The 115343-nt window shown below is 66.5% G+C and carries 97 protein-coding genes, 3 tRNA genes, 3 pseudogenes and 2 riboswitches (1 of these 105 running past the window's edge); of the genes and pseudogenes, 77 read left to right on the forward strand and 26 right to left on the reverse strand.

Going from position 1 to position 115343, the window contains the following annotated elements; translation table 11 throughout:
• The 15 genes and pseudogenes from ACFVYC_RS15810 to ACFVYC_RS15880 form a co-directional block, all read left to right on the forward strand.
• On the forward strand, positions 1–5109 hold a 5109-nt coding region (locus ACFVYC_RS15810), incomplete at its 5' end, for an Ig-like domain-containing protein (RefSeq protein WP_387551940.1).
• A gap of 78 nt (positions 5110–5187) precedes the next feature.
• On the forward strand, positions 5188–6159 hold the full coding sequence (locus ACFVYC_RS15815; RefSeq protein WP_387551942.1) for an AAA family ATPase: 972 nt from the start codon (positions 5188–5190) through the stop codon (positions 6157–6159).
• Positions 6160–6215: 56 nt separating this feature from the next.
• Positions 6216–7547: a DUF58 domain-containing protein gene (locus ACFVYC_RS15820; protein WP_387551944.1), complete on the forward strand. Its 1332-nt coding sequence runs from the start codon at positions 6216–6218 to the stop codon at positions 7545–7547.
• Complete coding sequence (locus ACFVYC_RS15825) at positions 7544–10084, forward strand: transglutaminaseTgpA domain-containing protein (RefSeq protein ID WP_387551946.1); 2541 nt, start codon at positions 7544–7546, stop codon at positions 10082–10084. Before ACFVYC_RS15820 ends, ACFVYC_RS15825 begins: the two co-directional genes overlap by 4 nt.
• A pseudogene (locus tag ACFVYC_RS15830) lies at positions 10081–10161 on the forward strand (zinc-ribbon domain-containing protein); the annotation flags it as partial. The gene ACFVYC_RS15825 and the pseudogene ACFVYC_RS15830, both read left to right, overlap by 4 nt.
• A gap of 222 nt (positions 10162–10383) precedes the next feature.
• Positions 10384–11565, forward strand: a complete 1182-nt coding sequence (locus tag ACFVYC_RS15835; RefSeq protein ID WP_387552207.1) for an RDD family protein — start codon at positions 10384–10386, stop codon at positions 11563–11565.
• Positions 11562–12542 (forward strand): PP2C family protein-serine/threonine phosphatase, encoded by a 981-nt coding sequence (locus ACFVYC_RS15840; RefSeq protein ID WP_387551948.1) that lies wholly within the window; start codon positions 11562–11564, stop codon positions 12540–12542. Before ACFVYC_RS15835 ends, ACFVYC_RS15840 begins: the two co-directional genes overlap by 4 nt.
• The gene (locus ACFVYC_RS15845) at positions 12529–14361 is read left to right on the forward strand and encodes an FHA domain-containing protein (protein ID WP_387551950.1); all 1833 of its coding nucleotides are present in this window, start codon (positions 12529–12531) and stop codon (positions 14359–14361) included. Before ACFVYC_RS15840 ends, ACFVYC_RS15845 begins: the two co-directional genes overlap by 14 nt.
• On the forward strand, positions 14358–16067 hold the full coding sequence (locus ACFVYC_RS15850; RefSeq protein ID WP_387551952.1) for a serine/threonine-protein kinase: 1710 nt from the start codon (positions 14358–14360) through the stop codon (positions 16065–16067). Before ACFVYC_RS15845 ends, ACFVYC_RS15850 begins: the two co-directional genes overlap by 4 nt.
• Before the next feature lie 79 nt (positions 16068–16146).
• A complete protein-coding gene (locus ACFVYC_RS15855) occupies positions 16147–16851 on the forward strand; it encodes a hypothetical protein (protein WP_387551955.1) in 705 nt (234 codons plus the stop codon).
• Positions 16848–21293 carry an FtsK/SpoIIIE domain-containing protein gene (locus tag ACFVYC_RS15860; RefSeq protein WP_387551957.1) on the forward strand — a complete coding sequence of 1482 codons (4446 nt, stop codon included), beginning with the start codon at positions 16848–16850 and terminating at the stop codon, positions 21291–21293. The genes ACFVYC_RS15855 and ACFVYC_RS15860 overlap by 4 nt, the downstream gene beginning before the upstream one ends.
• A gap of 126 nt (positions 21294–21419) precedes the next feature.
• Complete coding sequence (gene ligA, locus ACFVYC_RS15865) at positions 21420–23621, forward strand: NAD-dependent DNA ligase LigA (RefSeq protein ID WP_387552210.1); 2202 nt, start codon at positions 21420–21422, stop codon at positions 23619–23621.
• A gap of 23 nt (positions 23622–23644) precedes the next feature.
• Positions 23645–24451: an inositol monophosphatase family protein gene (locus ACFVYC_RS15870; protein WP_387551959.1), complete on the forward strand. Its 807-nt coding sequence runs from the start codon at positions 23645–23647 to the stop codon at positions 24449–24451.
• A gap of 139 nt (positions 24452–24590) precedes the next feature.
• Positions 24591–25094, forward strand: a complete 504-nt coding sequence (locus ACFVYC_RS15875; RefSeq protein WP_387551962.1) for a GNAT family N-acetyltransferase — start codon at positions 24591–24593, stop codon at positions 25092–25094.
• A gap of 46 nt (positions 25095–25140) precedes the next feature.
• On the forward strand, positions 25141–25524 hold the full coding sequence (locus ACFVYC_RS15880) for a RidA family protein (RefSeq protein ID WP_387551965.1): 384 nt from the start codon (positions 25141–25143) through the stop codon (positions 25522–25524).
• Between the two features lies 1 nt (position 25525).
• On the opposite strand, the gene ACFVYC_RS15885 is transcribed toward ACFVYC_RS15880, so the two are convergent.
• Complete coding sequence (locus ACFVYC_RS15885; protein WP_387551967.1) at positions 25526–26191, reverse strand: response regulator; 666 nt, start codon at positions 26189–26191, stop codon at positions 25526–25528.
• Positions 26184–27935: an ATP-binding protein gene (locus tag ACFVYC_RS15890; RefSeq protein WP_387551970.1), complete on the reverse strand. Its 1752-nt coding sequence runs from the start codon at positions 27933–27935 to the stop codon at positions 26184–26186. The genes ACFVYC_RS15885 and ACFVYC_RS15890 overlap by 8 nt, the downstream gene beginning before the upstream one ends.
• A 184-nt stretch (positions 27936–28119) precedes the next feature.
• On the opposite strand from ACFVYC_RS15890, the gene ACFVYC_RS15895 reads away from it, so the two are divergent.
• From ACFVYC_RS15895 to ACFVYC_RS15915, 5 genes are all read left to right on the forward strand, one after another.
• Entirely contained in the window at positions 28120–29592 is a 1473-nt protein-coding gene (locus ACFVYC_RS15895) for a CitMHS family transporter (RefSeq protein WP_387551972.1), read from the forward strand.
• A 146-nt stretch (positions 29593–29738) separates the two neighbouring features.
• Positions 29739–30035 carry an Asp-tRNA(Asn)/Glu-tRNA(Gln) amidotransferase subunit GatC gene (gene gatC, locus ACFVYC_RS15900; protein ID WP_387551974.1) on the forward strand — a complete coding sequence of 99 codons (297 nt, stop codon included), beginning with the start codon at positions 29739–29741 and terminating at the stop codon, positions 30033–30035.
• A 2-nt stretch (positions 30036–30037) separates the two neighbouring features.
• Complete coding sequence (gene gatA, locus ACFVYC_RS15905; protein ID WP_387551976.1) at positions 30038–31594, forward strand: Asp-tRNA(Asn)/Glu-tRNA(Gln) amidotransferase subunit GatA; 1557 nt, start codon at positions 30038–30040, stop codon at positions 31592–31594.
• Positions 31595–33103, forward strand: coding sequence for an Asp-tRNA(Asn)/Glu-tRNA(Gln) amidotransferase subunit GatB (gatB, locus tag ACFVYC_RS15910; protein ID WP_387551979.1), 1509 nt, complete (start codon positions 31595–31597; stop codon positions 33101–33103).
• A 147-nt stretch (positions 33104–33250) separates the two neighbouring features.
• Positions 33251–33832: a hypothetical protein gene (locus ACFVYC_RS15915; protein ID WP_387551982.1), complete on the forward strand. Its 582-nt coding sequence runs from the start codon at positions 33251–33253 to the stop codon at positions 33830–33832.
• Positions 33833–33904: 72 nt separating this feature from the next.
• On the opposite strand, the gene ACFVYC_RS15920 is transcribed toward ACFVYC_RS15915, so the two are convergent.
• A complete protein-coding gene (locus tag ACFVYC_RS15920) occupies positions 33905–34816 on the reverse strand; it encodes a LysR family transcriptional regulator (RefSeq protein ID WP_387552212.1) in 912 nt (303 codons plus the stop codon).
• A gap of 132 nt (positions 34817–34948) precedes the next feature.
• Between ACFVYC_RS15920 and tdh the strand changes: the two genes are divergently transcribed.
• From tdh to ACFVYC_RS15950, 6 genes are all read left to right on the forward strand, one after another.
• Entirely contained in the window at positions 34949–35995 is a 1047-nt protein-coding gene (gene tdh / locus ACFVYC_RS15925) for an L-threonine 3-dehydrogenase (protein ID WP_387551984.1), read from the forward strand.
• An 8-nt stretch (positions 35996–36003) separates the two neighbouring features.
• Positions 36004–37200 carry a glycine C-acetyltransferase gene (locus tag ACFVYC_RS15930; RefSeq protein WP_387551987.1) on the forward strand — a complete coding sequence of 399 codons (1197 nt, stop codon included), beginning with the start codon at positions 36004–36006 and terminating at the stop codon, positions 37198–37200.
• A gap of 41 nt (positions 37201–37241) precedes the next feature.
• The gene (locus tag ACFVYC_RS15935; protein WP_387551990.1) at positions 37242–38360 is read left to right on the forward strand and encodes an NAD(P)/FAD-dependent oxidoreductase; all 1119 of its coding nucleotides are present in this window, start codon (positions 37242–37244) and stop codon (positions 38358–38360) included.
• An 11-nt stretch (positions 38361–38371) separates the two neighbouring features.
• Complete coding sequence (gene hutI, locus ACFVYC_RS15940; protein WP_387551993.1) at positions 38372–39583, forward strand: imidazolonepropionase; 1212 nt, start codon at positions 38372–38374, stop codon at positions 39581–39583.
• A 96-nt stretch (positions 39584–39679) separates the two neighbouring features.
• Positions 39680–40483, forward strand: coding sequence for a DeoR/GlpR family DNA-binding transcription regulator (locus ACFVYC_RS15945; RefSeq protein WP_387551996.1), 804 nt, complete (start codon positions 39680–39682; stop codon positions 40481–40483).
• 64 nt (positions 40484–40547) lie between these two features.
• Complete coding sequence (locus ACFVYC_RS15950) at positions 40548–41327, forward strand: CPBP family intramembrane glutamic endopeptidase (RefSeq protein ID WP_387551999.1); 780 nt, start codon at positions 40548–40550, stop codon at positions 41325–41327.
• A gap of 97 nt (positions 41328–41424) precedes the next feature.
• Here the strand turns inward: ACFVYC_RS15950 and ACFVYC_RS15955 are convergent, their stop codons facing one another.
• Positions 41425–42909 carry a DUF222 domain-containing protein gene (locus tag ACFVYC_RS15955; RefSeq protein ID WP_387552001.1) on the reverse strand — a complete coding sequence of 495 codons (1485 nt, stop codon included), beginning with the start codon at positions 42907–42909 and terminating at the stop codon, positions 41425–41427.
• A gap of 188 nt (positions 42910–43097) precedes the next feature.
• Complete coding sequence (locus tag ACFVYC_RS15960; protein ID WP_104042873.1) at positions 43098–43736, reverse strand: VOC family protein; 639 nt, start codon at positions 43734–43736, stop codon at positions 43098–43100.
• A 164-nt stretch (positions 43737–43900) separates the two neighbouring features.
• Positions 43901–44016, forward strand: a riboswitch (SAM riboswitch).
• Positions 44017–44058: 42 nt separating this feature from the next.
• Between ACFVYC_RS15960 and ACFVYC_RS15965 the strand changes: the two genes are divergently transcribed.
• The 4 genes from ACFVYC_RS15965 to ACFVYC_RS15980 all read left to right on the forward strand — a co-directional run bounded on the left by ACFVYC_RS15965 (position 44059) and on the right by ACFVYC_RS15980 (position 49515).
• Complete coding sequence (locus ACFVYC_RS15965) at positions 44059–45384, forward strand: bifunctional o-acetylhomoserine/o-acetylserine sulfhydrylase (protein WP_387552005.1); 1326 nt, start codon at positions 44059–44061, stop codon at positions 45382–45384.
• 97 nt (positions 45385–45481) lie between these two features.
• Positions 45482–45597: riboswitch (SAM riboswitch) on the forward strand.
• Positions 45598–45609: 12 nt separating this feature from the next.
• Positions 45610–46725: a homoserine O-acetyltransferase gene (locus ACFVYC_RS15970; protein ID WP_387552008.1), complete on the forward strand. Its 1116-nt coding sequence runs from the start codon at positions 45610–45612 to the stop codon at positions 46723–46725.
• 181 nt (positions 46726–46906) lie between these two features.
• The gene (locus ACFVYC_RS15975; RefSeq protein WP_387552011.1) at positions 46907–48289 is read left to right on the forward strand and encodes an MFS transporter; all 1383 of its coding nucleotides are present in this window, start codon (positions 46907–46909) and stop codon (positions 48287–48289) included.
• Positions 48290–48396: 107 nt separating this feature from the next.
• Positions 48397–49515: an alcohol dehydrogenase catalytic domain-containing protein gene (locus ACFVYC_RS15980; protein WP_387552014.1), complete on the forward strand. Its 1119-nt coding sequence runs from the start codon at positions 48397–48399 to the stop codon at positions 49513–49515.
• Positions 49516–49536: 21 nt separating this feature from the next.
• On the opposite strand, the gene ACFVYC_RS15985 is transcribed toward ACFVYC_RS15980, so the two are convergent.
• Complete coding sequence (locus tag ACFVYC_RS15985; RefSeq protein WP_387552016.1) at positions 49537–50436, reverse strand: LysR family transcriptional regulator; 900 nt, start codon at positions 50434–50436, stop codon at positions 49537–49539.
• Between the two features lie 138 nt (positions 50437–50574).
• On the opposite strand from ACFVYC_RS15985, the gene mmsB reads away from it, so the two are divergent.
• Together mmsB and ACFVYC_RS15995 are read left to right on the forward strand one after the other, a co-directional pair.
• The gene (mmsB, locus tag ACFVYC_RS15990) at positions 50575–51477 is read left to right on the forward strand and encodes a 3-hydroxyisobutyrate dehydrogenase (RefSeq protein ID WP_387552019.1); all 903 of its coding nucleotides are present in this window, start codon (positions 50575–50577) and stop codon (positions 51475–51477) included.
• Positions 51478–51490: 13 nt separating this feature from the next.
• Entirely contained in the window at positions 51491–52975 is a 1485-nt protein-coding gene (locus ACFVYC_RS15995) for a CoA-acylating methylmalonate-semialdehyde dehydrogenase (protein WP_387552022.1), read from the forward strand.
• Positions 52976–52998: 23 nt separating this feature from the next.
• Here the strand turns inward: ACFVYC_RS15995 and ACFVYC_RS16000 are convergent, their stop codons facing one another.
• Genes ACFVYC_RS16000 through ACFVYC_RS16010 form a run of 3 tightly spaced genes read right to left on the reverse strand, consistent with a single transcriptional unit; the run spans position 52999 to position 55550 of the window.
• The gene (locus ACFVYC_RS16000) at positions 52999–53505 is read right to left on the reverse strand and encodes a hypothetical protein (protein ID WP_387552024.1); all 507 of its coding nucleotides are present in this window, start codon (positions 53503–53505) and stop codon (positions 52999–53001) included.
• A 13-nt stretch (positions 53506–53518) separates the two neighbouring features.
• Complete coding sequence (locus ACFVYC_RS16005) at positions 53519–54694, reverse strand: winged helix DNA-binding domain-containing protein (protein WP_387552026.1); 1176 nt, start codon at positions 54692–54694, stop codon at positions 53519–53521.
• A 58-nt stretch (positions 54695–54752) separates the two neighbouring features.
• Positions 54753–55550 (reverse strand): SGNH/GDSL hydrolase family protein, encoded by a 798-nt coding sequence (locus ACFVYC_RS16010; protein WP_387552215.1) that lies wholly within the window; start codon positions 55548–55550, stop codon positions 54753–54755.
• Positions 55551–55699: 149 nt separating this feature from the next.
• Here ACFVYC_RS16010 and ACFVYC_RS16015 point away from each other — a divergent pair, with 149 nt between their 5' ends.
• A complete protein-coding gene (locus ACFVYC_RS16015) occupies positions 55700–56350 on the forward strand; it encodes an alpha/beta hydrolase (RefSeq protein ID WP_387552029.1) in 651 nt (216 codons plus the stop codon).
• Positions 56351–56380: 30 nt separating this feature from the next.
• Here ACFVYC_RS16015 and ACFVYC_RS16020 read toward each other — a convergent pair whose 3' ends face one another.
• A complete protein-coding gene (locus ACFVYC_RS16020; RefSeq protein ID WP_387552032.1) occupies positions 56381–56614 on the reverse strand; it encodes an RNA-binding S4 domain-containing protein in 234 nt (77 codons plus the stop codon).
• A gap of 32 nt (positions 56615–56646) precedes the next feature.
• Between ACFVYC_RS16020 and ACFVYC_RS16025 the strand changes: the two genes are divergently transcribed.
• From ACFVYC_RS16025 to ACFVYC_RS16035, 3 genes are all read left to right on the forward strand, one after another.
• Entirely contained in the window at positions 56647–57639 is a 993-nt protein-coding gene (locus ACFVYC_RS16025) for a DMT family transporter (protein ID WP_387552034.1), read from the forward strand.
• Between the two features lie 135 nt (positions 57640–57774).
• Positions 57775–59160 (forward strand): glycine--tRNA ligase, encoded by a 1386-nt coding sequence (locus ACFVYC_RS16030; RefSeq protein WP_387552037.1) that lies wholly within the window; start codon positions 57775–57777, stop codon positions 59158–59160.
• Positions 59161–59162: 2 nt separating this feature from the next.
• The gene (locus ACFVYC_RS16035) at positions 59163–60188 is read left to right on the forward strand and encodes a GNAT family N-acetyltransferase (protein WP_387552040.1); all 1026 of its coding nucleotides are present in this window, start codon (positions 59163–59165) and stop codon (positions 60186–60188) included.
• Positions 60189–60266: 78 nt separating this feature from the next.
• Here the strand turns inward: ACFVYC_RS16035 and ACFVYC_RS16040 are convergent, their stop codons facing one another.
• Positions 60267–61067, reverse strand: coding sequence for a DUF1295 domain-containing protein (locus tag ACFVYC_RS16040; protein ID WP_387552043.1), 801 nt, complete (start codon positions 61065–61067; stop codon positions 60267–60269).
• Complete coding sequence (locus tag ACFVYC_RS16045) at positions 61064–61822, reverse strand: alpha/beta hydrolase (RefSeq protein ID WP_387552218.1); 759 nt, start codon at positions 61820–61822, stop codon at positions 61064–61066. Before ACFVYC_RS16045 ends, ACFVYC_RS16040 begins: the two co-directional genes overlap by 4 nt.
• A gap of 141 nt (positions 61823–61963) precedes the next feature.
• On the opposite strand from ACFVYC_RS16045, the gene ACFVYC_RS16050 reads away from it, so the two are divergent.
• From ACFVYC_RS16050 to ACFVYC_RS16075, 6 genes are all read left to right on the forward strand, one after another.
• Entirely contained in the window at positions 61964–63385 is a 1422-nt protein-coding gene (locus ACFVYC_RS16050; RefSeq protein WP_387552221.1) for a YibE/F family protein, read from the forward strand.
• 96 nt (positions 63386–63481) lie between these two features.
• A complete protein-coding gene (dusB, locus tag ACFVYC_RS16055) occupies positions 63482–64660 on the forward strand; it encodes a tRNA dihydrouridine synthase DusB (protein ID WP_387552046.1) in 1179 nt (392 codons plus the stop codon).
• Complete coding sequence (locus ACFVYC_RS16060; protein ID WP_387552048.1) at positions 64653–65942, forward strand: deoxyguanosinetriphosphate triphosphohydrolase; 1290 nt, start codon at positions 64653–64655, stop codon at positions 65940–65942. Before dusB ends, ACFVYC_RS16060 begins: the two co-directional genes overlap by 8 nt.
• Positions 65943–65994: 52 nt before the next feature.
• Complete coding sequence (dnaG, locus tag ACFVYC_RS16065) at positions 65995–67911, forward strand: DNA primase (RefSeq protein ID WP_387552050.1); 1917 nt, start codon at positions 65995–65997, stop codon at positions 67909–67911.
• Between the two features lie 77 nt (positions 67912–67988).
• Positions 67989–68061 (forward strand) — tRNA-Asn (locus tag ACFVYC_RS16070).
• Positions 68062–68184: 123 nt separating this feature from the next.
• Positions 68185–68260 (forward strand) — tRNA-Asn (locus ACFVYC_RS16075).
• A gap of 50 nt (positions 68261–68310) precedes the next feature.
• Here ACFVYC_RS16075 and ACFVYC_RS16080 read toward each other — a convergent pair.
• Genes ACFVYC_RS16080 through ACFVYC_RS16090 form a run of 3 tightly spaced genes read right to left on the reverse strand, consistent with a single transcriptional unit; the run spans position 68311 to position 70177 of the window.
• A complete protein-coding gene (locus ACFVYC_RS16080) occupies positions 68311–68718 on the reverse strand; it encodes a hypothetical protein (protein ID WP_387552052.1) in 408 nt (135 codons plus the stop codon).
• A gap of 39 nt (positions 68719–68757) precedes the next feature.
• A complete protein-coding gene (locus tag ACFVYC_RS16085; protein WP_387552055.1) occupies positions 68758–68949 on the reverse strand; it encodes a hypothetical protein in 192 nt (63 codons plus the stop codon).
• A gap of 4 nt (positions 68950–68953) precedes the next feature.
• Complete coding sequence (locus ACFVYC_RS16090) at positions 68954–70177, reverse strand: multidrug effflux MFS transporter (protein WP_387552058.1); 1224 nt, start codon at positions 70175–70177, stop codon at positions 68954–68956.
• A gap of 178 nt (positions 70178–70355) precedes the next feature.
• On the opposite strand from ACFVYC_RS16090, the gene ACFVYC_RS16095 reads away from it, so the two are divergent.
• The 6 genes from ACFVYC_RS16095 (at position 70356) to ACFVYC_RS16120 (ending at position 75612) form a co-directional block, all read left to right on the forward strand.
• Positions 70356–71210, forward strand: a complete 855-nt coding sequence (locus ACFVYC_RS16095; protein ID WP_387552061.1) for a phage holin family protein — start codon at positions 70356–70358, stop codon at positions 71208–71210.
• 98 nt (positions 71211–71308) lie between these two features.
• On the forward strand, positions 71309–71932 hold the full coding sequence (locus ACFVYC_RS16100; RefSeq protein WP_387552063.1) for a CDP-alcohol phosphatidyltransferase family protein: 624 nt from the start codon (positions 71309–71311) through the stop codon (positions 71930–71932).
• Positions 71932–72840 (forward strand): DMT family transporter, encoded by a 909-nt coding sequence (locus ACFVYC_RS16105; RefSeq protein WP_387552065.1) that lies wholly within the window; start codon positions 71932–71934, stop codon positions 72838–72840. The genes ACFVYC_RS16100 and ACFVYC_RS16105 overlap by 1 nt, the downstream gene beginning before the upstream one ends.
• Positions 72841–72937: 97 nt before the next feature.
• Positions 72938–74134 (forward strand): glycosyltransferase, encoded by a 1197-nt coding sequence (locus tag ACFVYC_RS16110; RefSeq protein WP_387552068.1) that lies wholly within the window; start codon positions 72938–72940, stop codon positions 74132–74134.
• Positions 74135–74208: 74 nt separating this feature from the next.
• Positions 74209–74282 (forward strand) — tRNA-Ile (locus tag ACFVYC_RS16115).
• Positions 74283–74421: 139 nt separating this feature from the next.
• Positions 74422–75612: an acyl-CoA dehydrogenase family protein gene (locus ACFVYC_RS16120; RefSeq protein ID WP_387552070.1), complete on the forward strand. Its 1191-nt coding sequence runs from the start codon at positions 74422–74424 to the stop codon at positions 75610–75612.
• Positions 75613–75648: 36 nt separating this feature from the next.
• Here the strand turns inward: ACFVYC_RS16120 and ACFVYC_RS16125 are convergent, their stop codons facing one another.
• On the reverse strand, positions 75649–76179 hold the full coding sequence (locus tag ACFVYC_RS16125) for a murein hydrolase activator EnvC family protein (protein WP_387552072.1): 531 nt from the start codon (positions 76177–76179) through the stop codon (positions 75649–75651).
• A 430-nt stretch (positions 76180–76609) separates the two neighbouring features.
• Here ACFVYC_RS16125 and rpsB point away from each other — a divergent pair, with 430 nt between their 5' ends.
• The 6 genes from rpsB to ACFVYC_RS16155 all read left to right on the forward strand — a co-directional run bounded on the left by rpsB (position 76610) and on the right by ACFVYC_RS16155 (position 81591).
• Entirely contained in the window at positions 76610–77488 is an 879-nt protein-coding gene (rpsB, locus tag ACFVYC_RS16130) for a 30S ribosomal protein S2 (RefSeq protein WP_387552074.1), read from the forward strand.
• A 127-nt stretch (positions 77489–77615) separates the two neighbouring features.
• A complete protein-coding gene (gene tsf, locus ACFVYC_RS16135) occupies positions 77616–78452 on the forward strand; it encodes a translation elongation factor Ts (protein WP_387552077.1) in 837 nt (278 codons plus the stop codon).
• Between the two features lie 125 nt (positions 78453–78577).
• Positions 78578–79315, forward strand: a complete 738-nt coding sequence (gene pyrH / locus ACFVYC_RS16140) for a UMP kinase (protein WP_387552079.1) — start codon at positions 78578–78580, stop codon at positions 79313–79315.
• Positions 79316–79442: 127 nt separating this feature from the next.
• Complete coding sequence (frr, locus tag ACFVYC_RS16145) at positions 79443–80000, forward strand: ribosome recycling factor (RefSeq protein ID WP_387552082.1); 558 nt, start codon at positions 79443–79445, stop codon at positions 79998–80000.
• On the forward strand, positions 80000–80923 hold the full coding sequence (locus ACFVYC_RS16150) for a phosphatidate cytidylyltransferase (protein WP_387552085.1): 924 nt from the start codon (positions 80000–80002) through the stop codon (positions 80921–80923). Before frr ends, ACFVYC_RS16150 begins: the two co-directional genes overlap by 1 nt.
• 83 nt (positions 80924–81006) lie before the next feature.
• Entirely contained in the window at positions 81007–81591 is a 585-nt protein-coding gene (locus ACFVYC_RS16155) for a DivIVA domain-containing protein (protein ID WP_387552087.1), read from the forward strand.
• Positions 81592–81615: 24 nt separating this feature from the next.
• Here the strand turns inward: ACFVYC_RS16155 and ACFVYC_RS16160 are convergent, their stop codons facing one another.
• Genes ACFVYC_RS16160 through ACFVYC_RS16175 form a run of 4 tightly spaced genes read right to left on the reverse strand, consistent with a single transcriptional unit; the run spans position 81616 to position 85396 of the window.
• Complete coding sequence (locus tag ACFVYC_RS16160) at positions 81616–83082, reverse strand: cation acetate symporter (protein WP_387552090.1); 1467 nt, start codon at positions 83080–83082, stop codon at positions 81616–81618.
• Between the two features lie 7 nt (positions 83083–83089).
• The gene (locus tag ACFVYC_RS16165; RefSeq protein ID WP_387552093.1) at positions 83090–83440 is read right to left on the reverse strand and encodes a hypothetical protein; all 351 of its coding nucleotides are present in this window, start codon (positions 83438–83440) and stop codon (positions 83090–83092) included.
• Positions 83437–84153, reverse strand: coding sequence for a LytR/AlgR family response regulator transcription factor (locus tag ACFVYC_RS16170; protein WP_387552096.1), 717 nt, complete (start codon positions 84151–84153; stop codon positions 83437–83439). The genes ACFVYC_RS16165 and ACFVYC_RS16170 overlap by 4 nt, the downstream gene beginning before the upstream one ends.
• Positions 84154–84187: 34 nt before the next feature.
• The gene (locus ACFVYC_RS16175) at positions 84188–85396 is read right to left on the reverse strand and encodes a sensor histidine kinase (protein WP_387552223.1); all 1209 of its coding nucleotides are present in this window, start codon (positions 85394–85396) and stop codon (positions 84188–84190) included.
• 180 nt (positions 85397–85576) lie between these two features.
• Between ACFVYC_RS16175 and ACFVYC_RS16180 the strand changes: the two genes are divergently transcribed.
• Entirely contained in the window at positions 85577–85957 is a 381-nt protein-coding gene (locus ACFVYC_RS16180; RefSeq protein WP_387552098.1) for a DUF485 domain-containing protein, read from the forward strand.
• Positions 85954–87570, forward strand: coding sequence for a cation acetate symporter (locus ACFVYC_RS16185; protein WP_387552101.1), 1617 nt, complete (start codon positions 85954–85956; stop codon positions 87568–87570). The genes ACFVYC_RS16180 and ACFVYC_RS16185 overlap by 4 nt, the downstream gene beginning before the upstream one ends.
• An 85-nt stretch (positions 87571–87655) precedes the next feature.
• Here the strand turns inward: ACFVYC_RS16185 and ACFVYC_RS16190 are convergent, their stop codons facing one another.
• Both ACFVYC_RS16190 and ACFVYC_RS16195 read right to left on the reverse strand, forming a co-directional pair.
• Positions 87656–88255, reverse strand: a complete 600-nt coding sequence (locus tag ACFVYC_RS16190; protein ID WP_387552104.1) for a hypothetical protein — start codon at positions 88253–88255, stop codon at positions 87656–87658.
• Between the two features lie 129 nt (positions 88256–88384).
• Positions 88385–88858, reverse strand: a complete 474-nt coding sequence (locus ACFVYC_RS16195) for an Lrp/AsnC family transcriptional regulator (RefSeq protein ID WP_387552105.1) — start codon at positions 88856–88858, stop codon at positions 88385–88387.
• Positions 88859–89050: 192 nt separating this feature from the next.
• Here ACFVYC_RS16195 and pdhA point away from each other — a divergent pair, with 192 nt between their 5' ends.
• From pdhA to ACFVYC_RS16210, 3 genes are read left to right on the forward strand one after another with little or no spacing between them, the layout of a single operon-like run.
• Positions 89051–90241 (forward strand): pyruvate dehydrogenase (acetyl-transferring) E1 component subunit alpha, encoded by a 1191-nt coding sequence (gene pdhA / locus ACFVYC_RS16200; protein ID WP_387552107.1) that lies wholly within the window; start codon positions 89051–89053, stop codon positions 90239–90241.
• Positions 90241–91251, forward strand: coding sequence for an alpha-ketoacid dehydrogenase subunit beta (locus tag ACFVYC_RS16205; protein ID WP_387552110.1), 1011 nt, complete (start codon positions 90241–90243; stop codon positions 91249–91251). The genes pdhA and ACFVYC_RS16205 overlap by 1 nt, the downstream gene beginning before the upstream one ends.
• Complete coding sequence (locus tag ACFVYC_RS16210) at positions 91248–92666, forward strand: dihydrolipoamide acetyltransferase family protein (RefSeq protein WP_387552112.1); 1419 nt, start codon at positions 91248–91250, stop codon at positions 92664–92666. The genes ACFVYC_RS16205 and ACFVYC_RS16210 overlap by 4 nt, the downstream gene beginning before the upstream one ends.
• 98 nt (positions 92667–92764) lie before the next feature.
• Here the strand turns inward: ACFVYC_RS16210 and ACFVYC_RS16215 are convergent, their stop codons facing one another.
• On the reverse strand, positions 92765–93463 hold the full coding sequence (locus ACFVYC_RS16215) for a TetR/AcrR family transcriptional regulator (RefSeq protein WP_387552225.1): 699 nt from the start codon (positions 93461–93463) through the stop codon (positions 92765–92767).
• A 187-nt stretch (positions 93464–93650) separates the two neighbouring features.
• Here ACFVYC_RS16215 and ACFVYC_RS16220 point away from each other — a divergent pair, with 187 nt between their 5' ends.
• Genes ACFVYC_RS16220 through ACFVYC_RS16250 form a run of 7 tightly spaced genes read left to right on the forward strand, consistent with a single transcriptional unit; the run spans position 93651 to position 101913 of the window.
• Entirely contained in the window at positions 93651–95258 is a 1608-nt protein-coding gene (locus ACFVYC_RS16220; RefSeq protein ID WP_387552115.1) for a carboxyl transferase domain-containing protein, read from the forward strand.
• A 4-nt stretch (positions 95259–95262) separates the two neighbouring features.
• Complete coding sequence (locus tag ACFVYC_RS16225; RefSeq protein ID WP_387552118.1) at positions 95263–97638, forward strand: acetyl/propionyl/methylcrotonyl-CoA carboxylase subunit alpha; 2376 nt, start codon at positions 95263–95265, stop codon at positions 97636–97638.
• 2 nt (positions 97639–97640) lie between these two features.
• Positions 97641–98804, forward strand: coding sequence for an acyl-CoA dehydrogenase family protein (locus tag ACFVYC_RS16230; protein WP_387552121.1), 1164 nt, complete (start codon positions 97641–97643; stop codon positions 98802–98804).
• A gap of 34 nt (positions 98805–98838) precedes the next feature.
• On the forward strand, positions 98839–99705 hold the full coding sequence (locus ACFVYC_RS16235) for a CoA transferase subunit A (RefSeq protein ID WP_387552123.1): 867 nt from the start codon (positions 98839–98841) through the stop codon (positions 99703–99705).
• 2 nt (positions 99706–99707) lie between these two features.
• Positions 99708–100475 (forward strand): CoA transferase subunit B, encoded by a 768-nt coding sequence (locus ACFVYC_RS16240; RefSeq protein WP_387552126.1) that lies wholly within the window; start codon positions 99708–99710, stop codon positions 100473–100475.
• Positions 100472–101077: a MaoC family dehydratase gene (locus ACFVYC_RS16245; protein WP_387552128.1), complete on the forward strand. Its 606-nt coding sequence runs from the start codon at positions 100472–100474 to the stop codon at positions 101075–101077. The genes ACFVYC_RS16240 and ACFVYC_RS16245 overlap by 4 nt, the downstream gene beginning before the upstream one ends.
• Positions 101074–101913 (forward strand): HpcH/HpaI aldolase/citrate lyase family protein, encoded by an 840-nt coding sequence (locus tag ACFVYC_RS16250; protein WP_387552130.1) that lies wholly within the window; start codon positions 101074–101076, stop codon positions 101911–101913. Before ACFVYC_RS16245 ends, ACFVYC_RS16250 begins: the two co-directional genes overlap by 4 nt.
• On the opposite strand, the gene ACFVYC_RS16255 is transcribed toward ACFVYC_RS16250, so the two are convergent.
• Positions 101910–103391 carry a lipase maturation factor family protein gene (locus ACFVYC_RS16255; protein ID WP_387552227.1) on the reverse strand — a complete coding sequence of 494 codons (1482 nt, stop codon included), beginning with the start codon at positions 103389–103391 and terminating at the stop codon, positions 101910–101912. The two genes, ACFVYC_RS16250 and ACFVYC_RS16255, sit on opposite strands and share 4 nt — an antisense overlap.
• A gap of 73 nt (positions 103392–103464) precedes the next feature.
• Here ACFVYC_RS16255 and dxr point away from each other — a divergent pair, with 73 nt between their 5' ends.
• The 8 genes from dxr to ACFVYC_RS16295 all read left to right on the forward strand — a co-directional run bounded on the left by dxr (position 103465) and on the right by ACFVYC_RS16295 (position 110435).
• Entirely contained in the window at positions 103465–104649 is a 1185-nt protein-coding gene (gene dxr, locus ACFVYC_RS16260) for a 1-deoxy-D-xylulose-5-phosphate reductoisomerase (protein ID WP_387552132.1), read from the forward strand.
• Positions 104650–104667: 18 nt separating this feature from the next.
• Complete coding sequence (locus ACFVYC_RS16265) at positions 104668–105999, forward strand: M50 family metallopeptidase (protein ID WP_387552135.1); 1332 nt, start codon at positions 104668–104670, stop codon at positions 105997–105999.
• Between the two features lie 52 nt (positions 106000–106051).
• A complete protein-coding gene (locus ACFVYC_RS16270) occupies positions 106052–106732 on the forward strand; it encodes a DUF4386 family protein (protein WP_387552138.1) in 681 nt (226 codons plus the stop codon).
• An 87-nt stretch (positions 106733–106819) separates the two neighbouring features.
• Entirely contained in the window at positions 106820–107500 is a 681-nt protein-coding gene (locus ACFVYC_RS16275; RefSeq protein ID WP_387552140.1) for a MarR family transcriptional regulator, read from the forward strand.
• Positions 107497–108006 (forward strand): hypothetical protein, encoded by a 510-nt coding sequence (locus ACFVYC_RS16280; protein ID WP_387552143.1) that lies wholly within the window; start codon positions 107497–107499, stop codon positions 108004–108006. The genes ACFVYC_RS16275 and ACFVYC_RS16280 overlap by 4 nt, the downstream gene beginning before the upstream one ends.
• 80 nt (positions 108007–108086) lie before the next feature.
• Positions 108087–108380, forward strand: a complete 294-nt coding sequence (locus ACFVYC_RS16285; RefSeq protein WP_387552145.1) for a YciI family protein — start codon at positions 108087–108089, stop codon at positions 108378–108380.
• A gap of 35 nt (positions 108381–108415) precedes the next feature.
• The gene (ispG, locus tag ACFVYC_RS16290) at positions 108416–109582 is read left to right on the forward strand and encodes a flavodoxin-dependent (E)-4-hydroxy-3-methylbut-2-enyl-diphosphate synthase (RefSeq protein ID WP_387552148.1); all 1167 of its coding nucleotides are present in this window, start codon (positions 108416–108418) and stop codon (positions 109580–109582) included.
• Positions 109545–110435 carry a GNAT family N-acetyltransferase gene (locus ACFVYC_RS16295; RefSeq protein ID WP_387552229.1) on the forward strand — a complete coding sequence of 297 codons (891 nt, stop codon included), beginning with the start codon at positions 109545–109547 and terminating at the stop codon, positions 110433–110435. The genes ispG and ACFVYC_RS16295 overlap by 38 nt, the downstream gene beginning before the upstream one ends.
• A gap of 112 nt (positions 110436–110547) precedes the next feature.
• Here the strand turns inward: ACFVYC_RS16295 and ACFVYC_RS16300 are convergent.
• A pseudogene (locus tag ACFVYC_RS16300) lies at positions 110548–110808 on the reverse strand (ABC transporter permease); the annotation flags it as partial.
• Between the two features lie 44 nt (positions 110809–110852).
• A pseudogene (locus ACFVYC_RS16305) lies at positions 110853–111295 on the reverse strand (ATP-binding cassette domain-containing protein); the annotation flags it as partial.
• Positions 111296–111781: 486 nt separating this feature from the next.
• On the opposite strand from ACFVYC_RS16305, the gene ACFVYC_RS16310 reads away from it, so the two are divergent.
• The 3 genes in view from ACFVYC_RS16310 to ACFVYC_RS16320 are tightly spaced (at most 45 nt apart) and all read left to right on the forward strand, a layout consistent with a single transcriptional unit that may run on beyond the window.
• Entirely contained in the window at positions 111782–113593 is a 1812-nt protein-coding gene (locus ACFVYC_RS16310; protein WP_387552151.1) for a proline--tRNA ligase, read from the forward strand.
• Positions 113594–113601: 8 nt separating this feature from the next.
• Entirely contained in the window at positions 113602–114405 is an 804-nt protein-coding gene (locus ACFVYC_RS16315; protein WP_387552154.1) for a sulfite exporter TauE/SafE family protein, read from the forward strand.
• A 45-nt stretch (positions 114406–114450) separates the two neighbouring features.
• Positions 114451–115343: the 5' portion of a pyridoxal phosphate-dependent decarboxylase family protein gene (locus tag ACFVYC_RS16320; protein WP_387552157.1), read on the forward strand. It continues 499 nt past the right edge of the window; 893 of the gene's 1392 nt are visible here — the first part of the coding sequence; its start codon is at positions 114451–114453; its stop codon lies off the right edge, out of view.

Below are 115343 nucleotides of genomic sequence, written 5' to 3' on the forward strand. Positions count from 1 at the left end.
GTGAACCGGGACCTGGTGGTCCTCAATGACGTGAATTCCGGGAACGTGTGGCTGGTCAACCAGAACATGCAGCTCGTCAACAACTGGGACGACGTTGTTCCGCCAAAAAATGAATCTGACGAACAGGACCAGGAGTCGGCGGACAACAACACCATCAACGTCCTGCCGGACCGCACCAAACCCAACCGTCCGCCGGAAACCAAGCCCGACGCCGTTGGCGTCCGCCCGGGCCGGACCACCGTCCTCAGCGTCCTGGATAACGACTCCGACCCCGACGGCGACGTGCTTACCGCAGCCGTGGCTGCCGCCGGCCCCCAGTCCGGCACGCTCGAGAACATCTACGGCGGCACGGCCTTCCAGGTCTCCGTACCGGCTGACGCCAAACCGGGCACCGAGACGTTCAGCTACAACGCCTCCGACGGCCGCGGGCTTTCCGCTACCGGCCAGGTCACCCTCAGCGTGGTGGACCCGGAGGAGAACAAACCGCCGCAGTTCAAGCGCGGCGACAACACCACCATGCTGGTGGAACAGGGCAAAACCGTCAGCCAGAACATCCTCACCGACTGGATCGACCCTGACGGCGACGACCTGGTGCTCCTGGACGCCAAAACCGACAACGAGCAGGACCAGGTCAAGGTGCGGCGCGATGGATTGCTGACCTACCAGGACTCCGGCGCGACCGCCGGCAAGAAAAACGTGGAAGTCACCATCTGGGACGGCCGCGACACCGTCACCGGAAAGGTGGTGGTGAACGTCCAGCCGCCGGGTGCCCTGGCACCGGTGGTCAACGCCGACCACGTCACTGCCGTGGTGGGCCAGGACCTGGTGATCTCCCCACTGAAGAACGACGTCGATCCCAACGGAAGTGCCCTCCGGCTGGCCCAGGTGGAAGCCAACGGTCCCGCCGAACTGGGCCCCGTCACCGACGGCGGCACGTTCACGTTCCGCAGCACCACGCCCGGCCCGGTCTACCTCACGTACATCGCCAGCAACGGCCCGCAAAGCAGCCAGGGGCTTATCCGGGTGGACGTGGAATCCGGCGACGACACCGGCAACCCGGTGGCCGTCCACGACGTCGCACTGATGCCCACAGGTGGAAGTGTGCTGCTGGATCCGCTGGCCAACGACTCCGACCCGTCCGGCGGGGTGCTGGTGCTGCAGTCCGTCAAGCTCCCGGAAAACTCCACCGCCTCCGTCAGCGTGATCAACCACAGTGTCCTGCGCATCACGGACATCCTGGGGACCAAGGACCCCATCCTCTTCGAATACACCGTGTCCTACGGGAAGAAGTCAGCCACCGGCAGTGTCTCGGTTGTCCCGGTCCCTGCCCCCGCCGTCGTGGAAGCACCCCAGCCCAAACCGGACGAAGTGAACGTCCGCGTCAACGACGTCGTCACCATACCGGTGCTCGAAAACGACACCCACCCGCAGGGCCAGGAACTCTCCGTGGACCCGGTCCTGCCGCAGGGCGTGGATCCGGCGGACGGCAAGAGCTTCGTCTCCGAAAACACGCTGCGGTTCATCGCCGGCAGCCAGCCCAGGACAGTCCGGGCCATCTATAACGCCGTGGACCCGCAGGGCCAAAAGAGCGCCGCCGCCGTGACCATCCACATCCTGCCGCTGGAAGGCGCGGAGAACTCGCGCCCCCAGCCGCGCAACCTCACCGCCCGCGTGGTGGCCGGCGGCACAGTCCGGATCCCGGTTCCGCTGGACGGCATCGACCCCGACGGCGACTCGGTCCAGTTGACCGGCATTGACAGCACCCCGGCCATGGGCACGGCCACCGTGGGCAGCAACTTCATCGACTTCACAGGTGCCGGTGACGGTGCCGGAACCGACACATTCCGCTACAAGGTGATGGACCGCCAGGGTGCGGTCAATACGGGCACAGTGACCGTGGGCATTGCGCCGCGCGGTGAGGTCAACCAGAAGCCGACTCCCGTGGACGACGAGGTCCGGGTCCGCCCCGGCCGCCAGATCGCCGTCGATGCCACCGGAAACGACACCGACCCCGACGGTGACCTGATCCGCATCCTGACGGACGGCATCGACGCTGATCCCGCACTCCAGGCCGCGGTGAGCAAAACCAGCGGCCGGATTATCCTGCTGGCACCGGGGGAGGCGGGCACCGTCAACGTGCGCTACACCATTGCCGATGACCGTGACGCCTCCGCACAGGCGGCCATCCGCGTGGTGGTGGACAACGAAGTGCCGCTCAAGGCGCCGATCGCCCGGGACGACAGGGTGACCTCGGCCCAGACTCTGGGTAAGACGGCCGTCGACGTCCCCGTCCTAAAGAATGACGAGGACCCGGACGGCGTGGGGGAGAACCTCAAGGTCAGCACCGAAAGCACCACTGCAAGGCCCGGCGCGGAGGGCAACATGGTGGTGGACCTGACGGAGCAGCCGCAACTTATCCCGTACACCGTGGAGGACGTGGACGGCCAGCAGTCGACCGCTGTCATCTGGGTTCCCGGTCTGGGACAGCAGGTGCCTACGCTGGCCAAGGACGAAGTGATCGAGGTCATCGCGGGCCAGTCCGTCGATGTCCGCCTGGACGAGTGGGTGAAGGTCCGCGAGGGCCGTTCGCCGCGGCTCACGCAGGCTGACCGGATCAAACTGATCGGCGCCGACGGCGGCGATCCCGTGACGGGGGACGGTACGGGACTGAAGTACACGGCAGGCGCCGACTACGCGGGCCCCGGCTCATTGACGTTCGAGGTGACCGACGGGACAGGCCCGGACGATCCCGCCGGCCTGAAATCCACGCTCAGCATTCGGACCAAGGTGCTGCCCGATCCGAACAAGAACAACCCGCCGGAGCTTTTGGGCGCCAGCGTGGAAGTCCCCAAGGGAGACTCGGCCGGCACCGACCTGGGGAAGCTGACCTCGGACCCGGACCGGGACGACGTTGAAAAGATGAAGTATGAGCTGGTGGGCGGTTCACCCGCAGGGTTCAATGCCGGCATCAACGGCAGGAACCTTGTGGTTTCGGCTGCAGACTCGAGCGGCACCGGAACCACCGCCGCGGTGCAGGTCAAGGCCAAGGATCCCCGCGGTCTCGAAGCCACCGCTACGTACGAACTGGCGGTAACTGCCTCGAACCGGCCCAAGCCTGTGGCCAACGATGACCTGGAACCGAATGCTGCCGCCGGCAAGCCGGTGACTATCAACGTCCTGGCCAACGACGCCAACCCGTTCCCGGAGACAGCACTGAAGATCATTGCCGCCGGAGCGGAAACAGGGAGTGGAAACGTTGAGGTGGCTGGTGATTCCGTCACCGTGACCCCCGCCCCCGGCTTCACCGGCACCATGGTGGTGTCCTACACGGTGGCCGACAAGACGGAGGATTCTTCCCGGCATGCCACCGCCCGCGTCCGGCTCACCGTCAAAGACAAACCGCAGGCACCCGCCACCGCCCAGGCGCAAAGCGTGGGCGACCAGACGGCGCTTCTCACCTGGACGGCGCCCGCGGACCGCGGCTCACCCATCACCAAGTACACGGTGTACGGCGAGGGCGGGTTCCAGCAGGACTGCCCGGCCAACACCTGCACCCTCAACGGACTGGTGAACAACACCAAGTACCACTTCCAGGTGACGGCCACCAACGAGTTCGGCGAGTCGGACCGCTCGCCTGCCTCTGCGGAGGTGCGCCCGGACGTGAAACCCGACACCCCGCTGGCGCCGTCGATGAAATTCGGCGACAAGGAACTGTCCATCAACTGGACGGCCCCGGCCAGCAAGGGGTCACCGGTGAAGTCCTACGACCTAGAGATCTCACCGCCGCCGCCGGGACAGAACGCCCAGATCCAGAACATGACGGCAGTCAGCTACGTCTGGAAGGGCCTGCAGAACGGAGTCTCCTACAAAGTCCGGGTCCTGGCCCGCAATGACGCCAAGGAACCCTCCGGGTGGAGCCCCTACTCGGCTGCCGAAGTGCCGGCCGGAGTGCCGGCCACGCCCGCCGCCCCTGCGGCTTCGCAGGCAGGGTCCCTTGGTGCGCAGAGCCAGCTGAAGGTCACCTGGACAGCGCCGAACAACAACGGCGACGCCGTCTCTGCCTATACCCTGACAACCCTGCGGGCCGGTGCAGTGGTTTCCAGCCAGCAGGTTGCCGGCACCTCGCAGAACGTAACGGTGGACAACTCGGAAGCGAACTACACCTTTACGGTTTCGGCCACCAACAAGGCCGGCACCAGCGGTACAAGTGCCCAATCGGCTGCGATCCGGGCTGTAGGCAAGCCGGGAACTTTGGCAGCACCTACAGCGGCCCCCGCGGACACCGACGGCAACGGAGGCAAGATCGACGTCCGGTTCACGGTGCTGACGGATGCGCAGCGGAACGGCTCTGCAGCGAGCGAAATTACCTACCGGTACAGCCTTACCTCAGGAGGCGGCAGCGGCAGCATCCCTGCGGGAGGAGGCATCGTGCCGGCACCGAACGGAACACAGACCGGCGTCGTTGTTTGGGCAGTATCATCCCGGAGCTCATCCGCAGGTGATGCGAGCGCAGCGTCCAACGCCGTCAATCCCTATGGACTGGCACTTGCTCCGACAGTGAACGGGAGCAAAAGCAGCGGCGTCGGGGACAAAACGGTCTCATGGACGTGGACCCAGCCGGACGGAAATGGCCGCGCTGTAACGGGCTACCAGTACAGTGTGGACAACGGCGCCTGGCAGGATACCAACCAGCGATCGTTCTCGAAGACGGTGGGCTACAGCGAAACCGTCACACTTCGTGTCCGGGCGGTCAGTGCCGGCCAGGCGGGCAGGATTGGCAGCGATACGTCGCGCAGCGGGGCGGAACCCCCGCCCCCCGTGCCCACATCGTGGAACGTCACAGCCAGTCCCGTCCGCAGCTGCACCGAACCGCGGAGGGGAACGGACAGCTTCCGGGACGGCAACCCGTCCTCGTGCGTTGGCGAGGGCAAGTGGCTTGACGCCGGCGCACCGTCCGCATCAGACCGCTACCAGGTCTGGTACAAGACCTCGAATAACCCAAGCGGCATCTGGTACCACCTGACCTCCGGCATGGCCGCCGGAAACTGGGTGCGCTGCGACACAACCAACGTAGGATGCAACCCGCCCAGCGGGATGCCGAACCGTTAGCCGGATACCCATCCTTTAACCGCCGGGCCTACAGTCCCGGGACCGACGATTTTGAACCAAGAAAAAGGAAGCTACATCATGACCATGACCACCGAGCAGGCCGAATGGTTTGCAGGCACCTTCGAGAAGCTCGTTGCCAACGTGGGGCAGGCCGTCCTGGGCAAGGAACACGTCATCCGGCTGACTTTCACGGCCATGCTCGCCGAGGGACACGTGCTGTTCGAGGACGCCCCCGGCACCGGCAAGACCTCCCTGGCCCGGGCCCTGGCCGCCACCGTGCAAGGCTCCAACAACCGCATCCAGTTCACTCCCGACCTGCTGCCCTCGGACGTCACGGGTGTGACCATCTATGACCAGAAGACGCAGAAGTTCGAGTTCCACAAGGGGCCGATCTTCAACAACATCGTCCTGGCCGACGAAATCAACCGGGCCTCGCCGAAAACGCAGTCCGCCCTGCTGGAAGTGATGGAAGAATCCCGGGTCACCGTGGACGGCGTCACCTACTCCGCCGGCCGTCCGTTTATGGTGATGGCCACGCAGAACCCCATCGAACAGGCCGGCACCTACCGGCTGCCGGAGGCACAGCTTGACCGCTTCCTGATCAAAACGTCCATCGGCTACCCGGACCACGCCTCCACCGTCCGGCTCCTCGGCGGATCCAACCTGAAGGACCGCTCGCAGGAGCTGTCCGCCGTTATCACCACCCAGGCGGTAGCGGACATGGCTGACCTTGCCGCCACCACCCACGTGGATACTGCTGTCCTGGAATACATCTCCCGGTTGTGCGAGGAAACCCGGAACGCACCGGAAACCCGGCTCGGAGTCTCGGTACGCGGCGCCCTGGCCATGGTCCGCGCGGCAAAGGTGTGGGCTGCCGCCCAGGGCCGGAACTTCGTCCTGCCGGACGACGTCAAGGAACTCGCCCCGGTGGTATGGACGCACCGATTCGTGATGGACCCCGAAGCCGAGTTCTCCGGAGCCACGGCGGACGCCGTCCTGACCCGGATCCTGGCGGACGTCGCAGCGCCGCAGCAGCGCACCAACGCCTGACGCCGGGCCTGAGGCCCCGGCACAACCCCAACCAGCGCAACAACGAAGGCACACATATGTCCAGCGGCACCCCGTTGACCCGGCTCACGGAGCGTCTCAAACAACCCTTCCACAGGGACGGCAGGCCCACGCGCCTGCACCCGTCCGCCGTCTGGGCGGAGGCCAGCAGCACCGCCGGGCTTGCCCTGGCCCCGGCCTGGCGTGCCGCTAAAGCGGCCTGGCTGAAGTACGCCTGGCCCGTACTCTCGGTGGTCAGCGTGCTTGGCTGGTCGGTACTCGCGGCGGCGGTCCTGTTATGGACCGCCGGCCAGGCCTATGGCTGGCAGGAAGCAAAGGCAGCAGCGGTGGCGGCCTTTGTGATGTTCGTGACCGCCGTGGCCTTCATCCTGGGCAGGTCCACCTACGGGGTGGTGCTGGACCTGGCCCGGACCCGCGTGGCCGTGGGGGACAGCGCCGTAGGCAGCATCGCCGTCACCAACACGTCCAACCGTCCACTGCTGCCCGCGGCAGTGGAACTGCCGGTGGGCAGCGTCACTGCCGTTTTCCACCTGCCCCGGATGAAGCCGCAGCAGGTCCACGAGGACCTCTTTACCATTCCCACGGCGCGCCGTGCCGTGATCGTCGTCGGGCCCGTCCGCTCGGTCCGCGCCGACCCGCTGCACCTGCTGCGCCGGCAGGTCCTGTGGACCGAACCGGAGGACCTCTTCGTCCATCCCCGCACCGTCGCCATCGCAGGGTCTGCTGCAGGGTTCATCCGGGACCTCGAAGGTATGCCCACCACCGAACTCTCCAGCGCCGACGTCTCCTTCCATGCTCTGCGGGACTATGTTCCGGGGGATGACAGAAGGCACATCCACTGGAAGACAACGGCGCGGACCAACAAACTGATGGTCCGCCAGTTTGAAGAGACACGCCGCGCCCACCTGGCCGTCTCGCTGTCCATCAACACGGACGAATACGCGTCCGAGGCGGAGTTTGAGATGGCCATCTCCGCCGCTGCTTCCATCGGACGACAGGCAATCCGCGAGCAGCGTGAACTGGACGTCCTCACCCAGAAAGGCCCGCTGCGGTGCGAAACGGGCCGCAACATGCTTGACGACATGACCAGGATCGTGGGCGCACCCATGCGCCGCACCGCCGTCGACCTCGCCCGGACGCTCGCCGACACCGTGCCCAACGCCTCGGTGGTGTTCTTCGTGGTGGGCAGCAACGTCACCGCCACCCAGCTCAGGTCCGCGGCCGCCTCGGTATCGCCCGGCGTTCGATGCCTCGCCGTCCGGGCGGAAGCAGGCGCCGCGTCCAGCAGGGCGAACATCGCTGACCTGACGGTGCTCACCCTGGGCGACCTCGCCGACCTTGGCATCGTTCTCCGGAAGGCGGCAGCATGACATCCCCGGCAGGTTTGCGCCCGCGCACCCCATCCTCACGGCAATCACGTGGCACCCAGGGATCACCCTTTGCAGACGGCCAACCGCTCTGGCATTTCCTGCTGGACGCCGGCGCCCTGACCGTACTCCTGGGGCTGGGCCTGCTGGGCTTTGGGCTCAGCTTCGGCGGTGACCCGTACTACCTGGTGTCCGGCTTCGGCGGGATCATCCTGGGCCTGGCCATCGGCGTCCTCAACGTGCACCTCCGGCTGGGGCTGCTCATCACCTCGGCCCTGGTACTGGGTGCCTACCTCGCGTTCGGGACGCTGCTTGCGGTACCGGACTCGGCCATCGCCGGGTTCGTGCCAACCCTGGACTCGCTCCGGATCCTCCTTTTGGGCGTCGTGTTCGCCTGGAAGGACATGCTGACCGTCGGCGTCCCGGTGGGAACGGCCGGCGGGGTACTCATCGTCCCGTTCCTGAGCTCCATGATCGCGGCACTGGTGGCAGCGGTCCTGACTTGGCGTGCCAGGAGCCCCTACCTTCCGCTGATCCCGGTACTGGTCCTCTTTGTCACCGGCATCGCCTTCAGCACCAACGCCGCCTTCCTCACCCTCGAGCGCGGCATCGGCCTGACAGTCCTCGGGATCGCCTGGGCAACCTTCCGCCGGGACGCGCTGCGCAGGAATACGGGCCGAAAGGTCTCCGTCAACAACCCCCAGACGGATTCCGCCACCGCGCAGCGCGCCAGGCTCCGCAGGCTCGGCATGGCAGCCGGAGTCATTGCCGTCAGCGTGGCCGTCACAGCGCTGACCGCCCCGCTGGTAACCGCCGGAGGAGACCGGAAGGTCCTCCGCAACGTTGTGGTCCCGCCGTTCGACCCCAAGGACTACATCACGCCGCTCGCGAGTTTCCGGACGTTCGTCAAGGATAAAAAGGACGACACGCTCCTTGTGGTCAAAGGGCTCCCGCGGGACGGGCGGGTGAGGCTGGGTGCCCTGGACGCCTTCAACGGCACCAACTACACGATGGATCCCAACGGCTCGGGCAACTTCAGCAAGGTGGGCGACACCGAGTCCATCAACACCCTCGCTGACACGTCCGGAACTGTTCCCACCAACGACTACTCCATCGGCATCACCATCGAGGACTACCAGGGCTTCTTCGTTCCGGGCGGCCGCAAGACCACCGGCATCAGCTTTGACCAGGGTGCCTCCGCTGCGGCTTCGGGCCTCTACTTCAACTCCGGCACTGATACGGCCGTCACCACCAACGGGCTGTCCAAGGGCGACTCCTACAGCGTCCAGGTCTCTGATCCAGTAAAGCTCGAACACGGCCAGCTGACGCAGTACGACTTCGCCCAGGTGTCCCTGCCGGCCCCGTTGGAGGTGCCGCCGGTGGTGGGATCCCAGGCGAACGACCTCTCGGCGGATGCCCCCACGGCCATTGACCGCGTGCGCCAGATTGAAGCCCACTTCCAGAAGACGGGGGCCTTCAGCAACGGACTGGTCAGCGAAGGGCAGTTGCCCAGCGTCTCCGGCCACGGCTCCGCGCGCATCAGGAACTTGCTGACCGCAAAGCAGATGCTGGGCGACGACGAGCAGTACGCCGTGGCGATGTCCCTGATGCTGCGCCACCTCGGCATCCCGTCCCGCGTGGTGATGGGCTTCTACCCAGAGCCGGCGAGCCCGGAAAACGGCGCCGGGGAAGTCAGGATCACAGGCAAGGATGTGCACGCCTGGGTGGAGGTCGCGTTCGAGCGGGTGGGCTGGGTCAGCTTCGACCCCACCCCGCCCAAGGACAACGTCCCCATCCCGCCGGATCCCGAGAACAAATCCAAGCCCAAGCCCCAGGTCCTGCAGCCGCCGCCCCCGCCGCAGGAACCCGCGGACCTTCCGCCGGACTCTTCGCCGGACGCGCTGGACGCCGACCAGAAAAAGAACAACCCCTGGCTGTTCTGGGGAGCTCTGCTGGGTGCCCTTGGCGTTGCACTGATCCCGCTGTCCATCCTTGCGCTGCCGCTGTTGCTGATTGGGTTGCTGAAATCACGACGACGGAAGTCCCGTTTCCGCGACGGTGACCCTGCGCAGCGGGTGGGCGGGGGGTGGAGCGAGGTGGTGAGCCTTGCGACCGACATGGGTGCCGCCGTCGACACCCGTTCCACGCGCCGTGAAAGCGCAACGGTGCTCGCCGAGGCTTTCCCCGGCAGCGGCGGTACCACCACCATGCTGGCACGGCGTGCAGATGCATCGATCTTCGGCGCCGGCCAGCCCAGTGAGGACGAGGTCCGCGAGTACTGGGCCTTCGTTGACGGCTCGCTGAAGGAAATGACGTCCACGGTAGGGTTCTGGCGCCGGCAGCAGGCACGGTTCTCACCGCGTTCCCTGCTCGCGGACGCGCGCACGCTCCTCAGCCGCCGCGGCGCCCGGCCGGCACTCCCGGCGCGGCCGTCCCGCAGGGGAACCGGCCGCCGTCGTCCTGCAACAATTGCCCGGGAAACAACTGCCCAGGACACAAGTACGCAGGAAACAACAACGCAAGGACCCGGTCCCCAGTGACAGACGACCCCGGGCGCTGCCCCCACTGCCGGCAACCGCTCCGCGCCGGGGCTGCCTTTTGTGCAGCCTGCGGGGCGCCACTGCCCAACCGGGCAGCGCGCAACCTCCGCCAGCCCCACCCGGTTGCTGATCCCCAACCCGGTTCCCCGGCAGCGCACGTGCCGGGGATTCCCGGTACTATCCCGATAGTAGAAAGGCCCCAGGCATTCGCTGCCGGGGGCATCAACGCGGGCACGGTCCGGGCGAGCGCCGGCGGGTCCACCAGGCCGGTGGGTGCCGGTCCAGGGGGAGGAACGGGAATGGCAGTGAATCTTCAGCTTGCTCCGGCTACAGCGGGCAAGCGGCTTGGTGCTGCCGTGATTGACTGGCTCCCGCCCCTGGCAGTGCTCGTGGTCACGTTTGCCGTCGGTTTTGCCGGCATCACACGGACCCGCAGCGGCGGCTTCATTATCTACGACACCGGCTCGTTGGTGCTGTTCGGCGGCATCGGGCTGGGACTGACACTGGTGTACCTGCTCGTGGTGCTGGGGTGGGAGGCCCGGACAGGCAAGACGCCGGGCAACATGCTGATGGGGATCCGCAGTGCGGACAACGACGGCTTCGCGCCCGGTGCCGGTGCCGTTTTCCTGCGCGGCCTGGTCACGGGTGCCGGCATCCTGCTGGCGCTGGTCGCTGCGATCCTTGTGGTGGTCTTCCAATGGTTCGGGGCCGCACTCCTTGTCCTCGGCCCGCTGGTGCTGGCCGGTGCGGGGTGGGCTGTGCTGGTGGTGCTGTCCAACAGTTGGGACAAGAACGGCAGGCTCCGCGGCTGGCATGATGCTGCCGCCAAAACCCTCGCCTTCGACGTCAAGGCAGGCCGCGATCCCATCACCACGGGCGGCATCCAGGGACCGTACAGCTTCGCGCCGCTGGACCTGCCGCCGGTGCAGCAGGTGCTGTCCCCGGTGGCCGGCGCCAACGCACCCAAAATCATGGACGTCCGGCAGCCAATCACGCACCCCGGCCCGCAGGTCCCCGCTCCCGGGGGGCCTGCCGCGGCTCCTCCGGCCGAGGCTCCTGTCCGGACGATTCCAGAGCCGCAGCAACACCACCCGGACGACGACGTGGAGCGCACCCAGGTGCGCCCCGGGTCAGCCACGCCGGCACCCGTCGCTGTCCTGCGGATAAGGCTCGACGACGGCCGCGACTTCCAACTGGACCGCAGCGTCCTGGTGGGCCGGAATCCGGTGGGCCAGGCCGGCGAACAGCAGGCCCAACTGCTCGGCGTCGACGACCCCGGCCGGTCCATCTCCAAAACCCATCTGCACCTGCTCACCGACGGGGCCGGCATCTGGGTAACGGACCGGAATTCCACCAACGGCAGCGCGGTCACCACCCCGGACGGCCGCCGCACTTCCCTTCAGCCGGGAGTGCCCGCATTTGTTACTCCGGGATCCAGTGTCCATTTCGGAGACCGCACCTTTTACCTAGGACAGGCATGAACCAACAGCCCTCAAGCGTTCCCTCCAGCGTCGAACCGGGGGCGGGGCTCAGCCTGAGCGTCGGTTACGGAACGGACCGGGGACTCCGCCGGGAGTTGAACGAGGATTCCTTCATCGCTTCCGACCCGCTTTTTGCCGTTGCTGACGGGATGGGCGGCCACGAAGCAGGCGAGATAGCCAGCGGCATGTGCGTCCGGGCCCTGGCCGCAATACCCCAGCTCAGCACGGGCGAGCGGAGCGTGACGGCGGCTGTCCTCCAGCAGTACCTGGTCCACGCGGACAATTCCATCCGCGAGGCCACCGGTGCCCGGGCCGGCACCACTCTCGCCGGCGCGGTCATCGTGGAACAGATGGGCATGCCCTACTGGCTGGTGATGAACATTGGCGACTCCCGGACCTACCGCCTGAGCCAGGGCAGGTTCGAGCAGATCAGCGTGGACCACTCCGAGGTCCAGGAACTGGTTGACGCCGGCGAGATTACGGCGGAACAGGCCACCGTCCATCCGCGGCGGCACGTGGTCACCCGTGCCCTGGGTACCGGCGACGAGACGGAGGCAGACTACTGGCTGCTGCCCGTGGAAGAAGGAGACCGTGTCCTGGTCTGCTCCGACGGGCTCACGGGCGAGCTGACCGATGACCATATCCACCGCATCCTCAGTACCGTCGGCAATCCCCAGGACGCAGTGGACGCCTTGATCCAGGCTTCGCTCCGCAGCGGCGGCCGGGACAACGTCACGGTGATCGTGGTGGACGCACGGAACGTGCTGAACGACGCCGGTGTGGCCACTACCGCCCCGCGCGCGGAGGCAGCCGAGGACGAAGTGACGCTGCCGCGCTCCCGGCCGGGGCAGCAGGCAGGCGGGCCGGCAGCACCCCCGCCGGATTCACCCCCAGCGGCGCGGCCCGATTCTGATGCCGGTGCAGCACACGAGGACTCTGCACACGAAAGCGGGGCACCGGGCGATGGCCGCCACTAGCTACAGCCCCGGGACCTGGTTCGGTATTGTCCGCTCCCGCACGGCCGTCTTCCTGGGGCCGGATACCCAGCCTGCCCTTGTTGCCGCCCTCTGGGACCTGCTGGAAGGCCGTCCGGAGGTGCACGAGGTCCTCCACGCAGTGACCAGCAGTTCCGGTGCATCGCTGGCCAACATGCCTTCCTTCGGCATCCTCGACTTCGCGGGACCCCTCCGGGTGTTCCTTCGGGGGGACCTGGACGTTACGGTCCAATCCTCCGATGGCGCGGTGGAACTGAACGGCCGGGATGTGACCACCTGGACCGAACGCCGGCTCAATAAAGCCGGACGGTGCCGGCTGGCGATTTCCGCTGCCGCGGGCTTCATTTCGAACCATGGCCAGCCGGAGATGCCGATCGGGGAAGGCGTGGTGCTGCTGCAGTCCCTTGTGCTTTCACCTGACAGCGCGTCTCCGCTTCGCGGTACCCAGGCCCCGCATCAGCAGGAAATCCCGTCTGCCCCTGAACCGGCGGTTCAGGCGGAAGCGGCGTTCCTTCCCGAGGTAACGGTCGCTCCCGAGCATGGGGCCTCGGCCGAAACCGTATACGCGGTGGTCGACGAGGACTTCGATGAGGACTCCGCCGTCGATGGAGGCCTGCTGGAAACACCGGACCCCTTGGCTGGCGATCCGGAAGCTGACGGCCAATCTGCGGCCGGCGGCGGGCCGGGTTCAGCACCTGCCGCGGGTGCATCCGACCCCGTGGCGTCAGGAGCGGCCGGCCCCGCTGGTCTGCCGGAAGAGGTCCCGGCACATGAGTTGACCAGCTCCTACGACCATCTGTGGGAGCGGACGGTGGTCCGCAGGATTGAAGATGCTGCCGTCCGCGAAGAGTCCGAAGAGCCGGAATCGGCCGGCCCGGCGGCCGGCGGCCGGGAAGCGAAGGACCAGGAGGCCGCAGGCCACGCGGCGGAAGCGGCTTCACACGCGGAGCCCGTCGGCCGTGGAGAACCCCCGGCGGCGGCTGCCCTGGAGGACGGCAAAGAAACGCCGGAGACGGCCGACGTTACGCCCGCCGTCGTCCTGGACACGCCTTCCGCCGTGTCACCCCTCCCGGCACCCGCAAGGCCGGAAACCGGCGGCCTCATCGACTCGGTGCCCTGGCGCACAGCAGATGCGGGCAGCGGACCGGTCCCGCCCCCTGCGGTGCTCCCACCGATGCTGCCGGCCGTCCCCTCCGCACCCCTCGACGCCCCCGTTACGCCTGGTCCCGAAACTGGCCAGGCGGACTACGACGCTGACCACGACGGCCAGACGGTCATCAAAAGCAGCCTGCAAGGGCCTGCCGCCCAATCCGCCCCGTCGGAAAAAGATGTTTCCGCGGGCGGGCCGCTGGTGCTGGCCCGGCTCTGCCCCCGGGACCATGCCAACCCGCCCACCAGCGCCGCGTGTGCATCCTGCGGCGCGGGCCTGCTGCCTGACGCCGTCCAGGTTGCCCGTCCCCGCCTCGGCCGGATGCGCATCTCCACCGGCGAACTGGTGGAGCTGGATGAGTCACTGGTGATCGGACGGCAGCCATCGGTATCGCGCGTCCAGGGCGGTGTGATGCCCCGGCTGGTGCAGGTGGCAAGCCCCGGCGGAGACATTTCCCGCTCCCACGTCGAGGTCCGGCTGGAGGGCTGGCACGTGATGCTCTGCGACCTCAAAGCCACCAACGGCACCGTCCTGGTGCGTGAGGGCCAGCCCCCCCGCCGCCTGGCCCAGAACGAGATGGCGATCCTGCTTGACGGCGACATCGCCGAGCTGGGCGACAACATCTCGCTGCGCTTTGAGGAGATTCCTTGAGTTCCAAACGGCCGCCCGCGCCGCCACCCCACATTCCGGGGTTCACCTATGTCAGCCTGCTCGGATCCGGCGGGTTTTCTGACGTCTACCTTTACGAACAGGACCGTCCCCGCCGGAAAGTGGCCGTTAAGGTGCTGCTGTCGGACCTGAAAACCGAAGGCGCCCGCCGCCGGTTCGAGTCCGAGGCCAACCTGATGGCCCAGCTGTCCTCCCACCCCTACATCGTCACCATTTTCGAGGCCGAGGTCACCGATGCCGGGCATTCCTACCTGGCCATGGAGTACTGCTCCCGGCCCAGCCTGGATGTCCGGTACCGGCGGCAGCGGTTCAGCGTTGACGAGGTGTTGGCCGTCGGCATCCAGGTGGCATCCGCCGTGGAGACCGCACACCGCGCCGGCATCGCCCACCGCGACATCAAACCTGCCAACATTCTGGTGACTGATTACAACCGCCCCGCGCTGACGGACTTCGGCATCTCCGGAACCCTGGCCGGCGACGGTGACGAGGACTCGGGCATGTCCATCCCGTGGTCCCCGCCGGAACAGTTCACCGACGGCAGCGTGGACGGCGTGATGGTGGACGTGTGGGCGCTCGGGGCAACGCTCTACACGCTGCTGGCCGGCCGGTCGCCCTTTGTGTTGCCGGGTGCGGACAACTCCCAGCGCGAGCTCATCAACAGGATCAGCAACGTGCCGGTTCCGCGGCTCGGCCGGGCCGATGTCCCGGAATCCCTGGAGCTGGCCCTGTCCACGGCCATGGCCAAGTCCCCGCAGTCCCGGTACTCCTCCGCGCACGCCTTCGCCCTTGCCCTGCAGCGGATCCAGGCTGAACTGAACCTCTCAGTCACGCCCTTCGAAGTCCTTGAGGAGCCGCAGCAGGAGGACAACCACCCGGATGACGGGGCCGAGGAAACCCGTGTGCGGAGCATCTCGGCCATCGACCCGGAGCGGACCGGCAGCGCGCCCACCTTCCCGGCACGCACCCGGCCGGAGGCCCCCACAAGGGAAGCCCCGCCGTCGCGCTTTACCCCGCCGGCGGCACTGACGCCGGCGGCTCCCTTCACCCCGGCGGCTCCCGCGCCGCAGCCCCAGGATTGGGGCCAGTCGACGGTACTGCGCGGCGCTGCGGGCAGTACGCCGGCAGCCCAAGGTGGCAGCAATGATGCCGGGCCTCCCGCCGCCAGGCATTCCGACGGCGGCGACGTCGCGGACACCACGGTCCACCGGCCCGCCAGGACGGAAGAACCCGCCGCCGCGGCTGCTTCCGGCACCGACCACGGGAAACGCAACCTCTGGCTTGCCCTCTCCGGCGGCACCCTTTTGGCCCTCGCTGCGGTTGTGGGCATCGTCATGGCAAACGCCGCACCGCACGAACCCGCGGCCGTGCAAAGCCAGGAAGCCGGCAGGCCGCCGGCCGATGCCCTCGACAACGGCACGGTACCGGACGTCGAGGACCTCACCGGGACGATTGCAGCCGACGGCGACGCCACCTTCAGCTGGGTGAATCCGCAGCCCAAAGAGGGTGACACCTACAAGTGGCGGGTCTTCACCATTGGGGGCGGCGGCGAGTACCAGTCGATCGGCCAGGCTCCCGTGCGCGTGAAGCCCAATCCGTCGGGGGAGACCTGCATCCAGGTGATGATCGTGCGCTCGGACGGCGCCTTCTCTCCGATGGAAGAAGCCTCCATCGGCTGCACCGGCCGATGAACCGCGGGCCTTCCCGCGCAACAGCACAACAAGCACAACGACGATACCCAGAGTTTTGCCCGACGAGGAGGCACAGAATATGGGGGATCTAGCAATAGATTTCTGTGGTGAGTGGTACGAGCCATCGGACGAGGACGTTTTCAACATCGGCCGTGAAGGCGATCTGGAAGTGGACGACAACCCGTACCTGCACCGGCAGTTCCTGCAGGTGGCCCGCTACGACGGGATCTGGTGGCTCAGCAACGTCGGCAGCATGCTGTCGGCAACCGTGGCAGACGGTTCCGGCGGCATGCAGGCCTGGCTCTCGCCGGGTGCCAGGATCCCGCTGGTCTTCAGCCACACCAACATCATCTTCACCGCCGGGCCCACCACCTACGAGTTCGCCGTGCACCTGAAGACGCCTTCCTTCCGGCAGCAGTCGCGGGAGGAAGACAGCAACGGCGACACCACCATCGGCCCGGTGGTGTTCACCGACTCGCAGAAGGCACTCATCGTTGCCCTCGCAGAGCCCATGCTGCGGCGCGAAGGCACAGGCTTCAGCGCCATCCCGTCCTCCGCTGCCGCAGCCAGGACCCTCGGCTGGGCGCTCACCCGCTTCAACCGGAAACTGGACAACGTGTGCGACAAACTGGACCGGGTGGGCGTTGTCGGCCTCCGCGGCGGCGGCGGAAAACTCGCCACCAACCGGCGGGCCAGGCTGGTGGAGCATGCGGTCACCTCGCACCTCGTCACTGCCGATGACCTGCACCTGCTCGAGAAGATGAGGGGCGTGGACGAAGGATGAGGATCCGTCTGACGCTCCGCCGGGAGCCCGCCGAGGCGAAGGACCTGGCCGTTACCGTGGACGGCCTGGCCACGGTGGCCGATGTGGCAACCGTGCTGTGGGCCGCGGACCCCGCCCGCAAAGGCACACCGGCGCCGGAGAACCTCTCGCTGCGGATCGATGAGGCGTTTGTGGGCGGCGGCATGCGCGGCAACGTCCTGGCCCGCGGCGAAAACCTCCTTGAGTCCGGGCTGCGGCCCGGTTCCGTGGTGTCGCTGGCACAGGTGAGCGAGCAGTTTGGCACGCCCGGCGCCAGCCGTGGGCCGGCCGCCGCCACCCTCCGCGTGCTGTCAGGGCCCGACGTCGGCCGCGAGTTTTCACTGCCGGCCGGCACCAGCTACATCGGCCGGGACCGGGACGTTGACATCCGGCTCTCGGACCCCCTGACGTCCAAGCGCCACGCCCGCATCACCGTGGCCGAGGGCGTGGAAATCGTGGATACCAACTCAGCCAACGGCCTCCTGATGGACGGCCTCCCGGTCACCCGGGCCACCCTTAATTCCTCGGACACCGTCACGTTGGGCGACACCACCCTCACCGTGGTGCCGCTGGGCCACAACCAGGCGGCAGCACCGACGTCGCCCCTGGTGGACTTCAACCGCTCACCCCGCGTTGTCCCCCGCTTCGAGGAGCCCAAGCGCGTCCTCCCCGCCGGGCCGAAGCGGCCCGAGGACAACCCGTTCCCGTACATCATGATGATCGCTCCGCTCCTTATGGGCGCCGTGATTTTCGCGGTCACCAGCAACCCGCTCTCGGTGCTGTTTATGTTGATGATGCCGCTGTTCATCGTGGGGCATTACGTGGACCAGAAGATGCGGACCAGGCGCCAGCAGAAGGAGCAGATCAAGCATTTCCGTGCTTCCATGGCCGCCTTCCGGGAGGACATCACTGAACTCCAGCACGTGGAACGCGCCGTCCGGCTGCAGGAAGCTCCCTCGGTCAGCGACACCGTTGACGCCATCTACAAGCTGGGCCCGCTGCTCTGGACCCACCGCCCGGAGCATGCCGGCTTCCTGGGCCTGCGGTTCGGCCTGGGTACCGCTCCTTCGAGGGTTCAGATGGAGGAACCGTCGAACAACGACACCGAGGTCGAATACTCGCGCGAAATCCAGGACTGCCTCAAGCAGTTCCGGGACATCGAGGGCGTTCCGGTGATGTCGCAGTTCCGGACGGCGGGCTCGCTGGGCATCGCCGGCGCCCGCGGCCTGGTGGACGACGTGGCCCGCGGAATAGTGCTCCAGCTCGCAGGGCTGCACTCACCGGCGGAAGTGGTCCTCACCGCCGTCACCTCCGCCCAGTCAAGGGAACGCTGGAACTGGCTGCAGTGGCTGCCCCACGTAGGTTCCGGGCACAGCCCCCTTTCCGGTGACCACCTGGCCGCCGGTTCTGCCGGCGGTGCGTCCCTGGTGGCCCGGCTTGAGGACCTGGTGCAGGCGCGGGAGGCCGCCGCAAAGCGGACCGGTCCGGAGCTTCGCCCCGGAGTGGATCCGGCCAAGCAAGACGTTGGGGAGCCCGTTGTTCCTTCCGTGCTGGTCATCGTGGAGGACGACGCCCCCGTGGACCGCGGACGGCTCACCCGCCTGGCAGAACGCGGGCCGGACGCCGGCGTCCACGTTCTGTGGGTGGCCACGGACGTCCAGGCGCTGCCGGCTGCCTGCCGCGACTTTATGGTGGTGGACGGCGACCACGGCACCACCACCGGCCAGGTCCGGCTGGGCCGCCACACCTACCCGGTCAGCTGTGAAAGCGTCGACGCCGGGCTCGCCGCCCAGCTGGCACGGATGCTCACCCCCGTAGTGGACGTGGGCAAACCCGTCACCGATGATTCCGACCTCCCGCGGGCTGTCTCCTATGCCACCCTCATCGGCAAGGACTTCCTGGATAACGCCCAGGCCGTGGCCGAACGCTGGACGGAAAACAACTCGGTCCATGCAAGCGCCGTGGCCAACCGGAAGGACAACGGCACCCTGCGTGCCCTTGTGGGTTCCAAAGGCATAGAACCGTTGTACCTGGACCTGAAAAATGAGGGCCCGCACGCCCTCGTGGGCGGTACCACCGGCGCCGGCAAGTCCGAGTTCCTGCAGTCCTGGGTGATGGGCATGGCCGCGGCCTACAGCCCGGACAGGGTCAGTTTCCTGTTCGTTGACTACAAGGGCGGGGCCGCGTTCGCGGATTGCATCAACCTGCCCCACACCGTGGGACTGGTGACGGACCTGTCGCCGCACCTGGTCCGCCGCGCCCTGACCTCGCTACGCGCCGAACTCCACCACCGCGAGCAGCTGCTGAACCGCAAGAAGGCCAAGGACCTGCTGTCACTGCAGCGCCAGGCAGACCCGGAAGCGCCGCCGTACCTCATTATCATCGTGGACGAATTCGCGGCGCTCGCCAGTGAGGTCCCGGAGTTCGTGGATGGCGTGGTGGACGTTGCCGCCCGCGGCCGGTCCTTGGGCCTGCACCTCATCCTGGCCACCCAGCGTCCGGCCGGCGTCATCAAGGAGAGCCTGCGCGCGAACACCAACCTTCGCGTGGCACTGCGCATGGCGGATGAGGATGACGCCACGGATATCCTCGGCGTCCCGGATGCCGCCTATTTCGACCCCTCCATCCCGGGCCGCGGCGCAGCCAAGACGGGACCCGGCAGGATCCAGGGTTTCCAGACGGGATATGCCGGCGGCTGGACCACCGACAAGCCCCGGCAGCCGCAGGTCGACATCGTGGAGATGGCCTTCGGCTCCGGCCCCAGCTGGGAGGCTCCGGCGCCGGAGAAGCCGGTGGTGGAGGAGCCCGCCGGACCCAACGACATCGCCAGGATGACCGCCACGATTGTCCGCGCCGCCGGCTCGCTTGCCATCCGTCCGCCGCGCAAGCCCTGGCTGGACGAACTGGCCAAGACCTACGATTTCTCCAAGCTGCCCAATCCCCGCACCGACGGGCAGCTGCTGCTCGGCGTGGCGGACGACCCCGTCCGCCAGGACCAGCCCACCGTCTTTTATGAACCGGACAGGGACGGCAACATGGCCATCTACGGGACGGGCGGTTCAGGAAAGTCGGCCGCCCTCCGTGGCATTGCGATTGCCGCCGCGGTAACCCCCAGGGGCGGGCCCGTTCACGTCTACGGGATCGACTGCGGGTCCTCGGGGCTGCGGATGCTGGAGGAGCTTCCGCACGTGGGGGAGATTATTGGTGGCGACGACGTGGAACGCGTCGGGCGGCTCCTGCGCCTGCTGCGGGACATCGCTGAGCAGCGCTCCGCGGCGTTTGCCGAGGTGCGGGCGTCCACCATCGTGGAGTACCGGAAACTCGCCAACAGGCCCGGCGAGAAGCGGATCTTTGTCCTGGTGGACGGCATGTCCGCCTTCCGTGAAGCGTATGAACACAGCAAATTGTCCGCACTCTGGGACATTTTCCTTCAGCTGGCCACGGACGGCCGGGCCCTCGGCATCCACCTCGTGGTCACGGGGGACAGGCCCAGTGCGGTGCCGGCCTCCCTGCTTGCTTCCATCCAGCGGCGCCTGGTGCTTCGCCTCTCCTCCGAGGATGACTACATATCACTGGACGTCCCCCGGGACGTGCTGGGTGCGGCCTCTCCGCCGGGCCGGGGATTGCTGGATGGTCTGGAAGTCCAGCTCGCCGTCCTGGGCGGGAACTCCAACCTGGCGCTGCAGGCCCGCGAGGTGCACAAGCTCAGTGAAGCGATGCTTCGCCAGGGCCTGGATGCCGCCCCCGGCATCGAGAGGCTGCCGGACCAGGTGGACCTGGATGTCCTGCCCGCGGGCGGACCCCACCTGCCCGTGATCGGCGTCGACGACGAGACACTCCGGCCCGCCGAGATCATGGCGAGGGGCCCGCTCCTGCTCGCCGGTCCTCCCGGTGCCGGCCGGACCGTGGCGCTGGTGACCCTTGCCTACGCCCTCCGCCGTTCCAACCCGGACACCGAGCTCATCTACATCGGGGCGCGCAGGTCCGCCGTGGCCTCCCTGCCCGTCTGGAACCGCTCGGTAGTCGGCGCCGATGACCTGGCCGCGATCGTGGAAGACCTGGTGGAGCACTCCTCCGGGAACCCGGGCTCGCTGGGCATCTTCATCGAGGGTCTCACGGAGTTCACGGATACCCTGGCCGAGTCGGGCGTCAGCCAGCTGGTGACAGCTTCCATCAAGGCGGACCAGTGGGTCATCGGGGAATCCGAAACCTCCACCTGGTCCTCGGCCTGGGCCCTGTCCCAGCCCTTCAAGTCCGGCCGGCGCGGCCTGCTGCTGAACCCCGGTGACATCGAAGGCGACAGCCTGCTGAACACATCGCTGGGCCGGGTCAGCCCGGCTTTCATCCCCGGCCGCGGGTACGTGGTGGGGCGCGGGAAAGCGCGCAAAATCCAGGTGGCGCTGCCTCCCGAAAACAGGGACTGACGCGCCGGGGCAGGCGGGCCGTGAATCCTGGGATCTGCGGCCCGCCGGAAACCGCAAACCCCTGACCTGCCTTGATGGCAAGATAGGTCTGTGAGCACAGGACCAGGCCCCGCAGAACAGACCGCCATCCGGACCACCGCTTTGGAGAAGGCCGAAATCGTCCCATCCAAAGGTCTCCGCGAGGAGTACGCCAGACTAGCGGACCTCGTTTTGAAGTACGGCATTGCCTATCACGAGAAAAATGAGGCACTAATCTCAGACGCGGAGTACGACGCGCTTTTCCTAAGGTTGCAGGAAATTGAGGCTCTTCACCCGGAGCTGATTACGAATGATTCGCCCACTCAGCTGGTTGGCGCCAGAGTCTCTGCCGCATTCGCGGCCGTGGAGCACCTGCAGCGGATGTACAGCCTCGAGGACGTTTTCTCCCTCGAGGAACTCGAAGCCTGGCTCACAAAAGCCTCAGCGGGCATCGCCAAAGTTGGTGACGGCTCACATCAGCCGGCGTGGTTGACCGAACTGAAGATCGACGGCCTTGCAGTCAACCTGCTGTACCGTGACGGGAAGCTCGTGCGGGCAGCCACCCGCGGTGACGGCACCACAGGTGAGGACATCACCCACAACGTCCTCACCATTCAGGAAATCCCGCAGGAGCTGGCCGGTGAAGGGTTTCCGGCAGAAGTGGAAATCCGCGGTGAGGTGTTTATCCCTTCGACGGCTTTCGCCGAATTCAACGAGGCCCTGATCGAAGCCGGCAAGGCGCCGCTGGCCAACCCCCGCAACGCCGCGGCGGGTTCGCTCCGCCAGAAGGACCCGGCGGAAACAGCCAAGCGCCCCCTGAAGATGTTTGTTCACGGCATCGGTGCCCGCGAAGGGCTCCAGGCGCGCAGCCAGTCCGAAACCTATGACCTGCTGAAGGACTGGGGCCTGCCTGTCAGCCCCTACTCGGAGGTGCTGGGCAGCCTGGACGAGGTGCTGGCCTTCATCAAGCGGTACGGGGACCAGCGCCACAAACTGCTGCACGAAATTGACGGCATCGTGGTCAAAGTCGATGACTTCGCCACCCAGCGGGCCCTCGGCTACACCACCCGCGTGCCGCGCTGGGCCGTCGCCTACAAATACCCGCCCGAGGAAGTCCACACAAAGCTCCTGGACATCCAGGTAAACGTGGGCCGCACCGGCCGCGTGACGCCGTTCGGGATGATGGAGCCGGTCAAGGTGGCGGGGTCCACGGTGGAGATGGCCACCCTGCACAACCAGGACGTGGTGAAAGCCAAGGGCGTGAAGATCGGCGACATCGTGGTGCTGCGCAAGGCCGGCGACGTCATCCCGGAAATCGTGGGCCCGGTCCTGGCCCTGCGCGACCAGCAGGATCCGCCGGTCCGCGATTTCGTGATGCCCACCGAATGCCCCTCCTGCGGCACGCCCCTTGCCCCTGCCAAGGAGGGCGACGTGGACATCCGTTGCCCCAACTCAAAATCATGCCCCTCACAGCTTCGTGAACGGGTGTTCCACCTCGCCGGCCGTGGCGCGTTCGACATCGAAGCGCTGGGCTGGGAAGCGGCCATCGCCCTCACCCAGCCGGCGGAGCCCGCAGTGCCGCCGCTGACCACCGAGGCGGCCCTGTTCGACCTGACGCCGGAGCTGCTGGCGGAGGTCCGGATCCGGCGTGAAAAGCGCTCCAAGGGTGTGGCCACCGGGGAATTCGAACTGGTGCCGTACTTCTTCAGCAAGGGCACTGCGAAATCGCCGTCGAAACCCACCGCTACCACCGAGAAGCTGTTCCGCGAACTGGAGAAGGCCAAAACCCAGCCGTTGTGGCGGGTCCTCGTGGCGTTGTCCATCCGGCACGTGGGACCGCGGGCATCCCGCGCCCTGGCCACGGCGTTCGGCACCATGGAGGCCATCCGAAAGGCCTCGGAGGATGAACTGGCCCACGTGGACGGGGTGGGGCCCACCATCGCCACCGCGCTGAAGGAATGGTTCGCCGAGGACTGGCACGTGGAGATCATCGACCGATGGGCAGCAGCCGGCGTCAGGATGGCGGACGAACGGGACGAATCCATGCCGCGCACCCTCGAAGGGCTGACCGTGGTGGTCACCGGCTCGCTGCCGAACTTCAGCCGGGACGAGGCCAAGGAGGCCATCCTCCTGCGGGGCGGCAAAGCGGCGGGATCCGTTTCCAAAAACACCAGCTACGTGGTGGCCGGCGAGAACGCCGGAACCAAGCTGGACAAGGCCGAACAGCTTGGAATTCCCGTGCTGGATGAGGACGGCTTCCGGCTGCTCCTGGCCGAGGGGCCCGCGGTACCAGCGGAGGCAACACCGTGAGCGGCGCCGAACGAGCCGGCCAGGTGTCTTCCACAGAACTGTTGAAGGTGGCCAAACAGGCGGCCGCCGCTGGAGCCGGGGTCCTCGCCGGGCGGAACGCCGGGGCCCTTCAGCCCAGCAACAAGGGCGAAGCCGGTGACTGGGTCACCGCGTTCGACGTGGCCGCAGAGCACGCGGTCCGGGCCGTCATATCGGAAGCCCGGCCCAAGGACAGCATCACCGGTGAGGAGCACGGAACCACCAGGCCGGCAGAGCCCACCGGTTACCGCTGGTCCATCGACCCGCTGGATGGCACCACCAACTTCATCCGCAACATCGTCTACTACGGCACCTCGGTGGCAGTGGCCGATGCCGACGGCGCCTGGCTGGCCGGCGTGGTCAACGCCCCTGCGCTGGGCCGCGTCTACTACGCTGCCCGCGGCCAGGGCGCGTGGCTCGAGGAAAACGGGACCCTGACCCGGCTCGAGGGTCCGGTCCCGGGGCGCAAGGGGCAGATCCTCGCCACCGGGTTCAGCTACGATCCGCAGGTCCGCTCCGAGCAGGCCGCCCAATTCGCCGGGCTGCTGAAGGATTTCGCGGATGTCCGCCGGCTCGGGTCGGCTGCGCTGGATCTGTGCCTGGTGGCGGACGGCACGCATGACGCCTTCGGCGAGCGGGGGCTGAACGAACACGACTTCTCGGCCGGGGCCCTGATCGCGGAGGAAGCCGGCTGCTGGGTCCGCCGGCCCCGGCTGACCAGCCCGCTCGACGGCGGCCCGGCTGACCGCGAAAGGCTGGATGCCTGGACCTGCGCAGCGAGCCTGGAGCTGTCCGGCAAATTCCCCCTCTGATACCGGCTCCGGTGGTCCGGCACAACGGCTGCCGGCTCCCCGCACGCCGGCTGACCGCTGCCGGGCAAGGACTGATAGTTCAGTCACGGAAAGCGCTGTTTTGCGCGCTGCTACTGACTGGTAGCAATACCATTGATGGGTGCATTCGCAGATAATCGTCCGTCCAGCCGTCGCATCAGACTTCGACGCCGTCGCCCGCATCACGCGCGATTCGTACCTCGCCGCGGGCTACTTCGAAGACGCCGACCATCCCTACATGCGCAAGATCCAGGAAGTTACCCTCCGTGCCGGGCAGGCGACCATTTGGGTTGCCGAGCGGGCAGGATCGGTGATTGGTTCGGTGACGCTGGCCGTGGCCGGCGAGCCCTACGCCGATATCGCACAGCCGGACGAGCTTGAGTTCCGCATGCTGGTGGTGGACCCTGCAGTCCAGCGCAGCGGGGCAGGTAAGGCGATGGTGGAGGCCATTATCGAGTACGCCCGGCAACTGCCCGGCATCACCGGAGTAGCCCTCACCACGGGAGAGGCCTGGGAAAGCGCCCACGCCCTTTACCGCAGGACCGGCTTCCACCGCGTTCCCAAGCGTGACTGGTTGGTGCCCGGAACTGACATAAAACTGCTGGTTTACCGGCTGGACCTGTAGCCGCCCTAAAGTGGTGCCGACTCACTTCAGCTTTGAAAGGCCCACCATGCGCAAAACCTTCGGCACCGGCTCCGTCTGGGAACAAACCCTTGGCTATTCCCGGGCCGTCCAGGTGGACAACACCCTCTACATTTCCGCCACCGCTGCCAGCGGCGAAGACGGCATCGTAGGGAAGGACTTCTACACCCAGACGCAGTTCATCCTCCAAAAGCTCGGCAAAGTGTTGGCGGACGCCGGGTTCAGCTTCGAGGACGTAGTGCAGTCCAAGCTGTACCTGACGGACATCAGCAAATGGGAAGATGCGGGCCGTGCCCACGGCGAGGTGTTCGGGGAAATCCGTCCCACCCTGTCACTGGTGCACGTCCTTCCCTTCCTGGATCCGGAAATGCTGGTGGAAATCGAGCTCGTGGCCCAGAGGAGCGCCCGCTAGTTCAGGGGGTGCCCGGCAGGCCGTAGCGGTGCTCCGGCCTGCCGGTGGTCCCGTAGCGCAGCTGGATGTCCACCGCGCCGTCGTCGGCCAGCGAGGACAAGTACCGCTGCGCCGTGGCGCGGGAAACACCCACCCGGGTGGCCACTTCCGCCGCCGAGTACTGCTCGCCCGGCACCAGAGAGTCCAGCACCGCTGCTTCCGTTGCGGAGCGGGGCTTTGCCGACGGCGTGACGTCGCCGGGGATCAGGGCGCGCTTGGCGCGCTCCACAGCATCCTGGTCCAGCGCACCCGGCTGGTTCAGCAGGCGCCGGTACCTGGCGTAGGACCGCAACTGCTGCGACAACGACTCAGCCGTAAACGGCTTCAGCAGGTAGCCCAGCGCGCCCCGGCGAAAAGCCACGCGGATGGAGGCGGCCTCGGAGGCGGCACTGAGGATCACGGTATCCACATCCAGTTGCTGCAGCAGGTCAAGGCCGGAGGCGTCCGGCAGGTAGACGTCCAGCAACACCAGGTCCGGCCGAAGGCTGTGGATGGCCTGCAGCGCGAGCGACGCCGTTCCCACCGGCGCCAGCGCCAGGAACCCCGCCACCGAATCCACATAGGCGGCGTGCAGCTTCGCCACGTGGAAGTCGTCATCCACAATCAGCACCCGAAAGTCCTCAGGCATCCTTTTCCTTCCCGGCTACATCCTTCAGCGCTGCATCCGTGTGGCCTTTTTCCGGGTGCCCCGGATTCCTGATTCCCATGGTGGTGCCGGGAAGTGTGGCCATAAAGACCGCGCCGGGTCCGCCGCGGCTACCCGGATCCAGCAGCCTAACGTCCCCGCCGCGGCGCCGGGCCAGTTGCCGCGCCAGCGCCAGCCCGAAGCCCTGGCCGCCACCTGCCCGGACGGGACCTGAAGCGGTGGTGAAGCCTTCGGCGAAAACCGCCTCGGCGTCCGTCCCCTCCGCCAGCCCGTCACCTGAGTCGGCGACCACCACGTGCAGCGTGCCGCCGTCGTCGTGCGGTTCATCCATCACTTCCACCTCAACCCAGCGCTCGGCCGCTGACCCTGCCACCGCGGCATTGACTGCGTTGTCGATCAGGTTGCCCAGCACCGTGGTGACGTCCTGGGCGTCAGTCACCTGCCCGCGGACCAGGGTTTCCGGGCCGACGCGCAGGGCGACGCCCCGCTCGTCGGCCTCCACGCCCTTGGCCCCCACAAACGCCTGGAGATACGGGTCCTGGAGCAGCTCGGCCTGGTCCACCGGAAACTTCAACGGTCCCGTGGCGGCCAGCCGGGCCAGGTACTCGCGGGCCTGCTGGTGCTGCCCGATGCTCATAAATCCGGCGATGGTGTGCAGCTGGTTGGCGAACTCGTGGCGCTGGGCCCGCAACGCGGTGGACATGGTGCCCACGGCGTCCAGTTGGCGGGTGAGCTGCTGCAGTTCGGTGCGGTCGCGGAGCATCACCACCCAGCCCAGGTCCTCACTCCGGTGGAGGGCCTTGCGCGCATTGGCTACCAGTACCCGGCCGCCGGCCACCAGCTCCACCGCTTTAGTGGCACCGGACCCCGGCCGGGTCAGGGCCTTCAGCTGATCCGGCACCGGAGCGTCCTCCCACCGGGTTCCGGCCAGGCCGGCCAACTCCAGCAGCCGCTGCGCTGCGGCGTTAAAGACCGTGATCCGGCCGTCGGCGGAAACGCCGATCACGCCGTCGTCAACGCCCTGCAGGACTGCCACTTGGTCGTGGACCAGGGTGCTGATTTCCTCCGGTTCCAGGCCCAGGGTGAGGCGCTGTAGGCGGCGGCGCAGCAGGAAGGACCCCAGGACGCCGGCGAGCAGCGCACCCATGGCCGTCAGGGCAACGGGACCGATGTCGCGTGCCACGGTCTGGCCCACGGTTTCCATGGAGTAGCCCACGCTGACCTCACCCACCACCGTCGAGCCGCCCGGCGCGTACACGGGGACCTTTGCGCCGGCGGACGGGCCGAGCGTTCCCGTGTTCCGGGTGGTGACCTCGCGGCCGGACAGGGCCTCGGACGGGTCGGTGCTCACCCTTTCCCCGAGCCGCTGCGGATCAGGATGCGCCAGCCGAAGTCCTGTTTCATCGGTGATCACCACAAAGAGGGCGCCCGTTCGGGTCCTGGCGGCCTCGGCCGATGCCATCAGGGGCCCGGCAGCAAGTTCGGCGGCCGGGGGAGTGCCGGCCTGCTGGCTGATGTCCAGGACGTCCGCGCGCACTGAGGGGTCTGAGGCCACCGTCCGGGCGAGGGTCAACGCCTGGTTCTCCGCCTCACGGCCCACCCTGTCATAGGTCAGCCAGGCGTGGACGGCCGCGCTGAGCAGAACCACCAGAAGTACCACTCCGAGTTGCAGCAGGAGCGTCTGGGTGGAGAACCGCAGCGGCGCACGCGGACTGGAACGCGGCATGATCCTCCTTGATCCTGATGACTGGCGGCAGCTCACGGGGAGCTGTGAGCAGAATGAGCAAAATGCTCGCAATAAGCAGTATGCCAATCAATTGAGCCAAAGGCACGGCCGTGACGGCCACCACCCTACAGTCTGTAGCACGCGTCACACCGCTGTGCCGCTGTTCACAAAGAAGGAGCCGGCCGTGCTGGTAATACTTGGATTCGCAATGATCGCGGTATTCATGGTGCTGATCATGACGAAGAAGTTGACGCCAGTGCTGGCGTTGATCATCGTCCCTACAGTTTTTGGCCTTTTTGCAGGTGCCGGCCTTGGCATCGGCGACATGGTTATGGACTCCATGAAGGCCATGACGTCCACCGCAGCCCTGCTGATGTTCGCCATTATCTACTTCGGACTGATGATCGACGTGGGGCTTTTTGACCCTCTGGTGCGCTTCATCCTGCGCAAGCTGGGCAACGACCCCGCCAAGGTGGTCCTGGGCACCGCCATCCTGGCCGCCGCAGTTTCGCTGGACGGCGACGGCTCCACCACCTTCATCCTCACCACCGCGGCCATGCTGCCGATCTACCTCCGCCTGAAGATGAGCCCCGTAGTCCTCACCTGCGTTGCCGGCCTGGCCAACGGCACCATGAACATCGTGCCGTGGGGCGGTCCCACCGCCCGCGCCGCCAGCGCCCTCAACATCGATGTCAACGAAGTCTTCGTCCCGATGCTGCCGTCCCTGCTCGCGGGCATCGCCGTCGTCCTGGCCTTCGCCTGGCTGCTCGGCCTGCAGGAGCGCAACCGCCTCCGTGCCACCCAGCCGGAAATCTGGGGCGTGCCTGACACTGCCGAGGCATTCGACGGCGGCACTCCCGCCGGCGGTAACGGCACGTTCCGCAGCGGGTCAAGCCGCGGTAGCTCACCTGTTCCCGCAACGGGAGGCCCCGCCGTCGGCGGTTCGTCTGTTTCCGTGCTGGAACGCACCGAATCCCTTGTTGATGACAACGACACCGCCATGGCTGACACCGCGCTGGACCCCAACCGCAAGACCCTCCGTCCCAAGCTGCAGTGGTTCAACCTCGGCCTCACCGTCGCCGTCATGGGTATGCTCATCGCAGACCTCGTGCCGCTGCCGTACGTGTTTATGGTGGGCTCCGCCATCGCCCTGCTCGTCAACTTCCCCCACGTCAAGGATCAGGCCGCACAGATCGTGGCCCACGCGCCGTCGATCGTTGCCGTGGTGAGCATGGTGATGGCTGCCGCTGTCCTGACCGGCGTCCTCACCGGCACCGGCATGGTGGAAGCGATGTCTGCCTGGCTGGTACAGATCATCCCCTCCAGCATGGGCCCGTTCATGGCCGTCATCACCGGCGTCCTGAGCATCCCGATGACGTTCTTTATGAGCAATGACGCCTTCTACTTCGGCGTCCTCCCCGTCCTGAGCGAGACTGCCGGCCACTACGGAATCAGCGCTGCCGAAATGGCCCGCGCCTCCATCACCGGCCAGCCGTTCCACATGCAGAGCCCGCTGGTGCCGGCCATCCTGCTCCTGGTGTCCCTGGCCAAGGTGGATCTCGGCGACCACCACAAGAAGGTCCTGTGGCGCAGTGCCGTAGTGTCCCTGGTCATGCTGGGAATTGGTGTGCTGACCGGAGCCGTGGGAATCGGTTAGTCTGTTGCTGCCGTGGTCCGGTCCCCGTGGCCGGGACCCGGTGTGAAGGTGCCCGTCTGACGCCCGCTGGGGGATGTCAGACGGGCATCATCGTTTCCCCACTAGAATGGACCGGAAAACCAATTCAAACTTTGCAGGGGAGATCCATGGCTGCGATCAACCGTGACGACGTCGCGCACCTCGCGCGGCTCGCTCACATTGAGATGAGTGCCCAAGAGCTGGACAGGATGGCCGGAGAACTCGCGGTCATCGTTGATTCGGTCAAGTCCGTGAGCGAAGCTGCCGGTGATGACGTCCCGGCGACGTCCCACCCCATCCCGCTGACCAATGTGTTCCGCGAGGACGTTGTGGGACACACCTTCACCGCGGAAGAGGCGCTCTCCGGCGCACCGGACTCCGACGAAAACCGTTTTAAGGTTCCGGCAATCCTGGATGAGGCATAAGCATGACTGACACGAACGAACTCATCCGTCTCTCCGCCGCCGCGCTGGCGGAAAAGCTGGCTGCCCGCGAGGTCACCTCTGTCGAGGTGACCCAGGCATACCTGGACCGGATCGCGGCAGTTGACGGCGGCGAACGCGGAGTCAACGCCTTCCTGCACGTCAACGCCGAGGAAGCGCTCGCCGTCGCCGCCGAGGTGGACGCCATCCGCGCCGCCGGCGGCGCCGGGGCTGACGCCCTGCACGTCCTCGCCGGCGTCCCCATCGCCGTGAAGGACCTCATCGTTACGGTGGGCCAGCCCACCACTGCCGGCTCCAAGATCCTCGAGGGCTGGCACAGCCCTTACGACGCCACCGTCGTCGAGCGCCTGCGCGCGGCGAAGATGCCCATCCTGGGCAAGACCAACCTGGACGAGTTCGCCATGGGCTCCTCCACCGAGCACTCCGCGTACGGGCCCACCCGCAACCCGTGGGACCTGGACCGGATCCCCGGCGGCTCGGGCGGCGGGTCCGCTGCCGCCGTCGCCGCCTTCGAGGCGCCCCTTGCCCTCGGCACCGACACCGGCGGGTCCATCCGCCAGCCCGGCGCCGTCACCGGCACCGTAGGCGTGAAGCCCACCTACGGCAGCGTGTCCCGCTACGGCGCCATCGCCATGGCGTCCTCGCTGGACCAGATCGGGCCGGTATCGCGCACTGTGCTGGACTCAGCCCTCCTGCACGAGGTCATCGGCGGGCACGATCCCCGCGACTCCACCTCCCTCGCCGACCCGCTGGCAGACCTCGTGGCTGCCGCGAAGACGGGCAACGTCGAGGGCATGCGGATCGGCATCATCAAGGAGCTGCACGGCGAGGGCTACCAGGCCGGCGTCGAAAACCGCTTCAACGACTCCCTGGAGCTCCTGAAGGAGGCCGGCGCCGAAATTGTTGAGGTGTCCTGCCCCAACTTCCAGTACGCACTGGGCGCCTACTACCTGATCATGCCCTCCGAGGCGTCCTCCAACCTCGCCAAGTTCGACGGCGTCCGGTATGGCCTGCGCGTCCTCCCCGAGGACGGTCCCATGACCATCGAACGCGTGATGGGCGCCACCCGCGCCGCAGGCTTCGGCGACGAAGTGAAGCGCCGCATCATCCTGGGCACCTACGCGCTCTCCGCGGGCTACTACGACGCCTACTACGGCTCGGCGCAGAAGGTCCGCACGCTGGTTCAGCGCGACTTCGAAGCTGCTTTCACCGTGGCCGATGTCCTGATTTCGCCCACCGCCCCCACCACCGCTTTCCGCCTCGGCGAGAAGCTTGATGACCCCCTGGCCATGTATCTCAACGACGTCGCCACCATCCCGGCCAACCTGGCCGGCGTCCCGGGCCTTTCCCTGCCCGGCGGCCTGGCGGACGAGGACGGGCTGCCCGTTGGCATCCAGCTGCTGGCCCCCGCCCGGGAAGACGCACGCCTGTACCGGGTGGGCGCCGTGCTGGAATCGCTGCTTGAGGCGAAGTGGGGCGGTCCGCTGCTGGCCCAGGCGCCGGGGCTGGGCGAGCTTGTCGAAGCCAAGGAGGCAAAATAAATGAACACTGACGCAGTCCTGAGCTTCGAAGAGGCCATGGAGAAGTACGATCCCGTCCTGGGGTTCGAGGTCCACGTGGAGCTCAACACCAAGACCAAGATGTTCTCCTCGGCCCCGAACGTCTTCGGTGACGAGCCCAACACGAACGTCAACGAGGTGGACCTCGGCATGCCCGGCGTCCTGCCCGTGGTGAACAAGGCCGCCATCGAGTCCTCCATCAAGATCGGCCTCGCGCTCAACTGCAAGATCGCCGAGTCCTGCCGGTTCGCCCGGAAGAACTACTTCTACCCGGACACCCCGAAAAACTTCCAGACCTCCCAGTACGACGAACCGATCGCGTACGACGGCTACCTGGACATTGAGCTCTCCGACGGCACCGTGTTCCGCGTGGAAATCGAACGCGCCCACATGGAAGAGGACGCCGGAAAACTGACCCACATGGGCGGCGCCACCGGGCGCATCCAGGGTGCGGACTTCTCGCTGGTGGACTACAACCGCGCGGGTGTTCCGCTGGTGGAAATCGTCACCAAGCCGATCGAGGGCGCCGGTTCCCGCGCCCCCGAACTGGCCAAGGCCTACGTGGCCGCCGTGCGGGAGATCGTCAAGAACCTGGGCGTGTCCGACGCGAAGATGGAACGCGGCAACGTGCGCTGCGATGCCAACGTCTCGCTCCGCCCGCATGGCCGCGAGCGGTTCGGCATCCGGTCCGAAACCAAGAACGTGAACTCGCTGCGCGCCGTCGAACACGCCGTCCGCTACGAGATCCAGCGCCACGCTGCCGTCCTTGATGCCGGCGAGCCCGTCATCCAGGAAACCCGGCACTGGCACGAGGACACGCGCACCACCACCTCAGGCCGGGCCAAGTCCGACGCCGACGATTACCGCTACTTCCCGGAGCCGGACCTGGTTCCCGTGGTTCCCTCCCGCGAGTGGGTTGAGGAACTCCGGGCCACCCTGCCCGAGCCGCCGGCCGCCCGCCGCAAACGACTGCAGGCCGACTGGGGCTACTCCGACCTCGAATTCCGCGACGTGGTGAACGCCGGCGTTATGGACGAGATCGAGGAAACCATTGCCGCCGGTGCGTCCGCTTCCGTGGCCCGCAAGTGGTGGATGGGCGAGATCGTGGGCCGCGCCAAGAACGCCGACGTCGACCCCGGCCAGCTGGGCGTTGAGCCGGCCACCATCGTGGAACTTGCCCGCATGGTGGAAGCAGGCAAGATCAACAACAAAATGGCCTCCGAGGTCCTGGACGGCGTGCTCGCCGGCGACGGAACCCCGGCTGAAATCGTGGAGAAGCGCGGCCTGGCCGTGGTCTCCGATGACGGGCCGCTGCTGGAAGCGATCGACGCCGCGCTGGCAGCCCAGCCTGACGTTGCCGAGAAGATCCGCGGCGGCAAGGTCCAGGCCATCGGCGCCATCGTGGGCGGGGTCATGAAGGCCACCCGCGGCCAGGCCGACGCCGCCCGGGTCCGCGAGCTGATCCTTGAGAAACTGGGCGTCACCGTTTAGTTTCCTCATCCCAACTGGGTCGCATTTAATGCCGTTTTGAGCGCTCATAACGGCATCTATTGCGACCCAGTTTTGGTTTAAGTACTCGGATTCCACATACCGCCCCCTACTCGTGTGCAGTAGTGTGTCCCGGTTCTACACTGAAGCATGTCCGTCCGGGAACCGTTGAAATTCCGCAAGACCGTGATCGCCGGGGCTGTGGCCCTTGCCCTGACGGGGACAGGGGTGGCGTTTGCGTGGGCGGCGGGCGATTCGGCCTCGCCGTCGCCCTCGCCGTCCCAGTCGCAGGCGGCCCCTGGCCAGGAAACCCGCAAGGCCAAACCGGACAGGGCCCAGCGCCCGCAGCATCTGCACAGCGAGATCGTGGTCCAGAACGCAGACGGAACGTTCGCGACGGAACTGCGCCAGCGCGGCACGGTGGACGCAGTCAGCGCCACGTCCGTCACCGTCAAAAGCGAGGACGGCTACTCGCAGACCTACACGGTCAATGCCAACACCAAAGTCACCCAGGTGCCCCCGGCTGGCAACGGCACCCCGGCAACGCCCGGCAGCGGCAAGCGCCTCAAGCCGGTGGCGGGCACCATTGGTGACATCGCCGCGGGTGACATCGTCCGGATCTCCGGCGTGAAGAAGGAGGACCAGGCTACTGCAGAGCGGATCGTTGAGGGCGCCGGAGACGGCCGGGGATTCGGGCTGGGCCGCGGCCATGGCAAGGGCCACCGAAAGTAGGTAGCGGCGAGTGTCGTTTTCGGTGCTTGAGTTCACGCGGTGATAACGATACTTGGCGCTGCCCGGCTGGGGTCAGCCCTGTTCCACCAAGCCAGCCATGATGCCCTGCAGCGCCTCGGAGACAATCATGACCGAGCGGCGCTTCAGGTTTTCGGGACGTGCCAGCAGGTCAATCCGGCGCCGCGTGCTGATTCCCTCCAGGGGCCGCAGCACGATATCCGGGTTGAGCACCGGCCCAGCGGTGTACCTCGGCAGCAGCCCCACCACTCCGCCGGCAGCCACCAGCGCCGCAACGGTGGAGTAGTCGTTGATCCGGTGCACGATGTTCAGCTCGCGGCTGGACACAGCCGCAACGGCGGACAGCACATCGGCGGGGGAGTAGCCGGTGTGACTGGTCACCCAGGCCTCCCCGCCGACGTCGTCCGCTGTTACGGCCGCCCTCCCGGCCAGCGGGTGCCCTACTGGCAGCGCCACGTCGAGGGGCTCATGCGCCAGCGGAATCACCGTAACCCGCTCCGCGGGCCACCGGGGGCTGTGGTCCATCCTGTGGGCCAGCACCAGGTCGTAGCGGGCGGTGAGGGCCGGAAAGTCCTGCTGCGCCACGTCCTCGTCCGAAAGTTCAATCCGCGGCTGGCCAGGCGCGTCCAGGATCCTGGCGAGCGGCGCGAACACGGCCTGCCCCACGCTGTGGAAACCGGACAAGGTGACCCTGCCGGCCGGCGTGCCGTGATAGCTTCCGATCGCACCCCGGGCGTCCGCCATGGCGCTCACGACGGCGGCCCCGGCGTCAGCCAGCACCTGGCCTGCCTCGGTCAGCACCAGGTTCCGGCCCTCCTTGCGCGTCAGCGGCACCTCCACGGTCCGCTGCAGGAGGGCCAGTTGCTGGGACACAGCGGACGGCGTGACCATCAGCGTGTCCGCCACGGCCTTGACGCTGCCCAGGGCGCCGAGTTCGCGCAGAATTTCGAGCTGGTGTATCTCCACGCGTTCCAGTTTACGCATTAGGTTTTGCTACATCGTCGATTGAGACAATAGCGGTTGTGCTAAAGCTTCTTCCTCGCTGTAATGAGGAGGGCAGCACCTGCCGCCGACGCAAGACGAAGAGTGAGGAAGCCGATGAAGGCTTTGTACAAGCCAGGCCCACAAGCAGGCTTCGAACTGGTGGACCGTCCCGAACCCGTGGCGGGTCCCGCTGATGTGAAGATCCGGGTCATGACCACCGGGATCTGCGGCACGGACCTGCACATCCAGTCCTGGGATTCCTGGGCGCAGGGGATCATCCAGGCGCCGCTTATTCCCGGCCACGAGTTCTACGGCGAAGTGGTTGACATCGGCGAGGACGTCCGGGACGTCAAGGTGGGTGACCGGGTTTCCGGTGAGGGCCACGTGGTCTGCGGCATCTGCCGGAACTGCCGCGCCGGCCGCCGTCAGATGTGCATCCACACCGTCAGCGTAGGTGTGCAGCGGGACGGTGCGTTCGCCGAGTACGTGGTGATCCCGGAAACTAACGTGTGGGTTCACCACGATCCCTCGGTGACGCCCGAGCTCGGAGCCATTTTTGACCCGTTCGGCAACGCGGTGCACACGGCATTGAGCTTTCCGCTGGTGGGCGAGGACGTGCTTATCACCGGCGCTGGACCTATTGGGCTGATGGCCATCGCTGTGGCACGCCATGCCGGTGCCCGCAAGATCGCCATCACGGACGTGTCCCGGCCCAGGCTGGACCTGGCGCGGCAGCTCGGTGCGGACCTCGCCATCGACGTCTCCACCACCCGGGTCCGCGACGCCCAGCGCGAACTGGGCATGCGTGAAGGCTTCGACATCGGGATGGAAATGTCCGGCCACCCCACCGCCCTGCCGGAGATGATTGACAACATGAACCACGGTGGCCGGATCGCCATGCTGGGCCTGCCCAGCCAGGACATCACCATTGACTGGGGCAAGGTGGTAACCCACATGCTCACGCTCAAAGGCATCTACGGCCGCGAAATGTACGAGACCTGGTACGCCATGAGCGCCATGCTGTCCTCCAACCCTGTGTTGCACGCGGGCATTTCCGCGGTCGTCACCGACACGCTCCCTGCCACGCAGTGGGAGAAGGGCTTCGAGCTCGCCCGCAGCGGCGCAGGCGGAAAAGTTGTCCTCGACTGGACCCAACCCTAAGGAACACCATGTACACCTCAATCAAGGACCAGCTGGGCACCGAGCTGGAGGACATCCGCGCCGCAGGCCTGTTCAAGACCGAACGCAGCATCAACTCGCCCCAGTCAAGCCACATCAACGCGGGCATCATCGGCCGGCAGGGCGCCGACGTGCTGAACTTCTGCGCCAACAACTACCTTGGCCTGGCGGACCACCCGGACATCATCAGGGCAGCCAAGGCGGCCATGGACGAGCGCGGCTTCGGCATGGCCAGCGTGCGGTTCATCTGCGGCACCCAGGACCTGCACCTGGAGCTCGAAGCCCGGGTCTCCCGGTTCCTCGGCACCGAGGACACCATCCTGTTCAGCAGCTGCTTCGACGCCAACGGTGGGGTTTTCGAGTCCCTTTTCGGCCCGGATGACGCCATCATCTCCGACGCCCTGAACCACGCCTCCATCATCGACGGCATCCGGCTGTGCAAGGCCCAGCGGTACCGGTACGCCAACCAGGACATGGCGGACCTGGAGGCCAAGTTGGTGGAAGCGAAGGACGCGCGCCGCAAGATCATCGTCACCGACGGCGTCTTCTCGATGGACGGGTACCTGGCCCCGCTGGAAGCCATCTGCGACCTCGCCGAAGAGCATGATGCCCTGGTGATGGTGGACGATTCCCACGCCGTCGGTTTTATGGGCGCAACCGGGGCCGGCACACCTGAACACGCAGGGGTATCGCACCGGGTGGACATTTACACCGGCACCTTCGGCAAGGCGCTCGGCGGGGCATCAGGAGGGTACGTCTCCGGCCGCGCGGAAGTGGTGGCCATGCTCCGCCAGAAGGCCCGCCCGTACCTATTCTCGAACTCGCTGGCCCCGGCCATCGTCGCCGCCACCATCAAGGCCCTGGACCTGGTGGAGAACTCGGCGGACCTGCGGCGCACGCTCTTCGACAACGCGGCGCTGTTCCGCCGCCGGATGACCGAGGAAGCCTTCGACCTCCTGCCCGGTGAGCATGCCATTGTTCCCGTGATGTTCGGCGACGCCGTCCTCGCCGCCAAGGTGGCGGACCGGATGCTGCAGCACGGCGTCTTCGTTACCGCTTTCAGTTTCCCGGTGGTGCCGCGCGGGGCGGCCAGGATCCGCGTCCAGCTTTCGGCGGCGCACTCAGCGGACGACGTCGAAACGTGCGTGCGTGCCTTCGTCGCCAGCCGTGCCGAGGTGGCCGCGTGACGGCAGCCACAGTCCGAGCCTGACTCTGCAAGGATGGTGCCATGGCAGCACATTACGATGTCCTGATTGTTGGCGGCGGCATCGCCGGGCTTTCCCTGGCCTCGGCCTTGGCCGGCAACTGCAGCGTGGCACTGGTGGAGGCGGAGCAGGAGCTGGCGTACCACACGTCCTCCCGCTCCGCCCGCCAGCTCATCCCCAGCTTCGGCCCGCGCGTGGTCCAGGAACTCACGGTCCGGACCCTCGAGCTGATCGCGGCCCGCGATGCTGAGCTGCCCGAACCGGTGCTCACAACGCGGAGCTTTATGCTGATCGGCAGCGAGGAGGCGGTGGCCGCGGAAGCCAGCGGCTCCATGCAGCCCATCACCCACGCCGAGGCGCTGGAACTCTGCCCGGCACTGGTCCCGGGTTCGTTCACGGCCGCTGGCCTGGATAACGGCTCCTTTGGCTGCAACGCGCCCCTGCTACTGGCGGACCACCGGCAGCGCGCACTCGCCGCCGGTGTGGACGTCATCACCGGCGCGCGGGTCCATTCCGCGCAGCGCGTCGGCTCCGGCTGGGAGGTCGGCGCCGGCATGGAGGCCTTCGAGGCGGCCATCATGGTCAACGCCGCCGGTGCCTGGGCGGACGAACTCGCCGTCATCAGCGGGGTGGAGAAGCTCGGGCTGCAGCCGTACCGGCGCACCGCGGCGATTGCCGACGTCGAACATCCCCTGCCGGAGCACAGTCCCATGGTGGCGGCCGCGGACAACACGTTCTACTTCCGCCGCGACGGCGGGGACGTGCTGATCTCGCCATCGGAACACGTGGCCAGCGGACCCGAGGACGCGCGGCCCCGGCCGGGCGACGTGGAGCGGCTGGTGGCCACGTTGAACAAGGTGACAACGCTGGGCATTTCGGGAGTCCGCCAGGCGTGGACGGGCCTGCGGACCGAAGCGGCCGACGGCGTCCCGGTGGCCGGATTCGACGCCGAAGCCCCCGGCTTCTACTGGCTCGCCGGCCAGGGCGGCTATGGCTTCCAGACGTCGACCGCAATGGCGGAACTGGCGGCCGCGCAAATCCTCGCCGGCCAAGAATCCGTTAGCGCGGCTATCGCGGCCAACGGTCCGGCATCCCGGACAGCACAGGCGCTGGCGGCAACCCGCTGGTCAGTACGGCGCTGAAGAATAGGTGTATGAGTACGCTGATCACCAATATCGCCGAGCTGATGACGCAGGACCTGGCGCACCGGGTGCTGCGGGACGCTGCGGTGGTGATCGAGGGGGAGCGCATCTCGTGGATCGGCGCAGCGGCCAATGCTCCTGCAGCGGATGACGCCGTCGACGCGGGTGGCCGCGCCATGCTCCCCGGCTGGGTGGACTCCCATACGCACCTGCTCTTCGCCGGCGACCGGACCGCGGAGTTCGAGGCGCGGATGGCGGGGGACTCCTACTCCGCAGGGGGCATTGCCGTCACCATGGATGCCACCCGGAGGACGTCGGATTTCGACCTCACCCGCCTGGCGCTGTCCCGCGTTGACGAGGCCGTTTCGCAGGGAACCACGTACATCGAAACGAAAACCGGCTACGGCCTGGACGCTGAACACGAGACCCGGAGCGCGCGGATCGCCTCCACCTTGGCGGACCAGGTCACCTACCTCGGAGCGCATTTGGTGCCGGCCGGGCAGGACCCGGACGATTACACCGATCTCGTCTGCGGTCCGATGCTGGCTGCCGTTCGGCCCTACGTGCAGTGGGCCGACGTCTTTTGCGAGGAAGGAGCTTTCACGGCTGAACAGGCCCGCCGGGTGCTGCTGGCCTGCCGTGAAGCGGGCTTGGGGCTGCGCGTCCACGGCAACCAGTTGGGCGAAGGGCCCGGGGTGCAGCTCGCGGCGGAACTCGAAGCCGCCAGCGTTGACCATGTGAACTACCTCGCGGACAAGGATGTGGACGCGCTCGCCGAAACCTGGACCGCCTGGGACTCCGCGGCCGGAGCCGGGCGGCGTGGCACGGTGGCGACGTGCCTGCCTGCCTGCGACCTCTCAACCCGCCAGCCGCTTGCGCCGGGACGGGCGTTGCTTGACGCCGGCGTCCAGGTGGCACTGGCCTCCAACTGCAATCCGGGTACGTCCTACACCAGCTCCATGGCGTTTTGTGTGACTACCGCCGTGCTGCAAATGGGCCTCAGTGTCCACGAAGCTGTCCGGGCAGCGACCTACGGCGGCGCCCTTGCGCTGCATAAGGACTCAGGAAACGACGCCGACGGCGAACGCGCCGTGGGTTCCATCGCCGTCGGACACCGTGCGGACCTCCACCTGCTCAACGCCCCGTCCGCGACGCACCTTGCGTACCGGCCGGGTATGCCCCTGACGTACGCTGTATGGCGGGCAGGGACCCGGGCCAGATAGTCAGAACCGGAAATCTGACGTTAGATGATCGTTAGTCCTCTGTTATGATCAAAAAACGTCATCAAGCCGGTGGCGGACGTAGCCGGAGGCCCTCGCATGACCCGCACCGATCGCCTGACAGCCATCCTCGACATCCTTGCCAGAACCGGTCAGGTAGAGGTCGAAGAGATTGTCAGCACCCTCAACGTTTCGCCGGCCACGGCCCGGCGCGACCTGGACAGCCTGGCAAAGCGCCGGCTGCTGACCAGGACCCGGGGCGGCGCCACCACCGGTGCGCTCGCGTACGACCTGCCCGGCCGGTACAACCGGGACGACCATGCTGAGGCCAAGGAGCAGATCGCCCAGGCGGCCTCTGCGCTGATTGCTCCCGGAGCGGTGATCGGACTTTGCGGCGGCACCACCAGTACTGCGCTGGCCCAGATCCTGGCCACCCGCGAGGACCTTAACGCGCCGTCCAACCAGCCCACCCTCACGGTGGTGACCAACGCGATCAACATCGCCGGGCAGCTGGCTGTCCGGCCAAACATCAAGGTCATGGTCACCGGCGGAATCCTCAATCCGCGGTCCTACGAACTCGTGGGACCCTACACGGACATCATCATGCAGAAGGTGGTGCTGGATATCGCCTTCATCGGCGTCAACGGCATCGACCCAGAGGTGGGGCCAACCAACACGGGGGAGGGGGAGGCTTCGGTAAACGCCCTGCTGGCCAGCAGGGCGCGGGTTTCCTATGTGCTGGCTGACTCCTCCAAGGTAGGGGTACGCGCCTTTGCCACCATGGACGGCTACAACTTCACCCGCCTGATTACGGATTCAGGAATCTCGGCCAGGGACAAGGCGGCCTTCGAGGCGAACGGCACGGAAGTGATTGTGGCCGGCGGCTGGTCCGACACCCAATAGCGGTGCGCCGGCACTTCGGCAGGCCCATCAGCCCGGATCCAGAAACTGCAGGCAAGATGGGTACATGCTGGTTCCCTCCCGCCGCCGCCTGCGGATAGAAGTCTGGATCGTCCTGGGTCTCTCCCTGGGCCAGTCCGCCGTGTACTCAGTGGTGCAGCTCCTGGACAAGATGACCCGGGCCCCGCTGGCGGAGGGCACTTCAACACTCAACCGCTCGCAGAGCACCCGTGAGTACTTTGACCTGACCTACCAACTGCTGGACATCATCTTTGCGCTGGTGCCCGTGCTGCTGGTGATCTACTTCCTCACCGACCACAGGCAGTCGGCCTCCGGCGACGGCAGCACTTCGGGTTCAGCTTTCCGAAAGCTCGGATTCAACTTTGAGCGCCCGGGCCGGGACCTGCTCCAGGGACTCGGGCTGGCGGCGCTGATCGGGATCCCATCCCTGGGGCTCTACGCCGCGGGCCGGGCCCTCGGCATCACCACCGCCATCATTCCCAGTGCACTCGACGCTTACTGGTGGACAGTTCCGGTGCTGATCCTGTCCGCGGTGCGCCATGCCGTGGTGGAGGAAGTCATCGTGGTGGGATACCTGTTGAACCGCTTCGGAAAGTTCGGCTGGAGCGTGCCGCTGTCCATCCTGGTGAGTTCGCTGCTCCGCGGCACGTACCACCTGTACCAGGGCTTCGGGCCCTTTATCGGCAATGTGGTCATGGGCGTCGTCTTCGCCTGGCTGTACACGCGCACGCGCCGGGTGATGCCCCTGGTAATCGCGCACGCCCTCCTGGACATCGTGGCGTTCGTCGGATTCAGCCTGTTTGGCAAGGCGGTAGGACTGGGCTAGCCGACCCCGGTGGTCGAGCCGGGCCAGTGGTGAGCCCGTCGAAACCCATGCTGGAACCCGGTGGTTGAGTTTGTGGGGTTTCGACATGCTCAACCGTTTAACCGTGGGCATGTAGGAACTGTTCCAGTCCTTCTTCTCCAGGGGAGAGCCCGATGTAGATGAAGTCCGGCGGATCACCGATGGCGGACTGCGGTTGGTGGGGCCAGTGGGGTGGTTCCCAGTCGTGGTGTTCGGGTTTGTAGTGGCGTCCGGTGGGTGAGGTCCAGCCGGGTGGCGCGTTCTGGGTAGTTGGTGTGGGGGTCCAGCCGCTGTTGTGTTTGAGGCGGTGGTGTTTAGGGCAGAGTTGAGCGAGGTTGCTGATGCCGGTGGTTCCGCCGTGGTGCCAGGCGGTGAGGTGGTCGGCCTCGTTGTCCAAGGAGGGGTTGTTGCAGCCGGGGAAGGTGCATTTGCCGTCCCGGAGTTGAAGTGCTTTCTTCATGGCTTTGGTCAGGCGGTAGCTGGTCCGGCCGATCTCCAGCGGCGCGCCGTCGCGCGGGTCCACGAGGACCCGGTGGAACGAGCTGGCCCCGTCCGCGAGGAGTTTTCGTGCCATGGAGGCCGGGATGGGGCCGTATCCGTCCAGCATTGCGGGTTCGCCGGTGAGGCCCAGCAGGGAGAACACGGGAACGGTGACCAGGACCTGCGCCCGGATCCCCGAGGACGGGCCCGCATCGGTTCCCGCAGCCGCAGAATCACCGAGGCCAGAGCCGGTGGTGCCACTGCCGCTGCTGGTGCCGCTGCCGAGAACCGCTGCGGCGAAAGTATCGGCCTTCAGTTGGGTGAGGGTGCGGGTTTCCTCCGGGCCCTGCATCCCGCGGGCCAGGGCGGTGAGCCGGTTCCAGCCCGCCACCGCCTGGTGGGCGGGCAGGCGGGCGGAGAGCCAGGCCATCCCGTCCTGGTCCGGCCGGTATTCCACCCGCCGGTCCGCGACGCCCTTGGCGTGGCGCTTCTCGATGGATTCGGCGTGGTGGCGTTCCCGCCAGGTCCGCGCTTTGTGGCGGAAGCGGTAGGCCGGGATCTCCCCGATCCGGGCAGCCGTGGCCGGCCGCGGGGTGTCCGGGCCCAGGAACTGGGCCTCCAGCGCCGCTGCCCCGGCCCGGTCAAGGCCCGCCGTTTCATCCACCATGACGAGGGCGTGCTGCCAGGAGATGGTTCCGGCCTGCAACGCCGACAGGGTCAGCGGCAACTCCCTGGCCAGGGCATGGGATGCGGCCAGGAACGAACCCGCCGCGCGGGGGCCGAGGGCCAGCAGGGCGCCGATTTCCGCGGCGATAGCCATCTCCTGCGCCTGCACCGGCGCGTCCGGCGGTGCCACAGCATCGGCGGTGTCCGTGTACTTCACCGCAGCCCGGGCCTTCAGACCCGCGAACCCGGCCTCGGCCACACGCGCCCCGGCAAGGATGTCCAGGCACCCATCCGCCAGCCCGGCCAGCGGATCAGCCTCCGAGAACGGCTCAGAACCACACCCGTCCACCTCAGCATTTAGCACAGCAAGGGCGGCGTTGATGTCGTCATACGCCTTTGCCACCGCCGCTGTGCCCATGAACCCATCATGACAAGGGGGTCAGACATTCCGGCGGGGATGCAATCCGGGCTCACAAAAAAATTCGGCCGCCATCGGCAGGTGACGCCGTTGTCACCTGCTGATGGCGGCCGAAGCTCAGGAGGGCAAAGAAGAGCACCTGCCCAACAGTCGGGGGCCGGGCAGGACTGCCCGGACTCCAGGAAGGATCAGATCGTGACAGCTCCGTTGGAGGTCTCGAACGTCACCGACAGGATGCCGGGGGTACCGTGCGGTGCCACCCACTCCACGGCGACGTCTTCCAACGGCTTTTCCACCGGCTCACCCAGCCATTCGGTGACCCGGGCTGCCGAACCGGCGATGGTCAGGCAGCTCATCTTCACGTTGCTGTCGTAGGCGTTGGAGGGGTGCAGGGAAGGATCGCCGTCCCACTTGAGCATGTAGGGAACCTGGGGGTCGGCAATCAAGCCCAGGATGCCGATCTGTTTCCAGACCAGTTCGCGGCCGTCCGGAAACTTGCGGTTGCCGTTGACTGCGGAGCGTCCCAGACGTTCCTCAAAGGGGGCCAGGTCGTCCACTTCGACGCACCAGCCCATCCAGCCGCCGCCGGCAGCAGACCGCGCACGCACTGCCTGCCCGAAGGGAGCCTTGTCCGAAGCGGGGTGGTCCAGGACCTCCACCACTTCGAGGTACTTGTGCCCCGCGAGCGGGATGATCATATTCCGGGTTCCGAACCGCGGGTGTACCCCGCCCTTGACTGCCTCAACGCCGAGGGCAGAGGAGATACGTTCGGTGGTGGCAGCCAGGCCATCGTGTTCACAGGCGTAAGAGACGTGATCCATGCGCATGGCAACATCTTGGCACTTTGTGATCGGGCTCTCAGCTAAGGGTACCCTTACTGGGATTTTGCCGTGGAAACCCTTCATGAACCCACCTGCCCCCGGGAAATCCTGAGGACTATGTTCGTCATAATCCTGTCGGGTGTTGTGTGCTCGTTCCTACACTGAGCTCAGGTCATGAGTGCCAGCGCCAAGCCCCGGCTCGCTGGCCGGCAACCCTCCATCCGCGGTGGGGTGCCCCGGGTGAGGACCTGGCTGTCCGGCAACGGCCGGATGGCAAGCGCGGCCCGCGGTGCTTCCAGCATGCCGGGCCATGTCAAAGGAGCCTTAGTTGTCCAACGGTTGGTCTTTCGAAACACGCCAGATCCACGCCGGGCAGGAGCCGGACGGCGCCACCGGTGCCCGTGCACTTCCTATCTACCAGACCACGTCCTTCGTGTTCCCCACGGCTGAGAGCGCCGCCAACCGCTTTGCCCTGGCCGAACTGGCGCCCATTTACACCAGGATCGGCAACCCCACGCAGGAGGCGGTGGAGCAACGGATCGCCAGCCTGGAGGGCGGCCTGGGAGCGCTGCTGCTCAGCTCCGGGCAGGCGGCGGAGACTTTCGCCATCCTGAACGTTGCCGAGGCGGGGGACCACATCGTCGCCAGCCCCAGCCTCTATGGGGGCACCTACAACCTCCTCGCCCACACCCTGAAGAAGTTCGGCATTTCAGTCACGTTCGTGGCGGACCCGGACAACCTGGACCAGTGGCGTAACGCAGTGCAGCCCAACACCAAGCTCTTCTTCGGCGAGGTGGTGTCCAACCCGCGGCAGGACGTCCTGGACATCGAAGGCGTGTCCGGGGTTGCGCATGACGCCGGAGTGCCCCTCATTGTGGACAACACCCTGTCCACCCCGTACTTGATCCGGCCGCTGGAATGGGGCGCGGACATCGTGGTGCACTCGGCCACCAAGTACTTGGGCGGCCACGGCTCGGCGATCGCCGGTGTGATCGTGGACTCCGGAAACTTCGACTTCGGCAAGGACCCTGCCAAATTCCCCGGCTTCAACACCCCGGACCCCACCTACAACGGGCTGGTGTACGCCCGCGACCTGGGCGCCGACGGTGCCTTGGGCGCCAACCTGTCGTACATCCTCAAAGCCAGGGTTCAGCTGCTGCGCGACCTTGGCTCGGCAGTATCGCCCTTCAACGCCTTCCTCATCGCCCAGGGGCTGGAGACGCTGAGCCTGCGGGTGGAGCGGCACGTGGCCAACGCCCTGGACGTGGCGCAGTGGCTGGAAGCGCGTGACGACGTCGAATCGGTCGCCTACGCCGGGCTGCCCTCCAGCCCCTGGTACGAGCGGGGCCGCAAATACGGCCCCAAAGGTACCGGCGCCATCGTGTCGTTCAACCTCGCCGGAGGTGCGGAGGCAGGCAAGCGCTTCGTGGACGCCTTGGAGCTGCACTCCCATGTGGCAAACATCGGTGACGTCCGTTCGCTGGTGATCCATCCGGCGTCGACCACCCACAGCCAGCTCTCACCGGAGCAGCAGGTGGTTGCCGGCGTGAACCCGGGTCTGGTGCGGATTTCGGTGGGGATCGAGCACATCGACGACATCCTGGCGGACCTCGAGGCAGGCTTCCGGGCCGCCAAGGGGGCCACCGGAGCCTAGCCCACCACGAGGGTGCCCAACGCGGCGGCAAGCCGGGAAAGTCACAACCAGTCACACTCTTGGCAGCAGGCAGGGGCTGTTTCGTACACTCGAAGCAGGTCATGAGTGCCAGTGACAGCCCCGGCTTGCTGGCCGGCAACCCTCCTTCCGCGGCGGGGTGCCCCGGGTGAAGACCTGGCCTGCCGGTCATACGACGGCGGGCAAGCGCGTAGAAGAGGTCTTGCCATGACGGTTACCGTCACCCGTACAACTGTCCCCGAACACGGGATTGTCCGCTATGCCTCCATCGGAGGCCTGCAGCTGGAGGCTGGCGGATACCTGCCGGACGTCACCCTCGCCTATGAAACCTGGGGCACCCTGAACGAGGACGGCAGCAACGCCGTCCTGATTGAACATGCGTTGACCGGCAGCACCCACGTGACCCGGGGCGACACCGAGGAGCCAGGCTGGTGGGAACAACTCGCGGGGCCGGGTGCGCCCGTGGATACCAACCGTTTCTTTGTGGTGTCCATCAACATCGTGGGCGGCTGTTATGGGTCCACCGGGCCGTCATCGCCCGCGCCGGACGGTCATCCATGGGGCTCGCGTTTTCCGCTGGTCACCCTGCGGGACAGCACCGCGGCCGAGGCCCGGCTGGCCGACCAATTGGGCATCGATAGCTGGTTCGCCGTGCTGGGCGGTTCCATGGGCGGTGCCCGTGCCCTGGAATGGGCGGTGACGTTCCCGGAACGGGTGCAGCGCTGCGCGGTGATTTCCGTGGGTGCCGCGAGCACCGCAGAGCAGATCGCCTTCGCCCAGGCGCAGACGCTCGCCATCCGACAGGATGCCAACTTCAACGGCGGCGACTACTACAACGGAACCGCCCCCGAGGAGGGCCTGGCCCTGGCCCGGCGCATCGCCCACATCACGTACCGCTCCCCGGTGGAGCTGGACGGACGCTTTGGCCGCTCACCGCAGGCCCCCGAATCACCGCTTCAGGGCGAGCAGCTCGCAGCCAGGGGGCGCTACCAGGTGGAAAGCTACCTGGACCACCAGGGCACCAAGCTGGTCCAGCGGTTTGACGCCAACAGCTATATCGCCATCACTGAGGCGCTCATGAGCCACGACGTCTGCCGCGGACGCGGCTCCCTCGTCCAGACCTTGTCCAGTTCCAGTGCGCGCTTTTTTGTTGCCGCCGTGGACTCGGACCGGCTCTACTTCCCGTCCCAGTCGCGGGAGCTGGCCCAGGCACTCCCCGGAGAGGTGGACGTCCACCTCATCGAGGCGCCCATCGGGCACGACGGTTTCCTTACCGAGATCGGCCAGCTGGGGAACCAGCTGCGGGAGCACCTTTCGGCCTGACATCACGCCCCCGACGCCCCTGAATGTGCAATAACGCAGATGCGCTCTGCATGATTCGGCGTTGAGCTGGGCGTTCGGGGCGACCATACTCGATGGGACCCGGCGGTTCGTGACCAAAAACACATGTACCCGCCATAGCCTGTCCCAGTGGTGTCGAAGACGACGCCGAAGGAGTTCACTAATGAGTACGGAACGCTCCGCCGCACGGCGGCCAGAGGAAACCGACGTCAAGGCCACAGGCCTGAGGAAAGTCGTCACGGCCTCCATGGCCGGCACCGTAGTTGAGTGGTATGAGTTTTTCCTTTATGCCTCCGCCGCCACCCTGGTGTTTGGCAAGATGTTCTTCCCCAATTCAGGTACCGAACTCGATGGCATCATCGCGGCCTTCGTTACGTATGCCGTAGGTTTCGTTGCCCGCCCGATCGGCGGCATCGTCTTTGGCCACTTCGGTGACAAGTTCGGCCGCAAGCAGCTTCTGCAGCTGAGCATCGTCCTGGTGGGCGTCGCCACCTTCCTCATGGGCTGCCTGCCCACCTTCGCCCAGATCGGCTACTGGGCCCCGGCCCTCCTGGTGTTCCTGCGCTTCATCCAGGGCTTCGCCGTCGGCGGTGAATGGGGCGGCGCCGTGCTGCTGGTGGCCGAGCACAGCCCCAGCAAGTCCCGCGGGTTCTGGTCCAGCTGGCCGCAGTCCGCCGTGCCCATGGGCAACCTCCTGGCCACCGGCGTCCTGTTCACCCTCTCCGCCACGCTTTCCCCGGAAGCGTTCCTTAGCTGGGGCTGGCGCGTCGCCTTCTGGCTCTCCGCAGTGATCGTGATCGTTGGCTACTACATCCGCACCAAGGTCCAGGATGCGCCGATCTTCATCGAAGCACGCAAGGAAGTCACGGTGGAGAAGAAGGGCTACGGTGTGGCCGAAGTCTTCCGCCGCTACCCGCGCGGTGTCTTTACCGCCATGGGCCTGCGCTTTGCCGAGAACATCCTGTACTACCTCGTGGTGACGTTCTCCATCACGTACCTGAAGGTCGTCGTCCAGACCGACACTTCCCGCATCCTCCTGCTCCTGCTCGTGGCGCACTTCATCCACTTCTGCGCCGTTCCGCTCGTCGGCAAGATGTCGGACGCGTACGGCCGGCGGCCGGTCTACATGGCGGGTGCCATCCTGGGCGGCACCTGGGGCTTCTTCGCCTTCCCCATGATGGACACCGGCAATGACTTCATCATCCTGGCCGCCATCACCATCGGCCTGCTGTTCCACGCGCTGATGTACGCCGGGCAGCCGTCCATCATGGCCGAAATGTTCCCCACCCGGATGCGGTACTCGGGCGTTTCCCTCGGCTACCAGGTGACCTCCATCGTCGCCGGTTCGCTGGCCCCGATCATCGCCACGTCACTGCTGGGAACCTTCAACTCCTCCACCCCGGTGGCCCTGTACCTGCTGGCAGCCTGCATCGTGACCGCGATCTCCGTGTTCTTCCTCAAGGAGACCCGCGGCATCTCGCTCCACGACGTGGACGCCGCCGACGCCCAGGGCACCGCCGACCTGCTGGCTGCCGGCAAGAAATAGGCCCTGCCAGTACCAAGCAAACACAGCACACCAACTGCCCGGACCCGCTACCACGCAGGCCCGGGCAGTTGGGCGTCAGCACCCTTCGAACGAAGTCAGGATTCCCCATGAAAGCAGCCGTCCTCTACTCCACGGTCCCGTCCGGAACCACGTACACCGAAGCGCAACCCCTTCGGGTCGAAGAGCTTCACCGCCCGGAACCGCGCGCCGGCGAGTTGGGCGTGACCATCACGTACTCGAGCCTGTGCCACTCGGACCTGTCCGTGGTGGACGGCTCCCGCGTCAGGCCGCTTCCCATGGCGCTGGGGCACGAGGCTGTGGGCCGGGTTGCCGCCGTGGGGGAGGGCGTCACGGACGTTTCCGTCGGAGACCATGTGGTCCTGGTCTTTGTCCCCAGCTGTGGCGAATGCCGCGCGTGCCGGGCGGGCCGCCCCGCACTCTGCCACCGGGCCGCGGAGGTCAACGGGTCCGGGGACCTCCTGCACGGAGAGGCACTGCTGCGGACGCCTGCGGGGGAAAGGATCAACCATCATCTCGGGGTGTCGGCGTTCGCCGACTACGCCGTGGTGGCCCGGGAGTCAGTGGTGGTTATTGACGACGACGTCCCGGACACTGTGGCGGCGATGTTCGGTTGCGCCGTGCTCACCGGGATGGGAGCCGTCCTGAACACGGCCGCTGTCCAGCCCGGCCAGTCCGTGGCTGTTTTCGGACTCGGCGCCGTGGGGCTTTCGGCCGTGATGGCTGCAGCGCTCGCCGGTGCTTCCTCCGTCATCGCCATCGACCCCAACGCGGGCAAGCACGGGTTCGCCCTGAAGTGCGGGGCAACCGCGGTGGGCACCCCGGACGAGGCTTCCCGCCTGATCGCAGAGGCCGCCGGAGACGGCGTGGACACCGCCATCGAAGCTGTGGGTTCGGCCCGGGTCATTGCATCGTGCCTTGAGCACGTGACCCGCGGCGGCGCAGTGGTCTCGGTGGGGCTGCCGCACCCCACCGCGGAACTGACAGTGCCGGCACTTCAGTTCGCGGGAGCGGGCAAACGGCTGCTCGGCTCCTATATGGGTGACGCCGTTCCGCGCCGCGACATCCCTTTGTACCTGGGGTACTGGCGCGAGGGCAGGCTTCCCGTTGAGCTGCTGCACACCGACACCCGGCCGCTGGAGGAGATCAACGAAGGCCTCGACGCACTCGCCGCCGGGCAAGTGGTGAGGCGGCTCTTCCGCGCCTGAGCGGACCCGGGTGTCCCGGGCCTAGGCTGCCAGCAGGTCGCGGCGTTCCGCCACCTCCTCCTGCAGCGCAGCGATCACTGCCTGCACCCGGGCGGACCGCAGCGACTCCGGCCGTGCCACCGCCCAGATGGGCAACTGACGCTGGAAGGCCTCGGGGAGCACCGGCACAAACTCCGGATTCCCCGCCACCATAAAGTTTGGCAGCAGCCCAATGCCGGCACCGCGGCGCACCGCCTCGATCTGGGCATGGATGCTCGTGGCCTGGAAGCTGGACTTCGGCATCGGCAGTTGCGAGGACCGGTGGCCCAATTCGGCAACCTGGAGTGCCGACTCGACGTAGGAGACGAAGCCGTGCTGCCCCACGCCGTCGGGCGTTTCCGGCAAGCCCCGCCGGGCAGCATAGGCGGGGCTGGCGTAGAGCCGGAGGAAGTAGTTGGTCAGGAAGATGGTCTGGGCGTTGCTCACGTCAGTGCGGCCCACCACCACCTCCAGATCGACACCGGAGCGGTTCTGGCTGACCTTGCGCGTGGCGCTGAGCATCTCCACGTTCAGCATCGGGTGCCGCTGCTGGAGGCGGACCAGTGCCGGCGCCACGAATTCGGCGCCGAAACCGTCTGAGGTGCTGATGCGCACCATGCCGGAGAGGGCGTCGCGGTCCTGGCCGGTAACTGCGGCGAGGGATCCGAGCGTTTCCTCGATAGTTTCCGCTGCCGCGACGGCCGAGGCCCCCAGTTCCGTCAACTCCCAGCCGTGCGGGCTGCGCTCCAGGGTGCGGCCGCCCAATTGCTTGTCGAGGGCGAGGATCCGGCGCGAAATGGTGGTGTGAGTGGTCCCCAGCGTTTCGGCGACGGCATTGAAACGCCCCAGCCGGGCCACCGTCAGCAAAATCAGCAAGTCGTCCGGACTCGGAAGCCGCGCCATCCGATGCCTTTCCTCAGTGTGCATCAGTGCACATAGCGTCTGTAATTTTTCCCCTTGATTGCACTGTAGCAGGGTGTGATGGTGGACACAGACGTTTCGGCCGCCCTCGGCCGGAGCCACAGCAAAGGAGCTTGGGCCATGGCAGTAGTCGGTTGGATCGGTTTGGGGAATATGGGCGGTTCCATGTCGGGGAATCTCGCAAAGGCGGGCCACGACGTCCGGGGATTCGATCTCAATCCTGCCGCTCTCGCCGCAGCGGAGGCCGGAGGAGTGAAGCCGGTGGGGAGCATCGCCGAGGCCGTCTCGGGCGCCGACGTCGTTTTCACCATGTTGCCCAAAGGCGAGCACGCCAAGGCTGTCTACCTCGGCGCGGACGGCGTGCTTGCCCACGCCGATACACGCACCCTCCTGGTCGATTCCTCCACGATCGATATCGCCGCCGCGAGGGAACTGCACGACGCCGCCGCTGCCGCCGGCTTCCGGTTCGTGGATGCCCCGGTCTCGGGCGGGATGAGCGGCGCCGCGGCCGGGACGCTCACCTTTATGGTTGGCGGTGAAGCGGCCGCCGTGGCCGACGCCACTGGCTACATCTCGCCCATGGCCGCCAACATCATCCCAACCGGTGGAGCCACCACCGGCCAGGCAGCCAAAATCTGCAACAACTTGATGCTCCTGATCAACCTGGCCTCCACCGCTGAAGGTGCAGTGCTGGCGGACCGGCTCGGCCTCGACAAAAAGGTGTTCTGGGACATTGCCTCCGTCTCCTCCGGGGACAGCTGGGCGCTGCGCACCTGGTACCCCGTTCCCGGCGTGGTCCCCACCGCCGCCTCCAACAATGACTTCGCGCCAACGTTCACTGCCGAGCTGGCGAACAAGGACATTGGCCTGGCCATCAGCGCCGCCGAAGACACCGGCCTGCCGCTGGAAATTGGCAAGCACGTCCAGCAGCTCTACCAGCGCCTCATCGATGCGGGCGAGTCCGGCAAGGACTGCTCCATGATCATCAAGCTCGTTGACGGCTCGCTGGATTCAGCCAAGTAGAAGAGAGACTGCCATGCAAACCATTCCCCACTTCATCAACGGCCGCCGTGTCACGGATGCTGACCGCTTCGGTCCCGTCTACAACCCCGCCACCGGAGAGCAGGAAAAGCAGGTGGCGCTGGCTTCGGCGGTCCGGGTGGAGGAAGCCATTGCCGCGGCGAAGGCCGCGCTGCCGGCCTGGCGGGCAACGAGCCTGGCCAAACGCAGCAACATCTTCTTCCGCGTCCGCGAAATCCTCACCCAGCGCAAGTCCGAACTGGCCGCCATCCTTACCAGCGAGCACGGCAAAGTACTTTCAGACGCCGAAGGGGAGATCTCCCGCGGCCTCGAAAACATCGAATTCGCCACGGGGTTGTCCCACATGCTCAAGGGGGAGCGCTCCGAACAGGTCTCCAGCGGCGTGGACGTCCACTCCGTCCGGCAGCCTGTAGGCGTGGTGGCCTGCATCACCCCGTTCAATTTTCCGGCCATGGTGCCGCTGTGGATGATCGGCAGTGCCCTGGCGTGCGGCAACACCGTGCTCCTGAAGCCCAGTGAAAAGGACCCGTCCCCGGCGGTGTTCATCGCTGAAGTCTTCGCGGAGGCCGGGCTGCCGGCCGGTGTGCTGAACGTTGTCCAGGGCGACAAGGAAGCCGTTGACGTCCTGCTCGAACATCAGGACGTCAAGGCCGTCAGCTTCGTAGGTTCCACGCCCACAGCGCAGTCCATCTACAAGCGCGCGGCGGACCACGGAAAGCGGGTCCAGGCACTGGGCGGGGCCAAGAACCACATGGTGGTCCTGCCTGACGCGGACCTGGACATGGCCGCCGACGCCGCCGTGTCGGCTGCCTACGGTTCTGCGGGCGAGCGCTGCATGGCGGTCAGCGTGCTGGTGGCCGTCGGCAACATCGCCGATGACCTGGTGGCGGCAATCCAGAACCGCATGGCAACCCTGACCATCGGCCCGGGCACGGAACCGGCATCTCAGATGGGCCCGCTCATCACCGCCGAACACCGGAACAAGGTGGCGTCCTATGTGGCAGGGGCCGAAAACGAAGGCGCGACGCTGGTTGTTGACGGCCGCTCGCAGCAGTTCGATTCAAGCGGGTTCTTCATCGGAGTCAGCCTGGTGGACCACGTCAAGCCGGGCATGAAGGTGTACGACGACGAAATCTTCGGCCCCGTCCTGTCAGTGGTGCGCGTGGATACCTACAGCGATGCCGTCCGCCTGGTGAACGAGAACGAGTTCGGCAACGGGGTTGCCATCTTCACTCGCGACGGCGGAGCCGCGCGGCAGTTCGAGTTCGACGTCGAGGCGGGCATGGTGGGCGTCAACGTGCCCATCCCGGTGCCGGTGGGCACCTTCTCCTTCGGCGGCTGGAAGAATTCCCTGTTCGGCGACACCCACATGTACGGGCCGGACAGCATCCGGTTCTACACCCGGGGCAAAGTGGTCACCACGCGGTGGCCCGATCCGGCGACGTCAGTCATCGACCTGGGCTTTCCGCAGGTGGACTGACGCCGGCGGGCCGTACAGATCCGCTAGCCGTTCATGATCTCGCCGCGGCGGGTCATGTACTCCTCCACGGACAGTTCGCCGTTGCTGTACTTCTCATCCAGTTCGGCGAGCTTGCGTGCACGGTAGCCCTGCGGGGCCGACGGCGGCGGGGGAGTGGCGGGGGCCGCGGGCTGCTGCGGAGCTTCTTCGCGCTGGCCCGGCTGCTGCCCGTACGTCGGCTGCCCGTACGGCGGAACCTGCTGGTCCATCGGCGGAACCGGCGGGACAGGCTGGATGGGCGGCAGGGGCTGGGGCCGGTCCAGTTCCCGGAATCCGCCGCTGAAGTAGTCCTGCTGGGTGAAGCCGTCCCGCGGCTGTTTATTCTGCGGGCCGGCCGATCCCGGGTAGCTGCCGCCGCCCGGGAACTGCTCCGGGTAGCGGCCGGAAAAGCTCTGCTCGTGGTTCCGGCGGGCGACGGACTTCCGGTACATCCGCATGGCCATCGGGATCAGGAATGACAGAATGATGATCCAGAAAAACAAGTTGCTCACGGTGCCGTGCCTCTCATGTGTGTGCTTCCAGCTTAGCCCCGGACTGCACCCGGACGGCCGGCAGCCCGATGAATGCGCCGTACCGGTCAACGGCGTCCTGGACAGCCGCGGACACCGGGGATCCAGGAGCTTCGGCGGCATGGGTCAACCGGATATCCAGCCCGCAGCGGCCGGGAAGCAGCGTGTGCCGCCAGGAACCCGCCATCCGCCCGTCCATCAGGACCACGTGCATCGGCAAACCTTCAAAGGGAAAAGCGGGAGCGCCGCCGCCCATGTAATGCCGCGTGGCTGAATAGCCCATCACGTACTCGTCGTAGCACTGGATCAGGTCTATCCGTGGTCCGTCGCCAGAAGCGGGAGCGAGCCCGGCCGCGGCATCTGGATTCCCGGCGGCGTAGTAGAACACGACGCCGTCAATCACCGTTTCGGCGAGGGCCCCGGGACGTGCCTCCAGGGTGAGCTGCACGCCCTTCCGGACGTCCGTTATGGTCATCCCCGACCAGTCGGCGCAGTCCTTAACCGTCGCGGGGCCACGGCCTGTGAAGTAGCGGCGGGTGAGCTCGGCCAACGCTTCGGGCCGGGTGAACGCCGCCTCCGGCCCGGCGGGAACCCGCTCGTCAAAAAGCGCGTACGTCTGTTTCAGCGCTCCGCCCCGGCTCCGCACCGGCGTGCCGCTCACCAGGATGCCGCTGATCTCGGCGTGCATGACCAGGTAGGCGAGCTCCAGGCCCTTCGCCGCGAACCCGGCGTCCCGCAACCGTTCCGCCAGTTGTTCCCGGGTCAGGTGGTTTCCGCCCGCGACAGCCCCTGCCAGCAGGTCCGCGCTCCGGGCGGCGGCAACCGCGTCGATGCCTGTGCTGCGGTAGGTGAAGGCATTGGCCTGTTCGAGCCGGGGCTCTGAGAGAGCGCGCAGCCAGCGGAGGTCGTCCCGGTGGACGAAGTGCCAGGTGGGCCGGAGGATATGCGTGCGCAGGATCCGGCCATCGGCAACCGCCGTTTCGATGTCCGTGGCCTTTACGGCAGGGGCAACGCCGTTTGATACCCGCTGCGCCAGGCTCCACCTGGCATAGGGAAACTCCTGTGCCTGCACGGCGAGCAGGTTTCGCAGGGCGTCCTCCGGGGTTGCGGCGCCGGGTTCCCGCAGCAGCTGGGACTGAAGCCGCAGCCGCACCACCGCGTCAGGTTCCATACCCGTCACCTGGGCCGGCCTGCTGCCTGCATGTACCTGTCCGCCGTGGGAGCCGGCGCTAGCGCCGGGCAGCCTCGGTGGTCCCCAGCGGACCCTCGCCGGAGCCCAACGGAACGCCCGGCCCGAAGACGGGACCCGGCGTCGGACGCTTGGCGGTGATTCCGTCCCCGGAGGACTGGTGGCGCAGCCGGCGCAGCACCCAGGGCACGAAGTACTCACGTGCCCACACCAAGTCACCGGAGCGTGCCTCGCGCCAGGTGCGCGCCGGCACCGGTTTGGGCTGCAGCGGCTCCAGCGTGTGCTCCACATTCAGCGAGTCCAGCACCATGGCCGCGATGGTGTGGTGGCCCAGCGGCGAGAAGTGCAGCCGGTCCTGGTCCCACATCTGCGGATCGCTGAGCTGGCGCAGGGACCACATGTCGGCGATAACAGCATCATGCCGGGCCGCCACGGTGCGCAGGTTTTCGTTATAGATGGCCACTTTGCTGCGGATCCTGCCCAACACCGACGAGCCTGTGTCCGGGCCGTTGAAGAGGACCACGGTGGCGCCGCCCATGGCCAGGATCTGCACCACGGAATCTAGCTTCTCCGCCAGCACGTCGGGGTCGCCGCCCGGACGCAGCAGGTCGTTGCCGCCGGCTGAGAGCGTGACCAGGTCCGGCTTCAACGCCAGGCAGGGGGCGAGCTGCCGGTCCACAATCTGCTGCAGCAGCCTGCCACGGACCGCAAGGTTGGCATAGGCGAAGTCGGGCTGCGTGCGGCCCAGTTCCTCCGCCACCCGGTCTGCCCAGCCGCGGTAGCCGCCGGGGCTTGTGGGCTCGGGGTCGCCGATGCCCTCGGTAAAGGAATCGCCCATTGCCACGTAGCGGGTCCAGGGGTGGGATCCGGCGTGGGCAGCGGGGGTTCGAACGGCACTCGTGTCAGTCACGGTCCTATCCTGCCTTCCGCTTCGCTGGCTACGCGAACGTAGGTTGTTACCTTTGGGTAACTGTAAGAATAGAAACCATGACTGAAGCCGAAGTATTTCCTGCCCCTGTTGTTTTGTGGTCCCACCCGGAGGATCAGCGCGACGGCAAGCCGCTGCTGGTGCTGCTGCACGGCTACGGCGCCAACGAACAGGACCTGCTCAGTCTGGCTGACCTGCTGCCGGGGGACTTCGCCGTCGCCTCCGTCCGGGCGCCCATCGCCATGGGACCGGGCTTCACCTGGTTCCCTCTCACGGCCTCCATCGACTACTCCCTGGAGCGGGTCAAGGAAGCCTCGTCCTACGTGCTCGACTGGATCGACGCCATCCGGGTGGGGCACCCCTCCGTGACGCTGCTCGGGTTCTCCATGGGTATGGCCATGGCCACCACGCTCCTGCGGCAGCGGCCCACCGACTTTGCGGCCGTCGTCGGACTCTCAGGTTTTGTGGTGGACGCTGGCGACGATCCCAGCTTCAAGGATTCGGAACTGGACGGCACTATTCCCATGTTCTGGGGCCGGGACCAGCAGGACCCCGTGATCACACCGGACAAGATCGACTACACCATGGGCTGGGTCCGCAAGCACGTCAAGCTCACCAAGGTGCTCTACACCGGCATGTGGCACGGGATCAACCAGCAGGAAATCGGTCACGTGGGCGAGTTCCTCACCCACGAGGTCCTCAAGAAGTAAGCGGACGACGGCGGGCGCCGGCCCGGGAGGTCAATCCGCCTGGGGTGCCACCACCCGGACAGTCTGCCCGTTGACCGTGACAGTGTCCCCATTGTGCAGCTGGCGGCCGCGGCGGTCGTCGATCTCGCCGTTGACCTTAACGAGTCCGTTTTTGATCAGCTCCGCCGCCTCCACGCCGTCCTCCACCAGGCTGGCGAGCTTGAGGAGCTGGCCGAGGCGGATCATGCTGTCGCGGATGGGGATGTCTTCAACGGGGTTGCTCATGAAGCAATAATGCCTGACGTAGGGTGGATTCAGTGACCTCGACCTCCCGCCTGCCGCTGCTCGCAGGCCTTCCCCTGGCGGTAGGCGCAGGCCTCGCCATTCCCGTGCAGGGCCGGATCAACGGTGCGCTGGGTGCCCGGTTGAACGACGGCATCGCCGCGTCCGTGGTGAGTTTCAGCACAGGACTGGTGGTGATGGTTCTCATCTCGCTGCTCCTGCCGCGCGGCCGCGCCGGGCTGGCCCGGATCCTGCCAGCCGTCCGGAGCCGGGCCTTCCCCCGCGTCTATGTCCTCGCCGGCGGCATCGGCGCGCTCTTCGTTTTTGCCCAGTCGTTCACGGTGGGAATTTTGGGCGTAGCCCTCTTCACTGTTGCCACGGTCACCGGCCAGACCCTCAGCGGGCTGCTCGTGGACAGGCTGGGCATCGGCCCGGCCGGCCGGAAGCAGGTTACCGCGATCCGGGTCATTGGCTGTGTGCTGACCATCGCCGCCGTCGCCTGGGCTGTTTCGCCCCGGTTCACCGGAACCGCCGGGGGAGGGTCCGACGGCGGCGCGGCGGCCCTGTTGGTTCCCCTCCTGCTCCCCGTCGCCGCCGGGTTCCTGATGAGCTTCCAGCAGGCCATGAACGGAACGGCAACAGTCCATTACGGGACGCCGATCGCAGCCACCCTGGTCAATTTTGTGGCCGGTTCCGTGGTCCTGTGGACGGCTTACGCCATCAAGATGGCCACCGCCGGGCCCGGCAATCCGCTGCCGGGGGAGTGGTGGTACTACGTTGGCGGTCCCATGGGGTGCGTGTTCATCGGCCTGGGCGCGCTGCTGGTCCGCAGCCTGGGCGTCCTGGTCACCGGCCTGGGCATGATCGCCGGCCAGCTGCTCGGCTCGCTGGCGCTCGACGTGATCCTGCCCGCGTCCGGAACCATTGTGGCCCCTGCCACTGTGCTCGGCACCGTCCTCACACTGGCGGCGATCATCCTGGCCACCCTGCCCTGGCCGCGGGGCGCGCTCCGCAGTGGGCACCGGTAGGCTAGGACACGCAGCTTTTTGCATCTTTCCTTCATCCGCCCCCGCGGCAGCCAGCGGTCACCCACCGCCGGCCTTACCGGGGCCTGAAAAACCGCGGACCGCACCCAGCGGCCCTGTAGAAATTGGAGTTTCCCCATGGCAGCAAAATCCGTTCTCGACCAGGTCATTTCCCTCTCCAAGCGGAGGGGTTTTGTGTTCCAGGCCGGTGAGATCTACGGAGGTTCGCGTTCTGCCTGGGACTACGGGCCCCTCGGCGCCGAACTGAAGGAAAACATCAAGCGCCAGTGGTGGCAGTCCATGGTCCGCGGCCGCGAAGACGTGGTGGGCCTGGACTCCTCGGTCATCCTGCCCCGTCAGGTATGGGAAGCCTCCGGCCACGTGGACGTCTTCTCCGATCCCCTGGTGGAGTGCCTTTCCTGCCACAAGCGCTACCGTGCTGACCACCTCGAGGAAGAGTACGAGGAAAAGAAGGGCCGCCCCGCCGAGAACGGCCTGAAGGACATCGCCTGCGCCAACTGCGGCACCCGCGGCGAATGGACCGAACCCCAGGAATTCTCCGGCCTGCTCAAGACCTTCCTCGGCCCCGTGGCCAGCGAGGAAGGCATGCACTACCTGCGCCCGGAAACCGCCCAGGGCATCTTTGTGAACTTCAACAACGTGCTCACCACCTCCCGCAAGAAGCCGCCGTTCGGCATCGGCCAGATCGGCAAGTCCTTCCGCAACGAGATCACGCCCGGCAACTTCATCTTCCGCACCCGCGAGTTCGAGCAGATGGAAATGGAGTTCTTCGTCGAGCCCGGCACGGATGAAGAGTGGCACCAGTACTGGATGAAGGAGCGCATGTCCTGGTACACGGACCTGGGCATCCGCGAGGAGAACCTGCGCTTCTTCGAACACCCGCTGGAAAAGCTCAGCCACTACTCCAAGGGCACCACGGACATCGAATACCGCTTCGGCTTCCAGGGCTCTGAGTGGGGCGAACTCGAAGGTATCGCCAACCGCACCGACTTTGACCTCTCCACCCACGCCAAGGCCTCCGGCACGGACCTGAGCTACTTCAACCAGGCCACCAACGAGCGCTACACCCCGTACGTGATCGAGCCCGCCGCGGGCCTCACCCGCTCCTTTATGGCGTTCCTGGTGGACGCCTACACCGAGGACGAGGCCCCCAATGCCAAGGGCGGCGTGGACGTCCGCACCGTCCTGAAGCTGGACCCGCGCCTGGCCCCGGTCAAGGCCGCTGTTCTGCCGCTGAGCCGCAACGAGGACCTGTCCCCGAAGGCCAAGGACCTCGGCACCCAGCTGCGCAAGAACTGGAACATCGACTTCGACGACGCCGGCGCCATCGGCCGCCGCTACCGCCGCCAGGACGAAATCGGTACCCCGTTCTGCATCACCGTGGACTTCGACACCCTCGAGGACCAGGCCGTCACCATCCGCGAGCGGGACACCATGAGCCAGGAACGCGTCTCCCTGGACAAGGTGGAAGGCTACCTGGCCGCACGCCTGATCGGCGCGTAGCCGTGGCCGTCGAATACCGCGAATGGCGCGAGGGCGATGACCTGGCCCTGCTGGAAATCTGGGGCGGGCCGGAAACCCACCAGGCCCACCAGTTCCGCGGCGCCCTGGCGCCTTCTTCGGACGGCGCAGTCTCCCCGTGGCGGCGCTGCATCGTGGCCGAGGACGTCGTGGACGGCGTCGGCATTCCGGTTGCGGCGGGCGTTGTCTACGAGGCCTCCCTGCACCCGGAGCGGCTCTGGACCTACATCGAGGTAGCACGGGACCACCGCCGCTCCGGTATCGGTGCCACGCTCCTGACCATGCTGCGCCGCGAAGCCGGGCAGTCGCCGTCGGGCGTTTCCAGGCTCCGCGCCAAGGTGGAACCGGGTACGCCGGGCGCGGCCTTCGCGGAGCACTTCGGCCTTTCGCCCATCCAGCGTTCCCGGCTGGTGGTAGTGGAACCGGGTGCCCTGAGGCTTCCCGTGTTCCCGGCCAACGACGGCGACAGCGGACCCACGAACGACGAAAACGCGGGCTCCGACGTTGTGATGGACCTGGCCACCGGCTCCGTGGAACTGACGGACGTGGTGGGCCGCTACTACACCGCCATCCACGGGTGGGATTCACCGGGCGTGCTGTCCATGGGCCAGGTGCAGAAGCTGTTCCTGGACGACCTCACCGGTGCGCACGGCGCGATCGTGCTCCGGGCCCGGCCGGAGTCGGCCTTTGGTTCGGGGGTGGCGCCGAGCAAAAAGGGCCGGATCCGTGCGTTTGCCGTCAGTTACGCGGCGCCGGCAACGGGCCCTGGACAGGACGAGGGCCAGGACAGCCAGGAAGCGACGGACGTTTTCGTCGGCCACGAGCCCTCCCTTGACGCGGATGACGCCGCCGGTGCCGTCCGCGACATGCTCGCCCTGATTGCGTACCAGCACCCGGTGATGCTGGAACTGGACGACTCCATGACCGCGCTCCGCGCCGCCGTCGAGCCCCTGCTCGAACGCGGCAAGGCGCGCCTCTCGGGTCCGGAAACCCTGGTCGTCTCGGACTGAGCCAGCCCGCGCCCAACCAGGTAGCGCCAAGCGTCGATTTGACCGGTCAAACTGACACTCGGCGCTACCTGCTTGCAGTCAGTTTCGCCGGGGCGGCCGGGGGATGAAGCCGCTGGTGGCTTCGACGTACTCGCGGTAGCCCGGGCGCCAGGACATCGCCTTCTCCGTCAGCGGTTTTCCGGTCTTTGCGGCCAGGGTCCACACCATCAACGCGGGCGAGAGCACCGTCAGGACTCCCGGCCACGAATCGGCGGCGATGAGGAACAGCCCGGTCCACACCACGGCGTCGCCGAAGTAGTTGGGGTGCCGGGTATAGCGCCACAAACCGGTGTCCAGGACGGTTCCGCGCCGTGCCGGATCCCGCTTGAACTGCTGCAGCTGCCAGTCGCCCACGGCCTCGAAAAGGAACCCGACCAGCCAGAACAGGACGCCCAGGAGCCCAAGCCAGCCGACGCCGCCGGTGGCGAACATGCCCACCTGGACTGGCAGCGAGACAAAAAACATCACCAGGCCCTGCGGCAGGTAGACCCGCCGGAGCGCATAAACGTCCCTGTTGCCGGGGGCACTGCCGAGCATGGCCTGGTAACGCGGGTCCTCGTGGCCCCCGCGGGCACGTAAACCGATGTGGGCTCCCAGGCGCAGGCCCCACACCGCGGTCAACAAAAGAAGCAGCAGCCGCCGGGTGTCGTCGCCGGCTCCGTTGGAAAGGAACCAGGACACCACCGCGACAGCCACGAAGCCCGGGCCCCAGGCCACATCCATCACCGAGTGCCGCCCCTGGCGGACGGCTACGGCGAAAGTGACGGCCAGGACCACAACGACGGCGAGCGCAGCCCAGGGCAGGGCGGCGGCAAAGTCCGCCCACGGGAAAGGGGTCACAAGGTCACCTGGACCGACGATGCGGGCAGCAGTTGGTCAAATCCCCGGGGCAGGGCAACGTCCGCCCCGGTCGATTCGCGGAAGGATTTCAGGACAAAACCGGTGGAGAGCGTGTGCCACAGCCGGATCTTGCGGAGCATAAAGTGCCCGGCGCCTTTCAGGGCGACGTACTGCATGGACCCGGCGCCTGCGGCGGCACGGCGGGCAAACGCGAGCGACGCCGAGGGGCTGGTCCACCTGTCGATGGTCCCGTGGACAATAAGCACCTTCCGGCCGGCCACCGCCGAGACCGGCGTCCCGGGGCTGAGCCAGGGCGCCAGGGCCACAACAGCCTGCACCTGCGGGTGGTCCGCAGCGCAGACCGCAGTCAGCCCGCCCATTGAGTGCCCCACGAGGAACACCGGAACGCCCGGGTGCCGGCTGCTGATTTGTTCAAGGGCCCAGCGCGCGTCGTGGAGCGGCGACATGTCGGCCCCGTTCCAGCCGCGCACGCTGTTGCGCAGGGACCATACCGCCAGTCCATTCTTCCTGCCGGCCCGGTGCAGGTGCCGGGCAATTGGGACCATTCGTGCGGGACTTAGGTGCGTCGCCTCCACCGGCTCATGGCTGTGCGACTTTCCTCCGTGCAGCACCAGGGCAACCCCTGCGGTGGGACCGGACGCCCGAAGCTCGCTGAGCACAGCCTGGCGGACGGTTCCAGCGGCGGTTGACGTGGCATCAAAGCTGCCGCTTTCCTCAGTGCTGCGGTTGGCCATACCCGGTTCCTCCCCGTAGTGACGATCCATTTATCAACCCTATGGAACCGGACGTAGAGTTCAATGTATGAGGTTCTACTGCTGATGGGGTCCGGCCACTCCCACGCTTCTACAGGTCATTCGGAGCCGTCGCCGCAAGCGATGGCCGCCCGCCGGAAAGCAAACCGCATCCTCGCGGCCGTGCTGATTCCCCTGACGCTCCTGACCCTGGCCGGCATGGCAATGCTCTGGCCTTCCGGAAGCAAGGAAGGCATCTCCCTGGCGAACCCCTACTCCGCTGCTCCCGGGGTTACCTTCGACACCGGCACCATCCAGACCGTGGTCACCGAGAACTGCATGCAGGGCGTGGCGCAGCAGGGTCAAGGGGGCCAGAGTTCGGCCGACCAAAGCCAAAACCAGCAGGGCCAGAGCCAGCAGGGATCCGACTGCACGTTTGCCTTCACTGAGCCGGACAAGGGTGGAAGCCCGGTCAAGGTGGTCATCAACCCGGACGTCGCCAAGTCGCATGGGGTCAAGCCAGGTGACCAGATCCGCTACCTGAACCTTTCCAATGCCCAGGGCGCGTCAGCTTCCCAGGGTTCGCCCGCCTTTATTTTTGTGGACTTCGTCCGGACCCTGCCGATAGTCCTGCTCGCACTGCTCTATGCCGCGGTGGTCATCGCGGTTGCCCGCTGGCGGGGCCTCCGGGCACTGGTTGGACTTGTGGGCGCCTATTTTGTGCTGGCCGGCTTTATGCTTCCCGGCCTGGTGGAGGGCAAACCGCCGTTGCTGCTGGCCCTGGTGGGATCAACGGTGATCATGATCGGGGTCCTGTACTTCGCCCACGGCTTCTCGGCCCGGACGTCCACCGCGCTCCTGGGCACCATGTTCGGGCTCGGGATCACGGCGCTCCTGGCTGCCTGGGCCACCGGCGCGGCGAACCTTGCCGGGGTGGGCAACCACGAGGCAACCACCCTGGTGAACACTTCGGCCAATATTTCCATCTCGGGCGTGATCCTGTGCGGGCTCATCATCTCGGGGCTCGGCGTCCTGAACGATGTGACCATTACGCAGTCCTCCGCCGTGTGGGAACTGTACGAACTGGCGCCCGGAAGCAGCGCACGGAAACTGTTCACCTCCGCGATGCGCATCGGGCGTGACCACATCGCCTCCACCGTGTACACCATTGCCTTCGCCTACGCCGGTGCCGCCCTGCCGATCCTTATCATTGTGATGCTCTACGACCGCCCGCTCGCGGACACCCTCACCAGCGCGGAGCTCTCGGAGGAGGTCATCAGGACCCTGGTCGGTTCCATCGGCCTGGTCCTGGCGATCCCGGTCACCACGCTGATCGCCGTGCTGGTGGTGAAGGCGACCGGCTTACGGGCAGGGGAGCTTCCGGGGTCCGGTGCCCACGGAACCCAACAGGTGGAAACGGACGACGCCGGAGGCCCGGCCGCAACTGGAGGTGCCCGAGCAACAGCGCAGCCAGCCGTCAACCTCGATGATGTCAGCGATACGGGTACGCTGGCGGCCGCGGCCCTGCAGACCCGGCGGGGGCGCCGGGCGGCGGAGCGGGAGTGACGGTGGCTGCCGGGACGGACTGCGTGGGAAGCGACTGACGGCGGCACCCGAGACCCGCCCGCGCCACGATTTGCCCGGCTTTGCAACAATGGACAGGTGACTGTTGCAGCAACTCCTCCCGCCCCCAGGCTGGAACTCCCGCCCCTGAAGCTTGGCCCCATAACCGTGGACACCCCGGTGATCCTGGCCCCCATGGCCGGCATCACCAACTCGGCGTTCCGCCGTTTGTGCCGCGAATACGGCGGCGGCATGTACGTGGCGGAAATGGTTACCTCCCGCGCGCTGGTGGAGCGTACGCCTGAATCCCTGCGCATCATCTCCCACGACGACGACGAGAAGGTCCGGTCCGTCCAGTTGTACGGCGTGGACCCGGTGACGGTGGGCCGTGCCGTGCAGATGCTTGTTGAGGAGGACCGGGCGGACCACATCGATTTGAACTTCGGCTGCCCCGTGCCCAAGGTGACCCGGCGCGGCGGCGGCTCGGCCCTGCCGTGGAAGATTGACCTCTTCACGTCGATCGTGCAGACCGCCGTGAAGGAAGCAGCCAAGGGCAACGTCCCGCTCACCATCAAGATGCGCAAGGGCATCGACGAGGACCACCTCACGTACCTCGACGCCGGCCGGATCGCCCGTGATTCCGGGGTTGCCGCCGTGGCGCTTCACGGCAGGACGGCCGCCCAGTTCTACTCCGGCCAGGCGGACTGGTCCGCTATAGCCCGCCTGCGAGAGGCGCTGCCGGACATCCCGGTGCTGGGCAACGGCGACATCTGGTCCGCCGAGGACGCGGTCCGGATGGTCCGCGAAACCGGCGTTGACGGTGTGGTGGTGGGCCGTGGCTGCCAGGGCCGGCCATGGCTGTTCGGGGACCTGCAGGCTGCCTTCGAAGGCAGCGACACCCGGTTCCGGCCGAACCTGCGCCAGGTGGCCGAGGGGGTGTACCGCCATGCCGAACTCATGGTGGAGACCTTTGGCGACGAGGGCAAGGCGCTCCGTGAGATCCGCAAGCACATCGCCTGGTACTTCAAGGGCTACGTGGTGGGCGGGGAACTGCGCACCCGGCTGGCGCTGGTGACCAGCCTGCAGGTGCTGCGGGATACCCTCGCGGAGCTGGACCTTGAATCGCCGTACCCGGGCGGTGACGCCGAAGGTCCCCGCGGCCGCGCCGGCTCGCCCAAGAGACCGGCTTTGCCCAAGGACTGGCTGGAATCGCGGGCGCTGAATGCGGACCAGTCCCGGGACATCTCCGCTGCGGAACTGGACGTTTCAGGTGGCTGAGACACGAACCACCGCACCGGTCCTGCCGGGCTACGACAGCCACGATTCCGCCCGCTGGGTGGAGGAGCCGAGCAAGAACGTCTACCGTTCGGACTTTGAGCGTGACCGCGCCCGGGTGCTGCATTCCTCCGCACTCCGCAGGCTTGGGGCCAAAACCCAGGTGGTGGCACCGGACACCGACGACTTCGTCCGGACCCGCCTCACCCACAGCCTGGAGGTGGCACAGGTGGGCCGTGAACTTGGCCGGGCGCTGGGCTGCGACCCGGACGTGGTGGACACCGCCTGCCTGAGCCACGACCTCGGCCACCCGCCGTTTGGCCACAACGGGGAATCGGCGCTGAACGAGGTGGCGCACGCGATCGGCGGCTTCGAAGGGAACGCCCAGACCCTCCGGCTGCTGACCCGCCTGGAGCCCAAGGTGTTGACGGCGGACAACCAGCCCGCCGGCCTGAACCTCACCAGGGCCAGCCTTGACGCGGCTGCGAAGTACCCGTGGTCGGCGCTGGAGGCCCCGGTCATCCACGGGCAGCGGACCAGCAAGTTCGGGGCCTATGAGGACGATCTCCCCATCTTCAACTGGATTCGGGAAGGCGCGCCGGAACGCCGGTCCTGCCTCGAAGCCCAGGTGATGGATCTCGCCGACGACATCTCCTACTCCGTGCATGACGTCGAGGACGCCATCGTGGCCGGACATTTCCAGCTGCGTTGGATGGACAACCCTGACCACCGCGCCCGGGTGGTGGGCTACGCCAAGCAGTGGTACCTGCCGCACAACGATCCCGCCGCCATCGATGCCGCCCTGGCCCGGCTCGAAGCCACTGACGTGTGGGTGCGGGAAGCTGACGGCAGCCGCAAGTCCATGGCCGCCCTGAAGAACATGACCAGCCAGCTGATCGGCAGGTTTTGCCAGAGCGCCCTGGAAACCACGCGCGCCGTCTACGGCCCCGAGAACCTCACGCGCTACAACGCCCAGCTGATGGTGCCGGACGAGACCGTGATGGAGATCGCCGTGATGAAGGGCCTGGCCACCACCTTCGTGATGACCACCGATCACCGCCAGCCCATCTATGAACGCCAGCGCGAGGTACTCCACGCCCTGGTCACGGCGTTGAGCGCCACGGGGGACCGGCACCTTGAGCCGATGTTCGCAGCCGACTGGCGTGACGCGCCCGACGACGGTGCGCGCCTTCGCGTGGTGATCGACCAGGTGGCGTCCCTCACCGACGGCTCGGCGCTGGCCATGTACGAACGCCTGGTGGGGAGCCTTCCGTCGCTGTGGTGAGCAACGCCATAACGCGGCAGCCGCCGTCGTACCCCGGGGCTAGGATTGCTCTGTGGCTGGGCTGATCAAACGTGAAGATATCGACGAAGTACGCCAGCGCACGGACATCAAGGAAGTGGTTGACGGCTACGTCACGCTCAAGGGCGCCGGGCTGGGGAGCTTCAAAGGCCTGTGCCCTTTCCATGACGAGCGCTCGCCGTCCTTCACCGTCCGGCCCCAGGTAGGCCGCTACCACTGCTTCGGCTGCGGCGAGGACGGCGACGTCATTGCGTTCGTCCAGAAGCAGGACCACAGCTCCTTTCAGGAGGCCGTGGAAAAACTGGCGTCCCGGATCGGCTATGAGCTCCGGTACGAGGACGGCGGGACCGGCCCCAGCCGCGAGGAAGTGGGCCGCAGGCAACGGCTGCTGGACGCCCACAAAATCGCCGACGAGTTTTTCCGGGCACAACTGCTGACGCCGGGCGCCGCGGAGGGGCGGACCTTCCTGCACGGCCGCGGGTTCGACCGTGCCGCTGCCGAGCAGTTCGGCGTCGGTTACGCCCCGCAGGGCTGGGATGCCTTGCTCAAGCACCTTCGCGGACGGAATTTCACCGACGCGGAGCTGAAGCTTACGGGGATGTTCTCGGAAGGAAACCGGGGCATCTACGACCGTTTCCGCGGGCGCCTCATCTGGCCCATCCGGGACATCGCAGGGGACACCATCGGCTTCGGAGCCCGGAAGCTTTACGAGGACGACCAGGGACCCAAGTACCTGAACACCCCTGAGACCACCCTGTATAAAAAATCCCAGGTGCTCTACGGGATCGATCTTGCCAAGCGCAGCATCGCCAAGGACCGGCAGCTGGTGGTGGTGGAGGGCTACACGGACGTGATGGCCTGCCATCTTGCAGGGATCCCGACGGCGGTGGCCACCTGCGGCACCGCGTTCGGCACCGAACACATCAAGATCGCCCGCCGGCTGCTCTCGGACGACGGCACCGGGGGAGAGGTCATCTTCACCTTCGACGGCGACGCCGCCGGCCAGAAGGCGGCCCTGCGCGCCTTCGAAGAGGACCAGCGCTTCACTGCCCAGACGTATGTGGCCGTGGAACCCACGGGAGCGGATCCGTGCGACCTGCGGCAAAGCAAGGGCGACGAAGCAGTACATGCGCTGGTGCAGTCCCGGCGCCCGCTGTTTGAATTCGCCATCCGGACTACGCTGAAGCAGTTCAACCTGGACACCGTGGAGGGCCGCGTACAGGGCCTGAAGGCCTGCGTGCCGGTGGTTGCCGCCATCCGTGACGCGTCCACCCGGACGGGCTACTGCCAGGCGCTCACGGGCTGGCTGGGAATGCCGGACCCCAACGAAGTGCTGCGCCTGGTGACCGCCGAAGTGAAGCGCGGTAGCCAGGGTGCGCCTGCCGCGCCCGGTTCCCGGACTCCGGCCGGGAGCGCCCAACCGGGCGGGCCCGGCGTGGCTGCCGGGCCGCCGTCGGGCGCTGTGCCTTCCTTCCACCGCCCCGATCCCCGTGATCCGGTGGCCTCCATGGAGCGGCAGGCGCTGGAGGTTGCCCTGCAGGAGCCCGCGCTGCTCGGCGGCGGAATCTGGGAGCGCTTCTCAGCTGCACGGTTCGCCACCCCGGCCTTCCAGGCTGTCCATGACGCCATGCGCGCCACGGACCCGGGCCTGACCGCCGATCCCGTGCGCTGGGTGGAACACGTGATGAACGAGGTTCCCGAACCGCTGCGGCCCCTGGTGTCCGAACTGGCCGTGGTGCCGTTGCCGGCCAGCACGGAGGAGGCCGTGCAGAAATACTGCCGGGACATCCTGTCTCGGCTTTTCGAACTCCAGATCACCCGGGTCAAGGCGGACAAGATGGGCCAGCTGCAACGGCTTGACCCGGCGGCTGATCCGGAAACCTACCAGCGGCTCAACCGTGAACTGATGATGCTGGAAATGGAACGCCGTGCCCTGCGCTCGGATGCCTGACCCGCTCCCCGGACTGCGCCCGCCGGCCCCGATTTCGTTTACCGGCCACACCTTTGCTAGGCTAATACCCGCTTCATTCCTCCTTAGCTCAATTGGCAGAGCATTCGACTGTTAATCGAAGGGTTGCTGGTTCAAGTCCAGCAGGAGGAGCGCACAATCCCCGTTCCGGCCTCCGGAACGGGGATTTTTTATGCCTTGTGAACGTCACGGGCCCGGCCAAACCGCCGATTTCACTTTGGTGCGGATCCTTTGCTAATGTCATACCTGCTTCATTCCTCCTTAGCTCAATTGGCAGAGCATTCGACTGTTAATCGAAGGGTTGCTGGTTCAAGTCCAGCAGGAGGAGCCAAACATAAAAGTTCCCTGTTCCTCCTGTGGAGGGACAGGGAATTTTTGTTTCTAGACGAAGTCCATTTCCACCTGGAGGAACCGCTCTGCCTCCACAATGGCTGCCAGGAACGCCTCCTTTTCGGTGGGCGATTTCCGCGGCTGGCGCGGGTTCCATTCATGGGGCGCGGAGTGCACGCGCACAAAGCCGGTCTCCGGCGGTGCATAGAAGATGCCGAAGCGCTGCACGGGCCACTCGGGCGAAGTTTCCGGGGCTACCAGCAGCGCTGCCATGAAGGCCGGGTTGTACCACTGGGCGATCGGCCGGCGCCGGTCCTCGGTGAACAGGCCCGCGGCGTAGAGGGCGGCGGACTGCTCCCCGCTCTGGGCACACAGCCGGTCCCACCACAGTGGCAGTATCCGGGTATCGCACCGTTGCCACGTGGCCGGAAGCGGCGGTTGATTCTGCCGGCTGGGCACGGACACATTTTATCCCGGGACAGGCGCCCAGCGGCAGGATCAGTGCCGGTTCCATGGCCCGGGGTTGATGCGGTACAGCAAAGCGGATCCCGCAATCATGCCAAGGACAATCCCCATGGCGGGGTTGCCCAGGGCACGGCCGGCGAAGTAGCCCGCGACGGCGCCCAGCACCGCCCCGAGGAAGAGTCCCCGGGGGTTCCGGTGCGGCTTTCGGCTCTTGGGGTGCACCATGGCGTCAGTGGATCGAGGGGACGGTGCGCGGCCGGACTACCAGCCAGAGGGCAGCGATGGCCAGCAGGATGCAGGCTCCCTGGACGGCGCCCATGGGAGCGGCGCTGGTGATGCCCAGCCAGCCGACCACAGGGGAGATGAGCCCGGCCATCATGAAGGTCGCAAATCCCAGCAGCGAGGCGGCGGTGCCGGCCTGGCCGGCATGGCCGGCAAGGGCGAGCACCTGTACGCAGGGGAACATAAACCCCGTTCCCATGATGTAGAACCACAGCGGCACCATCACGCCCCAGAGGCCAAATCCCAGCTGGTCGAACACCACGATCAGCATGGCCATCAGGAACATCCAGGCCGTGGCGCAGGCAAGGATCCACTGCGGCGGCACCCGGCGGATGAGCCGTGCGCTCGTCTGGACACCGGCCACGATGCCCAGTGAGTTGACGCCAAAGAGCAGGCCATACTCCTGGGCGGAAAAGCCGAACACATCCTGGAACAGGAAAGGCGAGGCCGATAGGTACGTGAAGAGCCCGCCGAAGTTCAGTCCGGCCACCAACAGGAGGCCAACAAAGATCCGGTCGCTGAAGAGGACCCGGTAGCGCTCCCGGGCAGTCATGCCGCTTTGCCGGCGCTTTTCCGGCGGCAGTGTCTCCCGCACCAGGAACAGGGCAGCGACGATGACCAGGGTGCCGTAGGCGGCAAGGAACACAAAGATCCCCGGCCATGGCATCACCAGCAGCAGCTGGGAACCGATCACCGGAGCCAGGATCGGTGCCAGCCCGTTGACCAGGGACATGCGGGAAAACATCTTGACCATGGCGTAGCCCGAGAACAGGTCGCGCACCATCGCCATGGCCACCACGCCCCCGCCCGCGGCGCCCACACCCATCAGGACGCGGAATATGCCCAGGGTGGTGATATCGGTGGACAGGGCTGCGCCCAGGGAGGCTGCGATGTGCACGGCCGTTGCCAGGATCAGCGGGACCCGGCGGCCGAACCTGTCGCTGAAGGGGCCCACCACCAGCTGGCCGATGGCAAAGCCGACCGTAGTCCCGGCGAGGGTCAGCTGGACCTGGGCCTCGGTCACTCCCAGGCTCGCCTCCAACGCAGGGAAAGCCGGCAGGTACAGGTCGATCGTGAACGGACCCAAGGCCGTCAGGGCGCCGAGGAGGAGGATGTACAGAAGTTTCCGGCGTCGGCTCAACAGCTCGCCCGGATCGCTGGGTATGGTCACGGAGACTAATCCTAGGCCCGGGGCCGGGGAATTCTGCAGCGTTGTAGGCCGCGCCGTCCGGCAAGCCCCGGGGTTGGCCCATAACCTGAATGATAGTTTTGGTGCCGGGGACTGTGCAGCTGCACTTTCCCGCAGCACATGGAAGCCGAATCGGCCATGAAACAGTAAGGCGGAACCGATGAGCGGACGTCACAGCGGGCGGACCAGCCCGGGATTGCGCATCGCTGCGCTGCCCGGGACGATCAAACTCCTTTTCCGGTTGGCGCCCCGCCAGCTGAACGACGAAGTCGCTTTCGCGAAAATCGAGCTCAAGCGCAAGGGCATTCAGGTCGGCGTTGCCGCAGCCTTCTTCGCAGTGGCCCTCGTATTCCTCCTCTTCCTGGTGGTCGGCCTGATCGTTGCCGCCATCATGGGCCTCGCCACGATCATGCCTGCGTGGCTGGCCGCCCTGCTGGTCTCCGCGGCCTTCCTCCTGGTGGCACTTATCGGTGGCTTGATCGGGCTGCGCAAATTCAAGAAGGCCATGCCCCTGCTGCCGGAGGAAACCATCCGCGGCATCAAACACGACATCGGCATCGCGAAGGAAGGCTCCGCCTTCAATCCTGCGGTCCTCGATCCACAGAGCCCCGAGGCCAAAGCGGCCAAGGCAGCCAAGGCAGAGGCCGACGCCAAGTCGAAGGCCGAGAAGGAAGCAAAGGCAGCGGAGCACAACAAGGACTTCCCGCAGGCCTCCGAACCGGAACTTGTCCGCCGCCTGAACCAGCGCCGCCACCACCTCACGGAAGTCCGCGACGACCTCGGCGAAGAGCTCGACGTCAAGACCCAGGCCCGGTTCGTCCTGGCTGCCGCACGGGGAAAACTCCGCCAGGGCCAGGCTCTTGCCGGCCGGGGCAGGGACCTTGCCGGGCAACGGCTCGCCGCTCTCTCCGCGTCCGCCGGCGGCCTGGACCCCCGGTGGAAACCGCTGGCTGCCTTTGCCGCTGCCGGTGCCGTGTTCGTTGTCCTGGTCCGCAAGCTCCTCCGGACCTACTAGGACCGGCTTTCAACGGAGCTGCCGTCGGGCAGCGCGCGGCAGGGCCGCAGAAATCGTGAGGCCGTGCCCGGAGGGCGCAGGAAGGAAAGGGGAGTCGGATGAAGTTCATCGGTGCCGGCTCCCGTCCCGGACGCCCCCAGGTGGATCACGACCGCGTCTTCACCATCCCCAACCTGCTGACTGTGGTCCGGTTCATGGGCGTACCGCTCTTCGTCTGGCTGGTCCTTGCCCAAAAAGAGTACGGCGCCGCCGTAGTGGTCCTGGCCGTTATGGGCTGCACCGACTGGATCGACGGTTATGTGGCCCGCCGCTTCGACCAGGCCTCCAAACTCGGCCGGGTCCTCGATCCCATCGCCGACCGGCTGGCGTTGATCACCGTCGCAGTCACTTTGGTGATCGCCGGCGTCGTGCACTGGCTGTATCTGGCCGCGCTGGTGATCCCGGACGCCGTGCTGCTGGTCCTCACCCTGTCCTTTTTCGGCGGCCACCCGGATCTTCCCGTCAGCGTGGTGGGCAAGGTGCGCACCGGCCTGCTGCTCCTGGGCACACCGATGCTGGTCCTTTCCCGGCTGGACACAGCATTCTCCGGCGAGCTGCTCGTGGCCGCATGGATAGTCCTTGGGCTGGGACTCATCGGCCACTGGATCGCCGCCTACAACTACTTCTGGGCTATCCTGCGCAAAGGCAGAATGCAGCAAGATGACGACGGCGGGACTTCCTGATGGTGTGGTTGGCAGTTGCGCTTGCGGTGCTTGGCGCCTTCTGCCTGGCACTGGGTGCGCAGCGCCAGGGAAGCGCAGTCAAAGCCGATACCGGCGGCCTGGCGCTAAGCTCCAACGGATTCGTCCGCCTCCTCCGGAACCCGCGCTGGGTGTTCGGCCTCCTGCTGCTGTGCGCCGGGATGGCCATGAACGCGGTGGCCCTCGTGTCCGCCCCGCTCACGGTGGTCCAGCCCATCGGAGCGATCGCCCTTGTCATCACCACCGTCGTCAACGCGCGCGACCAGGACCTCACCATCAACAGGGCCACGATCGTGGCCATCTCCGCCTGCGTGGCAGGCTCGGCGCTCTTTGTCCTCCTGGCCGTCAACGTGACGCAGGAGAACCATGATGTCAGCCTCGACGCCGAACTCACCATCGTGCTGCTGCTGGCCCTCGCCGTCGGGCTCTTCGGCACTCTTGCGGTGATGTTCAGGCACCGGATGAACGCGTTTGTCTATATCCTCGGCGCCGGAGTCCTCTTCGGTTTTGTGGCTGTGCTCACGAGGATCATCGGCAAGCACCTGCTTAATCCCAACGGACTGTTCCTGCTGAACGTGCAGTGGTATTCGGTGGTGGCCATCATCGCCGCGGGCGGCCTGGGATCCTGGTTCGTGCAGAGCGCCTATTCCACGGGCCCGCCCGACCTGGTGATCGCCGGCCTGACAGTCATCGACCCCATTGTCGGCATCGCCATTGGGATTGTTATCCTCGGTGAACTCCGCCCCGATGTCCACGCCGTGATGGCCATTGCCATGGGAACGGCTGCATCCCTTGCTATCGTGGGGGTAATCGCCCTTTCAAGGCACCATCCCGAGGTTACCAAGCGCAAAAAAGACGCTCGGAAGGCCGCGGGCAGGCCGACCCACTAGTCCGTCCAGCAACTACACGAGGCCCCGGCCCCACGCCGGCGGCCAACCGTGCTGCCAGTGCCAGCTGTCCGCACCGTGACCATCAGGAGCCCTCCACGTGACCACGCCCGCAGACCAGCAGCCCTTGACCGTCCTGATCGCCGCGGACACCTACCCGCCCCACATCAACGGGGCTGCCCAGTTCGGGTACCGGCTGGCCAAGGGCATGACGGGCCGGGGCCACAACGTGCACGTGCTTGCGTGCCGGGCTGACAACGGGAAGAGCTTTACCGAGTTCCGGTCCGAAGCAACGGTGCACCGTCTCCGCTCACACGGCGTCCCCACCCACGAATATTTCCGGATCTGCTTTCCCTGGGAAATCAAGAAGGAGATCAGCCTCCTTTTTGACCGCGTCAAGCCGGACGTCGTGCACATCCAGAGCCACTACATGATCGGCGAGCACGTCCTGTACGAGGCCGACAAGCGGGGCATCCGGATCGTCGCCACCAACCACTTCATGCCGGAGAACCTCAACCCGTTCCTGCCGTTTCCGCAGTGGTTCAAGAACATCATCGGAAAGATCTCCTGGAAGGACATGGGCAAGGTTATGGGCAGGGCCGACGTTGTCACCACGCCCACTCCGCTGGCGGCCAGGGCCATGCACCAGCACGCGTTCCTCCGCAAGGTCCTTCCACTGTCCAACGGCATCGACTCGGCTGCCTACGAGCTGCAGCCGGGCGAGCACATCGAGCCGCACGCGCACCCCACCGTTGTGTTTGCCGGGCGCCTCGCCGAGGAAAAGCATGTGGATGTGCTGATTGAGGCCATCGGCAAAACACCTGCGGAGCTGAACGTGCACCTGGAAGTCGTGGGTGGCGGCGAGGTCCGTTCCGCCCTCGAAAACCTCGTCCAGCGGCTCGGGCTGGGGGACAGGGTGAAGTTCCTCGGCCTGGTCAGCGATGAGGACCTGCGCAAGACCTACATTAAGGCGGACCTCTTCTGCATGCCCGGGACTGCCGAACTGCAGTCACTGGTCACCCTGGAGGCGATGTCCGCATCCACCCCGGTGGTGCTGGCGGATGCCATGGCATTGCCGCACCTGGTCCGCGACGGCGAAAACGGGTACCTGTTCACGCCGAACGACAGCGATGACCTCGCCAAGAAGATCACCATGATCCTTGAACTGCCGGCAGACCAGCGTGCCGCCATGGGCCAGGTCAGCCGGCAGATGGTGGAACCCCACAGCATCGAGGGCACCCTGCAGACCTTCGAGGACCTGTACCGGGGTGCGCGCTTCGAGGACAAAGTGGTCTGAACGCTTTCCGGGGTTTGCTAGAGTAATTCTGCCCTGCAGGCGAAACCCTTTTGCGGAGACCAGCCAGGGCATCTGGGGCTATAGCTCAGCTGGTTAGAGCGCGGGACTCATAATCCTAAGGTCCTCGGTTCAAGTCCGAGTAGCCCTACCCATGGACGCGGAAACCGCGGCCGGCATATCTGCCGGCCGCGGTTTCTTTCATAAGCGCCGCACCTGCGGTATGTTACTGAGCAGTAACTTACCGTGCTTCTTAGCGCCGGTCACCGCTGATCATCTGCGAGGTAAACATGTCCATTTCCGCTGCCGACCTCAACAACCTGCCCTATGCCGACGGCGACTTCTATTCCTTCGAGCAGATGCTCAGTGGCAAGGAGCAGGACCGGCTGGCGGAGATCAGGGACTTCCTGGCCCGTGAGGTGCGGCCCATCGCAGTCGATTCCTGGAACCGCGGCGAATTCCCCATGGACCTTATTCCCAAGCTGGCCGACATTGACCTGGTCAGTCCCGTGCGCAGGCAGGGCCACTCCAACCTGTTTGCGGGCCTGATGCATGCAGAGGTGACACGCGCTGACGCGTCCATTTCCACCTTTATGGGTGTCCACGACGGGCTCTTCACCGGTTCCATTGAAGCGCTGGCCTCCGAGGAGCAAAAGGACGCGTGGTTGCCTGACATCTACTCGCTCAGGAAAATTGGAGCGTTCGGCCTGACGGAGCCCCTGGGCGGATCGGACGTGGCGGGTGGAACGCGGACCACAGCCCGCCGCGAGGGCGGTTCGTGGATCCTGAACGGGGCCAAGCGCTGGATTGGGAACGCCACCTTCTCCGACTGGGTGGTCATCTATGCGCGGGACCTTGCGGACAACCGCGTCAAGGGCTTCCTGGTGGACACCATGCTGGAGGGATTCAGCGCGGAAAAGATCGAGAACAAAATCGCACTCCGGACGGTCCAGAATGCCGATATCACCCTGGACAACGTGGTGGTGCCGGACTTCTTCAAGCTCGCCCACGCCAACAGCTTCCGCGATGTCAACAAGGTCCTGAAGGTCACCCGCCTCGGTGTCGCCTGGCAGGCCGTGGGCCAGCAGCTGGCCGCGTTCGACGTGGCCCGGCGCTACGCCGTGGAGCGCAGCCAGTTTGGGCGGCCGCTGGCCTCCTTCCAGCTGGTGCAGAGCCAGCTGGTCCAGATCCTGGGCAACGCCGTCAGCTCCATGGGCATGATGGTGAGGCTGTCCCAACTGGAGGACGCCGGGGAGGCCAAGGACGAACAGTCCGCCCTTGCCAAGGCGTTCACCACTGCCAGGATGCGTGAAAGCGTGGCAATCGGCCGGAACCTCCTGGGCGGCAACGGCATCGTGACGGACTTCGAAATGGCAAAGATCTTCGCCGACGCCGAAGCCATCTACTCCTACGAGGGAACGCATGAGATCAATACCCTCGTGACCGGCCGTGCCATTACCGGAATCTCCGCCATCGTTTGACCCGCTGCGGACCGGCGGTGCCGGGAGGTTGCACAGTCACCGCGGCGGTGCGCCGAGCGGCAGCAGGATGGATGGCCGCAAGTCCATCACAAACTGCAGCGGATTCACGTAGTCCCCGCCCCGCCGGACGCCCCAGTGAACGCAGGATGTGGCAGGGCAATGTCCCGGAAGGGCAGTGCCAATCACCTGGCCTGCGGTGACAGCACTGCCGGCAGCCAGGCTGCTCTCCACCGGTTCAAAGCTGCTGCGCAGGCCGTTGCCGTGGTCGATGGTGATCACCGGCCGGTCCACCACCACCCCCACGAAGCTGACCGTGCCGGCCGCGGGCGAGGTGACCTGGGCGCCGTCGGACGCTGTTCCCAGGTCCACGCCCCGATGACCGCTGAGCCAAGGCTTGGGCGGCGGGTCGAAGTCCCGCAGTACCGGCGGGCGGGGCGCAACCGGCCATCGCCAGGACGGCCCCGGCTCCGCGCCGGCAGGCGCCGGATCGAAGGCCAGGGTCTCCCCGGCAGGGGCCAGGGAAGCCGGCAGCAGAAGCAGGGCTGCGAGCAGCACCGAAGGTTTCATAGGCCCAGCCTGAACCGGTTGGGAAGGGGCCGGCAGGGGCGTGCGCTCCTATGTGGATAAGGCGGTGCTCCGGCGTCGTTCCTGTCTTTCGGGTGCGGGCGCCTGTAGTACACTTGATGGAGCAGTTTGCTGCGCCCTCAACGCTTTCCGTCCGGCGGCTATCCACAGGTTTTTTCCAACGGTATACGCCCCTGTCCGGTTTGCGTCGGCACATCTCATTCAGGAGTGTGGGGGAGCGGTGGCTGACTACGCGTGTCCAGCCCTCCACGGAGGATCGGGCTTCTTGCGGTCAGGGCCACGGTCCTGATGAGAGGCACGATGGACGCCAGGAGCACGGCCCGCCCGGGCCACGCTAATCAACCGTCAACTATTGGCAGGGTAAGAAACCCCAGGGGTTTCTCATGAATGACCTGCCGGAAGGAGCGCCGGCATGCCCGTCGTAACTATGCGCCAGCTGCTTGACAGCGGCGTCCACTTTGGACACCAGACCCGCCGTTGGAACCCGAAGATGAAGCGCTTCATCTTCACCGAGCGCAACGGCATCTACATCATTGACCTTCAGCAGTCGCTGTCCTACATCGACCGCGCCTACGAGTTCGTGAAGGCCACCGTTGCACACGGCGGCACCGTCCTCTTCGTCGGCACCAAAAAGCAGGCCCAGGAAGCAATTGCCGAGCAGGCAACCCGCGTGGGCCAGCCGTACGTGAACCAGCGTTGGCTCGGCGGTATGCTGACCAACTTCCAGACGGTCGCCAAGCGGATCCAGCGCATGAAGGAACTCGAAGAGATCGACTTCGACGACGTCGCCGGCTCGGCCTACACCAAGAAGGAACTGCTGCTCCTTCGCCGCGAACTCACCAAGCTCGAGTCCAACCTCGGCGGTATCCGCAACCTCACCAAGGCGCCCTCCGTGCTCTGGATCGTGGACACCAAGAAGGAGCACCTCGCCGTTGATGAGGCCAAGAAGCTGAACATCCCGGTTGTGGCCATCCTGGACACCAACTGCGATCCGGACGAGGTCGACTTCCCGATCCCGGGCAACGACGACGCCATCCGCTCCGTGAACCTTCTGACCCGCGTTGTTGCCGACGCCGTTGCCGAGGGCCTCATCGCCCGCAACAACCGCGCCACCGGCACCACCGAAGCTCCGGAAGAGCCGCTGGCTGAGTGGGAGCGCGAGCTCCTCGAAGGCAGCAAGGCTGAAGAAGCTGCCGCTCCGGCCGCTGAAGAAGCTGCTGCTCCGGCTGCCGAGGACGCACCGGCTGCTGCCCCGGCAGAAGCTGAAGCTCCGGCTGAAGACGCCAAGTAACAAATAAATCCGGATTCTCCGGCGCCGCCTGCGGCGCAGGAGCTGCTGACAGGATGGCGGCCCACCAGGTGGGCTGCTGTCCTGTCGGTCCGTACACCACAACAAATTTCTAGACAGAGGGGTTCACATGGCGAACTACACTGCCGCGGACATCAAGGCCCTGCGCGAGCGCACCGGCGCCGGCATGATGGACGTCAAGAAGGCTCTTGACGAAGCCAACGGTGACGCCGAGAAGGCCATCGAAATCATCCGCATCAAGGGCCTCAAGGGCGCTACCAAGCGCGAGGGCCGCTCCACCGCTGAAGGCCTGGTGGCCGCCAAGGTCAGCAACGGCGTCGGCGTTATGATCGAGGTCAACTGCGAGACCGACTTCGTGGCCAAGGCTGACAAGTTCATCCAGCTGGCTGACAAGGTCCTGGCCGTTGCCGTTGAGTCCGGTGCAGCCGATCTCGAGACCCTGCTGGCCACCGAAGTTGACGGCAAGCCGCTCTCCGAGGTTGTTGTCGAAGAGGGTGCAATCCTGGGCGAGAAGGTTGTTGTCCGCAGGATTTCGCGCATCGAGGGCGGCACTGTAGACGCCTACCTGCACAAGACCTCCAAGGATCTCCCGGCCCAGGTCGGCGTGCTGTTCGCTGTTGACGGTGAAGGCGAAGCCGCTGCCACTGCCGCGCACGACGTTGCGGTCCACGTTGCCGCCATGTCCCCGAACTACCTGACCCGCGAAGACGTTCCGTCCGAGCTGGTTGAGTCCGAGCGCCGCATCGCCGAAGAGACCGCAAAGGCCGAGGGCAAGCCCGAAGCCGCGCTCACCAAGATCGTGGAAGGCCGCGTCACCGGCTTCTACAAGGGTGAGGTCCTGGTTGACCAGGCCTTCGCGAAGGACGCCAAGAAGTCCGTGGCACAGGTCCTCGAAGAGGCCGGTGTCAAGGGAACTGCGTTCACGCGTTTCCGCGTCGGCTCCTAGTCGAAACAGCAAGGGGTGGCCACTTCGGTGGCCGCCCCTTTTGCATGCGCGGGGCCGGCCCGTAATGAGACCTTTGCCCGCGCAGCAGGATAACCTTTTTTAGAGTTCACCAACGGGAAGGCATCATGGAAGCCGTCAACACTGTAGTCCAGCCAGAGAAAAGTCGACGCCGGGTCCTCCTGAAGCTTTCCGGCGAGGTCTTCGGCGGCGGGAAGCTGGGCGTTGACCCCGAGACCGTCCGGGACGTCGCCAAGCAGATCGCAGCAGCCGTCCCCCAGGTGGAGGTGGCGATCGTGGTAGGCGGCGGCAACTTCTTCCGCGGCGCGGAGCTGTCCCAGAGCGGCATGGACCGTTCACGGGCTGATTACATGGGCATGCTTGGAACGGTGATGAACTGCCTGGCGCTGCAGGATTTCCTGGAGCAGGCCGGCGTCGAAACCAGGGTCCAGAGCGCCATCACCATGGGGCAGGTTGCCGAAGCTTATATTCCCCGGCGCGCCATCCGGCACATGGAAAAGGGCCGCGTGGTCATCTTCGGCGCGGGTGCCGGACTGCCGTACTTCTCCACGGACACAGTTGCTGCCCAGCGGGCACTTGAGGTCCACGCCGACGTCGTCCTGATGGCCAAGAGTGGCGTGGACGCCGTCTACACAGCTGACCCGAAAAAGGACCCCACCGCCGAGCGGCTTGAAACCCTCAGCTACGACGACGCCCTCCGCCGCGACATCCGCGTGATGGACCAGACGGCGATGACCATGTGCAAGGACAACAACCTGTCCATGGTTGTTTTTGGCATGGAGGGTGAAGGCAATGTCACCCGGGCCATCCTGGGCGAGAAGCTGGGCACCCTGGTCACGGCCTAGCTACGGCTAGGATGTCTTCCAGAACAGTTCCGCCCCTGCCTTCGCGGCGAGGGGCGGAAGCACCACAGAACCACGTTTGTGCATGGACCCGGCGCCCCGGACTGCACCAGAATCTTCAGGAGAGACCGTGATCGAAGAAACCTTGCTCGAAGCCGAAGAAAAGATGGACAAGGCCGTTGAGGTAGCCAAGGAAGACTTCGCTTCCATCCGCACCGGTCGGGCCAACCCGGGCCTCTACAACAAGGTCCTGGTGGACTACTACGGCTCACCCACGCCGCTGCAGCAGCTCGCCTCGTTCGCTATTCCGGACGCCCGCACCATCCTTATCACCCCCTTTGACAAGACGGCCCTGCGCGACATCGAACGTGCGCTCAGCGATTCCGAGGTCGGCGCCAACCCGTCCAACGACGGCAACGTCATCCGGATCACCATTCCGGAGCTGACCAAGGAACGCCGCAAGGAATACGTCAAGATCGTCAAGACCAAGGGCGAGGACGCCAAGGTCTCCATCCGCAACATCCGCCGCAAGGCCAAGGAAACCCTGGACAAGCTGGTCAAGGACGGCGAAGCCGGCGAGGACGACGGCACCCGGGCCGAAAAGGAACTGGACGGCCTCACCAAGGCGCACGTGGACGGCATCGACGAGCTGCTCAAGCGCAAGGAAGCAGAGCTGCTCGAAGTCTGATGGGCCAGGCAGAGCAGGCCCCGGCACAACGGGCGCGCACACGGGGGAAGCAGCCCAGGACCAACCCGACGCCGAAGGCCGGGCGGAACCTGCCAGCCGCGGTGGTGGTGGGGCTTGCCATGCTCTTCGCCGTACTGGGTGGCCTGCTGTTCCTTCCCCTTGGCTTTGTTGCGGTGACCACCGCTTTCGCCGTCTTCGGGGTGTGGGAAATCTACCGTGCCCTGGAGGCGAACGGGACCAGGATGCCCATCGTGCCGGTGCTGACCGGCACGGTGGCCATGCCCTTTGCCGCCTACTTCGGCGGAATCGAAAGCCTGCTTTTCGCGATGCTGCTGAGCTCCGTGGCAGTGCTGCTGTGGCGTTCCATCGAGAGCGCCGCCGGCTCGGCCAACAGCATCTTCGCGGGCGTCTTCACCCTGGGCTGGGTGCCGTTCTTCATCAGCTTCGCGGCGCTCCCGCTGCACGCTTCGGGCGGTGCCACTCCATTGGGCCTGTGGCCGGGTGGAACCATCCCCGACGGCGCGTGGCAGGTGGCGGTGATGCTGCTGCTGGTGGTCTCCAATGACACCTTCGGCTACCTCGTGGGCGCGTCTTTGGGCAAGCACCCGATGGCCCCCAAGATCAGCCCCAAGAAATCCTGGGAAGGGTTTGCCGGCTCCATCGGCGGCGCCATACTGATCGGCATCCTTGCCAGTCTCTTTGTGCTGGACAAGCCCTGGTGGGTGGGTGTGGTCCTGGCGGTGGGACTGGTGGCGGCATCCACAGCCGGCGACCTCGCCGAATCAATGGTCAAACGCGAACTGGGCGTGAAGGACATGAGCAGCATCCTGCCGGGACACGGCGGCGTGATGGACCGGCTGGACTCCATCGTTTTTGCAGCCCCGGCGGCCTTTGTCCTGTACGGCCTCGTTTCCGGGGCCTGAAACACCAACCCCAGCCGGACCCCGGGCGCCGCATAAACTGGTGCAGGAGCGGTACGGCTTGAAGAGCATCGAAGGAATCAAAAGTGGCATTGGACATTCATCGGCAGTTCCCTGCGTCCTTTGAGCGCGTGCAACGCAGCGCTTACGGCTACAACGCCAAGCAGGTGGACCAGTTCCTGCAGCGGGCACGGGTGTCACTCGAAAGCCCGGACGCCGCGGCCCAGCCCATAAAGAGTGCTGATGTCAGGGCAGTCTCCTTTGACCCCGTCAAGGGCGGATACTCCGCCGCCGTCGTTGACGCGGCCCTGGACCGCCTTGAAGACGCTTTTGCCCGCCGTGAGCGGGACGAACTGATCGCTGCCCGGGGCGAGGATGCGTGGCTGCGCGAGATTGGCAACCTGTCCGGCATCCTCCGCGGCCGGCTGCACCGCCCCGACGGGGACCGGTTCCGCCGTCCCGCAAAGAAGAAGGCGCGCAGCTACAACACCGCTGACGTGGACCGGCTGTGCCACGAACTCGTGGCTTACCTTGAACAGGACAAGCCGCTCAGCGTCGACAACGTCCGCCGGGCGGTTTTTCGTCCCGCCGTTGGCCAGGACGGCTACGAGGAAACACAGGTGGACGCCTTCCTGGACCGCGTGGTGGAACTGATGGCAGCCATCGACTGACCCGCGTTCAGTGAGGTGGCCCAGTCACCTTTCGGTGGCCAGCGGCCGCTCCGGGGTGTGGAGCCGGGTCATGACCCGGGACATCGTCTTGGGGACCCGCTGAACGGTGGCGCGTGAAACGACCACCATCACGGCGAAGGCGGCCGGCACTGTCCAGGCGGCAGGCTGTGCCAGCCAGGGCGCCAGGTTGGATGCGCCCGCCACGGCGCCCGCGATCATCGCGCCGCCGCACAGCACCCCGCCCGTCACCATTCCGGCGATGGCGCCGGCGTCGGTAAGTCCCCGCCACCAGATGCCCAGCAGGAGTACCGGGCACACCGTGGAGGCGGTAAAGGCGAAGACCAGGCCCACGCTCCCGGCAAGGGCCAGCGAGTCCGTCATGGAGGCAAAACCCAGCGGCACCACCATCGAGATCACTGCAGCCAGCCGGAAGCCGCCAACCCCCGCGCCCAGGACATCCTGGCTGATGACCCCGGCCAGGGATACCACCAGGCCCGACGTGGTGGAGAGGAACGCGGCAAAGGCGCCGGCCACCACAAAGGCCGACAGCAGGTCGCCTGCGGCGCCGCCAATCAGTTCGCCCGGGAGCAGCAGGACCATGGCATCGGCCTGGTTGGCGCGGGCGAGCCCGGGCGCAAACATCCTGCCCACCAGTCCGTAGGCCGTGGGGAACAGGTAGAACACGGACAGCAGGCCCAGGACAATCAGCGTGGTCCGCCGGGCCGAGTGCCCGTCCGGGTTGGTGTAGAAACGGACCAGCACGTGGGGCAGCCCGAGGGTGCCGAAGAGAAGGGCCACCAGCAGCGACACGTTCTGGTACACCCCTGCTGGGCCCAGATTCGTGGGGTTCACGGCCGGCGGAGACAGGGCAGGGGTCCCGTTTCCGGCAAGTACAAAGAGGATGAACAGGATGGGGACCGCCAGCGCCGTGAGCTTGAGCCAGTACTGGAACGCCTGGACAAAAGTGATGGACCGCATGCCGCCGGCAACCACGGTCAGGCACACCACTATCACCACAGCCACCGATCCCACCCAGGACGGCAGCCCGGTGGTGATCCGGATGGTCAAAGCAGCCCCATGCAGCTGCGGCACGATGTACAGCCAGCCCACCAGCACCACCACCAGGCTGGTAACCTTCCGGACCGCCCGCGAGTCCAGCCTGGCCTCCGTGAAATCAGGAATTGTGTAGGCGCCGGAGCGTCGCAGCGGCGCGGCCACAAACAGCAGCAGCATCAAGTACCCGGCGGTGTAGCCCACCGGAAACCACAGGGCGTCCGTCCCGGACAGCAGGATGAGTCCGGCAACACCGAGGAAGCTTGCGGCGGAGAGGTACTCCCCGCCGATGGCCGAGGCATTCCACCACGGCCGAACGGTCCGGGACGCAACGTAGAAGTCGCCCGTAGTCCGCGAGATCCTCAGGCCGTAAAAGCCGATCACCGCAGTGGCCACGGACACCACTGCGAGCGCGGCTATGGCCACGCCTGGGTTCATGGCGCCGTCACTGGTCCTTGGCCAGGTCCCGGTACCGCGCCTCATTCCGCGCAGCGGTCCGGATGTACAGCCAGGCGCTCAGCCCGATCAGGGGGTAGATGCCTGCGCCCAGGAGGAGCCAGTCAAAGGGGATGCCTGCAATGCGGGCCTCCTTCAATCCGGGCACCACGGCCAGCAGCAATGGGAAGGCGCCCAGGATCAGCAGGAAACCGGCAGCCACCACCAGCGCCAGCCGCAGCTGGGACCGGATCAGCGACCTGACGAAGATCTGCCCCACTTCGGAGTCCTGCGCCGCTTCCCGGCTGTCCCGGGGAGGAAGTGCCGCCGAGCGCGGTGCGGTGACCCTTACCCGGCTCATGCGTGCGGCCTGATCCGGGTGGCGCCCAACTTTTCGCGCACCGTTGGCAGGTGGCGCCGGCTGATGGGAAGCCCGGCACCCGCCACCGTGACGCTGGGACCGTCCGCCGCCAGCTTCATGGATGTCACGTGCTTCAAGGCAACAAGGTAGGAGCGGTGCGTCCGGATGAAGCCGGCGTCCGCCCACTGCTGCTCAAGGTCGGCGAGCGGCACCCTGATCAGGTAGCTCGCATCTGCGGTGTGCAGCCTTGCGTAGTCGCCCTGGGCCTGAACGTACGTGACATCGTCACGCCTGATCATCCGGGTGGTCCCGCCCTGGTCAACGGTGATCATCTCCGGTGCCGTCCCGCCGTCCCGCAGTTCGCTGATGCGCCCCACAGACCGTGCCAGCCGTTCGGCCCGGACCGGTTTGAGCAGGTAGTCCACGGCGGCGAGCTCGAACGCCTTCAGCGCGTGGTCTTCGTCCGCGGTCACAAAGACCACCGCCGGGGGATTCCTGCTGCCGGAAATGGCGCGGGCAATATCGAGCCCGGAGACCGCCGGCATATGGATGTCCAGGAAGACGGCGTCAACCGGGCCGGCTGCCAGGACCCGAAGGGCTTCGGTGCCGGAAGTGGCGCGGAGGACGGTGCCGATGCGGTCGTCCCGCCCCAGGAGGAAAGCCAGTTCCTCGACGGCGGGCAGCTCGTCATCGACGACGAGGACGTTAATCATGCTTCAAGGGTACTTTCCGGCGGGACCGGCAGATTCACGCGTCGTGGCCCGGCTGGGACTTCGGGACCCGCATGGTGATCAGCGTTCCCTCGCCGGGGGCGGTGTCGATGACCAGCCCGTGGTCGTTGCCGTAGACCTGGCGGAGGCGGGCGTCCACGTTGCGCAGGCCCACGTGCTCGCCATCGGTATGGCCGGCCAGCATGGACTGCAGCTGCGCGGGGTCCATGCCCACGCCGTCGTCCTCAATCGTCACCTCGGCGAAGGCGCCGGCGTCGTTCGCGCTGATGCTGATGTGCCCGGGCCCTTCCTTGGCCTCCAGCCCGTGGCGGACGGCGTTTTCCACCAGCGGCTGCAGGCTGAGGAAGGGGATAACTGTGCTGAGGACCTCCGGCGCCACCCGCAGGCTGACCTGCACGCGCTCGCCGAACCGGGCGCGTTCCAGGAGGAGGTAGCGGTCGATGCAGCGAAGCTCCTCGGCGAGCGTTGTGAAGTCGCCGTGCCGCCGGAAGGAATACCGGGTGAAGTCGGCGAACTCCACCACCAGTTCCCGGGCTCGGGCCGGGTCGGTGTTGATGAAGGACGCGATGGCGTTGAGCGAGTTGTAGATGAAGTGGGGGCTGATCTGGGCGCGCAGGGCCCGCACCTCGGCTTCCATGAGCAGCGTCCTTGAAGCGTCAAGCTCCGCCAGCTCCACCTGCACTGCCACCCAGTCAGCCACCTCTCCGGTGGCGCGGACCAGTCCCGCGCTGGCCGACGGCGCAAACGCCGCAACCGCGCCCACCACGCGGGTTCCGGCCCGCACCGGAGCGATCACCGCCGCGAGGGGACTGCCCGTACCGGTCTTCTGTGCACCGCCCGGCCCTGCAGGGTTGCCCGCCGGAAGCACCGCCGTCCGCCCGCCTGCCAGCACCCCTTCGGCAAGTGCCATCAACCGGGGCTTGAGTTCCTCGGCCGCGCCGTCCCAGGCGAGCACCCCGGTGGTGTCGGTGATGGCCAGCGCCTCGCAGCCCAGCAGCGCGCGGAGCTGCCGGCAGGCTTTCGCCGCGCCCGCGGGATTGAGGCCGCGCCGCAGGTGCTGGCCGGCCTGGGAGGCCGCATGCAGGGTGTGGTAGGTGGCGCGCTCGGCATCCGTGCCGAGGTCGCGGAAGGAGCGAAGCACCTTGAGTCCCACGCCGACGACGACGGCGACGGCCATGGCGATCACTGCCACGGCCGCGGCGGTCAGGAGGGGTGAGTCCGGCATGGAGCCCAGCGTAATGGCGGGTGCCGTTTGTCGCAGCATCGCGACCGTTGAGCGACCGCGGCAGTGCCGGGTCTGGCATGCGCCGCCGGCGCCCAGCAGAGTGATTGCAGTCACACTTGCGGTACCCCTGACAGGTTTTGCGGCCGGTGTGTCCCAAGCAAGTCTCAATGAGGAGGAACGATGGGTAAAGATGCCCACACTCCGGACGCAGCGGCGTCCGTTGACTTCGAACAGGTCCAGTCGACCGGGCAGTTCCAGGAATTGCGCAAGCGTCACCGCAGCTTTGTCTTCCCGATGGCCATCGCCTTCCTGCTGTGGTACTTCGCCTACGTCCTGCTGGCGGACTACGCGGTGGGCTTTATGTCCACCAAGGTCTGGGGCAACATCAACATCGGCCTGATCCTCGGCCTGCTCCAGTTCGTCTCCACGTTTGCGATCACCAGCTGGTACGTCAGCTACTCCAACCGGCGGCTGGACCCCATCGCCGCGGAAATCCGCGACGAAATCGAAGGGCACGAATTTGATAAAGACGGAAACCGAGTGGGCGGGGTAAATAAATGATCGGGATCGCCACAGCGGTAGACGTTGCCGCCCTCAAGGACACCACCCTGCTGAACATGGGCGTCTTCGGCCTGTTCGTGGCCGTGACCATGGTGATTGTGTTCCGGGCCAGCCGCAACAACAAAACCGCAGCCGACTACTACGCCGCCGGCCGTTCCTTCACCGGCTCGCAGAACGGAACGGCCATCGCGGGGGACTACCTCTCGGCTGCCTCGTTCCTGGGCATCACCGGTGCCATTGCCATCAACGGCTACGACGGCTTTATGTACTCCATCGGCTTCCTGGTGGCCTGGCTTGTGGCGCTGCTGCTCGTTGCGGAACTCCTGCGGAACACCGGCAAGTTCACCATGGCTGACGTGTTGTCCTTCCGCCTCAAACAGCGGCCCGTCCGCATCGCCGCCGCCATCTCCACCCTCGCCGTCTGCTTCTTCTACCTCCTGGCCCAGATGGCCGGCGCCGGCAGCCTCATTTCACTGCTGCTGGGTATCAGCGACTGGGGCGGCCAGGCCCTGGTGATCATCGTCGTCGGCGCCCTGATGATCATGTACGTCCTCATCGGCGGCATGAAGGGCACCACCTGGGTGCAGATCATCAAGGCAGTCCTGCTCATCGCCGGCGCGGCCGTGATGACCCTCTGGGTCCTGGCGATCTACGGCTTCAACCTCTCCAGCCTGCTGGGAGCAGCGGTGGAGACGGCCAACAACCCTGCAGTCCTCAACCCGGGCCTGCAGTACGGCAAGACGGAAACCTCCAAGCTGGACTTTATGTCCCTGGGCCTGGCGCTGGTGCTTGGAACCGCCGCCCTGCCGCACGTCCTGATGCGCTTCTACACGGTTCCCACGGCGAAGGAAGCCCGCAAGTCCGTAGTGTGGGCGATCTGGCTGATTGGGCTCTTCTACCTCTTCACCCTGGTGCTGGGCTACGGTGCCGCTGCACTTGTTGGTCCCGAAACCATCCGGACGGCGCCCGGCGGAGTGAATGCCGCAGCCCCGCTGCTGGCCTTCTACCTGGGCGGACCGCTGCTGCTGGGCTTCATCTCAGCCGTGGCCTTCGCCACCATCCTCGCTGTTGTGGCGGGCCTGACCATCACCGCCGCCGCGTCCTTCGCCCACGACATCTACGCCAGCGTCATCTCCAAGGGCAAGGCCGACGCCGACACCGAAGTCAAAGTTGCCCGCCGCACCGTGGTGGTCATCGGTGTCCTGGCCATCCTGGGCGGCATTCTCGCCAACGGGCAGAATGTGGCGTTCCTCGTGGCGCTGGCCTTCGCCGTTGCCGCCTCCGCCAACCTGCCCACCATCGTCTACTCCCTGTTCTGGGGGAAGTTCACCACGCAGGGCGCCATCTGGAGCATGTACGGCGGTCTTGGCGCGGCCATTGTCCTGATCATCTTCTCGCCGGTGGTTTCCGGCGGTGCCACCTCGATGATCAAGGACGCCAACTTCGCGCTGTTCCCGCTGAGCAACCCGGGCATCGTGTCCATCCCGCTGGCCTTCTTCCTCGGCTGGCTGGGAACAGTGCTGGACAAGAGGCGCGAGGATCCGGCCAAGCAGGCGGAAATGGAAGTCCGGTCCCTCACGGGGGTCGGGGCAGAGAAGGCAGTCAACCACTGACCCTGCCGGATTAGTCACCTGCGAAAACCATAAAGAGCCCCGGCGCTGCGGCGCCGGGGCTCTTTGATGTTGTGTGTGGAACCGGCTAGGCCTTGGGCCGCAGCTTAATGTTGGTCATCTTCAGGTCCTCGGTACCTTCAAAGCGGTAGGCCAGGTCCACTTCCTTGCCCCCGCAGGTGATGACACCCGCCACGTCCGCAGCTTTGACCCCGTTGTCGGTGCTTACCTGGAGATCGTTGTAGGTCGGTTTGCACGATTCATCCATCTCCAGGGTGTCCACTCCGGCGATGAACGCTTCCTTGGACAGCTGTTCCTTCAGGGCGGGGTCGAGGTACTCGTCGTAGGCTTGCGAGCTCTGGCCACCGATGACCATCTTGGTGAAACCGTCGGCGAGGCCCCTGGCCTGGTTGGTGGCACTTCCCGCCACGTTAATCAAAATGACGATGCCCAGGACCACCAGGAGCAGGACGCCGCCTATGCCGGCCAGGATGATCCACAGTTTCCGCCGGTTCTTGGCCGGAGGATGCTGGCCTGGCAGGCCGAACGGGCCCGCTTCCGGGTACGTGCCGGCGGGAGCCGGGAAAGCGCGTCCGCTGTTGCCCGGCAGTTGCTGCGGAGGCAGGGGTGGCTGCGGCGGCGCTTGCCCGGGCTGACCCGGCTGGTACGGGTCCTGAGGACTGCTCAAGATGGAGCCTTTCCGGCGTGATGCATGGCACCGCCTGGTTGCGGGGACCTCCCGGAACCCGTGAATAACTTGCAACAGCCTATAGGCCGCCCTGCCGCCGTCGTATTTTGTGGCTTCGGGGCGGCGGTGTCAGCTGCCTTGCGGGCCCCGCTCCAGCAGGGGCTGCACCCGGAAGGGAATGAGCTCACCCATGGCCAGTGCAGTATCGGTCCGGTCCACGCCGTCGCAGGCCAGGATTTTCCCGTTGATGCGGAACAGGTCCTCGGCGTCCAGTGCCACCACCCGAAGCAGCAGGTCCGCGGAGCCCGTGAGCCCGTAGCCTTCGAGGATTTCCGGGATATCGGCCAGGGCTGTGGCCAACTGGGCAAGCTTTTGCTGCTGGACATGGACGGAAATAAACGCCATCAGCGGATACCCGAGCGCCACCGGATTGATCCTGCGTTCAAAGGAAAGGAAGACGTGCTTTTTATCCAGCTGGGCCATCCGTGCCTGGACCGTATTCCGGGACAGTCCCAGCTTCTGGGCCAGCGCCACCACCGTCCGCCGGGGATCCTGGGCCAGGGCAGACAAAAGGCGGGTGTCAGTGCCATCCAAAGCTTGCATAATGCGCAACATTAGCACCGTGTCCGGGGGCCGGACAGAGCATTGTGCTCAACGAAGGTCCCGGTGGTTGTACCCAATGAGCATTGTGAGTAGGGTCACAGTATCCGGGGCAACGGCGCCCGGCGTCCGGCGGCGGGCGGGATCACAAGTCCCCAAATCCGTTGGTCAACAACGTGAGAAGGTGCGGCTATCGTGTCTACAGACGGAACGGGCCAGAACGGCGCAAATACCCCCATTGCAGGTTCCCCGGGCGCTGATGCCAGGGCGGAAATCCCCGGGCCGGGCAGGGGCCTCGTCCAGCTGATCACTCCGTCCGGGGAGCGGGTGAGCCACCCGGAATTCGATCCCTGGGTACAGGACGTCACGGACGAGCAGTTGAGCTCCCTGTTCGAGGACATGACGGTAGTCCGGCGCATCGACGTCGAAGCCACGGCCCTGCAGCGGCAGGGTGAGCTCGCCTTGTGGCCGCCCCTGCTGGGGCAGGAAGCAGCGCAAGTGGGTTCCGGCCGGTCCCTCCGCGCGGACGACTTCGTTTTCTCCAGCTACCGGGAAAACGGTGTGGCGTACTGCCGGGGTGTGGACCTGACGGACATCGTCCGGGTCTGGCGCGGAAACGCCTCCTCCGGCTGGGATCCGTACTCCATCAACATGGCGACGCCGCAGATCATCATCGGCGCCCAGACCCTGCACGCCACCGGGTATGCCATGGGGATCCAGAACGACGGCGCCGATTCCGTGGCGGTGACCTACTTCGGCGACGGAGCGACCAGCGAAGGCGACGTCAACGAAGCCATGGTCTTTGCGGCGAGTTTCCAGGTGCCGGTGGTGTTTTTCTGCACGAACAACCATTGGGCCATCTCCGAGCCGGTGCGGCTCCAGTCCCACATCCAACTGGCGGACAGGGCGGCCGGATTCGGCATCCCCAGCCTGCGGGTGGACGGCAACGACGTCCTGGCGGTGATGGCGGCAACGAGGGTGGCCCTGGACCGGGCACGGCGCGGCGGCGGCCCCACCTTTGTTGAGGCCGTCAGCTACCGGATGGGTCCGCACACCACAGCCGATGACCCCACCCGCTACCGCGACGCCAACGAACTGGAGGACTGGGCAGCCAAGGACCCGATCAGCCGGGTGGAAGCACTGCTGGACCGCAAAGGCCTGCTGACGGCAGCGCTGAAGCAACAGGTCAAGAACAAGGCCGACGCCGTGGCCCGGGAGATCCGCACGGGCTGCACCACCATGCCTGAGCCGCAGCCGCTGGACGTCTTCAAGCACGTCTACAGCACCCCGAACTCCTGGCTGGACCGGCAGCAGGACCACTACACCCGGTACCTGGCCTCTTTCGGCGATCCCGCAGAAGCCGTCTCAGAAGAAGGGGCACGCTGATGACCCAGATGACCTTTGCCCGCGCCATTAACGCCGGCCTGCGCAAATCCATGGAAAACGATCCCAAAGTCATCCTGCTGGGCGAGGACATCGGTGCGCTGGGCGGCGTCTTCAGGATCACCGACGGCCTGCAAAAGGACTTCGGCAAGCACCGCGTGGTGGACACGCCCCTGGCCGAGTCCGCCATTGTCGGAACCGCCGTGGGGCTGGCCTACCGGGGCTACCGCCCGGTGGTGGAGATCCAGTTCGACGGATTTATCTACCCGGCGTTTGACCAAATCGTCAGCCAGGTGGCCAAGCTGCACTACCGGACACGGGGCGCGGTGAAAATGCCCATCACCATCAGGGTTCCTTTCGGCGGCGGCATCGGCTCGCCGGAACACCATTCAGAATCTCCGGAAGCCTACTTCACCCACACCTCCGGGCTGCGGGTGGTCACCGTTTCCAACCCGCAGGACGCCCATACAGTCATCCAGCAGGCCATTTCCTGCGACGACCCCGTCCTGTACTTCGAGCCCAAGCGCCGCTATCACGACAAGGGCGAAGTGGACGAGACCGTTGATCCGCTTTCCGCTGTGCCCATGGACCAGGCGAGGGTGCTTGCCGAGGGCACGGACGTCACGCTGGTGGCCTACGGCCCGCTGGTGAAGACTGCCCGGGACGCCGCCCTGGCCGCCGCCGACGAAGGCCTTTCCATCGAGGTCATTGACCTGCGCTCGCTGGCCCCGGTGGACTACGGCACCGTGGTGGCGTCGGTCCGCAAGACCGGCCGCCTGGTGATAACCCATGAGGCCGGCCAGTCCGGAGGCATTGGCGCGGAGGTGGCAGCCAGCATCACCGAGCGGTGTTTCTACTACCTCGAAGCGGCGCCGGTCCGGGTGACCGGCTTCGACATCCCGTATCCGTACTCGAAACTTGAAATGCATCACCTGCCGGGCCTGGACCGCATCCTCGACGGCGTGGACCGCGCCCTGGGCCGGCCGAACTCCCTCAGCGGGCTGGAAGGATGAGCGCCACCATGATCAAGGAATTCCGGCTCCCGGACCTGGGCGAAGGGCTCACTGAATCGGAAATCCTCAGCTGGAAGGTTGCGGTGGGGGATACGGTCAGCCTCAACCAGGTGATCGCCGAGGTCGAAACCGCCAAGGCAGTGGTGGAGCTCCCGTCCCCCTTCGCGGGGGTTATCCGGGAACTCCACGAACAGCCCGGCACCATTGTGGAGGTGGGCAAGCCCATCGTCTCGTTTGAGGTAGCGGACGACGCCGGCGCCCCCTCGTCCGGGCCCGGAACCGCCGCTTCGTCCCCGGCTGTTTCGTCCCCGGCTGTTTCGTCCCCCGCGGCGGGGCAGGAAGGGGAGCCTGCCAGGAGGCAACCCAACCTGGTGGGGTATGGCGCCGTCGTCGAAAGCTCCGGACGGCCGGCACGGCGCCCCCGCAACCTGTCACCCGTAGGTGAGGCTGCCCAAACCAAACCTGCCGAAACCAAAGCCCCGGTAGTTGAGCCTGCAGGAACCGGGCCCGTCGGAACCCGCCCCCGGTCCACCCCGCCCGTGCGCAAGTTCGCCAAGGATGTGGGCGTGGACCTGACGCTGGTCACAGCGACAGGACCGCAGGGACTGATCACCCGCGAGGATGTCCAGCACTTTCTGAATGGCGGGCCGGCCCATGCTGCTGCGGCTGCCTCGGAGGCAACTGTTCCAGACGCGGCACTGCAAGGCACGGGGAAGCGGGAAACACGGACGCCCATCAAAGGCGTGCGGAAGTTCACGGCGGCCGCCATGGTGCAAAGCGCTTTCACCGCCCCGCATGTCACCGAGTTCCTCACGGTTGATGTCACCCCCGCCATGGAACTGCTGGCCAAGCTCAAGGGAAGCCATGAGTTCAGCGGCCACAAGCTGACCCCGCTCACCCTGGTCGCCAAAGCGGTGCTTATCGCGCTGCGGCGGAATCCCGCGCTGAGTGCACGGTGGGACGAGGCGGAGCAGGAGATCGTAACGTTCAACTACGTGAACCTGGGCATCGCCGCCGCAACACCGCGGGGACTGACAGTTCCCAACATCAAGGACGCAGACTCGCTGTCGCTCCTGCAGCTCGCCGATGCACTGACCGGGCTGACGGAAACAGCAAGGGCGGGCAAGACCACCCCCGCTGACCTGTCGGGGGGGACCATCTCAATCACCAACATTGGTGTCTTCGGGATCGACGCCGGCACGCCCATCCTCAACCCGGGGGAAGCCGCCATCCTTGCGCTGGGTGCGGTGCGGAACATGCCTTGGGAGTATCAGGGCCAGGTGGCACTGCGCCAGGTCCTCACGCTGAGCCTGTCCTTTGACCACCGCCTGGTGGACGGGGAGCAGGGCTCACGCTTCCTGGCGGATGTGGGCTCGATCCTCGCCGATCCGGGAATGGTCCTGACCATGGTTTAACCCCCTCTCCCGGGTTTTGGGCAGATGCAAGGACTTGGCCGGTCCCGGCAGTCCCGGCATCTGCCCAAAGACTCCCGGCTGCTGCCCCAGAATTCCGGCTAAGGTCCCGGTTCCGGGGCTTCCACCAGCAGCGCGGCCAGGGCCATGTTTTCCAGCAGCGGACGGGCGGACCGCGACGCCATCTTCCGGCCGTGGCTGCGGACGGAGTGCGGCGTGGAGTTGATCAGCCCGAACGTGGCGTGCGCGCGCATCCTCAGCTCCCCGATCTCCGTGTCCGGCCGCAGCTTCGCGAGAACGGCCACCCAGACCTCGACGTAATTCAGCTGGAGCGACCGGACGGCCGCCTGGTCCTGTTCCGAGAGGTTGCTGAAGTCCCGGTCCTGTACCCGAATGACGTCCGGCTTGCCCAGGGCGAAGTCCACCTGGAACGCGACGAGGCAGCGCAGGGCGGATGCGGGATCGGGGTTCCGGGCCACCACCTCCAGGCCGCCGTCGAGCAGTTCCTGGCTGACGGTTACCAGCAGGTCGGCGAGCACTGCCTGTTTGCCGGGAAAGTGACGATAGACAGCGGGGCCGCTGACGCCTGCTGCTGCTCCGAGGTCCTCAAGGGACACCCGGTTGAACCCGTTGACGGCGAACAGCGAAGCCGCGGCCGACAGCAGAGCCTGACGGCGGTTCTCCTTTGCCTGGCCACGTTGTGTCGGCGAGGCCCGCTGAGTGGACGGGCCGGCATGAGTGGACGGGCTTCGATGTGCAGAGGGTTCACGGGGCGGAGCGGCGTCCGGCGCGGCGTCGATCGAGGACGCGCGTCCGCCGGCCTGGGTGGCGTTGGTGCTGGCCACGTTTCCTCCTCGGACCCGCAGGTCTAGCCGGGGCGATAGGTGTTGGACTTCACAGTTAATACAGACTAACCTGAATTTCAGTTATTGGGCGCTAACCGAGTTGGCCTTCAGCGGCTCGGATCGGAACAGGAACGGACCGTCAATGGAGACCCTTGCCACCCGGCTTGACGCTACAGCCGAGGCGTTTTCGTCGAACCGTGCCGCCCAGCTGGCGCTCGCAGAAGAGCTGCAGAAGAAGCTGGCCGACGCCGCCCTGGGCGGGCCCGAAAAGTCCAGGGAACGCCACGTGGCCAGGGGGAAACTCCTGCCCCGCGAGCGCATCGACCAGCTGCTGGATGAGGGCAGCCCATTCCTTGAGATCGCCCCCCTCGCCGCCAACGGAATGTATAACGATGAGGCTCCCGGCGCCGGCGTCATTGCGGGGATCGGGCTGGTACACGGCCGCCATGTCCTGGTGATCTCCAACGACGCCACCGTCAAGGGCGGCACGTACTATCCGATGACGGTGAAGAAGCACTTGCGGGCCCAGGAAATGGCCTTTGAAAACCGGCTGCCCTGTATTTACCTGGTCGATTCCGGCGGAGCCTTCCTGCCCAAGCAGGATGAGGTGTTCCCGGACCGGGACCACTTCGGGCGTATCTTCTACAACCAGGCCCGACTCTCCGCGGCCAAGATTCCCCAGATCGCGTCCGTTATGGGCTCCTGCACCGCGGGCGGCGCCTACGTCCCTGCCATGAGCGACGAAACCGTCATCGTCCGGAACCAGGGCACCATCTTCCTGGGCGGGCCGCCGCTGGTTAAGGCCGCGATCGGTGAAATCGTCAGTCCGGAGGAACTCGGCGGCGGGGAAGTGCACTCAAGGATCTCAGGTGTGACGGACCACTTGGCCGAAAACGATGAACACGCACTGCAGATCATCCGCGACATCGTGGCCACCCTGCCGCCCCCGGTGCCACCGGCATGGGAGGTGGCGGCCGCCGTCGAACCCGCTGCAGACCCGGCCGGGCTCTACGGCGCCGTGCCCACAGACGTCAATGCGCCGTACGACGTCCACGAGGTGATCGCCCGGCTGGTGGACGGCGGCCGGTTCCACGAATTCAAGAAGGAATACGGCGCCACCCTGGTGACAGGCTTTGCCCGGCTGCACGGTCACCCGGTAGGGATCGTGGCCAACAACGGCGTGCTCTTCAGCGAGTCCTCCCTGAAAGGCGCACATTTCATCGAGCTGTGCGACCAGCGGGGAATCCCGCTGGTGTTCCTGCAGAACATCTCCGGTTTTATGGTGGGCAAGGATTCGGAGCAGGGCGGCATCGCCAAGAACGGCGCCAAGATGGTGACGGCCGTGGCCACGGCCCGGGTGCCCAAGCTGACGGTGGTGATCGGAGGCTCCTTCGGTGCCGGCAACTATTCCATGTGCGGCCGCGCCTACTCGCCGCGGTTCCTGTGGATGTGGCCCGCCGCCCGGATCTCCGTGATGGGCGGCAACCAGGCCTCCAGCGTCCTGGCCACCGTGAAGCGTGAACAGTACGAGGCTGCCGGCCAGGAGTGGTCAGCCGAGGACGAGGAAGCGTTCAAGGCGCCGATCCGCCGGCAGTACGAGGACCAGGGCAGCCCCTACTACTCCACCGCCCGGCTGTGGGATGACGGCGTGATTGATCCCGCGGACACCCGCACGGTCCTGGGCCTGGCGCTGGACGTGGTCTCCCGCACCCCGCTCCCCGAAACCTCCTTCGGCCTCTTCAGGATGTGACCGCATGACCACACCATCCCTCACCAGCACGTCCGTCACGCCCAAACCGCTGTTCCAGGCAGTCCTGGTGGCCAACCGGGGTGAGATCGCCTGCCGCGTCATCCGCACGCTGCGCGCGCTTGGCATCCGGTCAGTCGCCGTCTACAGCGATGCCGACGCCGGCGCCCGGCACGTGCGCGAAGCAGACACTGCCGTCCGGATCGGCCCGGCCGCTGCCGCTGAGAGCTACCTGAAGATCGAGGCCATCATCGATGCCTGCCGCAGGACCGGAGCCGAAGCCGTGCACCCGGGCTACGGCTTCCTGAGCGAGAATGTGGACTTCGCCCGTGCCCTCGACCAGGCAGGGATCACCTTCATCGGCCCGGGCGTCGAGGCCCTGAACATGATGGGGGACAAGATCCGGTCCAAGAACCACGTGTCCGGATACGGCGTCCCCGTGGTACCCGGCATTGCCCAACCGGGAATGACGGACGGTGAGCTGGTACGGGCTGCCGCCGCCCTGGGGTTTCCGCTGCTCATCAAACCCTCCGCCGGGGGTGGCGGCAAGGGCATGCACGTGGTGGAACGCCAGGAGGACCTTGAAGCCACGCTCGCCACGGCGCGGCGGGTGGCGGCAAGCGCCTTCGGCGACGACACCCTGTTCCTGGAACGGCTGGTGTCCACCCCGCGGCACATCGAAGTGCAGGTGCTCGCGGACAACCACGGCAATGTCATCCACCTCGGCGAGCGCGAATGCTCACTGCAGCGGCGGCACCAGAAGGTCATCGAAGAGGCGCCATCTCCGCTGCTCGAAGCGCTTTCCGACGGCGGCGCGATCCGGGCCCGCATCGGCGAAGCCGCCTGCAACGCCGCGCGGAGCGTGAATTACAGCGGCGCCGGAACCGTGGAGTTCCTCGTCTCCGACGATGCACCGGAGGAGTTCTATTTCATGGAAATGAACACCCGGCTGCAGGTGGAGCATCCGGTCACCGAGTTGGTCACCGGCATTGACCTCGTTGAATGGCAGGTGCGGATTGCGGCCGGCGGGGAACTCACCGTCCGGCAGGCCGACGTCGAACTTAACGGACACGCAGTGGAAGCCCGCGTCTACGCCGAGGTTCCCGAGAGGAACTTCCTGCCGTCCACCGGGACAGTGCTGCTGCTGGACGAACTGCCCGGAGGACCAAAGCGGCCCAGTGCCCCGTCGCGGACCCAGGTTACTGCCGGCAACGGCATCGTGCGGGTGGATTCGTCCCTGGTGGAGGGGCTGGAGCTCTCGGCAAGCTACGATCCCATGATGTCCAAGGTCATCGCCTGGGGCGAAAACCGCGCGGCTGCCCTGGCTACCCTCGACGCGGCGCTCGCCGGATATACAGCGCTGGGGCTGGACACCAACGTGGAGTACCTGCGGCTGCTCATCAATGATCCCGACGTCCGCGCCGGCAGGCTCGATACCGGCCTGATAGAGCGCAAACTGCAGGATTTCTCGTTCCGCCGGGTTGCCGATTCGGAAGTGGTCGCGGCAGCGCTCTACTCTGTCGGGGCCGGGGAACAGGACAACGCACCCCGGCAGCCGGGTCCCTGGTACGCGCGGAATGGCTGGCGGCTGGGAGCACCGGCACCCCGGCAGGTCAGTTTGGGAACGCCCGACGGCGGCGTGGCCACGGTGCGCATCAGCGCTGCCGCCGGGACTACGGCGGATGACGGCGTCACCGGGGGCGCCACCACGGGGGGCACTGCTACCGGGGGCGCCACCACCCGGGGCACTGTCACTCGGGTTGTGGGCGCTGGCCGAGCTGTCCTCGTGGCTGTGGACAACGGGCCCGCACGCCCGGCGCGGCTGGAGTTCCTTTCTCCCCGCGCAGCCGTGCTGACCCTCGACGGGCGTGCAACAACCTACGCCCTCGCCCCGGTTTTCCGTGGCCCGGGGGCCCCGGCACATGATTCGCCGGTCGTCGGGGTTCCCACGGAGCTGTTCCTTGGCAATGAAGGCTGGTCCTGCCGGCTGGAGGTACTCACCCGCGAGTCGCGGCTTGAACGGGTACTTGCGGCCATACACCGGGAGGAAGGCGCCGCGGACCCGGCGGTGCGCTCGCCGATGCCGGGGACGGTGGTGTCCGTGCCGGTCACTGACGGGGACTCTGTAGCGGCCGGCCAGATCCTGGTTTCAGTGGAGGCAATGAAGATGGAGCACCAACTGCTGGCTCCCTTGGACGGGACGGTACACCTGACCGCCAGACCCGCCGACCTTGTCAAGGCGGACCAGGTGCTGGCAACCGTCCACCCGCATGCTGCTGCCGCTGGCAGCAGCGGCCACCCCACCGGCACAGACCAATCAGGCACAGACCAAGCAGACACAGATCCATTAGACACAGACCCATCACACGGCAAAGGAGCCTAGACATGGCAGGTTTTGAACTGAGCGAGGAATACCAGGACCTCAGCGACACCGTCCGGGACTTCGCGGACACCGTCGTGGCTCCGGTATCTGCCAAGCACGACGAGGAGCACAGCTTCCCGTACGAGGTGGTGAAGCAGATGGCCGAGATGGGCCTGTTCGGCCTGCCCTTCCCGGAGGAGCTTGGGGGCATGGGCGGGGACTACTTCGCCCTGGCCCTCGCGCTGGAGCAGCTGGGCCGGGTGGACCAGTCCGTCGCCATCACCCTTGAGGCAGGCGTCTCGCTGGGCGCCATGCCCGTCTACCGTTTCGGAACCGAAGAGCAGAAGCAGGAGTGGCTGCCCATGCTGGCGTCCGGCCAGGCGCTCGCCGGCTTCGGCCTCACAGAACCTGAGGCGGGCTCGGATGCGGGCGGTACCAAGACCTCCGCCCGGCGGGAGGGCGGACAATGGGTAATCAATGGCAACAAGGAGTTCATCACCAACTCCGGCACGGACATTACCCGCCTGGTCACCGTTACGGCCGTGACCGGCCAGAAGGAACGCCCGGACGGCAGCCTGCAGAAGGAGATCTCCACCATCCTGGTCCCCACGGACACGCCCGGGTTCAGGGCGGAAAAGCCGTACAACAAGGTGGGCTGGAATGCCTCGGACACCCACCCGCTGACCCTCAGGGATGTCCGGGTGCCGGAAGCGAACCTGCTGGGGGTGGAAGGCCGCGGTTATGCCAACTTCCTGTCCATCCTGGATGAGGGCCGCATCGCCATCGCAGCCCTGGCCACCGGCGCAGCCCAGGGGTGTGTGGACCTTTCGGTCAAGTACGCCAAGGAACGCAGCGCCTTCGGGCACCGGATCGGCAAGTACCAGGCCATTTCGTTCAAGATCGCCCGCATGGAAGCCCGGGCTCACACTGCCCGCCTGGCCTACTACGATGCGGCGTTCCGCATGCTGGCCGGAAAGCCGTTCAAGACCCAGGCGGCCATCGCTAAGATGGTCGCAGGCGAGGCGGCCATGGACAACGCGCGGGATGCCACCCAGGTATTCGGCGGCTATGGCTTCATCAACGAGTTCACCGTGGCACGCCACTACCGCGACTCCAAGATCCTTGAAGTGGGGGAGGGCACCACGGAGGTCCAGCTGATGCTGATCGCCCGCGAACTGGGACTGTAGTACTGGGACTGTAGCCGGCCTGAGAGGATCACCGATGATTAACAAGGTTGTTGCCACCGCGGAGGAAGCAGTTGCGGACATCCCGGACGGCGCCTCCCTGGCCGTGGGCGGGTTCGGCCTCTGCGGCATCCCGGTATCCCTGATTGACGCGCTGCACCAGGCAGGGACATCGGAGCTGGAAACGGTCAGCAACAACTGCGGCGTGGACGACTGGGGCCTGGGGATCCTGCTGCGCGACGGGCGCATCCGCCGCACCATCAGCTCCTACGTGGGGGAGAACAAGGAGTTCGCCCGGCAGTACCTGGCCGGCGAGCTTGAGGTGGTCCTTACACCGCAGGGGACCCTGGCCGAAAAACTCCGGGCAGGCGGCGCCGGCATCCCGGCCTTCTACACCAAGGCGGGGGTGGGCACCCAGGTCTCCGAGGGCGGCCTGCCGCAGAAGTACGACGCCGACGGCGGGATTGCCGTCGCGTCCGCACCGAAGGAGGTGCGCACCTTCGCCGGCGTGGACTATGTGCTGGAGGAGGCTTTGACCCCGGACTTCGGACTGGTCCACGCGTGGAAGGGCGACCGCCACGGAAACCTGGTTTTCCACGCCACCGCCATGAACTTCAATCCGCTGTGCGCCATGGCCGGGCGGATCACCATCGCCGAGGTGGAGGAACTCGTGGAACCGGGCGAGCTGGACCCGGAACATATTCATACCCCCGGCATCTTCGTCCAACGGGTGGTGCTGGCTGCCAGCGCAGAGAAACGCATCGAGAAGCGGACAGTAGCCCTCACGGCGCCATCCGGGCTGCCTGCAAACCAGAGCGGCTCCGCCCCCGCGGGCCCCTACCAGAACGCCGCCAACCAGAACGCCGCCAACCAGGACGTCACCACCCCGCAGGCAGGAGCTTAGCCATGGACCCGAACAGCCCCTACGCGCCGCGGCCGGAAGGTGTCCGCCCCGAATACCGCCGGGCACCGGCCCAGCAGCACGAGGTGCCGGCGGACGGAGCCGTTGCCAAAGGCTGGACCCGCAACGAGCTGGCAGCCCGGGTGGCCCGGGAACTCAGCAACGGCCAATACGTCAACCTGGGCATCGGAATGCCCACCCTGATACCCAACTACATCCCCGCCGGCGTGGAAGTGGTGCTCCACTCCGAAAACGGGATCCTCGGCGTCGGCCCCTATCCGGCGGAGGACGGCGTTGATCCGGACCTGATCAACGCCGGCAAGGAAACTGTCACGGTCAACAAGGGGGCTGCCTTCTTCGACTCGGCCTCCTCCTTCGGAATGATCCGCGGCGGCCACGTGGACGTTGCCGTCCTTGGCGCCATGGAGGTGGCGGAGAACGGCGACCTCGCCAACTGGATGATTCCGGGCAAGATGGTCAAAGGAATGGGCGGCGCCATGGACCTGGTGTTCGGCGCCAAGAAGGTGATCGTGATGATGGAGCACCTGGACCGCAACGGGAAACCGAAAATTGTCCAGCAGTGCTCCCTGCCTCTGACCGGCAAAGGCTGTGTGGACCGGATCATCACGGACCTGGCTGTCATCGACGTGGTAGCGGACGCCTCCGGCTCACGGCTCGTACTCCGGGAGTTGGCGCCCAACGTTTCCGTGGAGGACGTGGCGGCCGCCACCGGCGCCGAGCTTTTTGAGGAAGACCGGGAACTGACTGTATGAGCGGCGACGTTCCGGCAGGCCACACAACCGGGCAGGCAGGCCCACCCACCGGGCAGGCAGGCGCAACCGCCGGCCCAGCCACCGGAGAGCGGCGCGTCATCGAGCAGCGCGGACTCTACTTCGACGAGCTGGAGGAGGGCGCGCTGTACGCCCACCGGCCAGGCCGCACGGTTACGGAAGCGGACAACGTCCTGTTCACCACCCTCACCATGAATACCCAGGCCTTGCACCTCGATGCGGCCTGGAGCGCCGGGCAACCGTTTGGCCAGCGGCTGGTGAACTCGATGTTCACCCTCGCCACCATGGTGGGCCAGTCCGTCTCCCAGCTCACCCAGGGCACCATCATCGCCCAGCTGGGGCTGACCGACGTCTCCTTTCCGCACCCGCTGTACCCCGGTGACACCCTCTACACCGAGACGGTCATCACCGGGAAGCGGCTATCCTCGTCCCGGCCAGGCCAGGGAATCGTCACCATGGAGCACACCGGCCGCAACCAGGACGGCACGGTGGTGGCGCTTGCGAAGCGCAGCTGCCTGATGTGGACGCGGGAAGCACATCCCGGGCAGCCAGGCGGCGCGGGAGAGGGGACAATACCGGTATGACCTTTGTGATGGGCCCTGCCCTGCTTTTTTGCCCTGCGGACCGGCCGGAGCGCTACCAGAAAGCTGCAACCCGGGCCGACGCCGTCATCCTGGACCTCGAGGATGCGGTGGCCCCGGCGGACAAACAACGTGCGCGCGGTGCAATTCTCGCCCAGCTCGGCGCCACCGGTGACGAGCCCGAGCTGGATCCCAGCCGGACCATTGTCAGGGTGAACCCGGCCGGGACCGAGGAATTCGAGAAGGACCTCCACTGCCTGGCCCACACTCCCTACAAAACAGTGATGCTCGCGAAAGCCGAAAGTGCGGCGCAGCTGGAGGCTTTGTCCGGCTACCAGGTCATCGCCCTGTGTGAGACGGCAGCGGGTGTCCTTAATGCCGCGGCAATCGCCGCTGCCCCCAACGTGGTGGCGCTGATGTGGGGAGCCGAGGACCTGCTCGCGTCATTGGGCGGGACTTCCAGCAGGATGGACGACGGCGGCTACCGGGCCGTCGCGCTGCACGCCCGGTCTTCGGTCCTCCTGGCCGCGCGGGCCTTCGGCAAGGAAGCCGTGGACGCGGTTTATACCAACATTCCCGATGTGGCGGGCCTTGCAGCGGAGGCTGCGGACGCCGTCGCTACAGGCTTCGGCTCCAAGGCATGCATCCATCCCAGCCAGGCAGCCGCTGTGCGCGGTGCGTTTGCGCCGTCGGAAGCGGAAGTCTCGGCTGCGGCAGCGCTGCTGCAGGCGGCTGCGGCGGCCGGACAGGGCGTTTTCCAGTACCAGGGCCACATGATCGACGGCCCCATCCTCAAGCACGCCGAGGCTGTGATCCGGCGGGCAGGGGAGCACGTCTAGCGTTTCCGCCCGCCGGACCGCCGCAGCGAAATTGGAGGAATCGGCTCGTGGAGCAGCGTCCGCACCCAGCGGTCCCCGGTCTGGCGGTGTTCCTGGCGCGTTGCAAACCGGTAGTGGTAGCTGCGTACGCGCACCCAATGCGGCGGCTCGGCGTCGAACGGGTCATGCCGGAGGAGCCGCAGAGTGGGGCGGTCCGCTTCCAGCAGCTTGCCGAGGAATGCGTAAAACCACTCCTCATGGACGGTCCGCAGCGGGAGGAACCACATCAGCCAGTCAAGCCGCAGGTGGTACGGCGCCCACTGGCGCGGGATCCTGCGGACATCGCCCGGCTTGCCCTTGAAACCGTACTCCCGCCACTCCGAGGAGTCGTCCGGGTCCCCGTCCAGTGTGCCTTCCACCACGATCTCGATGCGCTTTTTGGTCACTGACCCGAACGCCCCGTAGGTGTTGACCAGCTGCCAGCGGTTGAAGCTGGCGTTCATCAGCTGCCGGCTGGAGAACAGGTTCCGCAACGGCCAGTAGCTGAGGATGACCAGGAGCAGGGTGACTGCCAGCGTGATAACCAGCCACCACAGGGGAGTGTCCCTGCCCACGGCGGCGCTGGATGCACCAGCCCCGTGCCAGTCCAGTGGAATAACCGGCACAACGGCGTGTGCCACCGGGTCGCTGACCGCCGCGAACGCCAGCACGATGGCAATCCAGTTCAGCCAGGCGAAGTTGCCGCTGGCCACCAGCCACAGCTGGGTCAATATGACCACGGCCGCCGCTGCGCTGCCAACCGGCTGCGGCGCGAACAGGAAGAACGGCACCACCAACTGGGCGAAATGGTTGCCCAGCACTTCAACTTTATGGAGGGGCTTGGGCAGCAGGTGCGCCTGCCGGCTCAGCGGCCCCGGCATGGGCTGGGTCTCGTGGTGGTAGTACAGGGCGGTCAGGTCCCGCCACTCCCGGCCCCCGCGGATCTTGATCATGCCGGCGCCGAATTCCAGCCGGAACACCAGCCACACGACCAGGATCAGGATGGTGCGCGGCGGGTCTGTCTGGTTCGACCCCAGGAAGGCCACCGTGAAGCCTGCCTCCAGAAGCAGCATCTCCCACCCAAAGCCGTAGAACGTCTGGCCGACGTTCACGATGGACATGTAGAGCAGCCACAGGCCCAGGAACGCCATGAGCGGAACCCAGGGCGGCCCCTGCTGGGGGAGCCCGGCCACCAGCAGTGCCGACACCACCATCCCGGCCGCGCACACCCAGCGCAACAGGCGGTCGGAATAGCGCCAGCGGAAAAGGGTGGGCCGGCGCAGGCGGCTGAAACCGGAAAGGTACTTCGGCGCGGGCAGGAGGCCGCGTTCGCCCAGCAGCACAGGGAACTGGTTCAGGGAGGACAGGAACGCAACGAAATACAGTGCTGCCACGCCCCGCTGCAGCACCTGCCGGGCGAACTCGTATTCCGGCGCGTCAAACCAGGAGAGCCAGTCCACGGAGTCCACGTTACGCCCGGCCACCACGCGGTCAAGGCGCTTCAGGTCAAGGTTGGTGCGCGATACTTAAGCAATGCAGCCACGCAAGATCTCCCTTCTCGGATCCACCGGCTCCATCGGCACTCAGGCGATTGACGTCGTCGACGGCGCTCCGCACCTTTTCGAGGTGGTGGCCCTCAGCGCCGGAGGAGGCAACCTGGAACTACTGGCGCGCCAGGCGGTGCACACCGGGGCGGCGGCAGTTGGCATTGCCGGTGGTGACCCCAGCCGCCTGGCAACGTTGATCGATGACGCTGCAGCCGCAGCGGGCAGGCTCGGTTACCGGCCAGAAATCATCGCCGGAGCGGATGCGTCCACCCGGATCGCCGAAGTCGAGGCCGACGTTGTGCTCAACGGAATCACGGGCTCCATCGGCCTGGCACCCACGCTGGCGGCCCTCAAGTCCGGCGCTACCCTCGCCCTGGCGAACAAGGAATCCCTTATTGTCGGCGGCTCGCTGGTGAAGGCGGCAGCACGGGCCGGCCAGATTGTGCCGGTGGACTCCGAGCACTCGGCGATCGCCCAGTGCCTGCGTTCCGGGTCAGCGGCCGAGGTGGACAGACTCATTCTCACCGCCTCGGGCGGCCCCTTCCGCGGCAGGACCCGGGAGGAACTCCACGGTGTCACTCCGCAGGCGGCGCTGGCACACCCCACCTGGGACATGGGCGTGATGGTAACCACCAACTCGGCCACCCTCGTGAACAAGGGACTGGAAGTCATCGAGGCGCACCTGCTGTTCGACGTGCCGCTGGACCGGATCGACGTGGTGGTCCATCCCCAGTCCGTGGTGCATTCAATGGTCCAGTTCATCGACGGCTCGATCATTGCGCAGGCGTCCCCTCCGGACATGCGCCTCCCCATAGCCTTGGGGCTGGGCTGGCCGGACCGGGTGCCCAGTGCCGCCGCCGCCTGCGACTGGACCCAGGCCACCACCTGGACTTTTGAACCGTTGGACGTGACCGCGTTCCCTGCCGTTGATCTCGCCAAGGACGCCGCCCAACAGGGCAGCACCTACCCCGCCGTCTTCAACGCCGCCAACGAGGAGGCTGTCACGGCGTTCCACGCCGGCCGCATCAGGTTCACGGACATCGTGGACACCATCGCCGCCGTGCTCAGCGAACACTCAGGCTCCTCCGGGCTGACAGTGGAAACCGTGCTGGATGCTGAAGGCTGGGCACGCGCACGCGCCAATGAACGTTTAGCAGTCAGCAGTCTCTAGGAAGCAGCAAGTACCTCCATGACCCCCGTTCTCCTTTTTATCCTCGGCGTTGTCTTTGTGGCCATCGGCATCGCTGCCTCCATTGCGCTCCACGAAGTGGGCCACCTCCTGCCCGCCAAGATCTTCAAGGTCCGCGTCACCAAGTACATGATCGGCTTTGGCCCAACGCTCTGGTCACGGCGGAAGGGCGAGACCGAGTACGGCGTGAAGGCCATCCCGCTGGGCGGCTACGTGTCCATGATCGGGATGTACCCGCCCAACCAGGAGGACGGATCCGTTCGCCCCTCCAGCACGGGCATGTTCCAGACCCTGGCCACGGAGGCGCGGTCCGCAGCCCACGAGGAAGTGGGCCCGGGCGATGAAAACCGGGTGTTCTACCGTCTTCCGGTGTGGAAAAAAATCATCGTGATGCTGGGCGGCCCGGCCATGAACATGGTCCTGGGCGTGGTGCTGACGGCCGTCCTGCTGATGGGCTTTGGCATGGCCACAGCCACCACCACCATTTCCGACGTCTCCAAATGCCAGGTTGCAGCGGGCGAAACCGTGGACCCGGATTCAGCCGACTGCCAGCTCACTCCCGCCGCCGCAGCCGGCCTCAAACCCGATGACACCGTCACCTCCTTTGACGGGAAAGCCGTGGCCAGCTGGGACCAGTTGACCGAATGGATCAGGGCGTCGGCCGGGCGTGAAGTGCCTATCACCGTGGAGCGGAACGGAGCCCCCGTTTCCACCACCGTGACCCCCGTGCTGTCGGCCCGGCCCATCATTGGTGCGGACGGCCGGCAGGCGAAGGACGACGCCGGCAGCCTCCTGTACCAGGACGTCGGCTTCCTCGGCATTGGCGCGCAGACAGAGCTGGTGGCCCAGCCGGCGTCGTCCGTCCTGCCCATGGCCGGCGAGAACATCCGGCAGGTGGCAGGGGTGGTGTTCAACCTGCCCGCGCGTGTGGTGGGCGTGGCGAAAGCCGCCTTCAGCGAGGAACCACGCGACCCCAATGGTCCCATCAGCGTGGTGGGTGTGGGCCGGGTGGCCGGTGAAGTGGCTGCCATGGAGGAGATCCCCGTCCAGTCGAGGGTGGCCACCCTCGTGGGACTGCTTGCCGGGCTGAACTTCGCGCTGGCGGTCTTCAACCTGATCCCGCTGCTGCCGCTGGACGGCGGCCACGTTGCGGGCGCGCTGTACGAAGGTGCCCGGCGCCAGCTGGCCAGGCTGTTCGGCAAACCGGATCCCGGCGCCTTCGACATCGCCAAGCTGCTGCCGGTGACGTATGTGGTGGCGGCCCTGCTGATGGGCATGAGCGCGCTCCTCATTTACGCCGATATCGTAAAGCCGGTGAACCTCTTCGGCTGACCTTCCGGTTCCGTCAACTACGGTCCGGCCCGCCTGGAAAGAGGTGGACACAGTGAACACGCGGTACACCAGCCGGTGGGTCCGGGCAGGGTTGTGGGCCCTTCCCGTCTCATGGCTCGCCACAGCCTGGTCAAGCCTGGAACCCCAGCCGGACCCGGAAAAGGACCCGGCTGCCTGGGCCCGGTTCGTCAGCTCCGATTACTACCAGGTGAGCCATCTTTTCGGGAGCACGGGCGGCACCATCGTGTCCCTCTTCGGGTTGTTCGCCCTGGGCTGTTATCTTGCCGGCAGCCGTTCGGGACGGCTCGCGCTGCCAGCAATGGCGGCCGCGGCGGCGGGCACGGCTTTACTGCTGGTGCCGGCCGTAATTTCCACGTTCGTGACACCCGCGGTGGGGAAGGCCTACCTGGGCGGAAACGAGGACGTGATGCAGCTGGACTTCCCGGAGTCCATGAGCGCAGCGTTTTTGCTTGGCCTGCTGCTCGCAGTGGTGGGCAGTGTCCTGCTGGGCATCGCAGTCTGGCGTTCCGGTGTGCTGCCGCGCTGGGCCGGCGCGCTCTGGATTGCAGGTGCTTTGCTGTTCTACGTCCTGGGTGCAGTTCTGGGGATGGCGACAACCGGGAGCAGCCTGCCAACCCAGCCCGCGGGAGCGGTGCTGATGGCAGTTGCCGGCGCGTGGGTCGCTTGGACAGGCGTGAGGCACGCCGTTCCTTCAGAAACCCCCACTAGGTGATTTTGGTCTATCAGCCTTCACTGGCTGATTTTCAATAATCAGCTATTTAGGGTTGATTCATTACGATCAGCTGCTTAGGGTTGTGGCATGTACGTTCTGACCATTGACCAACGGGGCAGTTCTTCGGACGTTGACCGGGTCCCGGACCTGATCTCCGCCCTGCAGGACGTCACTCCCGCCGCCTTCGAGCGTTCTGTGGGCGACGAGCTCCAGGGCGTGGTGGAGCACGCCCCGGAAGTCGTGGACATTGCCCTCCAGGCGCTGCGCAGCGGCTACTGGTACGTCGGAATAGGCATCGGTAACGTGCAGCTGGCTTCCGGGCAGAGCCCCAGGGAAGGATCCGGCAGCGGCTTTGTGGCGGCGCGAAAAGCCGTTGAACTCGCGAAGACCGCAGCCGGCCAGGTTCCGTTGTCAGTGGTATCCGGCACTATGGGCCGTGGCCGGGACATCCCGCCACACGCCAAGGAGGGCGCCAACGCCACCGCAAATGCCCAGGCAGTGCTGCGCCTGATGGGGAGGATAGTGCAACAGCGAACCGAGGCGCAGTGGCGGGTGGTGGACCGGCTGCGCGCGTTCCAGAGCGGCGAGGGCAGGCATGGCAGCCAGAAGCACGTTGCCCACGAGTTGGGAATTACGGAGCAATCGGTGAGCCGGGCCGTCCTTCGATCCGGCTGGCAGGAAGAATGGGCAGCCAGGCCGGCTGCAGCAATGCTCCTGGACTACGCCCACTCCCACATTGTCCGTTCCCAGAATGAAGGAGCCCGGTGACCGCACTCTGGATCACTGCCGCACTGCTCGTGGCAGGCTTCGCCGGGTGGCCGGTAACCGCCCTGGTGTTCCGCTTAGCCAGAACCATCGACGACAAAGCCGATGCCGCCAGGGCTGCGGAGGAAGCCAGGAGGGCAGCCGAGGACCCCGCAGCTGACGTGACGGTGGACGCGCCACGCACCCCAGCCCAGAACGTGGATGGCGAGCTGACAGCGGCGGCAGACGCGCCTTCGTCGGCCGCTTCCGTTTCTGCACCCCTCCCCAGCCAGCGCATCCTCCGCGGCGGGGCCATCATCGGAGTGCTGGAGCGGCTCGGCGTGTGCCTGGCGATCCTCACCGGCCAGCCTGTGGCCATCGCTTACATCGTGGCCATCAAGGGCCTGGGCAGGTTCGCGGAACTGAAGGAAACACCCGTGGCGGCCGAACGCTTCATCATCGGAACACTGGCCTCCATGCTGTGGGCGGCCGGAACAGCAGCAGCGGTTAAAGTGCTGTTCCTCTCCTAGGAACAGCCCACCGGGTCACCAGCACACCCACCGGCCGCCCCGGATGGGTGCAAGGGCAGGCAGGGCGATAGGGTAGCGGTATGACAGTTTTTGCCGTTGAGTACGTTTACGCCGCTGATTCCACCGATTCCCGGAGCACTGCCCGTCCGGCCCACCGTGAATGGACCGCGGGCCTGGCCCAGGACGGTGCCCTTCTGGCCAGCGGACCGTACGGGGACGGAGCAGGAGCACTGCTGATCTTCAAGACGGCAGACGAAGCCGCCCTGAACTCCATCCTCAAGCAGGACCCGTTCGCCGCTGCCGGGGTCATCGCCGGAACCCGCATCACCGAATGGTCGCCCGTTACCGGCATGCTGGCCGGCTTCACCGCGTAGCCGCTTCAACACCCCTTTCTACTCTAGGAGTCCACGTGACCTCGGTCAGCCTGGGAATGCCCGCAGCACCGCCGCCCGTCCTCGCCCCCCGCCGCAAGACCCGCCAGATCAAGGTTGGTTCGGTAGGGGTTGGCTCGGACTTCCCCATCAGCGTGCAGTCCATGACCACCACGCCCACCACGGACATCAACGCCACCCTGCAGCAGATTGCAGAGCTCACGGCGTCCGGCTGCGACATTGTGCGCGTGGCGTGCCCTTCTGCGGATGACGCCGAAGCGCTGCCCATCATTGCCAAAAAGTCCCAGATCCCGGTCATTGCGGACATCCACTTCCAGCCCAAGTACGTCTTCGCGGCGATCGAGGCCGGCTGCGCCGCGGTGCGTGTGAACCCGGGCAATATCCGGAAGTTCGACGACCAGGTCAAGGAGATTGCGGCTGCGGCCAGGGACCACGGCACCTCTATCCGGATCGGCGTGAACGCTGGCTCGCTGGAGCCCGGCATCATGAAGAAGTACGGCAAAGCCACTCCTGAGGCGCTGGTGGAATCCGCCGTCTGGGAAGCTTCCCTGTTCGAGGAGCACGGCTTCCACGATTTCAAGATTTCCGTCAAGCACAACGATCCCGTGATCATGGTGGCGGCATACGAGATGCTGGCAGAAAAAGGCGACTGGCCGCTGCACCTCGGCGTGACCGAGGCAGGCCCGGCATTCCAGGGAACCATCAAATCCGCCACCGCCTTCGGTGCCCTGCTGTCCCGTGGCATCGGCGACACCATCCGCGTTTCCCTCTCCGCCCCGCCGGTAGAGGAAATTAAGGTGGGCAACCAGATTCTCCAATCCCTGAACCTGCGCCCGCGGAAGCTGGAGATCGTTTCCTGCCCGTCCTGCGGCCGTGCCCAGGTTGACGTGTACACGCTGGCAGAGCAGGTCACTGCCGGGCTTGAAGGCATGGAGATTCCGCTGCGCGTGGCCGTTATGGGCTGCGTTGTGAACGGTCCCGGTGAAGCCCGTGAGGCTGATCTTGGTGTTGCTTCCGGCAACGGCAAGGGCCAGATCTTTGTGAAGGGTGAAGTCATCAAGACTGTGCCCGAGAGTGAAATTGTTGAGACACTGATCGAAGAGGCCATGCGTATCGCGGAAGAGATGGGGGAGGCCGATGGCGAAGATGCTGTCAAGGGTAGCCCCGTGGTTAGCGTCTCGTAAGGACGTCCCCGACCCTCCGGGGATTTCCGTCCGTACGCTGGACGGGGCGGATACCGCCGCGCTTCGGCTGCTGGCGCAGCAGGACCCGGTGACCAACGTTTTTATTCTCGCGCACCTGCGTGCTTCCGGCACCGCCGCACCCACCAGCGGCGGCGCCGGCGTCATTGGCGTGTTCAACGACGGAGTCCTGGTGGGTGCGTGCTGGGCGGGGGCCAACCTGGTTCCGGTCCAGCTGGACGCCCAATTTGCCGGGGCCGTCGCCGTGGTGGCCAACGCGTCAGGACGCCGGTACGCCTCCGCATTCGGCCCGGCGGAGTCCGTTCTTGCCCTTCACGCTGAACTCGTGGAACTGGGCCACCGGGCGCACGAAGTACGCGACGAGCAGCCCCTGATGACCATCGAGGGCCCGCCCTCGATCCAGCCCGACCCCGGCCTGGGGCTGGGAAACCTTGCCGACTTTGACCGCATCCTTCCTGCTTGCGCCGCCATGTTCGAGGAGGAAGTGGGCTATTCTCCCTTCCTCGGCGGAAGGGAGTTCTACAGCCGGCGGGTGGAAGGGCTGATCCGCCAGGGCCATTCGCTGGTTCACCTCAACAGCGCCCGCGAAGTGGTGTTCAAGGCCGAACTGGGTGCCGTCACGTCGGAGGTCACCCAGATCCAGGGAGTCTGGATGAATCCGCTCTACCGGGGCCAGGGGCTCAGCTCCGGATATATGGCCGCCGTAGTGGAGCAGGCACGGAAGATCGCTCCCGTCACCAGCCTTTACGTCAACGGCTTCAACCTGCGGGCCCGCGCCACGTATGAGCGCGTCGGCTTCCGGCAGGTGGGCACGTTCGCCACCGTTCTGTTCTAGACCGCCACTATCCCGCCGGAGTCTCCGCGGGGTGGTACATCACGCAGTCCGCCTGCGCAGCGTCAGGGACGCCAGGACCAGGCCGCCCACGTCCTGCCACATCCGCTCCGGGGCGGACGGCCTGGAACTCCGTCCTGGCGAACGCGGAACACAACAGGCCCAGCGCCAGGCCCAGGACGGCGTTGATGACGGCGATCATGACCACGAAGCCCGGCGGGCCCTGGATGTCCAGGCCGAAAATCCAGTAGGCCACGGCCGTGGCCACCAGGGACTGGAGGGCCGCCATGATCGAGAAGGCCAGGCCGTACCCGAAGAGCAGGTCGGCCTTGTGGACGGGTGTTGTGAGCAGCCGCTCCAGGGTGCCGGAGGGCAGCTGCTCCAGGACCCGGCGGGCAGTGGCAAGCATCATCATCGCGTTCACGGCTGCACGCTCCGGCCACGGGCAGCCCCGCCCTCCGGAGCTATGCCGGGAGGGCCTCCGGCTGCGTCCTGGATCACGTGGAGGTAGGCCTGCTCAAGATCCGTGCTGCGTCCCCGGCGGCTCAGTTCTGCGGGTGTCAGCTGGGCAAGCAGCCGGCCTTCGCGGAGGAGGAGAAGCATGGCGCAGTGGCTCGCCTCCTCCATCACGTGGCTCGAAACGAGCAGGGTTGTCCCTTCCCCGGCCATGGAACGGAAACGGCCCCAGAGGTCCGCGCGCAGCACGGGTCCATCCCGACGGTCGGTTCGTCCAGGACGAGCAGCCGAGGTTGTGCCACCAGGGCGCAGGCAAGGGAGACCCGGCTGAGCTGGCCCGCGGACAGGTCCGCGGTCTTCTGCCGTGCCTGCCGTTCGAGTCCGACGGCGGCAATCGCCTCCGCCACCGCGGGGTCGCGGAGGACCTGAAGCCGGCCGCGCCGGACGGTGCGGCCGCTGGTAGCCACCGCCCCGCCGTCGTTGTGTCCCTGCGGTTCTTCAAAAGCCGAACGTGACATGGCCGCCTCCGCTGAACCGCAAGGTGCTTCGGACCGGCCGGCCCGCCAGTGCATCACCCGACGGAATAAAACCAGGCCTGAATAAGTCGCTAATCAGCGCCCCCAATAGCAAGGATACTTGTCAATTGTGGCCGTCATCACTTAGGTTCGATCTAGCTGCGCTGGAGTGGCGTGGGCGGTCTCACCAATCCTCACCAGTACTTAGGCGATAACGGCGCTGAGCCACGCCCCGGATGCGATGACCAGCCCTTTTGGGGGGCCAGGGGCTTTGTATTCCCGGGCGTGGCTCTTCTGTGCTTGGCGGTAGATTAGTACCCAGACGAAATGCCCGGCCTGCTGTTGCTCCAGCACCTCCCCAGAAACGGATACCCACCCGTGGTTACAAGACTGTCCCAGCTATTCCTGCGCACCCTGCGTGAAGATCCTGTCGACGCCGAGGTGGCCAGCCACCGCCTGCTGGTCCGCGCGGGCTACATCCGCCGCGCGGCCCCCGGCATCTACACCTGGCTGCCGCTGGGCTTGAGCGTCCTGCGTAAGGTCGAAGCCATCATCCGCGAGGAAATGGCGAACATCGGGGCTCAGGAAGTCCACTTCCCGGCACTGCTGCCGCGCGAACCCTACGAGACCACCAACCGCTGGACGGAATACGGCGAGGGCCTGTTCCGCCTCCAGGACCGCAAGGGGGCCGACTACCTGCTGGCCCCCACGCATGAGGAAATGTTCACGCTGCTCGTCAAGGACCTCTACTCCTCGTACAAGGACCTGCCGCTCAGCCTTTACCAGATCCAGAACAAGTACCGCGACGAAGCCCGCCCCCGCGCCGGCCTCCTGCGTGGACGCGAGTTCATCATGAAGGACTCCTACTCGTTCGACGTCGACGACGCCGGCCTGGACGCCAGCTACGCCGCCCACCGCGGCGCGTACCTTCGGATTTTCGACCGCCTCGGCCTGGAGGTCATCCCGGTCACCGCCACCGCCGGCGCCATGGGCGGGTCCAAGAGCGAAGAGTTCCTGCACCCCACGGAGATCGGGGAGGACACCTTCGTCCGCTCGGCCGGCGGCTACGCCGCCAACGTCGAGGCCGTCACCACGGTGGCGCCGGCAGACATCGACTTCTCCGCAGCTCCGGCCGCCGAGGTCCTCGACACTCCTGACACCCCCACGATCGAAACGCTGGTGGCGGCCTCCAACGAACTGGCCCCCCGTTCGGAGGCCGACGGCGGCGCCTGGACTGGCGCGGACACGCTCAAGAACGTTGTCCTCGCGGTTACCCTGCCCACCGGAGAGCGCCAGCTTGTGGTCATCGGGCTGCCCGGCGACCGCGGGGTGGACCTGAAGCGCGTGGAAGCGAACATCGGATCCTTCCTGCCCATCGCCGGTGAGATCGGACTGGAAGCAGCAAACGATGACGATCTCAAGAAGCAGCCGCTGATCGTCAAGGGCTACCTCGGACCCGGCCTGACGCTGTCCGAACCGCTGCTGGGCGCCGAAAGCGCCACGAAGCTGCTTTACCTGGTGGATCCGCGCGTCGTCAGCGGCACGGCCTGGATCACCGGCGCCAACGAAGCCGGCAAGCACGTTTTCGGCCTGGTGGCAGGCAGGGACTTCACCTGGGACGGTGTCATCGAGTGCACCGACGTCCACGAAGGTGACCCGGCTCCTGACGGCTCCGGCCCCCTGGAGATTGCCCGCGGGATTGAAATGGGCCACATCTTCCAGCTCGGCCGGAAATATGCCGAAGCCCTGGAGCTGAAGGTCCTGGACCAGAACGGCAAGCAGGTCACGGTGACCATGGGCTCCTACGGCGTGGGTGTCACCCGGGCCGTTGCGGCGCTGGCCGAATCCAACAACGACAGCAAGGGCCTGGTCTGGCCGCGCGCCGTGGCGCCCGCGGACGTCCACGTTGTGGCTGTCGGCAAGGGCGAGGACATCTTTGCCACCGCCGGGCAGCTGGCAGCAGACCTCGAAGCTGCGGGCCTTGAGGTCCTGCTCGATGACCGGCCCAAGGTCTCGCCAGGGGTCAAGTTCGGCGATGCCGAGCTGCTGGGCGTGCCCACCATCCTTGCCGTGGGCCGCGGCCTGGTGGACGGCGTGGTGGAAATCAAGGACCGCCGCAGCGGCGACGCCGAAAACGTCGCCGTGGACAAGGCAGTTGATTACGTAGTCAACGCTGTCCGCAACTCCTAATCCCGGAGGTGCTTCCCGGGCTTGAGTCCATCCAGCTCACAACGCTGGTTTTGATCCTGCTGGCCGGTTTCGCTGCGGGCTGGGTGGACGCCGTGGTGGGCGGGGGCGGGCTGATCCAGCTCCCCGCCCTGCTGCTGGTCCCGGGCATCACGCCCGTGCAGGCACTGGCAACGAACAAGATGGGGTCCATTTTCGGAACCGCGACCAGCGCCGTGACGTACTACCGGCGGGTGGGACCGGACCTGAAGACGGCACTGCCGATGGCCGTGATCGCGCTGGCGGGCAGCTTCGGCGGTGCCGTACTGGCCGCTACGCTGCCGTCCAGCGTGTTTAAGCCCATCATCGTGGCCGCACTGGTGGCAGTCGCGCTGTTTACGGCCCTTAAACCGGACGCGGGCCACATCACCGCCTTGCGGCACGACGGCCACAATCACTATGTAGTGGCGTGCATGATCGGTGCCGTCATCGGCTTCTACGATGGCCTCATCGGCCCGGGGACGGGTTCCTTCCTGGTCATCGCCCTGGTTTCGGCGATGGGATACGCGTTCCTGGAAGCCAGCGCCAAGGCCAAGATTGTGAACATGGCGACTAATGCGGGCGCCCTGATGTTCTTCCTGCCGCACGGCTCCATCCTGTGGGGACTGGGCCTGCTGCTGGGCGTTGCCAACATGGCCGGCGGGTACCTCGGAGCCAGGACGGCGGTAGCCCGGGGGAGCCGGTTTGTCCGCATAGTCTTCCTTGTGGTGGTGGCCGCCCTGATCCTCAAGCTCGGGTACGACGTCTGGCAGGAAAACTTCGCCCAACAGGGTTAGGACAGGGCCTCGTGGGCACCCAAACGCGGGGCGTAGCATGCAGCTATGCCCCACGGTGAAGAGGAGTACGCCCCTGCTTTAGCTGCCGCGGCACGCCACGCTTCGGCCTGGCTGCGCAGCCTGCCTGACCGGCCCGTCGGCCCCCGCCTGCCTGCCCACGACCTCACCGGCGCCTTCGGCGGGCCGCTGCCCACCTCCGGCATGCGTGCAGAGGACGTCGTTGACCTCCTGGCGCAGGCAGCCGAACCCGGGCTTATGGCGATGCCTTCGGGCCGCTTCTTTGGCTGGGTGATTGGCGGGACGCTGCCCGCTGCCCTTGCCTCTGACTGGCTGGTGAGCGCCTGGGACCAAAACGCCGGCCTCCGCTACGCCACCCCCGCCATGGCCGCCATCGAGGAAGGCGCCGGGTCATGGCTGCTGGAGCTGCTGGGTCTTCCCGCCGGGTCCGACGTCGGCTTTGTCACCGGGGCCACGATGGCCAACTTCACGGGCATGGCAGCCGGGCGGTGGCGGCTCCTCGCCGACGCGGGATGGGACCTGGACCGGGACGGGCTGAGCGGGGCACCCCGCATCAGATGTTTCGTGGGCCGGGAGCGGCATGACACCGTGGACCTTGCCTTCCGTTACCTGGGGCTGGGCAGGCCGGTGGTGGTGGATGCTGACGATCAGGGGCGGTTGGTTCCCGCAGCCCTCGACGCCGCGCTGGCGGGAGGTGCCGGGCCCGCCTTGGTGTGCCTGCAGGCAGGAAACCTCCACTCCGGGGCGTTCGACCCGTTCCCCGAAGCCCTCCGGATCGCACGGAAGCACGGCGCGTGGGTCCACATTGACGGCGCTTTTGGCCTTTGGGCGGCGGCGGCGCCCGAACTGCGGGACCTGACGGCCGGCTATGAGGACGCCGACTCCTGGGGGACTGACGCGCACAAGACCCTCAACGTGCC

The sequence above is a fragment of the Pseudarthrobacter sp. NPDC058329 genome (assembly GCF_042879835.1).
Taxonomy (GTDB): Bacteria; Actinomycetota; Actinomycetes; order Actinomycetales; family Micrococcaceae; genus Arthrobacter.

Coding starts and splice junctions, on each gene's coding strand:
- ACFVYC_RS16240 (WP_387552126.1), top strand. CDS start 99,708: ATGGACCCGAACAGCCCCTACGCGCCGCGGCCGGAAGGTGTCCGCCCC.
- ACFVYC_RS16015 (WP_387552029.1), top strand. CDS start 55,700: ATGACTGAAGCCGAAGTATTTCCTGCCCCTGTTGTTTTGTGGTCCCAC.
- ACFVYC_RS16030 (WP_387552037.1), top strand. CDS start 57,775: ATGGCAGCAAAATCCGTTCTCGACCAGGTCATTTCCCTCTCCAAGCGG.
- ACFVYC_RS15815 (WP_387551942.1), top strand. CDS start 5,188: ATGACCATGACCACCGAGCAGGCCGAATGGTTTGCAGGCACCTTCGAG.
- gatC (WP_387551974.1), top strand. CDS start 29,739: ATGGCTGCGATCAACCGTGACGACGTCGCGCACCTCGCGCGGCTCGCT.
- ACFVYC_RS16195 (WP_387552105.1), bottom strand. CDS start 88,858: ATGCAAGCTTTGGATGGCACTGACACCCGCCTTTTGTCTGCCCTGGCC.
- pyrH (WP_387552079.1), top strand. CDS start 78,578: ATGGAAGCCGTCAACACTGTAGTCCAGCCAGAGAAAAGTCGACGCCGG.
- ACFVYC_RS15935 (WP_387551990.1), top strand. CDS start 37,242: ATGGCAGCACATTACGATGTCCTGATTGTTGGCGGCGGCATCGCCGGG.
- ACFVYC_RS16125 (WP_387552072.1), bottom strand. CDS start 76,179: ATGAAACCTTCGGTGCTGCTCGCAGCCCTGCTTCTGCTGCCGGCTTCC.
- rpsB (WP_387552074.1), top strand. CDS start 76,610: ATGCCCGTCGTAACTATGCGCCAGCTGCTTGACAGCGGCGTCCACTTT.
- ACFVYC_RS15820 (WP_387551944.1), top strand. CDS start 6,216: ATGTCCAGCGGCACCCCGTTGACCCGGCTCACGGAGCGTCTCAAACAA.
- ACFVYC_RS15975 (WP_387552011.1), top strand. CDS start 46,907: ATGAGTACGGAACGCTCCGCCGCACGGCGGCCAGAGGAAACCGACGTC.
- ACFVYC_RS15860 (WP_387551957.1), top strand. CDS start 16,848: ATGAGGATCCGTCTGACGCTCCGCCGGGAGCCCGCCGAGGCGAAGGAC.
- ACFVYC_RS16120 (WP_387552070.1), top strand. CDS start 74,422: ATGTCCATTTCCGCTGCCGACCTCAACAACCTGCCCTATGCCGACGGC.
- ACFVYC_RS15835 (WP_387552207.1), top strand. CDS start 10,384: ATGGCAGTGAATCTTCAGCTTGCTCCGGCTACAGCGGGCAAGCGGCTT.
- gatA (WP_387551976.1), top strand. CDS start 30,038: ATGACTGACACGAACGAACTCATCCGTCTCTCCGCCGCCGCGCTGGCG.
- ACFVYC_RS16100 (WP_387552063.1), top strand. CDS start 71,309: ATGAAGTTCATCGGTGCCGGCTCCCGTCCCGGACGCCCCCAGGTGGAT.
- ACFVYC_RS16250 (WP_387552130.1), top strand. CDS start 101,074: ATGACCTTTGTGATGGGCCCTGCCCTGCTTTTTTGCCCTGCGGACCGG.
- ACFVYC_RS16225 (WP_387552118.1), top strand. CDS start 95,263: ATGACCACACCATCCCTCACCAGCACGTCCGTCACGCCCAAACCGCTG.
- ACFVYC_RS16295 (WP_387552229.1), top strand. CDS start 109,545: ATGCTGTCAAGGGTAGCCCCGTGGTTAGCGTCTCGTAAGGACGTCCCC.
- ACFVYC_RS16275 (WP_387552140.1), top strand. CDS start 106,820: ATGTACGTTCTGACCATTGACCAACGGGGCAGTTCTTCGGACGTTGAC.
- ACFVYC_RS15930 (WP_387551987.1), top strand. CDS start 36,004: ATGTACACCTCAATCAAGGACCAGCTGGGCACCGAGCTGGAGGACATC.
- dxr (WP_387552132.1), top strand. CDS start 103,465: ATGCAGCCACGCAAGATCTCCCTTCTCGGATCCACCGGCTCCATCGGC.
- ACFVYC_RS16020 (WP_387552032.1), bottom strand. CDS start 56,614: ATGAGCAACCCCGTTGAAGACATCCCCATCCGCGACAGCATGATCCGC.
- ACFVYC_RS16010 (WP_387552215.1), bottom strand. CDS start 55,550: ATGGGCGATTCCTTTACCGAGGGCATCGGCGACCCCGAGCCCACAAGC.
- ACFVYC_RS15970 (WP_387552008.1), top strand. CDS start 45,610: ATGACGGTTACCGTCACCCGTACAACTGTCCCCGAACACGGGATTGTC.
- ACFVYC_RS16150 (WP_387552085.1), top strand. CDS start 80,000: ATGGGCCAGGCAGAGCAGGCCCCGGCACAACGGGCGCGCACACGGGGG.
- ACFVYC_RS15880 (WP_387551965.1), top strand. CDS start 25,141: ATGCGCAAAACCTTCGGCACCGGCTCCGTCTGGGAACAAACCCTTGGC.
- tsf (WP_387552077.1), top strand. CDS start 77,616: ATGGCGAACTACACTGCCGCGGACATCAAGGCCCTGCGCGAGCGCACC.
- ACFVYC_RS16220 (WP_387552115.1), top strand. CDS start 93,651: ATGGAGACCCTTGCCACCCGGCTTGACGCTACAGCCGAGGCGTTTTCG.
- ACFVYC_RS15825 (WP_387551946.1), top strand. CDS start 7,544: ATGACATCCCCGGCAGGTTTGCGCCCGCGCACCCCATCCTCACGGCAA.
- ACFVYC_RS16005 (WP_387552026.1), bottom strand. CDS start 54,694: ATGGAACCTGACGCGGTGGTGCGGCTGCGGCTTCAGTCCCAGCTGCTG.
- ACFVYC_RS15955 (WP_387552001.1), bottom strand. CDS start 42,909: ATGGGCACAGCGGCGGTGGCAAAGGCGTATGACGACATCAACGCCGCC.
- ACFVYC_RS16185 (WP_387552101.1), top strand. CDS start 85,954: ATGATCGGGATCGCCACAGCGGTAGACGTTGCCGCCCTCAAGGACACC.
- ACFVYC_RS16105 (WP_387552065.1), top strand. CDS start 71,932: ATGGTGTGGTTGGCAGTTGCGCTTGCGGTGCTTGGCGCCTTCTGCCTG.
- ACFVYC_RS15855 (WP_387551955.1), top strand. CDS start 16,147: ATGGGGGATCTAGCAATAGATTTCTGTGGTGAGTGGTACGAGCCATCG.
- ACFVYC_RS16085 (WP_387552055.1), bottom strand. CDS start 68,949: ATGGTGCACCCCAAGAGCCGAAAGCCGCACCGGAACCCCCGGGGACTC.
- ACFVYC_RS16050 (WP_387552221.1), top strand. CDS start 61,964: ATGGCCGCCCGCCGGAAAGCAAACCGCATCCTCGCGGCCGTGCTGATT.
- tdh (WP_387551984.1), top strand. CDS start 34,949: ATGAAGGCTTTGTACAAGCCAGGCCCACAAGCAGGCTTCGAACTGGTG.
- ACFVYC_RS16045 (WP_387552218.1), bottom strand. CDS start 61,822: ATGGCCAACCGCAGCACTGAGGAAAGCGGCAGCTTTGATGCCACGTCA.
- ACFVYC_RS15840 (WP_387551948.1), top strand. CDS start 11,562: ATGAACCAACAGCCCTCAAGCGTTCCCTCCAGCGTCGAACCGGGGGCG.
- ACFVYC_RS16265 (WP_387552135.1), top strand. CDS start 104,668: ATGACCCCCGTTCTCCTTTTTATCCTCGGCGTTGTCTTTGTGGCCATC.
- ACFVYC_RS15885 (WP_387551967.1), bottom strand. CDS start 26,191: ATGCCTGAGGACTTTCGGGTGCTGATTGTGGATGACGACTTCCACGTG.
- ACFVYC_RS16095 (WP_387552061.1), top strand. CDS start 70,356: ATGAGCGGACGTCACAGCGGGCGGACCAGCCCGGGATTGCGCATCGCT.
- ACFVYC_RS15945 (WP_387551996.1), top strand. CDS start 39,680: ATGACCCGCACCGATCGCCTGACAGCCATCCTCGACATCCTTGCCAGA.
- ACFVYC_RS15915 (WP_387551982.1), top strand. CDS start 33,251: ATGTCCGTCCGGGAACCGTTGAAATTCCGCAAGACCGTGATCGCCGGG.
- ACFVYC_RS16175 (WP_387552223.1), bottom strand. CDS start 85,396: ATGCCGGACTCACCCCTCCTGACCGCCGCGGCCGTGGCAGTGATCGCC.
- ACFVYC_RS16165 (WP_387552093.1), bottom strand. CDS start 83,440: ATGAGCCGGGTAAGGGTCACCGCACCGCGCTCGGCGGCACTTCCTCCC.
- ACFVYC_RS15980 (WP_387552014.1), top strand. CDS start 48,397: ATGAAAGCAGCCGTCCTCTACTCCACGGTCCCGTCCGGAACCACGTAC.
- mmsB (WP_387552019.1), top strand. CDS start 50,575: ATGGCAGTAGTCGGTTGGATCGGTTTGGGGAATATGGGCGGTTCCATG.
- ACFVYC_RS15845 (WP_387551950.1), top strand. CDS start 12,529: ATGGCCGCCACTAGCTACAGCCCCGGGACCTGGTTCGGTATTGTCCGC.
- gatB (WP_387551979.1), top strand. CDS start 31,595: ATGAACACTGACGCAGTCCTGAGCTTCGAAGAGGCCATGGAGAAGTAC.
- ACFVYC_RS16230 (WP_387552121.1), top strand. CDS start 97,641: ATGGCAGGTTTTGAACTGAGCGAGGAATACCAGGACCTCAGCGACACC.
- ACFVYC_RS16210 (WP_387552112.1), top strand. CDS start 91,248: ATGAGCGCCACCATGATCAAGGAATTCCGGCTCCCGGACCTGGGCGAA.
- ACFVYC_RS15890 (WP_387551970.1), bottom strand. CDS start 27,935: ATGCCGCGTTCCAGTCCGCGTGCGCCGCTGCGGTTCTCCACCCAGACG.
- ACFVYC_RS16180 (WP_387552098.1), top strand. CDS start 85,577: ATGGGTAAAGATGCCCACACTCCGGACGCAGCGGCGTCCGTTGACTTC.
- ACFVYC_RS15995 (WP_387552022.1), top strand. CDS start 51,491: ATGCAAACCATTCCCCACTTCATCAACGGCCGCCGTGTCACGGATGCT.
- ACFVYC_RS16160 (WP_387552090.1), bottom strand. CDS start 83,082: ATGAACCCAGGCGTGGCCATAGCCGCGCTCGCAGTGGTGTCCGTGGCC.
- ACFVYC_RS15960 (WP_104042873.1), bottom strand. CDS start 43,736: ATGCGCATGGATCACGTCTCTTACGCCTGTGAACACGATGGCCTGGCT.
- hutI (WP_387551993.1), top strand. CDS start 38,372: ATGAGTACGCTGATCACCAATATCGCCGAGCTGATGACGCAGGACCTG.
- ACFVYC_RS16170 (WP_387552096.1), bottom strand. CDS start 84,153: ATGATTAACGTCCTCGTCGTCGATGACGAGCTGCCCGCCGTCGAGGAA.
- ACFVYC_RS15985 (WP_387552016.1), bottom strand. CDS start 50,436: ATGGCGCGGCTTCCGAGTCCGGACGACTTGCTGATTTTGCTGACGGTG.
- ACFVYC_RS16285 (WP_387552145.1), top strand. CDS start 108,087: ATGACAGTTTTTGCCGTTGAGTACGTTTACGCCGCTGATTCCACCGAT.
- ACFVYC_RS16205 (WP_387552110.1), top strand. CDS start 90,241: ATGACCCAGATGACCTTTGCCCGCGCCATTAACGCCGGCCTGCGCAAA.
- ACFVYC_RS15950 (WP_387551999.1), top strand. CDS start 40,548: ATGCTGGTTCCCTCCCGCCGCCGCCTGCGGATAGAAGTCTGGATCGTC.
- ACFVYC_RS16235 (WP_387552123.1), top strand. CDS start 98,839: ATGATTAACAAGGTTGTTGCCACCGCGGAGGAAGCAGTTGCGGACATC.
- ACFVYC_RS16245 (WP_387552128.1), top strand. CDS start 100,472: ATGAGCGGCGACGTTCCGGCAGGCCACACAACCGGGCAGGCAGGCCCA.